This window comes from Caulobacter sp. 602-1, from assembly GCF_003931565.1.
GTDB lineage: Bacteria > Pseudomonadota > Alphaproteobacteria > Caulobacterales > Caulobacteraceae > Caulobacter.
The window spans coordinates 1-115,343 of sequence record NZ_RRYI01000005.1 but is presented as its reverse complement, the minus strand read 5'-3'; the positions used below and the strand labels follow the sequence as shown (position 1 = coordinate 115,343).

Here is a 115,343-nt window from a genome sequence, read left to right as displayed (position 1 = left end):
GCCCCACCACGCCTCCGCCGACAACGACTATACTCATTGGACAGCCACCAGGCCTTTACCTCGAGATCTCATATCGTATATGGTAGACGAACATCACAGAGGTGCAAGCGGTATGAATTCGATCTCCTGGCGCGGCGTCTATCCAGCGGCGACCACTCAATTCAATGCGGACTCGTCCATCGACTTCGAGGCGAGCCAGGGCGTCCTCGACGCCCTGATCAAGGACGGCGTCCATGGGCTCATCGTGCTCGGCACCTGCGGCGAAAACAACTCGCTTGAAGCCGATGAGAAGCGCGCGGCGCTGAAAGCCGCCGTCGAAGTGGTCGCGGGGCGCGTTCCGGTGGTGGTCGGTGTCTCGGAAATGACCACCGACCGCGCCGCCAAGTTCGCCAAGGACGCCGAAGCCCTCGGCGCCGACGCCCTCATGGTGCTGCCGGCCATGGTCTATGTGCCGACCGAGCTGGAGCTGGAGCACCACTTCCGCACGGTCGCGGCGGCCACCAGCCTGCCGATGATGCTCTACAACAACCCGCCGGCCTATCGCGTCTCGATTACCACCAGCGTGCTGCAGCGCCTGGCGGACGTGCCCAATATCGTGGCGGTCAAGGAAAGCGCGCCCGACACCCGCCGCTTCACCGACCTGCTCAACGTCTTCGGCGATCGCTACATCCTGATGGCCGGTCTCGACGACGTCGCGCTGGAGGGTCTGCTGCTGGGCGCCCACGGCTGGGTCTCGGGCCTGACCAGCGCCTTCCCGCAGGAATCGGTGGCCCTGGTGGCCGCCATCGACCGGGGCGACCTGGCCGAAGCCCTGCGAATCTACCGCTGGTTCATGCCGCTGCTGCACCTCGACGCCGAACATGATCTCGTCCAGTCTATCAAGCTGGCCGAGCAGATCATGGGCCGGGGCTCCGAGCGCGTCCGCACGCCGCGCCTGCCGCTGGCCGGGGCCCGTCGCGCCGAGGTGACGGCCATGGTCGAGAAGGCCGCCGCCACCCGTCCCGTCGGCTAGGCCCCGATCAACCAGGACTGTCGATCAGCCATGCGTCACACCTTCTTCTGCATTGACGGCCACACCGCCGGCAATCCCGTACGGCTGATCGTCGGCGGCGCGCCCCTGCTCCGGGGCGCGTCGATGAGCGAGCGCCGCCAGGACTTCCTGGAGCGCTTCGACTGGATCCGCACGGGCCTCATGTTCGAGCCGCGAGGCCACGACATGATGTCCGGCGGCTTCCTCTATCCCCCCACCCGCGACGACACCGAGGCCGGCATCCTGTTCGTCGAGACCAGCGGCTGCCTGCCGATGTGCGGCCATGGCACGATCGGCATGGTCACCTTCGCCCTGGAGAACGGCCTGATCACCCCGCGCGTCCCGGGCCGCCTGAAGCTGGAAGTGCCGGCCGGCGTCATCGACATCGAATACAAGACGGCGGGCGACAAGGTCACGGCGGTGAAGATCGTCAATGTGCCGGCCTATCTGGCGGTGACCGACATCGAGATCGACGTTCCGGGCCTGGGTCCGCTGAAGCTGGACGTCGCCTATGGCGGCAACTTCTACGCCATCGTCGAGCCGCAGGGCGCGTACAAGGGCCTGGACGCGTTCAGCGCTCAGGACATCCTGCGCTACAGCCCCATCGTCCGCGAATTGGTGCGCGAGAAGACCACGCCCATCCACCCGCTGGATCCGACCATTCGCGGGGTCAGCCACGTCTTGTGGGCCGACGGTCCCAGCACGGAAGGCGCAGACGGCAAAGCCGATGGGCGCAACGCGGTGTTCTACGGCGACAAGGCCATCGATCGCAGCCCCTGCGGCACCGGCACCTCGGCCCGCCTGGCCCATCTCCACGCCAAGAACAGGCTCAAGGTCGGCGAGACCTTCGTGCATGAAAGCTTCATTCGCAGCCGCTTCATCGGCAAGGTCGAGGCGGAAACCGCAATCGGGGATCAGGCCGCGATCATTCCCTCCGTCGAGGGCTCGGCGATCTCGACCGGCTTCAATACGATCTGGATCGATCAGGCAGACCAGTTCTGGCGAGGTTTTCAAGTCGTTTAGGGCGCGGTCGACGATTTCTTGTTTGCACTGGCCGGTTACAGGGACCTATGACCGTTGAGGGCGCGCTTCGCGCCGCCAAGCCTTTGCGCTTCTTGAGAGACACGCCCACCCGATGACCATCGTCGTCCGCACCCTCTCCGACCAGACCTATGAGCTGGTCCGCAAGCGTATCCTGCTGGGCCAGATGGCCCCTGGGACGCCGGTGCGACAGGACACGATCGCCGAGGAGCTGGGGGTCAGCAAGATCCCGCTGCGCGAGGCCCTGAGCCGGCTGGAGCAGGACGGCCTGCTCAGCTCCTACCCGAACCGCGGCTATGTCGTTCGGCCGCTGTCGGTCGACGAGGCGCACGAGGTGTTCGATCTGCGCCTCAAGCTGGAGCCCGGCGCGACGGCCGCGGGCTGCAAGAAGGCCACGCCCGAGGATCAGCAGGTGGTCAAGGCCGCCCTGGCCGCCCTCGAGACGGCCCAGCAGAGCGGCGCCCCGGGCGATCACGTGTCGATGAACCGCGCCTTCCACATGGCCATGATCCGGCCTTCGGGCGGCCTGGTCACCTATCAGCTGCTGGAACGCCTTCAGGTCCTGGCCGAGCGCTATGTGCGCGTCCACCTGGAGCCCTATGGCCGGGAAGCCCGTGCGGCCGAGGAGCATCGCGAGCTTCTCGACGCCTGGCTGAAGGGCGACGCCGCCAAGGTCGAGTCCCTGACCGCCGCCCACATCCGCGGCACGATGAAGGACCTGAAGCAGCAGCTGTCGGCCTAGGCGCCGCGCTTATTGCGTACGATATGATACCGTATACAGTCCCCAGCTTGAGAAGCTTGGGGATGAGCCATGGCGCGCGGATTGACGCAACGGTCGGCGATCGCCGCCGCCTCAGGATTGGTCCTCTGGCTGTCGGGGTTCTGCGCGCAGGCCGCGCCTAGGCCGCAAGAGCCTCTTCTCATCACCGGCGTCACGGTGATCGACGGCACAGGCGCCCCGCCTCGGCCCAACGCCGCCGTGCGGATCGAGAACGGCCGCATCGTCTCGATCGGCGACACGCCGGCCAAGCCGCCGAGGAAGGTCCGCGTCATTGACGGCCGAGGCCGCTATCTGCTGCCCGGCTTCATCGACAGCAACGCCCACGTCTCTGTCTACGGCACGCCGGCGCGCCGCGACACCTCGCTGAAATACGCCGATCGGGGCGAGGAGCTGGCGCTGGAGTTCGCCCAGCGCGCCCTCAAGTACGGCGTCACCACGGTGCGCGACAGCTATGGCGTCCTGCCACCGACCCTGGCGGTCCGCGACCGCATCGACCGGGGCGAAGCGGTCGGCGCGCGCATCAAGGCCGCCGGCAATATCCTGGGCTGGAGCGGTCCGTTCTCGCTGTCGTTCTCGCTGACCAAGGATTCCGACCTGTCGGTCTTTCAAGAGCAATGGAACGACCTGCTGGCCCAGGACATGGGTGAGGAGATCATGGACATGACCCCGGACGAGCTGCGGGTCGCCATGAACCGCTATCTCGACAAGGGCGTCGACTTCATCAAATACGGCGGCACCAGCCATTTCGTCCGCCCCTCGCTGATCGGCTTCTCGCCGCGCCAGCAGGCGGTGATCGTCGGAGAAGCTCACAAGCGCGGCAAGCTGGTCGAGACCCACGCCACCAGCTCCGAAGGCCTGCGCCTCGCCGTCGAGGCCGGCATCGACCTGATCCAGCATCCCGAACTGATGAGCCGCGACCTGCCCGACGACCTGATCCGGCTGATCGTCGACAAGAACGTGCTATGCGGCGTGCGCGCCAACATGATCACCGGCGCCGCGCGGGAAAAGCACCTGGCCAAGCGCACCGAGGCGCAAGGACAGATCGACAAGCTGCCGGCCGCGACCACCAGCGCCGAACGCTGGCGGCGGCTGGACATGCTGGGCGACAACGAGGACATCCAGCGCCGCAACGCCGAGCGCCTGATCAAGGCCGGTTGCCGGGTGACGCCCGCCACCGACGCCTTCTTCGGCGACGCGCCGGAGTTTCGCCGCGCCCCGAAGCCCGACGCGGCCGAGCCTGGCATCGCCACGCTGCGCGCCATCGAAGGCTTCGTGGAGCTGGGCCTGACGCCGATGCAGGCGATCGTCGCGGCGACCAAGACCGGCGCGGCCGCGGCGGCCATGCCAGACCTCGGAACCATCGCGCCCGGCAGGATCGCCGATCTGGTGCTGCTGTCCGCCGATCCGCTGGCAGACATCCGCAACATCGAGAGGATCGACGGGGTCATCGCCCAGGGCCACTGGGTCGACCCGGCCGCCCTGCCCGAGCGGCCGGTGTTCTATAAAAAACCTAGCGCCGTCGCGCCGTGATGATGGTGTCGATCTCGTCGGTGCGGGGGTTGATGAACTCCAGCTGGACGCGGCCGTCTTGCAAGGTCTTGACCGTGGCCGGGACGGAGCTGTTGGTCAGCACCCAGCCGGCGGGCAGCACCACGGTGTTCAGCGGCCGGCCGAATGACCGCCGCCAGACCAGCTCGTCGCCGACCAGCGTGTAGCGCTCGGCGTCGGTATAGGTCTCGCTGAAGCGCAGGCGAGCGCTCTGGCCCGGCTTCACGGGATCGAAGTGGAAAACGATAGCCTCGGTCTCGGGCGTGACGCCCTTCTGGTCGGGCGCGGCCTTCAGGATGTCGGCGCCCTTCAGCATCTCCCACTTCAGGGCCGCGCCGGTGTCGAGGTTGCGCGCCGATGGCTTGGAGGCGGCGCTGCCGGCCCGGACGATATTGACATAGACGCCCACGCCCGGCCGGGTCTCGGTGTAGTCGTGATAGAGATCGAAGCTGTGGGTTTCCGGCGGCTGCAGGAAGTACGCGATCTCGCGGCTCTGGTGGGCGCGCTCGTCCAGCGCCTTGGCCTGTGACGAGGCGCCAGATTTCAGGTTCGGCGAAGGCCGCGCCTTGACCACTAGCGGCGCCTGGGCCGGGGTGTTGTTCCAGAAGGCGATCTTGAGGCGGCCGTCGGCCTCCTGCAGCACCTGGGCCGGATAGTTGCAGGACACCAGCTCGTAGCCCGCCGGCAGAACCACCGCGTTGCGCTTCACGCCCAGCGGCCGGTCGAAGACGATCAGCTCGCCCTCCTGATAGTAGCTCTTGGCGTCCTCATAGGTCTTGTCGATCAGCACCCGGCCCTCGCCGCCGTCGGCCGGCACCGGATGGGCCAGCTCGACGCGGATGTAGCTGCCGTCGGGACTGGCCCCGCGCACCCCGCCGGCCTTGGCGACATCGCCGCCGACCACGTCGAACTTCAGCGGCTTGCCGGTGGCGCGGTCGCTGACGCTTTCGTCGGTGGCCACGCTGCCGGGCCGGATGGGATTGTAGTAGGCGCTCGCCCCTGGCGTGCTGGCGGTGATCTCGTAGACGATCCGGAACTTGTGACTGCCCGGGCCCAGCAGTTCATAGCGCGTGTAGCCGTCGGACTCGGTCTGTTGCGGCGGCGTGGCGGCCGTCTGCGCTTGGAGCGGCCCCGCCAGCAGCAGCGTCAGGGCCGTCCCGGCCAGCGCCTTGCGAAATACCGACATGCTTCCCTCCCCTTTGGGCTTCACCTCGCCAAGCCTCACCGTATACATAATACGATAACTCGACGAGCGTCCTGGGGACTGTACATGCGGACTGGCGGATTGATCGTACTGGCGTTGACCCTGCAGGCGACACCGGTCCTTGCGCAGGTGACGGCTCAGGACATGACGCGCTCGCTGCGGCTGCGCGAGACGCAGATGTACCTGACCCGCGACGTCGCCGATCCGGCCGGGTGGTCGGGCGACGACAAGCTATTCTACCGCAAGACGGTCGAGGGCGGCTTCGCCTTCGTCACCTACGACGTCAAGACCGGCGCCAAGACGCCCAGCTTCGACCAGGCCCGCATCGCCGCCGGCCTCGGCAAGGCCGCCAACACGACCTTCGACCCGCTGCGGCTGCCGTTCGAGACCTTCACCTTCGCCGACAAGGGCGCGGCGATCCGTTTCGCGTTCAATGAAGCCGGTTGGCGCTGTACGCTGACCGACTACAGCTGCGCCGAGGCGCCCCGGCCAGGTCGGCCCAGCGGCTTCGGCGTGGTGCGCGACCTGTCCGTCCCGGCCGACAACCATCCGCGCCGCTCGCCCGACGGCCAGTGGGAGGCGCGTGTCGAGAACTTCAACATCGCCGTGCGCCCGGTCGGCGGAGCCTGGAAACGGATCAGCACCGACGGCTCGGAGGCCAACTTCTACGATCCGGAGTCGATCGTCTGGTCGCCGGACTCGGCCAAGCTGGCCGCCTATCGCGTGCGCCCCGGCTTCCGGCGCATCGTCTATCGCGTCGAGGCCCGTCCCGCCGATCAGGTGCAGCCCAAGCTCCAGACCCAGCTCTATCCGAAGCCCGGCGACGCGGTGGACATCGAGCGGCCGGTCGTCTTCCTGGCGGCCGAAGGCAAGCAGTTGCCGACGCCGGACGACCTGTTCGCCAACCCTTACGACCTCTCCAAGCTGGAATGGCGCAAGGACAGCGCCACGGTGTCCTTCATCTACGAGCAGCGCGGCCACCAGTTGGCCCGCGTGATCGAGATCGACGCCAGAACCGGCCAGCCGCGCGCCGTGGTCACCGAGACGGCCAAGACCTTCATCAATGAGGGCCGCCGCTTCCGGCAGGACATCGACAACGGCCGCGAGGTCCTTTGGATGTCCGAGCGCGACGGCTGGAACCACCTTTACCTGTTCGACGGCAAGACCGGCGCTGTGAAGACCCAGATCACCAAGGGCCCCTGGGTGGTGCGCCAAGTGCTGAAGGTCGACGAGGCCAAGCGCCAGATCTACTTCGCCGCCAGCGGCATGGTCGCCGGTCAGGATCCCTACTTCCAGCACGTCTATCGCATCGGCTTCGACGGCAAGGGGCTGACGGCCCTGACCAGCGCCGACGCCTATCACGACGTGGCCCTGTCGCCGGACGCCAGCCTCTATGTCGACACCTATTCCCGCGTCGACCTGCCGCCGGTCTCGGAGCTGCGCCGCACGAGTGACGGCGGCCTGGTCGCCATGCTCGAGAAACCCGACATCAGCCAGCTGGTCGCCGCCGGTTTCAAGCCGCCAGAGCCGTTCGTCGCCAAGGGCCGCGACGGGAAAACCGACATCCACGGCCTGATCGTCCGCCCACGGAATTTCGATCCCACCAAGCGCTATCCGGTGATCGAGAACATCTATGCCGGCCCGCATTCCAGCTTCGTGCCCAAGACCTGGTGGCCGTTCGGCTATCACGCGGGCGGCGACAAGGTGGTGGGCATGCAGTCCCTGGCGGATCTGGGCTTCATCGTCGTGCAGATCGACGGCATGGGCACGCTGAACCGCTCGAAGGCCTTCCACGACGTGGCCTGGAAGAACCTGGCCGACTCCGGCTTCCCCGACCGGATCCTCTGGCACAAGGCCGTGGCGGCCAAGTATCCCGGGTACGACATCAGTCGCGTCGGCATCTACGGCGGCTCGGCCGGCGGCCAGTCGACGGCCCTGGCCCTGCTCTACCATCCGGAGTTCTACAAGGTCGGGGTGGCCTTCGCCGGCTGCTTCGACAACCGCATGGACAAGATCAGCTGGAACGAGCAGTGGCTGGGCTGGCCCGTCGACCAGAGCTATTCGGACGCCTCGGCGATCGACAACGCCTGGCGCCTGCAGGGCAAGCTGCTGATGATCGTCGGCGAGCAGGACAAGAACGTCGACCCCGCCTCGACCCTGCAGTTCGCCGACGCCCTGATCAAGGCCGACAAGGAATTCGACCTGCTGGTCGTGCCGGGCGAAGGCCATTCCGTCGGCCGCTCCACCGGCCCGATCGACTACGGCCAGCGCAAGGAATTCGAGTTCTTCCTGCGCCACCTGGCCGGCCAGGAGCCGCCGAACTGGAACGCGCGCGCGATGGTCACGCCGGTGGCGGCGCGCTGAGAGGAAAAACGCTCCCGATCGGTGAGATCGGGAGCGTCTTCAGTCAGCCGAGCGGCCCGTTCAGTTGCCTTGTGTCGCGCTGTCGTAGAAGGCGTCGAGGTCCTTCTTGAACTGCGTGGTGACCGCCGGGTTGATGTAAACCATGTGCCCGGACTCGTAGTACTTGTAGGTCAGGTTCTTCTGCAGGCTCGGATCGATCTGCATGTGCTTCAGGTCATACTCCGCCCCGAAGAACGGCGTGGCCATGTCGTAATAGCCGTTCTGCGACAGCACCTTCAGCTTCGGGTTCTGGCGCATGGCCATCGACAGGTCGAGCGCGGTGTCGGCCAGGGCCATCTGAGCGCCGCCTCCGCGTCCGCCCGGCGCCCTGTGCTTCTGGTCCCACTTTCCGCCGCCGATCTGGGCGTAGTAGTTCGGGCGGTAGCTGAGCTTGGTCTTATAGCCCAGGGTGCCGAACAGATACTTGTTCAGCGCGCCGATATAGGCCCCGCTGATCGAGGTGTCGGTGGCGTCGAACTCGGGACCGTCGCCGCCATCATCGACGTCGATGCCCTTGAAGCGCGAGTCCAGGCGGCCAACGGTGCGCGACTGGTCACGCAACAGCTCCTTGCGGAACCGGCCGAGCTCGACACGCAAGTCGACGCTGAGCAGGAACTTCTCGGACAGACCCGTATAGGCGCTCATCTGCTTGGCGATGGCCGAGCGTTCGGCGTCGCTGAGGTCCGAGCCCTTGGCCATGGCCGTGGCATAGGGCCCGCGGGCCCATTCGCGCACCTCGGTAAGGAACGGCTCCAGCGCCGCCGGGCGGTTTTGCAGGCGGTTGTGGTACCAGGCCGTGGCCGCGTAGCTGGGCAGGTAGGTGACGAAGATCTGGTCGAAGCCCGGCTGGCGGATGCCGTAGTTCAGGATCGACGACAGCAGGACGACGCCGTTGACCTGCACGCCGCGCTCCTGCAGGGCGTGGACCAGGCCGGCCGAGCGCAGGGTGCCGTAGCTCTCGCCGAACAGGAACTTGGGGCTGTCCCAGCGGTCGTTGATCGTCAGGTAGCGCATGACCCCGCGCGCGAAGGCGTCGATGTCCTGGTCGACGCCATAGAACTCCGGTCCCTTCGACTTGCCGATCGGCCGCGACAGGCCCGTGCCGATGGCGTCGATGAAGACGATGTCGGTCTTGTCCAGCATCGTCTCGTGGTTCTCGGTGATCTTGTAGGGCGCCGGCGCGGCGACCTCGACCAGCGGCGTCTCGACGTGCACGGGACCGATCGAGCCCATGTGCAGCCACATGCTCGAGGAGCCCGGGCCGCCGTTATAGGTGAAGGTCACAGGACGCGGCGCCGAGCCCTTGGGACGGTCGGCCACGTAGGCGACGTAGAACATGCTGGCCACCGCCTCGCCGTCGTCGTTGCGGATGACGACGGTGCCGGGGGTGACGGTATAGCCGATGACCTTGCCGCCGACCGTCACCGAACCGCGCCTGGGCTGGGCGTCCTCCTCGGCGCTGGCCTGGGCCAGGTCGGGGGCGTCGGCCTTGGCGGCCTTTTCGGAACCCTTGGCCGGGGCCTCGACGGCCGGCGGCTTTTCCTGGGCCAGGACGGGCTGCGCCGCGAGGGCGGCCAGGCCCAGGGCGGCTATGAGGGGATACGCACGCATGGAAATCTCCGGATGGAAGTCTTGGTCTGGTCTTCGGGAAGGTCCTAGGGGGCTGGCGTCGTCGGGCTGGCGCCGCCGTCGGCGATGTACTTGTCGATCCGCGCCTCCAGCACCGGCAGCGGCACGGAGCCGAGCGCCAGGATGACGTCGTGGAACTTGCGCTGGTCGAACTTGGGACCCAGCTTGGCCTCGGCCTCGGCGCGCTTCTTGCGGATGCTCAGTTCGCCCAGCTTGTAGGCCAGGGCCTGGCCCGGCCAGCTGATGTAGCGGTCGACCTCGGTCTCGATGTCGTGCTGGGCCAGCGCCGTGTGGCTGGCCAGGTAGTCGATGGCCTGCTGGCGGGTCCAGCCGTAATGGTGGATGCCGGTGTCGATCACCAGGCGCGCGGCGCGCCACATCTCGAACGACAGGCGGCCAAAGTCCTCATAGGGCGTCCGGTAGATGCCCATCTTGGTCCCCAGCCACTCCATGTAGAGCGCCCAGCCCTCGCCATAGCCCGAGAAGTAGGTCTGCTTGCGGAAAGCCGGCCGACCGGTCTGCTCCAGGGCCACGGCGGCCTGGAAGCTGTGGCCCGGATTGCACTCGTGCAGGGTCAGGGCCGGGATCTGGTACAGCGGCCGCGACGGCAGGTCGTAGGTGTTCATCTGGCAGGATTCCAGCCCGCCCCGGCCGGACGTGTAGTACGGCGCGATGGCGGCCGGCACCGGCACGATGGTGAAGCGGTAGCGCGGCAACAGGCCGATGGTGTCCTTCAGCTTGCCGTCCACGCGCTTGGCCACATAGGCCGACACGCCCAGCAGTTCGTCCGGGGTCTTGGCGTAGAACTGCGGGTCGGTGCGCAGGAACTTCAGGAAGGCGGGCATGTCGCCCTTGAAGCCGCTCTGTTCCTTGACCTTCTCCATCTCGGCCGAGATCCGCGCCACCTCCGACAGGCCGATCTGGTGGATCTGTTCGGCGGTCAGGTCGGTGGTCGTGAACTCCTTGATCTGCGCCTGATAGTAGGCCTTGCCGTCCGGCAAGGCCTCGGCGGCGATCGTCTTGCGGGCCTTGGGCAGGTACTCGTCGCGATAATAGGCCAGCAGTTTCTGGTAGGCCGGCGCCACCGACTGGGCGATCACCTGCCGGGCCTCGGCGCGCAGTTTCTCCTGGTCTTCGGCCGGGATCGACGAGGGCATGTTGGCGAAGGCCTCGTAGAAGCCGTTCTTGGCCGGGTCGGGATCGGTGAAGGCGGCGATCGTGGCGTCTCGGCCGCTCAGGGCCTCGCGCGGGACGGTGAAACCGCGCGCCACGCCGGCCTTCATGTTGGCGATCTGCTCGTCGAAATAGCGCGGGACGTCGCGCATGCGGCCGATGTAGCGGCGATAGCCTTCGGCGCTGGAATAGCCGCTGCGCGCGGACAGGCCGGACCAAAACTGACTGTCGGCGTTGAACGGCGCTTCCCAGGTCCGGTACTTGCCCTGGGCGACGAAGGCCTCGAGGCTGGTGCGGAACACCGCCGCGTTGATCTTCTCCTCGGGCGACAGCTGGTCGACCGGGATCTTGTTCAGCTCGGCCAGGGTCTTGGTCCAGTAGGCCAGGCGGGCCTCCTGGGTGGCCGCATCGACATGCTGCAGCTGGCCGGCGCCGCCGCTGAACGGCGCGTCACTGGCCAGTCGCCCGAACTCCTTCTGCCGCCAGGCCCACTCGGTGTCATAGAGCGCCTTCAGGCGGCTGTCGGCGTCGCTGGCCGAAGCGGCGGCCGGCGCGGCGGTCTGGGCCAGGGCGACCGCCGGAGCGCCGGCCATCAAGGCCAGGGCGGAGACAAGCATCAGGGAGCGAACGAACAAGGGAAGTCTCCATCCAGAGCGGGCGGGAAATGTTCAGGGACTAGGGTCAGGAAACGGTCGCGGGGTTGGGATTCTTGCCGCCGCCGGCGATCCAGTCGTCGATGGCCTTTTCCAGGGTCGGCAGCGGCACCGAGCCCAGGCCCAGGATGACGTCGTGGAACCAGCGCTGGTCGAAGTTGGCGCCCAGCTTGGCCTCGGCCTCCGCGCGCTTGCGGCGGATCAGCATCTCGCCCAGCTTGTAGGCCAGGGCCTGACCGGGATCGTTGATGTAGCGGTCGACCTCGATGGTCACCTCGTGATCGGACAGGGCGGTGTGGCTGGACAGGTAGTCCAGCGCCTGCTGGCGCGACCAGCCCATGTGATGCAGGCCGGTGTCGACGACCAAGCGGGCGGCGCGCCACATCTCGTAGGTCTCGCGGCCGAACTCGTCATAGGGCGTCTCGTAGACGCCCATCTTGGTCCCGAGCCACTCCATGTAGAGCGCCCAGCCCTCGCCATAGCCCGAGAAGTAAGTGCGCTTGCGGATCGCCGGGCGGTTGGGGCCTTCCAGCGCCAGGGCGGCCTGGAAGCTGTGGCCCGGCACGCATTCGTGCAGGGTCAAGGGCGGGATGGTGTAGAGCGGCCGGGCCGGCAGGTTGTAGGTGTTCATCAGGCAGCTCTCGAGGCCGCCATTGCCGCCCGTCCCGAACGGCGCGATCGCCGCCGGCGTCGGCACGATGGTGAAGCGATAGCGCGGCAGCAGGCCAATGGTGAACTTCAGCTGGCCATTGGCCTTGTTGGCCACATAGGCAGACTTGGCGATCAGCTCGTAGGGCGTCTTGGCGTAGAACTGCGGGTCGGTCTTCAGGTACTTGAGGAAGCCCTGGAAGTCGCCGGTCCAGCCCGCCTGCTTCATCGTCGCCTGCATGTCGGCGTCGATGCGCGCCACCTCTTTCAGGCCGATCTGGTGGATCTGCTCGGCCGTCAGGTCGGTGGTCGTGTATTCGCGGATCTTGGCCTGGTAGAAGGCCTTGCCGTCCGGCAGGCTCTCGGCGGCGGTATTGGTCCGGGCGTGCGGAATGTAGTCGTCGCGCACATAGGCCAGCAGCTTGCCGAAGGCCGGCGCGGCGGCGCCGGTAACGGCGGCCCTGCCCTCTTCCATCAGCTTGTCGCGCTCACCGGCCGGGATGGACGACGGCATGTTGGCGAACGGGCCGAAGAACGGATTTGCCGCCGGGTCGCTCGACGCCAGCGGGGCGATGGTGGTGTGGCGGCCCTCGATCGACGCCCTGGCCTTGGTGAAGCCGCGCGCCTGCCCGGACTTCATGTTGGCGATCTGCTCGTCGACATAGCGCGGCATGTCGCGCAGCCGGCCCAGATAGGCGCGGTACTCGGCGACGGTCCCGAAGCCCGTTCGCGGCGCCATCCAGGTCCAGAAGCCGAACGGGTCCTCGTATTCCTTGAACTTGATCTGGCTGACGAAGGCTTCCAGTGCGGTGCGGAACACCGCGGCGTTGACCTTCTCCTCGGGCGACAGCTGGTCGACGGGGATCTTGTCCAGCTGCGCCAGGGCGTTCGTCCAATAGGTGAGCCGGCGCTGCTGGCTGACGGGATCGACATGCGGCAGGCGATCGCCCAGGCCGCCGCCCTCGTCGTCGGCGTCGCGGCCGAACTCCTGGGCGCGCCAGTTCCACTCGGCGTCATAGAGCGCCTTCAGGCGCGCGTCGGCGCTGGTGGCGGCGCTCATGGCGGGCTTTGCCGGCTTGGTCTGCGCCAGCGCCGGCTGAGCGACCAGCGCCATGCCCAGCGCGATCGCCAATCCCGAAACTCGTTTCATAACGCCCCTCCTCCCCATGCCCTGGTCAGGTTGTTCTCGAAGACCCCGCCGGCGCATAGATCCGCACGCCGAAGACCGGACCACAGCGGGTCGTGTCATCGGCGGGCTGGAAGCGCACGGTCACGCTTCCCTTGCCCCGGGTCAATTCTTGCGGGATCGGATAGTCCACATCGAAGAAATCGCCCGGATGCTGACCGGTCAGCGCCTGGGTCGCGATGCGGACGCCATCGATCAGGATGTCGAAGCGCTTATTGCGCTCCTCGCCCCAAAAAGTGGCTTGCAGGATCAGCGGCCCCGGCTTCACCGCAGCCCTGTATTCGAAGAAGCCGAAGGTGCGCGCATCGCGCCCATGGCGGCCGCGATAGGTGACGGCGTAGCTGTTCTTGGCGACCAGCCCGTGATCGCGTTCGGCCTGCATCTCGCCCAGGTGCATGACGTCGACCGAGCGCCGCGCCAGGTCCTGCAAGCGCGCCTGCTCGGCCGCGTAGGCGACCTGCTGCTTCTTCCAGCCAGCCTCGTCGAAAGTGGCGAAATAGACCGCGGTGCGGCGGTCGCGCTGCTGGAAGAACGGCGCGAACGACAGGTCGGCGGGTTTGCCGATCCCCTTTGTCCGGTACCGGCCCAGCGTCGGCTCGACGGGAACGAAGCCCGTCAGAGGATCGCGGGCGACCAGCGCCGGCGCGGGTCCGTCATAGGGCTGGCTGGAGGGTCCAAGGTCGGCGGCCAGGACCACGGGCCCTTTCAGCACGGCCAGCACGGAGGAGTCGTCGACCGTCGCCTCGGTGCGCAGCGTCATGGGCAGGTCCAGCGTGACCCGGTCGCCCTTGCGCCAGGCGCGGCGCAGGACCGTGTAGTCGCCGGCCGGTCCCGCCGACATCGCCTCGCCGTTGACGCTGACCCGCGCGCCCTGGCACCAGCCGGGGACGCGCAGGGCCAGGCCGAAGTCCTTCCCCTCCCTTGGACCGCCCAAGTCCTCGACCACGATCTCGACCCGCTCGCCGAACGGATAGGCGGTCTCCATCCGGAAGGTCGCCCCCTGCTCGGCCCAGCGGGCGGTCGAGGGGATGTAGAGATTGACCAGCAGGGTGTCGCCGCTGCGCCACCAGATGGAGTCGCCGTGCTTGGCGTGGCTTTCCATGCCCGAGCCGACGCAGCACCAGAAGTCGTCGAACGGCCGCGAGAACCGGCGCGCCGAGCCCGACATCAGCGGGACCATGTAGGCGAACATGCCGGTCGACGGGTCCTGATGGGCCAGGATGTGGTTGATGTGCGCGCGCTCGTAATAGTCGAACAGCGCCGCCCGGGGCCGCCAGCCATAGAGATGCCGGGTCAGCTTCAGCATGTTGTAGGTGTTGCAGCTCTCGCAGGTCTGCTCGGTGATGTGGCGCGAGATGGTGCGGGGCGCGGTGAAGTATTCCCGGTCGGCGTTGCCGCCGATCACGTAGCTGTAGTCGCGGGTCACCGTCTCCCAGAAGAAGTGCGCCGCCACGGCCTGGTCGGCCTTGCCGGTCAGCTCATGCAGCCGCGCCAGGCCGATGACCTTGGGGATCTGGGTGTTGGCGTGGATCCACGGCAGGGAGTCGCGGCGCTGGCTCAGCGGGTCCAGGACCTTGGCGTGGCGCAGGCGCTCGGCCAGGTCCAGCCAGCGCGGATCCCGGGTGCGGGCGTAGAGCTCGGCGAAGCTCTCGTTGATGCCGCCGTGCTCGCAGTCGAGGACCGTCTGGACCTGGGCGTCGTTCAGCTGGACGAAGACGGCGTCGATGTAGCCGCCCAGGGCGACGGCGACGTTCAGGGCCTGTTGATTGTCGCAATGGAGCTGGGCGTCGAACAGACCGGCGAACAGCTTGTGCCAGTTGTAAAGCGGCACCCAGCTGCCGTTGAGATCGAAGCCCATCGAGCGGATGTCGCCGGCGATCAGCTCGGGGAAGATCGCCTTGCCGTCCTCGACCACGTCGCCGCGCTTGCGCGTGAAGCCGGCGACATAACCGTCGCCATGGGCGGCCTGGACCACCGCCAGTTCGCCGACGATGTAGTCGACCCGCCGCCTACACTCGAAGTCGCCGGTCTGGGCGTACATCAGCGACAGGGCCGTCAGGTAGTGGCCCAGGGTGTGGCCAGCGATGGTGTCGCTCTCCCACCCGCCATAGACCGCGCCCTTGGCCGGCAGCCCCGCGCTGGTGCGGAAGTTGTGCAGCAGCCGGTCGGGCTCCAGGGCGTGGAGGTAGCGCCGATTGGCCTCCACCGCCGTCAGCCACGGCGAATCCAGCAGCCGCACGTCGGCCAGCGGCAACGGGCTGGCCGGACCGAGCGGGGCCAGCGGCGCGGCGCTCAGCAGCGACGGCGCCGAGGCGGCCAAGCCGGCCATGGCCAGCAACATGCGTCGATCGATCGACTCCACGGCGCCTGCTCCCTACTTGGTTTCGGGCAGGGCCGGATTGAAGCCCGGCGGATTGACCCCGCCGTCGGCGATGAACTGGTCCAGCCGCGCCTCGAGCGTCGACAGCGGCACGGACCCCAGCGCCAGGATCGCGTCGTGGAAGTTGCGCTGGTCGAACTTGGGCCCCAGCTTGGCCTCGGCCTCTGCCCGCTTCCTGCGGATCACCATCTCGCCCAGCTTGTAGGCCACGGCCTGGCCGGGCCAGGCGATGTAGCGGTCGATCTCGGTCTCGATCTCGTGCTCGGACAGCGCGGTGTGGTCGCGCAGGTACTGTTGGGCTTGCGCGCGGGTCCAGCCGTAGTGGTGGATGCCCGTGTCGATCACCAGGCGGCTGGCCCGCCAGATCTCGTAGGACAGCCGGCCGAAATTCTCATAGGGCGTGTCGTAGACGCCCATCTTCGTGCCCAGCCACTCCATGTAGAGCGCCCAGCCCTCGCCATAGCCCGAGAACGAGGTCTGGCGGCGGAAGTCGGGGCGGTTCTTGGCCTCGGCCGCCACCGCCGCCTGGAAGGCGTGGCCCGGATTACACTCGTGCAGGGTCAGGGCGGTCAGGGTGTACAGCGGCCGCGACGGCAGGTCGTAGGTGTTCATCAGGCAGCTGTCGAGGCCGCCGCGACCGCCGGTGTAGATCGGCGCCAGGGCCGGCGGCACGGGCAGGATCGCGAAGCGCCGGCGCGGCAGGAAGCCGATGGTGTCGGCCAGCTTGCCGTCGACGCGCTTGGCCACATAGGCCGAGAACGACAGCAGCTCCTTGGGCGTCTTCGGATAGAACTGCGGGTCGGTGCGCAGGAACTTCAGGAACTCCGGCATCGTACCCTTGAAGCCGGTCTGGGCCTTCACCGTCTCCATCTCGGCGCTGATCCGCGCGACCTCCTCGAGGCCGATCTTGTGGATCTGCTCGGGCGTTAGATCGAGCGTCGTGAAGCCCTGGATCTGGGCCTGGTAGAAGGCCTTGCCGTCCGGCTCGACCTCGGCCGCCAGACTGGTGCGGGCCTGCTTCATGTACTCGTCGCGGATGAAGGCCAGCAGCTTGGCGTAGGCCGGGATCACCGTCCCGGTGACCACTTGCTGGGCCTCGGCCTTGAGGGCGGCCTGCTCCTCGGCCGGGATCGAGGCCGGCATGGTCTCGAACGGGGCCAGGAACGGATTGTCCGCGCCGGTCGACAGGTTGGGTTCGATGGTCTTGTCGCGGCCGGTGACCACCACGCGCGGCACGCTGAAGCCGCGCTTGAGGCCGCTGCGCATATTGGCGGTCTGTTCGTCGAAATAGCGCGGGATGTCGCGCATCCGGGCGATGTAGTTGCGGTAGTCCTTGGCCGTCTTCAGCGCGCCGCGCGGGGCCAGGCCCGACCAGAAGAAGGTGTCGGCGTTGAACGGCGCCTCATAGGTCTTGAAGCGGGCGTTGTCGGCCAGGGACTTCACCGAGGCGCGGAAGATCTCGGCGTTGATCTTCTCCTCCGACGACAGCTGGTCGACCGGGATCTTGTCCAGCTCGGCCAGGACGGCGGTCCAGTAGGCCAGGCGCGCGGCCTGGCTCTTGGCGTCGACGCGCGGAAGATGGTCGGCGCCGTCGCCCCAGCGGCCGTTTTCGTCGCGGACCCGGCCCAGCTCGCCCTGCCGCCAGGCCCACTCCCGCTCGTACAGCGCCTTCAGCCGCGCGTCGGCGGCGCCGGCCTGAGCGGAGGCCTGTCCGGCGCTCGCCATGACAGTCGCGGCCAGCAAGGCCGCCGCGATCGCCCGTCCCATCGAAACCTTGCTCATGCCCCTACTCCCACGTCACGCGAACCAACGAAAATCAGTGAGTCAGATCGACCGCCTCGATCGGCATCGGTCCGGCGGGCAGTCCCCGCGCCGTCTTGTCCTTGAGCACCGACTGGCGGATCTCCTCGCGCAGCTTGCGCGCGTCGTAGAGGATGCCGTCCTTGATGGTCCAAGCCACGCCGCCGACGCGCTCGACCTTGCCGGTGTCGTCGTTCAGACGCAGCGAGCCCGTGCCGAACAGCAGCTTCAGATTGGCCAGCGGGTTGCCCTGGACGATGACGAGATCGGCCTTGCGGCCCACGCGGATCGTGCCGACCTGGTCCTCGTGGCCCAGCAGCCGCGCGCCTTCCTGGGTCGCCGAATGGATGACCTCCAGCGACGAGAAGCCAGCCTCGCGCAGCAACTCCATCTCCTGGACGTAGCCGAAGCCATAGAGGTTGTAGATGTAGCCGCTGTCGCTGCCGACCGTGACGCGCCCGCCGCGGTTCTTGTACTCGTTCACGAACCGCATCCAGAGGCGGTAGTTGTCCTTCCAGGCGACCTCGTCCTCGGTGGTCCAGTCAAACCAGTACGAGCCGTGATTGACGCGGCTGGGGCGGTAGTAGTCCCACAGCGCCGGCATGGTGTAGTCGTCGTGCCAGGTGGCGCGGCTCATGCGCATCAGGTCGCGGCTGGCCAAGTAGGCGGTGAAGGTCGGGTCCAGGGTGAACTTGCGGTCCAGCAGGGTCTGCATGACCTCTTCCCACTTCGCCGAGCCAGGCGCGGCGGTCTGCGCCCACAGCCGGCCGGACTCGCCGAACCGGTCCTGCTCGTCGTTGTTGACGAAGTCGGTGGGCCAGCGCTGCAGGCGCTTGTCGGTGAACATCGCCTCGGGCAGGCCGTACCAGTGCTCCATCGACTCCAGGCCGTGGGCCGAGGTGGTCAGCACGTTGGCGAAGGCCACGCTGGGCTGGGCGTGGTGCATGGTGGTGTGGAGACCAATCTTGTGGGCCTCCTCGATGGCGGCGAACAGCACGTCCTCGGAGCCGCCGATGAACTTGATGCCGTCGGCGCCGCGCGCCTTGGCCTCCTGCACGGCCAGGCGCGCCTGGACCGGATCATTGACCGGCGTGGTCCTGATCTTGTGGAAGAACGGATAGATGTCGATGCGCGGCGCGACGATCTCGTTGCGGGCGCTGCGGGCCTTGATGTCGGCCAGCCATTCGATCGGCCGGCTGCTGCCGAGCTCTCGAACCGAGGTGACACCGTTGGCGATCCAGAGCTTGAGGATGTAATCCGACGGCACATGCTGGGCGTCGTTCAGGTCGTGCAGGTGGACGTGGGCGTCCACGAAGCCCGGCATCACGTAGTAGCCGGTCAGGTCCAGCTCGTAGTCGCCCTTGGCGGCGCGGGCCGAGGGATCGATCGCCTTGGGCGCGCCGATCGTGCGGATCTCGGCGATGCGGTCGTTGACCAGGACGATGTCGACCGGCCCCTGGGCGGGCGCGCCGGTGCCGTCGATCATGGTGACGTTGCGCAGCACCACGCGGTTGAACGGGCCGATCCCTTCCGTCCGCTTGGGGATCGGATCGGCGACCTTGCCCGCCTTGGCGGCCGGCGCGTCGTCGAGCGGCGCGGCCCCAGATGCGTTTAGGGGCGTGGTCGCCATCATCACGGCCGCGACCGAGGTCAGCAGCACTTGAGCCAGTCTCTTCATCGTTTCCCCTCCCCAGGATCGAAAGGCCGCGAGCGTTTCGCCCGCGGCCCTCGACACTCGCCTAGAAGCGCAGTCGCGCCCCCATGAAGTAGCGCCGGCCCAGCGTGTCGAAGAGCGACACGTCGGTGTTGGCGTCGCCGACCAGGGTGGTGCCCAGGATCGGCGGCTGCTTGTCGAACAGGTTGTTGACCCCGCCGAACAGGCTCACCTGCTTGGTCACGTTCACCGCGAACGAGCCGTCGACGTACCAGGTGGGATCGACCTTCTTCACGACGTTGGTCGCGGTCGGGTACAGCTCCAGGTCGCCGATCATCCGGGCCGCCAGGCGCAGGGTGACGTCGCCGCTGGCGTAGTTGGCGCTGAGGTTCAGCTTGAAGTCCGGGGTGATGAAACCGCCGGTGCCGCTGGAGCAGCCCGCGCCGTAGAAGCCGGCGCAGTCCTGCGGCTTCTGGTTGGCCAGAACCTGGGTCGAACGCTCGAACAGCCAGCTGGCCACCGCGGTCAGCGACAGGTTGGCCGGCCCGCCCAGCTCCAGCATCGACGGCAGGGGCAGGCGGTAGTCGACCTGGGCGTCGACGCCGCGAACCTTCAACTGGCCGATATTGCTGTTGCTGGTGCGGACGAAGTCGATCTGGCCGCTCGGCAGGCGCTTGATCGCCTGACAGGTGACGCTGCTGAGGTTGAGGTTGGTGAAGCAGTCGTTCAGCGTCTGCTGGGCGTTGATCGTCGTGATCGCGTTCTTCACCTCGACGTTGAAGTAGTCGACCGTGATGTTCAGGCGCGGGATGATCGGCGGCGAGATGACCGCGCCGATCGTGAAGGTGCTGGACTTCTCCTCGGTCAGGTTCGGATTGCCGCCGCTTTCCTGGGTGAGGCCCAGCGTGGCCTGGGTGAAGGTCTCGATGTCGGCGGCCGGAACGCCCTGGGCGATGCAGAGCTGCTTCTGGGCGGCCGTCGGCTTCTGGGCCGTGGCGCAGGGGTCGGTGCCGCCGGTGAAGCCCTGCGCCCGCGCCGCGTAGAGCTCGGCGATATTGGGCGCGCGGATCGCGCGGTTATAGGCGCCGCGGAACCGGACCCACTCGATTGGCGCGTACTCGCCGCCAGCCTTCCACGCAAACACGCCGCCGATCGACGAATAGTCCGAGTAGCGAGCCGCGCCCTCGACGGCCAGGGTCTTGACGAACGGCAGGTCGGCCAGGATCGGCACGCGCAGCTCGCCGAAGACTTCCTTGACGTCGAACGAGCCCTTCAGGGCGTTGGAGGACGCCGCGCCGTACTCGCCGTTCAGGTCGAAGGCGCTGGGAGTCGAGGCGTACTGGTCCTTGCGATATTCGGCGCCGGCGGCGACGGCGACCGGACCGGCCGGCAGGGTGAACAGCGTACCGCTGAGCGAGCCGCCGCCGACCTGACGCTCGAAGATGTCGTGAGATTCGCGATCGGGAGTCAGGAACTTGCCGGCCGCGGCGCTGATCGAGCCCAGGCCGAAGATCGACACCGGAACGCAGCCCTGGGCGCCGCTGCGGCACACCACCTGGCCGGCCGAATTAACGATGGCGTCCAGGCCCTGGCTGAGGCGCGTCTGGTTGATCGTGCCTTCGTTGTGGGTGTCGGTGCGGTTGCGCATGTACTGGTAGAAGGCGTCCCACCGCCAGGTGTGGTCCATCACCTCGAAATCGCCACGCAGGCCGGTGGTGATCTCGTAGGACTGGCGCTCGTAGAACGAGTTGCGGGTGCCCAGCTCGTCGGCGCGCCGCCCGCCGCCGACCACCGAGGCCGTGCCGGTGCGGTTCGGGTCGAAGATCGCGGCGTTGTCGACGAAGAACTGCCGCAGCGCCGGCGTCAGCGCCGCGTTGCTGGCGTAGTTGGGCACCAGCAGGGTCGAGGACGCCGCGCCCGGCGTCACCGGCGTGAACGAGTCCGGGGCCAGGATCGAGTTGTTGCGCGAGTTGACGAAGAACGCCTCGGCATAGGCCGTGACGTGGTCTGTGAGGTTATAGTGGCCGATGGTCGAGACGTTGTAACGCTCGAGCGGCCGCTGCAGCAGGTTGAACGGCGCGTAGTTATAGGTGTCCTCCGGCTGGCAGTACGGCAGGACCACGCCGTTCGCGCCGAAGCGGATGCCGGTGACCGAGGTGCACGTGCCGCTGGGGGTGAGGTTGACGCCCACCAGCTGGGCGCGTTGCGTGGCGCTGAGCGGCACGCGGGTGCCGGGAATGCTGCCCGAACCCGAATAGACCAGGGCGCCGTTCACCTCGCCCAGCGGGATCTTGGAGAAGTCGCGGTCGTTCTGGGTGATCGGGTCCTGCTTGGTGTAGGACAGCGACATGGCGACATTGCCGCGTCCGCCGTCCAGGTTGGCGCCCATCGTCAGGTCCAGCTTCTTGGACTTGGCGTCGCCGCGATCGGTGACCCCATACTGACCCGAGGCTTCCAGGCCCTCGAAATTGTCCTTGAGAATGAAATTGACCGCGCCAGCGATGGCGTCCGAGCCGTAGACAGCCGAGGCGCCGCCGGTGATGATTTCGGTCCGCTTGATCAGCGTATCCGGGATGCTGGCCAAGTCGACGTCGGCCGCAGAGTTGGCCGGGATGAAGCGCCGGCCGTTCACCAGCACCAGGGTCCGGGTCGAACCCAGGCCGCGCAGGTTGGCCGTCAGTACGCCCGAGCCGCCGCCGTTGTTTACGGTCGAGGTGTTGCCCGCGGCCAACTGCGGAAACTGGTTCAGGGTCTTTTCGAGCGTGACGTTGCCCGACTGCTTGATCTCCATCTCACCGACCACCGTGGTCGGGCTGGGCGCCGTCAGGTCCGTCCGCGTCAGGCGGGAGCCGGTGACGACGATCTCCTCGACCGTCGCGGGCGCGTCGCCCGGCGTCGTCTGGGCCAGCGCTGGCGCTCCGATCGCCAGGAACCCGCCGATCATGCTGGAACATAGAACGATAGAGCGAAGATTTTTCCGAGCCTCGCCCGTATTCTGATCACCACTTCTCATGCTCATCCCCCAATTTTGATCGATTTCGTAGGTGTTTTCGGACCGTTAGTTCTCACCAAACAAATGCAAGCACGCAGCGCACATCACCGACAGGACACGCGAGAGTGCTCGATACTCATCCCTTGAAGACAAGCACCGTCTAGGACGGGTTCAGGACCAAGAGCTCTTCTCGATCCATACCGTATACAGAATACGGTATATTGGATCGGAAATTGGTCAAGCCCATGTTTCCGATTTGTGAACGGTTGGAAGGCTGGCCGCCGACCTGCCGCTCTTATGGTCAGGTCGCGCTCACGATCCGGCCTTCGTCCGGCGCCTCTTCTCGCGAACGACCGGCGACGACCGGCGCGACAGAGCTTGCTTCAAGGCCAGGCAGGCCGCGACGCCGACGCCGCCTTGACGGACGGCGGCGCGTTCCCGGGCCTCGGTGAACGCCACATGGAGCCAACCGCGCGCCGTTGCGGGCTGGACAGTTGGCATTTCCAGCTTCCCCATACGTCGATATTTATAATATCGTATACGTTATGGTGGCAAGACAACAGGGAGTTCAAAGCTGATGGACGCATCGATCAAAGGCGCCAGCCGGCGTGGCCTGGCGGCGCTGGCTCTGGCCATGACGGCGGCGCCGGCCTTGGCCGCGCCCAGGACATGTTCCCGCGTGATGGACGAAGCGGCCGAGACCGCCGCGATCCTCAAGGTCATCACCGACATGCAGGCGGCGTGGAACCGCGGCGACTTCCCCGGCTACATGGCCGGCTTTCTCAATCCGGGGGTGGTGTTCGTGTCGAAAGGCCGGTTCCAGAACGGCTGGCAAGGCACGCTGGACCACTATGTCCGCGACTACGGCGCCTCGGCCGACACCCGCGGCCAGGTGCGGTTCCACGACATCAAGGTCGAGATTCTGGGGCCCGACGCCGCCCAGCTGATCAGCCGCTACGAACTCACCCGCCCCAAGCAGGCCCAACGCGGTATCAACACGCGGCTGATGCGCAAGGTGGCCGGGCGATGGGTGATCGCCCTGAACCACGTCTCGGCCGAGGAAGGCCCCTCCCCGGCCTGATCCCTATGGCGCCTCGGAGCGCGCCAGCAGCTCGACCAGATCCTTTTTCCAGAACTTGGCCCAGGTGTGCGTGCCGTGGCCGCGCGTTTCGGGCGTGGCTTGGATCAGGATGAACTTGCCGTTCTTCAGCCGTTTGGCCGCCGGCTCGGCGATGCCCAGGCTGGGTGGGTTGATGAAGTCGTCGCTGGAATTCACCCAGGTCATGGGCGCGGTGATCTTCTCCAGATCCGCCGACGGATCGTAGTCGCTGGACGCGGCCACCTGATAGAGCATGTCGTTGGCGTCGCGCGTGGGCAGGTCCTTGGCGAAGCGATCCTCGAAGAAGGCGTCGGCCGCGTCGCGCGTGGGCGCCTGTTGCTGCCAGGCCGGCGGGGCCGAGCCCGCGACGATCATCAGGTTGACCGCCCCGCGCAGGCCCAGCACCGGCTGCTGGTCGTAGTCGCCGCCGCGCCAGGCCGGGTCGGCCTTGATCGACTCCATCGCCGCCTTGCGCCAGACGCGGTTCAGGCCGGCGATCTGCACGGGCAGGCAGGCCATGGGCATGATCGCCTGCGCGAATTGCGGATGCAGCTCGCCCCACATGAAGCCGTGCATGCAGCCCATCGAGGTGCCCATCAGCAGGCGCAGGCGGTCGACCTTCAGACCATCCACCAGCAGCAAGCGCTGGGCCTCGACCATGTCGGCGTAGCCGTAGTGGGGAAACTTGGCGCGCAGGCCGTTGCTGGGCTTCGACGAGCCGCCGTGGCCGATGCCGTCGGGCAGAATGATGTAGTAGCGGGTGATGTCCAGCGGCTGGCCCGGGCCATACAGCTCGTCGGCGAACTGCGGCTGCAGGAACTGCGCGCCCGTGCCGCCGGTGCCATGCAGCACCATCACCGCGTTGGTCACGCGCCCCTGGGCGTCGCGCTTCGGCTGACCCAGCGTACGATAGTGCAGCCTGAGGCTGGGCAGGGTCTCGCCGGATTTGAACGTGAAGTTGGGGACGACATAGTCGCCCTGGGTGACCTGCCGCTCATAGGGCGTCGCCGCGCCGGCCGAACCGCCCATGGCCAGGAAGGGAGACGCCAGGATGAGCGCGGTGAACGCGGTGGCCAGGATCCTCATGCGCCTCTCCTTGCGTGGCTTGCGTTTGGATTGATCGTATACGTTATGTATTCTGGCAAGGTCCAGATTGAAGAATGGAGCGAGCCCAAGGCCGCGACAGCGGCCGCGGGATGTGGGATGCGCCAGCGGTTCGCCGCGCCCCCTGCTTCGGCCAAGCTTCTCGCCGATCGGAGGGAACCTTAACCGCCTTGCGCCGTTAGAGGCTCGCGTTCAGGGGCGCGCGGTCGGGGATATCCAGTGAGTTTCAAGCGTATCAGGCAGCTTTGCGTCGACGGGCCGACGGTCCCCGCGCGCGAACACGGCTACCGGCCTGTCGGGGCGGGACCGCCCCTGCCCCTCCCGCGCGCTTGCTGATTTCCGCAAGATCGTTCATCCCGCCATCGTCCGTCGTCTCGGGCGGACCCCGCCGCACAGCTCCCACGTCGAGAATCGCATGTCCCTGATCGAACCGCGCAACGCGTCCAAGACCGGCGCCCGAACGGAGCTATGGTCGGCGCTGGGCATGGGTCTGGCCCTGGCCTTCTTCCTGATCAGCGGCACGATCGCCTATCGCAACATCGAGACGCTGCGGATCAACAGCGAGAAGATCTGGCACACCCACGAGGTGCTGATCGCGCTGGACGACCTGCTGTCCACCACCCAGGACGCCGAGACCGGACAGCGAGGCTATCTGCTGACCGGCAACGACCGCTATCTCGCCCCTTACCAGCGCGCGGTGACCGACGTCGCCACGCGAACCGAGGCGGTCGGCTCGCTGACCAAGGACAATCCCATCCAGCAGGCCAATCACGCCCAGCTCAGGCGCCACATCGACGCCAAGCTGTCCGAGCTGGCCGAAACCGTCGCCCTGCGCGGCAGCCAGGGTCCGCAGGCCGCTCTGGCCGTCGTCAACACCGATCGCGGCAAGGCCGAGATGGACGCCATCCGCCAGCAGATCGACGTCATGCGCGCGGAGGAAAACCGCCTGCGCGACATCCGTCTGACCGAGATGGACATCGCCCATCGCACGGCCTTGATCAGCAGCGTGTTGTCGGCCGTGCTGGGCGCGGCGCTGACCTTCGCCGTCTTCGCCCTGATCCGCCGCAGCAGCCAGGCCCGCGCCCGTCAGCAGTGGCTGCAGGCCGGCCAGGTCGGCCTCTCGGAAGTGATGATGGGCGACAAGACGGTCGAGGAGCTGAGCGACAGCATCCTTCACTTCCTGTCGCGCTATGTCGGCTTCCAGGCGGGCGCGCTGTTCAAGGGCGAGAACGGCCGCTTCTACCGCGCCGCCGCCCTGGGCATTCCGGCCGACGCCGACACGCCGCTGCATTTCAACATCAAGGAGGGCTTGCTGGGCAAGGTGGCGGCCGAAGGCCACGCCACCGTCGTCCGCGACGTGCCCGACGGCTATCTGACCATCGGCTCGGCCCTGGGCCACGACAAGCCCAAGCACCTCGTGCTGGTGCCGACCCACGCCGACGACATCGTCAACGCCGTCATCGAACTGGGCTTCCTGCACGCGGTCGATGACCAGGTCCTGGAGCTGCTGAACCAGGTCTCGACCTCGATCGGCGTTTCCCTGCGCTCGGCTCGCTACCGCTCGCAACTGCAGAGCGCCCTGGAGGAAACCCAGCGCCAGTCCGAGGAACTGCAAGTCCAGAGCGAGGAGCTGCGCGTCTCCAACGAGGAGCTGGAAGAACAAGGCCGCGCCCTGAAGGAATCCCAGATCCGCCTCGAGCAGCAGCAGGTCGAGCTGGAACAGACCAACAGCCAACTGGAGGAACAGGCCCAGACCCTGGAGGCCCAGCGCGACGAACTGGAGCGCACCGGCGCGGCCGTGCAGCTGAAGGCGCGCGAACTGGCCCAGGCCAGCCAGTACAAGTCCGACTTCCTGGCCAACATGTCGCACGAGCTGCGGACGCCGCTCAACTCGCTGCTGATCCTGTCGAAGCTGCTCAGCGACAACCCGGCCGGCAATCTGTCCAGCGAGCAGGTCAAGTTCGCCCAGACGATCGAATCCTCGGGCAACGACCTCCTGACGCTGATCAACGACATCCTGGATCTGTCGAAGATCGAGGCCGGCCACATCGAGGTGCGCCCCGAGAGCGTGCCGCTGCAGCGCCTGACCAACGACCTGCGGTCACTGTTCCAGCCGCTGGCCGACGAGCGCCAGCTGGGCTTCGAGATCAAGGTCGCGACCGACACCCCGACCCTGCTGGAAACCGACCGCCAACGCCTGGAGCAGATCCTCAAGAACCTGCTGTCGAACGCCTTCAAGTTCACTCAGGCCGGCCGTGTGACGCTGGCCATCACCCCGACTGGCGACAACGAGATCGCCTTCGCCGTTACCGACACCGGCATCGGCGTCGCCCGCGAGCAGCAGGAGAGCATCTTCGAGGCCTTCCGCCAGGCTGACGGCACCATCAGCCGCAAGTATGGCGGCACGGGCCTGGGCCTGTCGATCAGCCGGGAGCTGTCGCGCCTGCTGGGCGGCAAGATCGCGCTGGAGAGCACGCCGGGCGAAGGCAGCACCTTCACCGTCACCATCCCGCGATCCTACGATCCGGCCCGCGTCGCGCCGCGTCCTGAACCTTCGGCCTCTCCCGCGCCCGCTCCCGCGGTCCCGGCGGCCCCGGCCCGCGCGCGCGCCGCCGCGCCCATGACCCGCACGATCGAGGACGACCGCGACCAGCTGGCCAACGGCCGCCGCGTGCTGCTGGTCATCGAGGACGACGACAAGTTCGCCAGCATCGTCCGCGACCTGTCGCGCGAGCTGGGTTTCCAGTGCCTGGTCGCCGGCACCGCCGAGGACGCCCTGAAGCTGGCCCGCCAGTTCAAGCCCAGCGCCGTGGTCCTGGACGTCGGCCTGCCCGACGAGTCCGGCCTGATGGTGCTGGATCGCCTCAAGCGCGATGACGCCACGCGTCATATCCCGATCCACGTGATCTCGGGCGCCGACCACAGCCAGACCGCCCTGTCGCTGGGTGCGATCGGCTACATGGTCAAGCCCGTCAAGCGCGACGACCTGGCCCAGGTCTTGACCAACCTGCAATCGAAGCTGTCCAGCACGGTGCGTCGCGTGCTGATCGTCGAGGACGACGACGTGCAGCGCGACGCCGTCGGCAAGCTGCTGTCCTCGGGCGATGTCGAGACCGTCGGCGTCGGCACCGCCGCCGAGTGCCTGGAAGCCCTCAAGACCCAGACCTTCGACTGCATGGTGCTGGACCTGTCCCTGCCGGACGCCTCGGGTTTCAGCCTGCTGGAGACGCTCAGCCAGGACGGCGATCACGCCTTCCCGCCGGTCATCGTCTATACCGGCCACGATCTGTCGGCCGACGACGAACAGCGCCTGCGCCGCTATTCCAGCTCGATCATCATCAAGGGCGCCAAGTCGCCCGAGCGCCTGCTGGACGAGGTCTCGCTGTTCCTGCACCAGGTCGTGTCGGAGCTGCCGCCCGAGCAGCAGAAGATGATCAAGAAGGCCCGCAACCGCGACGCGGTGCTGGAAGGCCGCCGCGTGCTGATCGTCGAGGACGACATCCGCAACGTGTATTCGCTGACCAATGTGCTGGAGCCGCGCGGCGCCGTCGTCGAGATCGCCCGCAACGGCAAGGAGGCCATCGAAGCCCTCGACCGCTCGGCCCAGGGCGACCCGGCCAACGCCATCGACCTGGTGCTGATGGACGTGATGATGCCGGTCAAGGACGGCCTGACCGCCACCCGCGAGATCCGCGAGGACGCTCGCTGGGCCAAGCTGCCCATCCTGATGCTGACCGCCAAGGCCATGCCCGACGACCAGGCGCGCTGCATCGCCGCCGGCGCCAGCGACTACATGGCCAAGCCGATCGACGTGGACAAGCTGCTGTCGCTGGTCCGGGTCTGGATGCCGAGGTAGCCGGTGTCCGAGATCGAAGACCTTGAAATCCAGCTGCTGCTGGAGGCGCTGTTCCAGCGCTACCACTACGACTTCCGCCACTACGCGCGGGCGTCGATCAAGCGGCGACTGATCCAGGCGCGCCTGCATCTGGGCTTCGCGACCATCTCGGCGATGCAGGATCGCGTGCTGCACGACGCCTCGATGCTGCCGCGCCTGCTGGACTTCCTGACCGTGCAGGTCAGCGAGATGTTCCGCGACCCGACCTACTTCAAGGCCCTGCGCGAGAAGGTGCTGCCGCACCTGCGGACCTATCCGTCGCTGAAGATCTGGATCGCGGGCAGCAGCACCGGCGAGGAGGTCTATTCGCTGGCCATCCTCTTCAAGGAGGAAGGCCTCTACGACCGGACGATCTTCTACGCGACCGACATCAATCCCGAGGCGCTGGCCGCCGCCGAGGCCGGCGTCTACACGATCGACCGCATCCGCAAGTTCACCGAGAACCACCAGAAGTCCGGCGGCAAGTCCTCGCTCTCGGACTACTACACCGCCGCCTATGGCCGGGCCGCGTTCGACAAGAGCCTGCGCGACCGGGTGGTGTTCTCGGACCACAGCCTGGTCACCGACGCGGTGTTCGCCGAGATGCACCTGATCTCGTGCCGCAACGTGATGATCTATTTCGATCGTCCGTTGCAGGACCGCGCCATCGGCCTGTTCCGCGACTCCCTCACCCGCAAGGGCTTCCTGGGCCTGGGCTCGAAGGAGAGCCTGCGCTTTTCCAGCCACGCCGGCGCCTTCACCGATTTCGTGCCGGGCGAGAAGATCTACCAGAGGCGCGAGCCATGAGCGGGACGCCGATCCAGGCCGTCGCGATCGGGGCCTCGGCCGGCGCGGTGCAGGCGCTGCTGGCCATCCTGCCCGCCCTGCCCGCCAGCTTCTCGCTGCCCGTGCTGGTGGTCGTGCACGTGCCGCCCGACCGCTCCAACATGCTGGTGCCGCTGTTCCAGTCCAAGTGCCGGATCAAGGTCAAGGAAGCCGAGGACAAGGAGCCCGTCGAGAACGGCGTCGCCTATTTCGCCCCCTCGGACTATCACATGCTGGTCGAGACCGACGGGTGCGTGGCCCTGTCGACCGACGAGCCGGTGAACTATTCCCGCCCCTCGATCGACGTGTTGTTCGAAAGCGCGGCGGACTATTATGGATCCGCCCTCGCGGGCGTCATCCTCACCGGCGCCAATCACGACGGGGCCGCAGGGCTCAAGGCCGTGGCGGACGTCGGCGGCGTGGCGATCGTCGAGAACCCGGACGGGGCCTACGCCTCGGCCATGCCGACAGCGGCGCTGGAGGCCACCCCCTCGGCGAGGATCATGAGCCACGACCAAATCGTATTCTTTTTGTCGAGTCTGGGGACCGCGCGATGACGGCGGACAAACCGATCAACTTCCTGCTGGTCGATGACCTGGAAGAGAACCTGCTGGCGCTGGAAGCCCTGCTGCAGCGCGAGGGCCTCACCTGCCTGAAGGCGCGCTCGGGCGAGCAGGCCCTGGAACTGCTGTTGGTCCATGACGTGGCCCTGGCCCTGCTGGACGTGCAGATGCCGGACATGAACGGGTTCGAACTGGCCGAGTTCATGCGCGGCGCCGCTCGCACCAGCCACGTGCCGATCATCTTCGTCACCGCCGGCGTGGCCGACGCCACGCGCCGGTTCCGAGGCTATGAAGCGGGCGCGGTCGACTTCATCCAGAAGCCGATCGAGGCCGACATCCTGCGCAGCAAGGCGGCGGTTTTCTTCGACCTCTATCGCCAGCGTCAGCAGATCGAGGCCCAGCGCGACGAATTGGAGGCCGCCGCCCAGGCCCTGCGCCGCGCCGACCGGCACAAGGACAGCTTCCTGGCCGTCCTGGCTCATGAGCTGCGCAACCCGGTCGCGGCCTTAAGCGGCGGCCTGCACCTGCTGGGCAAGGACATCGCGCCCGAACGCGCCAACGACATCCGCACCCGCATGGACCGGATGCTGACCCACCTGTCGCACCTGGTCGACGACCTGCTGGACGTCTCGCGCGTCAGCCAGGGTAAGATCTCTCTGCGCAAGCAGCGGATCGAACTGACGGAGGTGCTGCGTTCGGCCATCGAGGCCAGCCAGCACAATCTCGACGCCGGAAAACACCAGTTCGTGGCCGAGATGCCGGCCGAGCCGATCTGGCTGGACGCCGATCACACGCGCCTGGCCCAGGTGGTCTCCAACCTGCTCAACAACGCCGCCAAATACACCCCCGAGGGTGGAACGGTGACGCTGAGCGCCGGCGCGAACGGGATCATGGCCGAGATCCGCGTCGCCGACACCGGCGTCGGCGTCCCGCCTGACATGCAGTCGCGGATCTTCGAGATCTTCGCCCAGGTCGAGGACCACCTGACCAAGGCCCAGGGGGGCCTTGGCATCGGCCTGGCCCTGGCCAAGCAGCTGGTGGCCCTGCACGGCGGCACGCTGAGCGTGGAAAGCGCCGGTCAGGACCAGGGCAGCACCTTCACGGTGCGCGTGCCGATCGCGGTCGAGGGTTAGAGCATTTTCCGACGAAGTGGATGCCGGTTCGTCGTCAGAAAATGCGCCAAAACAGAACGCTGGAGCATTTCACCGATCCAGTTGGATCGGAAAATGCTCTAGCCCGCGAACACCTTCCGCCCGCGTTCCACCGTCATCCGGTGCGAGCCCGCGACCGCGAGGCTCCGCGCCTTGATGGTTTGCATGAACAGCCACTCGCCGGTCACGCGCTTGGGCGTGATCCGCAGCATCATGTAGCCGCGCTGGCTGGTGTCGGCCCACTTCATCTCGGGATTGGCGGCCATGAAGCCCGCCGCCACCGCCTTCGGATCGGACGCGAAGGTGCGCTCCATCCCATTCGAGGTGACGCTATGGCCGGCGAACTCGACCCCCGCCGGGCGGCCGTCCTCCACCAGGCCATAGGCCCAGGCGTTGTGGCTGTCGCCCGACAGCATGACCAGGTCGGCGTCGGCGCCCTGCGCCGCCTTCAGTAGCCGCGAGCGCGCCGCCGGATAGCCGTCCCAGCGGTCCATCCACATCGGCAGGCCCGCCTGGGCGGCGCGGACATTGTCGCGGAAGCTGTTGATGCTCTTCTCGGTCGCGTCGGGGCGCAGCCAGTCGACGGCGTCCTTGGGCATGACGGTGCGGCCCAGGATCGTGCCCATGCCGACCATCTGCCAGCCCTTATTGGTTTTCAGGGCGTGGTTCAGCCAGCTCTCCTGGGTCGAGCCCAGCATGGTCGCCGAGGGATCCCTCCAGGGCCCGTCGCGGAACGCCTTCAGCGCCGCGTCCGGGTTCTCGGCCTTGAACGCCGCGCCCATGCTGATCTGCTGGGTGCGACCCAGCAGGCGCGACTCGGTGCGGTAGAGCGTGGCCAGCGCGCCGATCTGGTAGGCCTTCCACGGCTCCTCGGAGACCGGCATCCACTCGCGATAGACCTGCATGGCGGCGGCCTTGCGGACGCCCCAGTCGCCCTCGGTGGCGGCCTGGTGGTTCTGCGCCCCGCCCTCCCAGCTGTCATTGGCCGACTCGTGGTCGTCCCAGAAGCCGACCATCGGGGCCATCTGGTGCAGCCGTTGCAGGTCCGGGTCCGCGCGATAGCAGGCATAGCGGAGGCGGTAGTCGGCCAGGCTCAGGATCTCGGTGACCGGTTGCAGCATCGCCTTGCGGCCATCGGCCCAGTCGCTGTCGCGGGTCGAGGCCACGCCGTATTCATAGATGTAGTCGCCGGTGTGCAGCCACAGATCCAGATCGTCGCGCGCGGCGGCGTGGCCATAGGCGTTGAACCAGCCCACGGGCAGGTTGGCGCATGAGAAGACCGCCAGATTGAAGCGATCCACCGGCCCCAATGGCAGGGTCTTGGTGCGGCCGACCGGGGACTTGGCGCCGTTCGGGGCGATGAAGCGATACCAGTGGATCGCGCCGGGCTTCAGCCCATCGACCGTGATCTTGGCCGTCCAGTCGCGATAGGCGCCCGTGCGGACGACGCCGCCGGCCACCACCTTGGCGAAGTTCGGGTCCTGGGCGACCTCGACCTGCAGGGTCGGCGTGCTCTCGCCCGCCGCCGGGACATAGCGGGTCCACAGCAGCATGGAGTCCGCGCCCGGCTCGCCGCTGGCGACGCCGTGGGTGAAACCCGTGGCGCCCAGCACCTCGGCGGCCAGCGCGCGGCCCAGCGGCGACAGGAAGGCGGCGGCGCCCAGGCCGCCGGCCAGGACCAGGCGGCGGCGATCGATTTTCAGAACCATGACGCGATCCTCGGGCTGTGGATTTGGGAAAGGAGATGGCCGCGCCCAGGGGAGAGGCGCGGCCATGGAAGGGATCGGCGACCTAGAAGGTGCCCTTGATCCCCACGTTCCACATCGAGCCGTAGATGCTGTACTGCTGCACCCGGCTGCGGTCGTTCGAGTAGACGATGTCCGGCGCGTTGAAGATGTTGCGGCCGGCCAGCATCACTTCGAACTGACGATTGATCTTGTAGCTGGCGCTGACGTTCCACAGCTCGCGCGACGCGCGGTAGAGGATGCCGTTGTTGGCGGTGGTCGGCGTGTTGCTCAGCGCGCTGGTGCGGGCCGACGACTGGTAGTTGCCGGTCAGCTGAATGTCGAACTTGCCGTAGCTGTAGCGCAGACCCCAGTTGGCCGAGGTCTTGGGCAGGTTCACGCGCTCGCCGTCCGGATCGACCTTGGTCACCGAGGCCCGCAGGCCCAGGCCGCGCAACGCGCCCGGCAGGAAGGTCAGCTGCTGGTCGTATTCCAGCGTGACGCCCTTGTTGGTGCTGGTGCCCGGCAGGTTCTGGGCGCTGCGGAAAGTGTAGCCGGCGTAGTCGGCGGGATTGTAGCCGACGTCGGCGGGATCGACGGTGATCCCCGTCACCTGCATGTCCTTCACGTCCAGCTGATAGGCCGAGAGGGCGATGACGCCCGACGGCTCGAGATAGTACTGCAGGCTGGCGAAGGTCTTGGTCGAATGCTCCGGCTTCAGCAGCGGGTTGGGCACGGTGACGATCAGGTTGTTGTCGTCCACGGCCACCACGCCGCCCAGGTTGCCGTAGTCCGGGCGCAGGATCGACTGGCTGAAGGCCAGTTGGCCGACAAGCTTCTTGGTCAGGTCGTACTTGACGCCGCCGCTCCAGAACCAGTCGTCATACTCACCCTCGCGGGTCGTGTAGGTCCCGTTGCGATACTGGTACAGCAGGCCGGCGACGGTGCTGGTCGACAGGCCCGCGGCCGTCACCTCCTTGGCCGAGCGGATGTCGGCGACGCGCGCCTGGGTCTTGGTCTTTTCGTAGCGCAGGCCAAGGTCGAACTGGGCCTTGCCGACGCGCGGCTGCACCTCGGCATAGGCCGCGCTGACCTCCTCGCCGATCTTCTTGTTGTTATCCAGCTGGCGCTTCAGGTTGCCGACGGTGTCGGGCACGAAGTAGTCGGGGTGCTGAGCGTAGATGTCGTAGACGCCGTAGTTGCTGTCGGCGCGCCAGTGCTGGTCGTTCAGGTTGCCGGCGTCGAAGCCGTGGATCTTGAACGCGTAGTGCTGGGTGGCCGGGATCATGGCTTCCGGCGCCTTCTGGCTCAGGTCGCCGGTCGGGCCGACGTACTGGAACTGCTTGTACGAGCCCTCGACGGTCTTCCAAGCGTTGGTGCGATAGCCCGCGCCCGCCAGCACCTTGAGCTGGACCTGACCGAAGGCGAGCTTCTTCTTCAGGTCCAGATTGGCGCCGTACATCTGGTTGTTGGCGTTCGACTGCGACGTACGGATGTTGTTGCCGATGTCGTCGTCGCGGTTGAAGCTGGCCGGGTCGCCCCACGGCCGGCCCGCCGTCTGCTTCAGCGTCCAGGCGTTGGTGTCCTCCGACGCGCGGTCCAGGGTGAAGCCGATCCGGGTCAGGTAGCTGTCGGTGCGGACGAAGAAGCCCCGGTCGTTGTCCTCGAAATTGAATTCCGAGCTGGAATAGCTTGCTCTCAGCAAAGCCTCGAAGGTGTCGCCGCGATATTCCAGCTTCGGCGCGAACAGCCAGGCCGGGGTGCCGGCGTAGCGGTGCGAATACTGGGTGTGCAGCCGCGTGTTGGTCCCGTTCGGATTGACGACGATGTGCGTGCCGGTCGAGTCCGCCGTGGCCTGGGTGGCCGTCGTCGTGCCGAAGATCAGGTAGGTGTACTGATTGAAGTACTCGACGTCGTAGAACGAGTAGGTGCTGCGCAGCGACAGCGCCAGCTGGTCGGTGATCTTGTAGTCGACGCTGAGATTGGCCGCCTTGCGGTGGGTCAGCTTCGGACCCGGGCGGTACATCAGTTGGTACGGAATGATCCGGCCATTGGCCAGATAAGACCAGTCGGTCTGGATGCGGTCCTGCTGGACGAAGTTGGCGTTGTAGCTGGCGTTGAAGGCGACGCCGAGACGACCGTCCAGGAACACGTCGGCGTAGCCGACCTGGGCGGACGGGAAGATCGTCGAGTGCTTCTTGTCGTCCGGCAGATACTGGCGCGACAGCGTGGAGTCGGACGTGCCGACGCCGCCGACCTGGAAGCGCAGCAGGCGGCCATTGCGCTGGAAGGCGTACTTGCTGCGCAGGTTGATGGACCCGCCGGGGCTGTCGGCGTCCATATTGGCCTGCAGGGTGTTGTTCAGCTCGATCGAGTCGATGCCGGTGATCGACATCTGCTCGAAGGAGTTCTGGCGGCCGGCGTTGTTGTTCGACGTGGCCGTGGCCATGCGTGCGCCGTCGGTGGTGAAGGTCGAGTACTTGGGATCGAGGCCGCCGATGCGGACGGCGGTGGCGTCGACCTCGGTATAGTCCAGCGACAGGCCGGGCATGTTCTTCATGAACTCGCCGACGTCGCCCATGGTCAGGGCGCCGAAGTTGTCGGCGGCCACGACGGTCTTGGCGTTGGTCGAGGCGCGGCGCTCCATGATGGCGGCGGCCTGGCCTTCGCGCTTGGCGGTGATCGTCACCGCCTCGACGCCTTCGCTGGCCAGGGCCGAGGCCGGCGGCTGCAGCGAGAACTCGACGGTGGTCGTCTGGTCCGGGGCGACCGTGACGATCTGTCTGGACTCCTGCAGGCCGGCGTACTTGACCACGACGGTGACGTCGCCGGCCGGCACGCCGGTCAGTCGAAAGTCGCCGCCGTTCTCGGACAGGGCGACGATCGGCGTGCCCTCGACGCGGATCTCGGCGTTGCGGACGTACTCATGGGTCGCGGTGTTGAAGACCCGGCCGCGCACCGCGCCCGCGCCGGCCTGGGGGCGCGCGACGCCCACGGCGGACGCGGCCTTCAGGGTAATGACCTGGCCGTCGTCGGTGTCGATCCGCAGCGGCGTGCCCGCGATCAGGCGACGCAGCGCCGCGCGGACGTCCATCGTGCCCTTCACGGCCGGGGTCTGAATGCCGCCGAGGTCGCGGGCCGGAGCCACGATCTGCACCTGGCCCTGACGGGCCAGCTCGGGAATGGCGCGGACGGCCGCCTGGGCCGGAACGTCAAAGACGCGCTCCTGCGCGAAGGAGGGCGCGGCGATCGCGAGCGCCACGATCGACGTCCCGCAGGCGAGGACGGAGTAACGGGAAATCATAGGCAAGCACCCCCAAGGTCATCGCGTTGGTCGCGACCTTCGCGATTGAGAGGAACCGGCCGAGGCCTTCCGCTAACGGTAATAAAAACTTCTTATTCGGCGACGGATCGGGGGCTCAGCACCACCGTGTCGCCGCGCTGCTCCAGCCTGGCGTCGAACACCCGCGCGATGGCGCGGCTGAAGCCCACGGGATCATTGGCGGCGAACAGGCCGGTGACCGGTTCGCGCGCCAGAACGGGGTCGCCGATCTGGATGCGAGTGTCGCTGTAGCGGGCGAAAACCTCCGCCGCCTGACTCAGCGTCTCGCCCTCGAAGGCCAGCTTGCCTTCGCGCCAGGCCAGCTCGCGGGTGACAACCTCCGGCGCGACCGCCCGCGGGCGTTCGCCCCCGGGACGATCCGACAGCATCAGCCGCGTGTTGTCGGCCAGCCGGACCGCCTGTGCCGAGACCGAGGTCGGCGCGACCTCGACCAAACCCTGGTTGACCAGCACGTCGACCGGCGCCCGCTCCAGCTTGCGGACGCGGAAATTGGCCTGGGCCGTGCTCAGCCGCCGGCCGTCGACCTCGACGATGAACGGTCTACGGTCGTCGCGCGCGACCGAGAAATAGGCCTCGCCCTCCAGCAGGGCGACGATCCGCCGTCCCTTGTCGTAGCGGACCCGGATCCTGGTCTCGGTGTTGAGCAGGACGGTCGAGCCGTCCTTCAGCGGCGCCAGGCGGATCTCGCCGCGCTCGGTGCTGATCACCGTTCCCGCGGCGGCCGGCAGGCCGACGGCCAGGGCGGCCAGCGACGCCGCCGCCGCGCCGCCGCCCCAGATCAGGGCCTGGCGGCGCGACAGGCGCGCGACCTTCGGCGCGGCGAAGTCGGCGGGGTCGAAGTCGTCGCCCAGCGCCTGGGCGGACTCGCTCATCATCGCCATCGCCCGGGCGCGCAGCATCGCGCCCTTGCGGCGCGGATCCCCCGCCAGCCAGGCCTGGAAAGCGTGTTCTTCCTCCACGGACAACGGTCCGCGATCCAGCCGCGCCGTCCAGTCGGACGCCGTCTGATCAATGTCTCGACTGGATTCTCGCTGGGCCATCGACCGGGGCAATCTCCGCTTCCAAGGTCCTAGAGGTTTGGGACCGCCTGTTTCCGCTACGCCCGAACCAATCAATCAGGAATAGGACGCCCCGGGATATGTGAGTCTCGACCGTATTCTCCGAAATTCGCATCCGCGCGGCGATCTCGCGCTGGGGCAGGCCCTTGACCCGCCTGAGCACGAAGGCCTCTCGGGTCTTGGCCGGCATGGCCGCGATCGCCTGGGCCAACCGTCGAAGTTCGTCCCGATCGATGGCCAGGCGCTCCGGCGAGGCCGCCTCGTCGGGATGCTCCAGCCGCTCCAGGTCCTCGACCGTCTGGATCGAGACGATGCGGGCCCGGCGCACGTGGCGCACCACGATCGAGCGGGCCACTTGGAAGAGATAGGCGCGCGGATGGCGGATGCCCTCGACGCTCTCCTGTTCGGCCAGGACCGCATAGGCCTCCTGGATGACGTCGTCGGGATCGATCCCGACCGGAACGCCGCGCGACAGCCAGCCCCGCAGAGCGGATTCGTGCGGCAGGATGTTGCGCAGGAACCACCGTGTTCTTTCCCTGTCGGCGCCGCTCATCGTCCACCCGCTGACTGGATTCGTCTCACCACGGAGCCTTCGCCTAGAGCCCTATTGTGACAGTCAGACCTCACCGCGCGGCAGGGTTGTCCGCCAGCTTTCGCAACTCGTCGGCGGTGACGGGAACGAACGGCTTGTGGGCGTCGCCGGTCCAGCGATTGAGCGTCAGGTCGGCCGTCTGGCCGTCGGGCGTCTTGGCGTTGACCGCCAGATAGAACAGGCCGTCGCCGACCGGCTGCAGCCCGACATCGGCCTTCTGGTTCCAGCCGCGCACGCCGGTGGCGGGATCCTTCAGGCCGTCGTCGGCGAGCGGCAGAACCCTCCCCTGCTCCCAGCCCCGCCCCGCCTTCACGCCGATCAGGTCGCCGGTCTTCGGCTGCGCGGCGGCGTCGAAGGCGTAGAGCCCATAGTTCGGCCAATTGGGCTTCTGGCCCGGATAGACGCCCATGAACCAGCGCTTGGAGGCGTCGTCATAGGCCAGGTTCTGGACGCCGTAGCGGGTGTTGCCGGTGCGGATGAAGACCTTGGCGTCCGCCGTCGCCGGGCCATTGTGATGCGGCGCGGCCTCGGTCAGCGGACTGGCGTAGCGGTCCCAGTCCGTGACGTCGTACTGCAGCAGCACCTGCTGGTCGTTGTCGGTCCGGGTGGTATTGCCATAGACGCCGTAGGCTACCGTCAGGTAGCGCCTGCCATCCGTGTGGCCGAACGCCGGACCGAACGACACGCCGTCGACGCCCGAGGCGTCGTAACGGTGATCGGGCGAGGCCACGACGTCGCCCTTGAACTTGCCGTCATCGCCCTCGAACACGCCGTCGCCGTTCAGGTCGGCGCTGTAATCCTTGACCACCTCGGGCAGGTAGACGGTGCGGAAAAGCGCGCTGCCGGACGCCTCGACGCCGACGCGGTCCAGCCGGGCCACGTCGATCACGGCGATGTAGAAGGCCTTGTCTTCCTTGTACTCCAGCGAGCCGTAGACCTTGCCGTCGGCCGGGTTGAAGTCGAGGTCGCCGAGGTGTCCGGTCCAGCCGACCAGCGTGCCGATCAGCTTGCCGCTGAAGTCGTACTTCGCCAGCAGGGTCGTGAACGAGTAGTAGATGAAGCCGCCCCGCACATCGACGGCGACGCCCTGCACGTGGCCGGCCTTCCAGGTCCCGCCGTTCTGGGTCAGCGGCAGGTTGGCCAGGCCCCCCTCGGCGAGCGCCGGACCGCCGATGCACAAGGCTAGGATCGAAGCGGCCACGGCCAGGCGATGACGAACGGACATGGCGAAGACCCCAACCCAGCGTTGGCGGGCGGACCTAGGGCGTCTTGGCGACAGCTTGATGACAGTTCGGCGTCGAGGGTCGAGCTCAGGGCGCCTCTCGGATCGAGAAGCTCTGCTCGATCAGGGCGGCGCGGCCGAAGATGGTCATGAAGGCGATGTCGGCCGCGTCACGCCCCGTGGCGACCCGCACCAGGCCGTCGATCGGCGCCTTGCCCGTGGCGTCGACCAGGCGCCAGCGGCCGCCCAGATAGACCTCGGCGATGGCGTGCAGGTCCGGCGGCTCCAGCTTCCAGGCATAGGCGCTGACCGCTCGCGCGGGGATGTCGGCGGCGCGGCACAGGCCGATGATCAGGTGCGTGAAGTCGCGGCAGACGCCGGCCCGGTCGACCAGGGTGTCGATCGCCGTCGTGCCCGAGTTGCTGACCCCGCCCAGATAGTCGATGTGCTCGCCGATCCAGTCCAGCATCGCCTGGACCTTGGCCCCGCCCTGGAGCTGGCCGAACTCGCGCTCGACGAACGGCTCAAGCCGGTCGGACGGGCTGTAGCGGCTGGCGCGCAGGAAGGGCAGCACCTCGCTGGGCAGGTCGCGGATGGCCATGGCCGGCGCGTCGGCCAGGTCGTGGTCGCGTCGCATGACCTCCACCTGGGCGCGGTAGAGGGCGTTGACCGTTCCCGTGGCCGTGAACACCGTGCGCCGCTCGAACGTCACCGGATCGTCGACCCGCACGGCGTCGACATTAGGCCAGAAGGTCAGGGCTTCCAGCCCCACCACCTGGTCGGGCCCATGGGCGGCCTCGACCAGCAGCAGCACCTCGCACGGGGTCGCGAAGTCATAGGTGAGCGAGGCTTCGACGTCGAAACGCATGGTGATCCCGGAAATGGGGCGACCGAGAACCGGTCGCGCCGCCTAACAATCCGCCAGGATGGCTTCGGTTCAGAACGTCTAGCGAGCGAAAGGAAATGGCGATAGCGACTTGCTGGTCTCCTCGACCAGCAGAGTGCGATTGATCGGCGCCGCCGCACGCTGGGGACAGGCCGGGCGTTCGCAGATCCGGCACGAGGGCCCGATCTCGACGGTGATCGGCGCGGCCATGTCCAGGCCCCGCGCATGGACCAGCTTCGACGCGTATTTCAGCTCGCAGCCCAGGCCGACGACCAGTTCGTCCTCCAGTCCCGCCTGCAGGCCGGAGGTCCGCCGCACCGTCCGCGACAGGGTGAAGTAGCGCTCGCCGTCCGGGGTCTCGATCACCTGGGTGACGATGCGCCCCGGGGTCTTGAAGCTGTCGTGGACGTTCCAGCGCGGACAGGCCCCGCCGAAGCGCGAGAACGGAAAGGGCCCGGCCGCGAAGCGCTTGGAGATGTTCCCCGCCGCGTCCAGCCGCATCATGAAGAACGGCACGCCGCGCGAGCCCGAACGCCCCAGGGTGGTCAGCCGCTGGGCGGCCTGCTCGTAGCTGATGCCAAAGCGCGGCCGCACCCGCTCGATGTCGTAGCCGCTGGCCTCCATGGCGGCCAGGAACGGCTCGTAGGGCATCATGATCGCGGCGGCCAGGTAGCTGTCGAGAAACACCTTGAGCAGCTGGCGCGTGGCCCGGTCGGGGGCCTTGAAGCGGTCGGTCAGGTCCGACAGCACCTCCCCGCCCTCCATCAGCCCCAACTGATAGCACATGCCGAAGGTGCGGCTGGCGTGGGCCAGGGTCTCCGACAGCATCAGGCGCTTGCGGTGATGGTCGTAGCGGCGCAGCGAGCCGGTCATCACCTCGACCGGCATGATCCGGGTCTGGATGCCGAACCGGCTCTGCAGGCGCTCGCGGACCGCCGGCGCCAGGTCCTGCGGGTCGGCCTTCAGCTGGGCGACGATCTTCTCGGCCAGGGTCTCCAGCTCGGCGAAGTGGTTGCGCTGGGCGCCGACCAGGTCGCGGACCCAATCCGTCGGCGACGATTGCTCCGAGGCCGGCCCCGTCCCGTCCGGGCGCTCGAAGGCGCCCAGGTCGATCATCCGGCCGCGATCCAGATAGGCGCGATAGAGCCGCGTCATGGCCTCGGCCAGGCCCGGCGACAGCTCGGCGACCTCGGCGGCCTCATGACGCGAGACGCCGAGATCCGCGAACATCTTGTCGGCCAGCACCTCTTCCAGTCCCGCCCCGCCGCCCGGGTCGTCGGCCGACAGGCTGCGCAGGTCCAGGTCATAGGCGTCGGCCAGCCGCAGCAGGATCTGCGCGGTGACCGGCCGCTGGTTGCGCTCCAGCAGGTTGAGGTAGCTGGCCGAGACGCCCAGCTCCTCGGCCATCCGCGCCTGGGTCACGCCCAGGTCGCGCCGCAGCCGCTTCAGCCGTCCCCCGAGGAACAGCTTCTTGTCGTTTTGCTTCTTTTCCAGCACCGCCATTCGGTCAATCTGTCACGACTTTACAGATTTTACAAAGTCATTCCGTGACAAATTGCCTTCAATAGGTTCGACCGATCCCGCGGCGCGGCGTTAGCTCGCCAGGACGAGTTTTCCTTGGCCCGCAAGGCTTACCAGCCCGGGCCCCGTAGTGGGATCGAACGACCATGACGCAGCGCAAGACCTATGCCGAACACCGCGACGCCCTGCTGGCGCGCTATCCCGATGGCGTTCTGCCGGGCGGCGTCGGCATCGACGACGTCATCCAGCTGAAGCTGCAGAACACCTTCCCGACCCACCTGGACATCGCCCGCGCCATGGCCCCGGTCATGCGCGCCGACATGGCCGCCTACGACGCCGACAGCAGCAAGTTCACCCAGTCGCTGGGTTGCTGGTCGGGCTTCCACGCCCAGCAGATGATCAAGTCGGTCAAGCGCCTGCGCGGCACGACGAAGGGCGCCTATGTCTATCTCTCGGGCTGGATGGTCGCGGGCCTGCGCAATCGCTTTGGCCACCTGCCCGACCAGTCGATGCACGAGAAGACCTCGGTCGTCGACCTGATCGAGGAGATCTACGTCTCGCTGCGCCAGGCCGATGAAGTCGCCATCAACGACCTCTTCAAGACCCTCAGCGCCGCCCGCAAGGCCGGCGACCAGGTCGCCGAGCAGGCCGCGATCAAGGCGATCGACAACTTCGAGACCCACGTGGTGCCGATCATCGCCGACATCGACGCCGGCTTCGGCAACGAGCACGCGACCTACCTGCTGGCCAAGGAGATGATCAAGGCCGGCGCCTGCTGCCTGCAGATCGAGAACCAGGTCAGCGACGCCAAGCAGTGCGGCCACCAGGACGGCAAAGTCACCGTGCCGCGCGAGGACTTCATCGAGAAGCTGCGCGCCTGCCGCCTGGCCTTCGAGGAACTGGGCGTCGACCAGGGCGTCATCGTCGCCCGCACCGACAGCTTGGGCGCGGGCCTGACCCAGAAGATCCCGGTCAGCCAGGAGCCGGGCGATCTGGCCAGCGACTACATCAAGTGGCTGAAGACCGAGCCCGTCACGCCGGAGAACCCGCTGAAGGACGGCGAGCTGGCGATCATGAAGGACGGCGCCTTCGTCAAGCCGGTCCGCATGCCCAACGGCCTGTTCGCCTTCCAGGACGGCACCGGCCGCCAGCGCGTCATCGAGGACTGCATCGCCAACCTGACGCAAGGCGGCGCCGACCTGCTGTGGATCGAGACCGACACCCCCAATGTCGACGAGATCGCCTCGATGGTGAACGAGATCCGCAAGGTCGTGCCCAACGCCAAGCTGACCTACAACAACTCGCCGTCGTTCAACTGGACGCTCAATCTGCGCAAGCAGGTGCGCGACCAGTGGATCGCCGAGGGCAAGATCCACAAGGACAGCTACCCGGAAGGCAACGCGCTGATGTCGGCCGAGTACGACAAGAGCGACCTGGGCCGCGAGGCCGACGAGCGCCTGGCCCGCTTCCAGGTCGACATCGCCGCCCGCGCCGGGGTGTTCCACAACCTGATCACCCTGCCGACCTTCCACCTGACCGCCAAGAGCGTCGACGAGCTGTCGCGCGGCTATTTCGGCGAGGAGCGGATGCAGGCCTATGTCAACACGGTGCAGCGCGAGGAGATCCGCCGCGGCGTCTCGGCCGTGAAGCACCAGCACGAGGTCGGCTCGGACCTCGGCGACACCTTCAAGGAGATGGTCGCCGGCGAGCGCGCCCTGAAGGCCGGCGGCCACGCCAACACCATGAACCAGTTCGCGGCCGAATAGCCGCGAACCCCTTCCCTTCGATCGAGGAGCCAAAGCCATGACCGCCACGCGTTTCGCCCCCGCCGCCATGCCGAACTCGGACGCCAAGGAGCGCGCCGTCGACCGCGTGGCCGAGGCCTCTCACCGCCTCAACGAGGCCGTGCGCCGCGCCATCGAGGCCGGCTACTCGGTCGAGCTGGTGCGCGCCTCGCGCCACCACGACGGCTCGGGCAACTGGGGCGACCAGATCGTCCCCACCGTCCGTGACAAGGGCGCCGAAAAGAGCGCCTAACTAAAGATAACCGACCAGAGTCCCGAAGATGGCTCCCCGGACCTCCCGGGGAGCCGATCCCACCGCCACGGAAAGCTTCCCATGCCGCTCGACATCGCCGCCAACATCCAGGTCACCGGTCCCGTTGAAGGCCGAGCTGCGGAAGTACTCACCCCGGAAGCCCTGGCCTTCGTGGCCGACCTGCACCGCCGGTTCGACGCCCGCCGCCGCGAGCTGCTGGCCGCCCGCCAGGCGCGGCAGGCCCGCTTCGACGCCGGCGAACTGCCCGACTTCCTGCCGCAGACCGCCGACATCCGGGCCGCCGACTGGACCGTCGCCCCCGTCCCCGCCGACCTGCTGGACCGCCGCGTCGAGATCACCGGCCCGGTCGACCGCAAGATGATCATCAACGCCCTGAACTGCGGGGCCAAGGTGTTCATGGCCGACTTCGAGGACGCCACGGCGCCGACCTGGGCCAATGTCGTCGAGGGCCAGATCAATCTGAAGGACCGCTGGTCGGGCGACCTCACGCACGTCGACGCCAAGTCCGGCAAGTCCTACGCCATGGGTCCGACCCCGGCGGTGCTGAAGATCCGCCCGCGCGGCTGGCACCTGATGGAGCGCCACCTGGAGGTCGACGGCCAGGCCGTGGCCGGGGCGCTGTTCGACTTCGGCCTCTACGCCTTCCACAACGCCAAGGCGACTCTGGCGCAAGGCTCGGGTCCCTATTTCTACCTGCCCAAGCTGGAGAGCCATCTGGAGGCTCGCCTCTGGAACGAGGTGTTCGTCCGCGCCCAGGAGGCGCTGGGCCTGCCCGTCGGCACGATCAAGGCCACGGTGCTGATCGAGACCATCCCCGCCGCCTTCGAGATGGACGAGATCCTGTTCGAGCTGAAGGACCATATCGTCGGCCTGAACTGCGGCCGCTGGGACTACATCTTCTCGTTCATCAAGCGCCTGGGCCGCCGCCCCGAGTTCCTGACCCCGGACCGCTCGGCCATGGTCATGGGCAAGGCCTTCCTGGGCGCCTATTCGCTGAAGCTGATCCAGACCTGCCATCGCCGGGGCGCCTTCGCCATGGGCGGCATGGCGGCCCAGATCCCGGTCAAGGGCGACGACGCCGCCAACCAGGCCGCCTTCGCCAAGGTCAAGGCCGACAAGGAACGCGAAGCCGGGGCCGGCCACGACGGCACCTGGGTCGCCCACCCCGACCTGGTGCCCGTGGCCATGGAGGTCTTCGACCGCCTGATGCCGGCGGCCAATCAGCGCGACAAGCTGCTCGCCGATCTCGACATCACCGCCGCCCAGATGCTGGAGCTGCACGAGGGCGTCCGCACCGAGGCCGGCGTGCGCGAGAACATCCGCGTCGGCGTCCGCTATACCCAGGCCTGGCTGGAAGGCCGGGGCGCGGTGCCGCTCTACAACCTGATGGAGGACGCCGCGACGGCCGAGATCTGCCGCACGCAGCTGTGGCAGTGGGTCCGCCTGGCCGCGGCGCTGGACGACGGCCGCGTGCTGACCTCGGAACTGTTCATCAGCCTGTTCACCCAGGAGATGGCCGACCTACGCCGCGACTTCGCTTCGCCGCGCCTGGAGACGGCCGCCGAGCTCTTCACCCGCATGGTGCTGTCCGACAACCTGGAAGAATTCCTGACCCTGCCGGCCTACGAACTGATCTAGCCAACCGCCTGATCCAACCGAACGCATGACCGCAAAGAAAAAGCCCGGCGAAAGCCGGGCTTGAGAAGTAGGGGAGGAAACGCCCAGGAAGGGCAGAGGCCTCAGCCTCACGGAGGTCATCTATGCCTGGCCGAACGCCATTCAAGGGCGGAGCGGAAGAAACTTCGGTTTCAACGCGCTTGGCTTGCCGGGGCCGTGTGGTAATGAGCGCGCTCGACGAGTGAGGGCCTGGCCCGAAGCGAGCGCCAGTCCATGTCCGACCCCGCCGATCCCAAAGACATCCCGCCGGCGCCGAAGCCGCGCAAGCCCCGGAAGCCGCGCGCCAAGGCCGCGATGACCTCGGCGGCTGTCCTGCCCGAGAGTTCGTCCGAACCCGTCGCGCCCAAGCCGCCTCGTCCGCGCAAGCCGCGCGCACCCAAGCCGCCGGTCGAGGCGGTCGAGGCGGTCGCCGAAACCCCGGACATCGTCGAAGAGACCCCGGCCCCCGCGCCAGTCGTCGAGCCCGAACCCGAGGTCCCGCCCGAGGAAGCGCCCCCTCCCGAAGCCGAGACCGAGCTGCCGGAAGCCGTCGAGGCGATCCCGGAAGCCGCCCTCTCCCCGGCCGAGCCCGTCAAGACCGCCAAGCCGCCGATCTGGAAGCGTCCCGCCTGGCTGATCGGCGCGGCCGCCGCCGTGGTGCTGGCGGTCGTGCTGGTCGCCTCGCTGTTCTGGTCGCTGCCGCTGAGCCGCGCCCTCGAGCCGCTGAACAATTCCGCCATCGTTCTGGTCGCTGATGACGGCTCGCCGATCGCCCGCCGCGGCTCCTACAAGGAAGCCCCGATCGACGTCGCCAAGCTGCCGAAATACGTGCCCGGCGCCTTCATCGCCATCGAGGACCGTCGTTTCTACAGCCACATGGGCGTCGACCCGAAGGCGATCGCGCGGGCGCTGGGCAAGAACGCCCAGGCCGGCGGCGTCTCGGAAGGCGGCTCGACCATCACCCAGCAGCTGGCCAAGAACGCCTTCCTGAGCAGTGACCGCAACCTGCGCCGCAAGGCGCAGGAGGCGTTGATCGCGGTCTATCTTGAGGCCCGCCTCTCCAAGGACGAGATCCTGTCGCGCTACCTGTCGTCGGTCTATTTCGGCGACGGGGCCTTTGGCCTGCGCGCCGCGGCCCGGCACTATTTCGGCAAGCCGCCCGAGCAGCTGTCGATCGGCGAGGCCGCCATGCTGGCCGGCCTGGTCAAGGCCCCGTCCCGCCTGGCCCCGACCAACAACATCGAAGGCGCCCGCGAGCGGATGCGCGTCGTGCTGGGCGCCATGGTCGAGACCAAGACCATCACCCAGGCCCAGGCCGACGCGGTCGGTGAGGTCTCGGCCATCGAGAACCCCGACAAGCTGCCAACCGGCTCCTACTTCGCCGACTGGGCCCTGCCCCAGGCCCGCGCCGCCATCGGCGCCCGCTATGGCGAGACCATCGTCAAGACGACCCTGGATCCCGCGCTGCAGGCTAAGGCCGAGAAGATCCTCAACGACTTCATCGCCCGCGACGGCAAGGTCCTGAACATCACCCAGGGCGCCCTGGTGGCCATGCGCAAGGACGGCCGCGTCGTGGCCATGGTCGGCGGCCGCGACTACGGCGCCAGCCAGTTCAACCGCGCCGATGGCGCGCGCCAGCCGGGCTCGTCGTTCAAGCTGTTCGTCTACCTGGCCGCCCTGCAGTCGGGCATGACCACGACCAGCCCGATCCTCGACACCCCGGTGCAGGTCAGCGGCTACACGCCCAAGAACCACGAGGGCAAGTACCGCGACCGCGAGATCCCGCTGATCAGCGCCTTCGCCGCGTCTTCGAACGTCGCGGCCGTGCGCCTGGCCCACGACCTCGGCCCCGCCAAGGTGATCAAGGTCGCCCGCCAGCTGGGCGTCACCGAGAAGATCCCCGACGACCTGACCATGGCGCTGGGCACCGGTTCGATGAGCCTGACGCGCCTGACGGCAGCCTACGCCTCCATCGCGGCCGGCGAATATCCGATCGTCCCGCACGCCCTGGAGACCTTCCAGAAGGGCAAGACCACCGCCTACGATCCCAAGGTGCTGGCCGGCATGCGCGACCTGCTGCGCTCGGCCACCCATCGCGGCACGGGCCTGGAAGCGGCGATCGACGGGGCCTACGGCAAGACCGGCACCACCCAGGACTATCACGACGCCCTATTCGTCGGTTACGTCGACGACCTGGTGGTCGGGGTCTGGGTCGGCAACGACGACAACAGCTCGATGAACGGCGTGGTCGGCGGCGGCGAGCCCGCCAAGATCTGGAAGGCCTTCATGTTGTCGGCCCTGGGCCGTAGCGCCGCCCCGGCGGTCGTCGAGGACCCGCTGGACGACCTGGGCCTGCCGCTGGAAGGCGAGATCGGCCCCGACGGCCTGCCGGTGGTCCCGCTGACGGTCCCCACCGACTCGCTCCCGCCGCCGCCCGTCGCGCCGGTCGCCCCCATCGCGCCGCCGCCGCCCGAGCCGCGCCCCTAGCCCCCGCGAGGAGACCGACATGTCCGACGACCTGGCGCGTGAAGACCTGTCGGCCCTCGCCGAGGCCCAGGCCGGCCCCTTCCACGCCCGCGCCGAGGCCCGCGCCACCCGCGCCGGCCTGGTCACCTTCGGCGTGGTGGTGAGCGGCGTCCTGCTGTCGGCGGCGCTGCTGGTCTGGACGGTGCGCCGACCGGTTCGCTAGGCCGCGAGGTAGAAACCCACCTGTCCGGGGGTCTCAATCCCCCACCAGCCTCCCGGCCGGGGGCACCCGGACGATGAAGTGGCCCTTCACGCCCTCCGGCCACTGGCGGTACGGCACCACGCCCTCGTCGCTGGCGGCATAGGCCACGGCGTAGTCGACGATCGCGCGCGCGGCCTCGGCGGTCGGTTCGAACCGGCCCAGCACATAGCCGATCTTGCCCGGCGCCCGCAGGTGGATCGAGCAGTGCTGGGCGCAGTTGAACAGGCAGGGCATTTCCTGGATCGCCACATCGCTGCCCGCCGCCGCCGCGCGCAGGGCCGTCGCCAGCAGCGCCCCGCCGCGCACGCCTTCGGGCGTTTCGCGCTCTTCGGCCGAAACGCGGCAGGTGTTGCAGACCACCACCGCCGGGCCGTCGTCGGCCGCGCGCAGAACGGTCAAAACTCGATCCCCGCCTGGGCCTTCACCCCGGCGCGGAACGGGTGCTTGACCTGGGCCATCTCGGTGACGAGGTCGGCGGCCTCGATCAGGGCGTCCGGCGCGTTGCGGCCGGTGACGACCACGTGCTTGCCCTCCGGCCGATTGACCAGGACCTCCAGCACCTCATCGAGCGGCAGATAGTCGTAGCGCAGGATGATGTTCAGCTCGTCGGCGACGACCATGTCCCAGTCGGGATCGGCGATGCGGGCCTTGATGGCCTCCCAGGCCTCGCGGGCCACGGCGATGTCGCGGGCGCGGTCCTGGGTGTCCCAGGTGAAGCCCTCGCCCATCGGCCGGAACTCGACCTGGTCCGGGAAGGCGTCGAACACGACCTTCTCGCCGGTCTGCATCGCGCCCTTGATGAACTGGATGACGCTGACGCGCTGGCCGTGGCCGATGGCGCGGCAGACCATGCCCAGGGCCGCCGTCGTCTTGCCCTTGCCCGCGCCCGTATGGACGATCAACAGGCCCTTCTCGATCTGGCGCTCGGCCATCATCTTGGCCCGCGCCGCCTGGATCACCTTCATCCTGGCGTTGTGGCGCGCGTTCTTCGCAGCCTCTTGGCCGGCCTCGCCGTCCGGGACTTCTTCGTTCATCACCCTGCCCTCGCCGGACACCCCGCCGGCCGCGTTGATATGACGAAGGCCGGTCTCCTGGCTTACGCCCTCCCGTCGCGGCGCCTTCCCAGGATCACTCCCAGTGGCGCGTGCCGCGACGATCGACGGACGATCACAGTTGCGGGGGCAGCCGCGGATTGGTCACCGCGTTCCCGGAGGTCTTTCGACCTCCATGCCTTCGCCGTCCGGGGTAGGCGCGCCCGCCCGGAGGGTCAAGCTCACTTCGGCAGGGACAGGCGGTAGACCAGCACCAGGTTGTCGTTGTCGCCGGTCCCGGTGTCGCCATGCAGCGAGGCGTCGAAGTCCTGGCCGTTCACGTGGCCCCTGGCCGTGGCGAAGTCGTTGTCCGACCCGACCAGCAGGAAGACGTCGCCGGTCTTGTCGAACGTCGAACCGATGGCCATGGCCTCGATCTTCTCGGGCAGGCTGGTCGGGGTCGAGGGCGAGACCGACAGATTGATCCCGAACCTGGCCAGCTGGACGGGGTTGAGGATGTCGACCAGCTCGGCCTGGGCGGCCGGTTTGATGTCGGGGTTCAACGCGCCGTCCCTGGCGATCGGCTGGCCGCCCTGCTCGTAGGGCGTGCCGGCCAGGTTGGTGGCGCCGGCGAGATCGACCAGCAGGATGCTCTTATAGACCGGCGCATTGGGCGCGCCCTTGCCGCGTCCATTGCCGTCGCGCGCCAGGACCAGCAGGCGGTCCTCGCTGAGCGCCACGGCCTCGGACTGGGCGGCGGTAACGTCGGCGGCCTGGCCGTCGCCGTTCTCGCGTACGGTCGGCAGCTGCAGCGCGTAGTGGCCGATCGGGGCCTTAGGCAGCCGGGTCTTGCTGATGTCATAGACCAGCACGCGGGTGTTGTTGCGGGTGGCGTTGTTCGACGCGGAGTCCTGCACGGTCGCGCTCTGCAGCACGGCGATCAGGCGCTTGCCGTCGGGGCTGATGGTCAGCGCTTCCAGGCCCTGGTTGTTGCGGCGGCCCTGTTCGGGCGCCTTCTCGGCGCCGAAGTTCAGTTGGCCCTTCTTGATCGGCAGCAGCGCCGGGACGGTCTGGATCGCGCCGGTCAGCGTGCCGGTCCTGTCGAACAGATAGACGCCCGCCGCATATTCGTCCGAGACGTAGAAGCTCCCGTCCGGCAGGTAGGCGATCGCCTCGCTGTCCAGGCTGAGCTTGCCCGCCCCCTCGCCGCCGGCCGGCGACGGATAGCGCACGCCGCCCCGCTCGACGACGTTGGCGCCCGGGTCCATGCCGGTGAACGGCTGGCCGGTCTGGTCCTTCAACAGGAAGCCGCCCGTGGGCGTGATGGTCAGGCCCTTGCCGGGAACCAGCTTGATCGCGTGCTCGTGGACGCGGTTGGCGTAGTCGGTCGTGCTCTTGAACGGTCCGACATTGTTGGGTCCGCGATCCGGCAGGGTGCGCAAGGTCCCGGTATAGGACCCGTCGGCGGCCTTCTTCCAGTTCGACAGCGCCATGCTGGAGAACGAGCCCAGGGTCTCGCCGTTGAAGTCGCGCGTCGCCGCGGGCAGCCAGCCCACGGCCACCAGGCCGTGATTGACATAGGTCCTGCCGCCGAACGCCACGGTGACGTCGCCGGGGGTGTTGTCCCAATGCGGCGCGACATAAGTCCGCGACTGGGCGCCGGCGTCGGCCGCCAGGGCCAGGGCGGCGAGACCCACGAGGGTTCCGGCAAGGCGACGGCGCGACATCGAGGGCTCCTGAAAAGGACACGGAAGTGTTCGGTGGAACTCGCCGCGCTCTTAGGGAGGGTCTGCATAGGTTTTGTGACAGAGACCGTCGCGCAACCGCAGCAGAACCGTCATCAAGCTGTGGAATAGACGCGGCGCTCAACACCAATCGGCGCCGTAGACGAAAATCCGCGTGGCGCGCGATATCTAGGGGGATATCCGAAATGCTGCTCCGATCCGCCAGCGTGGTGGCTATCGCCGCCTGCCTGATGTTCGCCACCCAGGTCCAGGCCGCCGGTGCGCCCGCTCCGAAGGTCGCGGACGCACCCGCCGACGCCAACGAGATCGACGCGGTCGTCATCGTTGGCAGCGGCCAGACCCGCTCGGTCAACACCCTGACGCCGTCGAGCCTGGAGGTCCTGCCCCCGGGCACGAGCATTCAGAAGGCCCTGAACTTCCTGCCGGGCGTCAGCGCCCAGTCGATCGACGCCCTGGGCGTCAACGAGCAGTCGCTGTCGCTGCAGGTGCGCGGCTTCAACACCACCCACCTCGGCTATTCGCTGGACGGCATGCCGCTGGGCGACGGCGCCTACAACAACTACAACGGCCTGACCATCAGCCGCGCCCTGATCTCGGAAAACCTGGGCCGGGCCGACCTGGCCACCGGCATCGCCGGCCTGTCCATCCCCTCGACCAGCAACCTGGGCGGCGCGCTGATCTACACGTCCAGCGATCCGAAGAAGACCATGGGCTTCTCGATCAACGGGACCGTGGGCAGCGAGGACACCGCCCGCACCTTCATGCGCTTCGACACCGGCGAGCACGGCGGCTTCTCGGCCTATGTCTCGGGCCACTACGCCCAGCAGGACCTGTTCGTGAACCAGGGCGCCTACAACAAGTCGACCGGCAAGCAGCTGAACGCCAAGGCCCAGTACCGCTTTGGCGACAACGTCATCACCGCCTTCGCGGACGTGTCGCGCACGAACCAGGCCGACGACACCTATCTCTCCAAGGACATGCTCTCGCGCCTGGGCTGGGACTGGGCCGGCTATGCGCCGAACTGGGACGCCTATGTCGGCCGCGCCGCCTGTTCGGTGGCCTCGCTGGCGGCCAAATGCGTCCCCTCGACCGCGCCCGAGAAGCTGGCCGATGTCACCTTCACCAACGGCCAGATCCTGCGCAACGACGAGGTCTACTACCTGTCGGGCGACTTCAAGATCCGCGAGAACCTCACCAGCCACGTGCAGGTCTATCGCCACACCGACGAGGGCGCGGGCAACAACTTCATCACCGGCCTGTCGAACCAGGGCACGACCTCAACCGCCGACGACCTGCCGGTGCAGATCCGCGACACCCGCTACACCATCGACCGCTCCGGCGTGGTGGCGAACGTGGGCTGGACGCTGGGCTTCAACCACATTCAGGCCGGCCTTTGGCTGGAAGACAACACCAGCAGCGCCGCGCGTTACATCTGGACCAACGTCACCGGCCCGTTCAGCCTGGCGAAGTTCCTGAAGGGTCAGCCCGACACCGCCCAGTGGGTTCAGCAGACCAACTGGACGACCCAGCAGTTCTACGTCCAGGACACGGTCACCCTGCTGGACGACGCGCTCAGCATCGACTTCGGCTTCAAGAGCACCCACGCCAAGTCGGCCGCCGAGGCCCAGCGCGGGATCGCCAAGGCGCCGGTGACGGCGTCCAGCCAGTTCGCCAGCGGCACGCTGTACGCCAAGGACGACTTCCTGCCGGAAATCGGCGCGCGTTACCGTATCGCCCCGGGCCACGAGGTGTTCGCCAGCTACGCCGAGAACATGGCCATGTTCCAGGGCGGCTTTAAGCTGGGCCCACAGTCGGTGTCGCAAGCGGTCTGGGACGCCCAGGGCCAGTACCTGAAGCCGGAAACCTCCAAGAGCTTCGACGCCGGTTACCGCTATGTCGGCGATAATCTTCAGGTCTCGATCGCCGCCTACGACGTGAAGTTCAACAACCGCCTGCTGCAGTACAACCCCTGCCCGACCAACCAGCAGCAGAACCCGGGTTGCGGCAACTCCTTCCACAACGCCGGAGGCGTCACCAGCAAGGGCGCCGAGATCGGCGTGCTGTGGAAGGCGACGTCGTGGCTGAACTGGTACAATTCGGCCTCCTACAACAAGTCGACCTACGACGAAGACCTGAACTGGTGCACGACCACCTGCGTGATCAAGCAGACGGCCGGCAAGCAGCAGGTCGATACGCCGAAGGAAATGCTGGCCAGCGTGCTGAGCGTGAAGCAAGGCGGCTTCTCGGCCTCGCTGCAGGGCAAGTACACCGGCCGCCGCTACTACACCTACACCAACGACCAGAGCTTCGCCGGCGTCACCACCTTCGACCTGGGCGTCAGCTACAGGTTCAGCCCGGTCGGCTTCATGAAGGGGGCCAAGGCGTCGCTGAACGTCACCAACCTGACGAACAAGCGCTACGCCTCGAACTTCGACAGCAGCGTGTTCGCGCCGGACGACGCGGCGGGGACCATTCTGGTGTTTCACTCGTCCGCCCCGCGCCAGGTGTTCGGCACGATCGGCTTCGAGTTCTAAGGGCCATAAAAACCTTGTCATCCCGGCCGCAGCGAAGCGGAGAGCCGGGATGACAGGAATTGTGCGCTGACTACTTCGCCGGCTCCATCAACGCCCGCGCCACGCCGTTGGTCCAGCCGAAGCCGTCCTGGGTGGGATACTCCCCGCCCCCGCCGGCCTTGGCCTCCTCGACGTCGTACTTCTCCAGCATCTTGCCGCTGGCCTGGTACTCGCGCTCGACCGTGGCCAGCCAGCGCTTGGAAATCTCCGCGGCCAGGGCGTCCTCGCCGTAGCGGCGCAGTCCGGAGACGGCCACCCATTGCAAGGGCGCCCAGCCGTTGGGCGTGTCCCACTGCTGACCGGTGCGGACGGTGGTGGTGCGCAGCCCGCCGGGCGCCAGCAGCACGTCCCAGGCCTTCTGGGCGACGGTGTGGGCCCGCCGCTCGTCCGTCGCGCCGGTGAACAGCGGGTAGAAGGTCGCCGCGCTGATGTCGTCCAGGCGCCGGCCGGTCTTCCACTGGTAGTCGACATAGCCGCCCTTGGCGTTGTCCCAGAGATAGAAATCGATGGCTTCGCCCCGGTCGCGGGCGCGACGGTCGAAGTCGCGCTCGCAGGCGGTGTCGGCCAGCTGAGCGCAGCCCTTGGCGATCGCCTTCTCCAGGCCGTACATCAGGCTGTTGAGATCGACCGGGACGATGGCCGTGGTCTGGATCGTCGACAGGCTCTGACCGTCGGCCATCCAGCGCGAGGAATAGTCCCAGCCGCTCTCGGCGCCGGCCCGCAGGTCGCGGAAGACCTCGGCCGGCGGACGGCCGCTCTTGAGGGCGGTCTCGATATCCTCGCGGTAGGACTCATCGCGCGGCGTCTCGCGATCGTCCCAGTAGCGGTTGAGAACCACGCCCTTGGCGACGGCGACCACGCGGCGGTGCGCCTGGCCTGGCTTCAGGTTCTTCTCGCCCTCCATCCAGAAGGCGTGCTCGCGGCGCATCAGCTCGACGCGGGCCTTGATCACCTTGGGGTCCGTGGCGCTGGACAGCCAGACCATGGCGAAGAAGAACGGCGGCTGCGAGCGGCTCAGATAATAGGTCCGCGCGCCGTTGGGGATATGTCCGTAAGCCGTTATCAGGCCGCCGAAATCGTCGATCATGCTCTCGACCAGATCGTCGCGGCCGTCGGCCTTCAGGCCCAGCATCGTGAAATAGCTGTCCCAGTAGTAGATCTCGCGGAAGCGCCCGCCGGGCACGACGAACGGCTTGTCCATGGCCAGGGCCGAACCGCCGGCCACCGGCTTGACCGGCGGCCGGGTCAGATGGGGCCAGAGCGCGGCGATGTGATCCTTGAGCGGCGGCCGCGCGGCGCTGGGCTTGGGCGCGGCGCCCGCTTGCGGGACCACGAAGTTGGCGGTGACAAAGCGCTTCAGCTCGGCGTCGCTGAGCCTTGAATGGGCGCGATAATCGGCCAGGATCTTCGCCGGAGCGCGCCTGGGGACCGCATCGACGAAGGTCTTGCCGTCCGGGAAGATCCGCCGCGTCTGAACCTGGTGAAACAGCTCCTGGTAAGTGTCCGCCGGCGTTGGGATCTTGGCGGCGTCCTGCGCATGGACGGCCGAGGCGAACGTCAAGGCCGCGAGCGTCGCGGCGAACGGGCGGACCATGGAAAGCCTCTCGGAACAGAAAGACGCGGACCGGCGAACCGGCCCGCGCGCAGGGAGTCTTAGGGGATAAGGACGAGGATCAGAAGTTGTACCCCACCGACAGCCTCACCGACCGGCCCAGGATCGGACGGGCGTTGGCGCCGCTGGTGGAACGCGGATCGCCCTCGGTCAGGCCATGGCTGTCGGTCAGATTGTCGGCGGCCACCTGGACGCTGAAGTCGCCGACATTGAAGATCGCGCCCAGGTCGACCTTGGTGTAGCCCTTGAGCTTCTGGGTGTTGGCGTTGTCGCCCCAGCGGTCGTCGACCGCGCTGACCGTGCCGTAGAACGTGGTCGCCACCGACCCCAGCTGGACGTCGTAGCTGGGCGTGAAGCGGATCTGCCAGTCGGGCTGGCGCTGGGCGCTCTTGCCCTGGTTGCCGGGGATCGAGGATTTCTTGATCTCGGTCTTCTGCAGGGTGCCATTCAGGGCCAGCGACAGGCCGAAGTCCGAGCGCCAGCGGCCGTCCAGCTCCAGGCCGTGGGCCTTGTTGGAGTTGGTCTCCAGCGTGCCCCCGACGTCGGCGAACTTGGCCCCGTCAAAGGTGTTGGCGAAGCCGGTGGCGTAGAGCTCGAACGGGCCCGAACGCAGCTTGTAGCCCAGCTCGTACTGCTTGACGCTCAGGGTGTCGGTCAGGTTTTCGCGGAAGTTGTCGAAGCTGGGGAACTTGTAGCCCTTCGAGTAGCGGGCGAACACGCCGGACATTTCGTTGAGGTCATAGTTCAGGCCGACCGTGTACGAGGTCTTGGACTGTTCGTAGTCGACCGTGCGGATGGCCAGGCCGTCCGGATAGCCGTTGCCGTCGTCGACCACATAGTCGGTCTCGAACTTCTCGCGGCGCACGCCGACGTCCAGGCGCAGGGGCTCGATGATCCGCCAGCTGTCGGCCAGGTAGACGGCGTTGACCTTGCCGTCGCCGTTCGACAGCAGACCATAGGCCCAGCAGCCCGAACCGCTGCCCGCCGTCGCCAGGTTGGCGCACGAGACGTTGGCGGCCAGATAGTCGCCATTGGCCTTCACCTGCATCGGCCTGAAGTTGCCGATGGTCCAGAAGTCGTCCGACGAGAAGCTGGAGGCGTAGTAGCCGGCCGAGATCGAGTGGTCGCCGAGCGTTTTGTTGACGCTGAAGTCGTTGACGAAGGCCTGGATCTGTTTCTCGACGATCCACGCGCCCCAGTTCTGGACGTAGTCGCCGGTCCCCAGGGCCGTCCCGCCGCGCGTGCGGACCGGGCCGCCGATCGCCGTCGCCACCGAGGCGGCCGTCACCGCCCCGCCGTCGGGCACCAGGCCATAGGTGTTGGCGTCGCCCTTGGTGAAGCTGAAGCGGTCGCGCACCGTCCAGCCCTCGCCGAAATCGTGCTCGAAGCTGCCGCCGGCCACATAGCCCTTCCAGCCCCGGCCGTCGGCCAGGTCGAAGTCGCGGGTGCGGCCGTCGGCGTGGACCTGCAGGGTTTGCTGGCGCGAGAGCTCGCCCAGTTGGGTATATTCGCCCTTGTCGATGCCGGGCACATTGACCGCGAACGGCAGGTACCAGGCCCCGTGGTCGTCGGTGAAGCGGGCGTAGAGATTGACCTTGCCGTGCTCCAGCCGCTTGGTCAGGTTGACCGTGAACTGCTGGCCCTTCTCGTTGTCGAACTGGGTGTCGCGCACGCCGGGGGAGCGGGTCACGTAGCCGCCCATCATGAAATAGAGGTCGTCGGCCAGCTTGCCGCTCATCACCCCGTCGACGCGGCGCAGGCCGTAGTCGGAAGTGGTGGCCTTGATCAGGCCCTTGGTCTCCTCTCCGCCTTCCTTGAGCATGAAGTTGGTGGTCAGGCCCGGCTGGCCGTTCGAGAAGATCGGGTTGGGACCGCCGCGCAGGGCCTCCATCCGCGAGATCGTCTCGTCGACGCGGAAGATCGACGAGTTCTCCAGGAACGACAGGGTCGAGGGCGGATAGATCGGCGCGCCCTGCAGCTGGATGGTCAGGAATTCGGCGTCGCCGGTGGCGGGAAAGCCGCGCACGAAGACGTTGGCCCCGGCCACGCCGCCCGAGGTCTCGACCCAGACGCCGGGCACCAGGCTCAGCAGCTCGGCGCTGCTCTTGGGCGAGGCCTTGAGGATGTCCTGGGCGCCGACCGTGGTGACGGCGAAGCTGGCCGACAGCTTGTCGATGCCGGCGCCGCCGGGCGTGCCCACCACGATCACCTCCTCGACCTGGGCGGGCTCTTCCGGACGGCTTTGTTCTACGGCGGCGGCCGGCGCGGCCGACTGGCCGGCGGCGCTGGCCGAGACCAGCAGCGGCCGCTCGCGAATGGCGTAGACGCCGCTGGCGGTGGGCTGGGCCACCAGGTTCGAGCCGGCCAGCAGCCGCGTCAGGCCCTCGTCGGCCGAATAGGCGCCCTTCAGCTTCGGCGCGCGCTTGCCCCGCGTCAGGTTCTCGTCGAAGGCCAGCTGCTTGCCCGAGGCCCGGCCGAAGGCGCGCAGGGCGCCCGACAGGTCCTGGGCCGGAATGTCGAAAGTCCGCTCCGGGGCTTGTTCAACGCGGGCCTGCGCCGTGACCGGCGCAGCCAGGACCATCAGCACGGCCGCCGAAGCGCCTAGCAGCCAGCGTTGCTCGAAAGACTTGCTCATACGTCCCTCCCTCGCGCCGCTTGTTCTGTGTATCGGCGCTTTTGGTCAGTTAGACGCCTCACTCCACCGAGGACTCACCACCGGCGGTGAAGTTTTTTGGCTGGCGCTGGAACGCGCGCAATACGGTCTCGCCGCCCTGGCCGCTGACGGCCCGCACGGGCAGCACCGCGGTGACGCCGTCGACGAAGGCGCGGGTGTCGCCCGAGGTGAAGACGCCGCTGATCCGCAGATTGGCCACGCTGGGGTCGCCGATCCGCAGCTTCTCGCGGGCGTAGCGATTGACCCGCTCGACGGCGAGGCTCATCGGCTCGTCCTGGAAGACCAGCTGGCCGCTCTCCCACGCGGCCGCGCGGTTCGGGTCGGCCGGAGCGACCGAGGCGGCTTCGGAATTGACCTGGGCGACCAGCTCGTGATCGGGCGTCAGCGACTTCTCGGTCGGCGCGCCATTGACCCTCAGCAGCGGCGGCGGACGCCCCTTCGCGCCCTCCCCGTCCAGCACCGCGACGTGGCCCTCGTAGAGCACCACCCGCATCTGGTCGGCGACGCGTTCGACGCTGAAGGTGGTGCCGGTGGCGACCACCAGCTTGCCGCCGGCCGCGACCGAGAACGGCCGCAGCGGATCCTTGGCGACCGCGAACTTGGCCCGACCCTGGTCCAGCCACAGCCGACGGCGGTCGCCGTCGTAGCGGACCCTCAGCACCGTAGCGGCGTCCAGCGACACGCGCGAGCCGTCGGCCAGCTCGACGATGCGCCGCTCGCCCTCGGTGGTGCGATAGACGTCCGGCAGGCTGGATCGCCAGGCCAGGCCCCCGCCCAGGGCGACGGCGGCGACCACGGCGGCCGCGGCGCTCCAGATCGCGACGCGCGGGCCGGGCTTGCGGGCCCATTGCCGGCGCTGGGCGCGGCGCAGGTCGTTGAGGGCCTCGCCGCGCAGGGCGATCATGCCGGGGTGCGCGGCCTGCTCGTCCACCGCCCGCCAGGCGGCGACGGCGTCGTCCAGCAACTCGCGGTGCTCCGGATCGGCGGCGAACCAGGCGTCCAGCGCGGCTTGCTCCGCCGGCGGCAGCTCGCCTTCCGACAGCCGCACGCACCATTCGGCGGCTTGGTCGAGGGCCTGATCCATCTTGTCGTCCATGGGGGAGCTCATTCGCCCGCCCTCAGCTTGCGCGTCAGGTGGCCCATGGCCTTGAGGATGTGTTTCTGCACGCCGCTGGTGGTCATGCCGTACAGCGTGGCGAGCTCGGCCTGCTTCATGCCTTCCAGGCGGTAGAGCAGGAAGATGGCGCGGGTCCGGTCGGGCAGCTCGCGCAGGGCCCGTTGCACCGCGCCCAGATCCTCGCGACCCTGCAGGATACGGGCCGGATCCAGCGGCTCCTGGTCGAAGACCTCGCCCGCAACGGCGGCGCGATAGCTGGCCCGCACCCGCTCGCGCCGCTGACGGTCGCGCAGCAGGTTGGCCGCCATCTGGAAGATGTAGGCGTCGGCGTTCTCCATGGCCGGGTCCTCGACCCGCGCCAGCTTGGCGAACAGCTCCTGGGTCATGTCCTCGGCGTCGCTGTGCGTCGCCGCGCGGCGCATGAAGAAGGCCATCAGCGCTGGCCTGTAGCGCCGATCCAACCCCCGGAGATCGTGTGGCGCGACCTGCCGCACGGCGAAACCCTCATGACTGCTCACGACAGTCATGACGCACAACGCCCCCGAACGCACACCGATCTCCGCGAAAGTTTTTCGCGCGACGAGGCGGCCCCTCGCGCGGAAGGAATCGGTTCCAGCCTAGACGGCGATTGATTTGTTCAAGCGATGCGCGCCGAACGCCCTTTAAGCCGGCCCCATGACACGGCGTTCGCCCACCCCGCTTCCCGGCCCCTCGCCCAAGCCGCGCTCGCGCGTTACAGCTTGGCCGGCAAGGACGGTGGCATGAGTCATCCCGGTATCGACAGCCTGCAGCCCCATGAGCGGCCCCTGTTTCCCGGCTCGCCGGCGACGCCCGACTTTTCCCGGCGCGTCCGTATCGCCTATGGCTGCGTCGGCCTGCTGCTGGCCTTCACCAGCGCCATGGGCACGGCGCTGATCACGGTCAACCTCCCCGCCCTCCAAGGCGCGCTGGGGCTGGATCCGGCCCAGGTCTCCTGGCTGCCCACCGCCTATGTGATGACGTCGATCTCGATGAACCTGCTGCTGGTCAAGTTCCGCCAGCAGTACGGCCTGCGCCTGTTCGTTCAGCTGGCGCTGGGGACGTATCTGGCCGCGGTCGTGGCCCACCTGTTCGTCAACGACTTCGCCTCGGCCCTGGTCGTGCGCGCGGCCAGCGGCGTCGCGGCCGCGCCCCTGACCACCCTGGCGGTCTTCTACATGCTGCAGGCCCTGCCCCAGCCCAAGCGCCTGGCGGCCTTCGTGCTGGCCTTCGGCCTGCCGCTGGTCGCCACGCCCCTGGCCCGCTGCTTCTCGCCGGACGTCCTGGAGCTGGGTCAGTGGCGGACGCTCTACCTGATCGAGCTGGCGATGGTGCTGGCCACCCTGGCCGCCGTGCTGGCGCTGCGCCTGCCGCCGTCGGAGCGGCTGAAGGTGTTCGAATGGGCCGACTTCGTCACCTATCCGCTGATGGCCGTCGGCCTGGCCCTGATCTGCGCGGTGCTGGGCCAGGGCCGGCTGGAATGGTGGTTCGCCGCCCCGTGGATCGGCGTGGCCCTGGCCGTCGCGGTCGTGCTGATCACCATCGCCCTGGTGCTGGAGTGGCATCGGACCAATCCGCTGCTCGACCTGCGCTGGGCGATCACGCCGGACTTCCTCGGCTTCATCGCCATCGCCTTCCTGACCCGGGTGTTGCTGGTCGAGCAGAACGGCGGGGCCGCCGGTCTCCTGGCAGTGCTCGGCATGGGCCAAGAACAGACCCGGAGCCTATATTTCGTGATCATGCTGGCCACCCTGGCCGGCGCGATCGTCGGCGCCCTGACGATCACGCCGCAGACCGTGCTCTTCCAGATCATGATCGCCGTGGTGCTGATCGGCGCGGCCGCCTTTCTCGACAGCCATTCCAACGACCTGACCCGCCCGGCCCAGCTGTATGTCAGCCAGGCCATGCTGGGTTTCGCCACGGCCCTCGTCCTGGCGCCCACCCTGCTGATCGGTTTCGTCCAGGTGCTGCAGCGCGGCTGGCGCTCGTTCCCCACCCTGATCGTCTCGTTCAGCGTCGCCCAGAACCTGGGCGCGCTGTTCGCCACCGCCCTGTCCCAGACCTTCCAGTACGACCGGATGCGGTTCCACTACGCCCACCTGGTCGGCCAGCTGGACGCCTCGATCCCGTTCGTCGCCGACCGCCTGCGGACCGGCCCCGTGGCGGTCGCCGCGGTCGCCGGCCAGGCGACGCGCGAGGCCGGCATCCTGGCCTATAACGACCTTTTCCTGCTCCTCCTCGTCATCGCCATGCTGACCCTGATCGGCACTGCGATCTTCACGCTCCGCGCCATCGCCAAGATGAAAGCCGCGCAAAGGGCCGCTCAATGACCGACGCCGCCGCTCCCGCTCCCTCGCCTGAAGCGGCCGAGGCTCTGCGCCACCCGCCCCGCGTCAGCCCGGGGACCCTGGCCATCGCCGTCACCGCCGCCGTCGCGGCCGTGCTGGTCATCCTGTTCGTCTGGCGGCTGCCCCCATTCGTCACCACGCTGCAGGTGACCGAGAACGCCTATGTCCGGGGCCAGGTCACGGTGATGGCGCCGCAGGTCAACGGCTATGTCGTCGAGGTGGCCGTGCAGGACTTCGAACACGTCAAGCGGGGCCAGGTGCTGGCCCGCATCGACGACCGCATCTACCGGGCCCGCGTCGAGCAGGCCAAGGCGACCCTTGCCGCCCGCGAGGCCGATCTGGCCAACGCCGACCAGGCCCAGCGGGCCCGGGCCGCCGCGCTCCTGGGCCGCGAGGCCGAGCAGGCCTCGGCCCAGGCCCAGGCCGCCCGGGCCCGCGCCGACCTGGCCCGCATCAACGACCTGGCCTCGGACGGCTCTGTGTCGCTGCGCGAACGCGACCAGGCCGTAGCCACCCTGCGCCAGACCGAGGCGGCCGTGCGCCAGACCGCCGCCGGCGGCGAGATCGCCCGCCAGGACATCCGCTCGGTCGCCGTCTCCCGCGATGGCCTGAGGGCCGCCGTCGAAGCCGCCCGCGCCGCCCTGCGCTTGGCCCAGATCGATCTCGACAACACCGTCATCCGCGCCCCGCGCGACGGCCAGCTGGGCGAAGTCTCGGTGCGGCTGGGCCAATACGTCTCGGCGGGAACGCAGCTGCTGGCCCTGGTCCCCGCCCGCCTGTGGGTGACGGCCAACTACAAGGAAGCCCAGACCGCCCACATGGCCGTCGGACAGCCGGTGACCTTCACCGTCGACGCCCTGGGCAAGAAGAAGCTGCGCGGCGTGGTCGAGGATCTGGCCCCGGCCACCGGCTCGGAGTTCGCGGTGCTGAAGCCCGAAAACGCCACCGGCAACTTCGTCAAGGTCGCCCAGCGCATCCCGGTCAAGATCGCCATCAGCCCGAACCAGCCCCTGGCCGCCCGCCTGCGGCCGGGCATGTCGGTGGTGACCAAGGTCGACACCAAGGGCGGTCGCTGATGCGCCGCTCGCTGCCCCTGCTGCTGGTTGGCGCGGCGCTGTCGGCCTGCGCGACCACCGCCGCGCCCGAGCGTCCGGCTTCGCCCGTTCCGCCGCCGGCCGCCTGGCGGACCGCGCCGCCAAATTCCCAAGGCGCTCAGGGCGCGCTCGCCGCCGACTGGTGGACACTGCTGGGCGACGCGCATCTGAACGCCCTGGTCGACAAGGCCCTTGCCCGCAACGCCGACATCGCCCTGGCCACGGCTCGGGTCGACGAGGCCCGCGCCCTGTCCCGCGCCGCCCATTCGGCCCTGCTGCCCACCGTCGACGCCGTGGCCGGCCTGCAGGGCTCGCGCCAGCTGGACGCCTTTGGCAGGTCCTACGAGTCGACCGCCGAACAGGTCGGCCTGCGCGTCGCCTACGAAGTGGACCTGTGGGGCCGGGTGCGCGATCTGGACGCCGCCGGCCGGGCCAGTTTGCAGGCCAGCGCCGCCGCCCGCGACAGCGTCCGCCTGGCCGTCGCCGCCACCGTGGCGCGGGCCTATGTGGGCCTGCTGTCGCTGGATGGCCAACTGACCGTCGCCCGGCAGACCATCGCCGCCCGCGAAGCCGGGCTGCGCGTGATCGCGCGCCGCGAAGGCGCCGGCTACTCCACCAAGCTGGAACGCGACCAGGCCCAGGCCGAGCTGGCCGGGGTCCGCCGCCAGATTCCGGCTCTCGAGCTGGCCATCGCCCGCCTGGAAGCCTCTGTCAGCGCCTTGACCGGCGATCCGCCCGGCCCCGTCGCGCGCGGCGATGACCTTCTCGCCCTGCTGAAGACGCCGATCCCCGTCGAGGCCCCCGCGAGCCTGCTGGCCCACCGGCCGGACATCGCTCAAGCTCAGGACAGCCTGATCGCCGCCGACGCCAGCCTGGCCGCCTCGCGCGCCCAGCTGCTGCCGCAACTGCGCCTGTCAGTCTCGGCCGACCGGGTGTTCACCGACGCCCTGCCCGATCCGGTGGCGCTGTGGACCATCGGGGCGGGCCTGGCCCAGCCGATCTTCAACGGCGGCCGGCTGAAGGCTCAGGTCCAGGCCTCGGAGGCTCGCAAGGCCCAGGCGGCGGCCAGCTATCGCGGCGTCGTCCTGAACGCCTTCGCCGAGACGGAAACCGCCCTGCGCGCCGTCGACGCCCTGCAACGCCAGGAGACCGAGATCGCCGCCCAGCGCGCCGCCATCGCCGAGGCCGCCCGCCGCGCCAAAGACCGCTACCGCGCCGGCTACGCCTCGTACCTGGAGCAGATCGACGCCGAGCGCGGCCTGCTGGCCGCCGACCAGGCGGTGATCCAGGCCCGCGAGGCCCGCGCGGTCGCCGCCATCGACCTGGCCCGCGCCCTGGGCGGCGGCTGGACCCCGGCTCCCTGAGGACTGCCGTGGGTTGGTCGCGCCTGAGAGCATGACGCCCTTGCCCAAGGGCTAAATCCCGACACAATTGTCAGCCCACGGACGCTACGTCGTAAAACTGTCGCGGAACCGTGACAAAAGCCCTTGCATTGCTCCGGCAGGGTCCCCCCGTCCTCCGGACCACACAGGATTTGACGACATGAACAAGCTCCTTGGCGCGGTCGCGACGATCGCCCTGCTCGCGGTCGCCGACCAGGCGCACGCCGCCCGCGACTATGTCTGGGCCGCCGGCTCCTCGACCGTGTTCCCGTTCTCCACCCGCGTCGCCGAGAACTTCTCCAAGAAGACCGGCAAGAAGTCGCCCAAGGTCGAAAGCCTGGGCACCGGCGGCGGCATCAAGATGTTCTGCGGCGGCGCCGGCGAGAAGTTCCCCGACATCGCCAACGCCTCGCGCCCGATGAAGAAGTCCGAGTTCCAAGCCTGCCAGAAGGCCGGCGTGAAGGACATCGTCGAGATCAAGATCGGCTTCGACGGCATCGTCGTGGCCGTCGACAAGAAGTCGCCGGACTATAACTTCAAGCTCGAGCAGCTCTATATGGGCCTGGCCGACCAGAGCGCGAAGGGTAACGCGACCGTCAAGAACCCCTACAAGACCTGGAAGGACGTCAACCCCGCCCTGCCGGCCAACCGTATTCTGGTCTATGGGCCGCCGCCGACCTCGGGCACCCGTGACGCCTTCGTCGAGCTGGCCATGGAAGGCGGCGCGTCGAAGATCCCGTTCCTGGCCGCGCTGAAGAAGTCGGACGAGAAGAAGTTCAAGGCCATCGTCTCGCCGACGCGCACCGACGGCGGCTGGGTCGACGCGGGCGAGAACGACAACGCCATCGTCGGCACCATCGAGAAGACCCCGAACGCCCTGGGCGTGTTCGGCTTCTCGTTCCTGGAAGAGAACGCCTCGCGCATCAAGGGCGCCGCGATCAACGGCGTGAAGCCCACGCCGGCCGCGATCGCCAGCGGCCAGTATCCGCTGTCGCGCTCGCTCTACATCTACGTGAAGAAGTCGCAGGTCGGCGTGACGCCGGGCCTGAAGGAGTTCGTCGCCGAGTTCGTGTCGGACTCCGCCACGGGTCGCGGCGGCTACCTGCAAGGCCGCGGTCTGATCCCGCTGCCGCCGGCGGCGCACGCCCAGATGAAGACCAAGGCGACCGCCCTGCCGGCCATGCCGATGCCGAAGGACTAAGGGTCTCCTTGAACCCGAGCTTGGGAAAGGCGGTCGCTCCGGCGGCCGCCTTTTTCTATTCCGGCTTCTCCCAAGGCGGCCTGTCCGGAAGAAACTCGTCGAAGCTCGGACGCACGCCGGGATCGTCGTCCAGGCAGCTGGCGGCGATGGCCAGGATCCGGCCGCTGTCGGGATCGCCCAGCGAGGTTCCGCAGCGCCTGCAGAAGCTCCGCGTGAACCGGAACGGCGGCTTGGGGCGGTAGCGGGTCAACAGCGCCTCCCCCGCCAGCCAGTGGAACGCCTCGGCCCGGACATAGGCGTAGACGCCCGAACCAGCCTTGCGACACCGCGAGCAGTGACAGGTTCCCATCAGCAGCGGCGGCTCGAACAGCTCGAAGCGCACGCCGCCGCAGCAGCAGCTACCCTTGATCGACAATAGGCGTCTCCTTGACCACCCAATCCTCTGAGTGATCTCGGGAAACTGCGCCTCCTCTGCCGCCAGCTTGGTGTCAGCAGGGTGATCGGGCGGTTGAGCCAGGTTGTCGCATGCGTCAGCCCGCGCCGCGGGCGTTTCGATCCGAAGCCGCAAAGCCTTTGGTTTGACGCTCCACGACGGCGAAGAGCGGAATTTCCGGGAAAGCCGTGCAAACAGTGCTTTGAGCATAATCAATGCAATATTGGCGGAGCCCTCCAGTTTTCAGCGCCAGGCATATCGGCGCGAACGCCGGACGAAATTCCAGGATTTCGTGACACGCACATTCGATGGACTCGACGATCATGGAAACGACACGACTGCATCGCGGACGACTCCTCGATCACCTGCAACTTGTCGTCCGGGACCTCAAGGCTAGCCGGGAATTCTATGGGGCTGTCCTGAATGTTCTGGAGATTCCGATCGTCGATACGGCCGACGGCTATTTCTGGGCCGATGAACTCGTCGTGTCCTCGCCAGAAAGCGCGGCGAGCCAGGGCGTCGCGACAGGCCGGCATCACCTGGCCTTTCAGGCCAAGGATCGCGCGACAGTCGATGCTTTCTATCGGGCGGCGTTGGCCCATGGCGGGCGCGACAATGGCGCGCCGGGCGAGCGGGCCTATCATCCAGGCTACTACGCCGCCTTCGTGCTCGATCCCGACGGCAACAACGTCGAAGCCGTGCACCATGGCGAGGCGCGGCGCAGCGCGCCGTCGGTGGTGATCGACTTCTAAGGGTTCCGTGTAGGCCTCTAGCGCGTCCGCGAGGTCATGCCCGCAGCCGCCGCGTCATCCGCCACTTGCGGGTCGAGCGTCGGCGCGGGGCTGGTCTGACGGTCGGCGGGCATGGCGCTCGCCGGGGCTTCGGCGACTGGGGCCGAAGTCTCGACCTTGTGAGGCGCGGGCTGGGAGGCGGTCGACTTGGCGGCCATGGCCGCTGCGGCCGCGTCATCGGCGGCGGTGCGCGTCTCGGACGGGCCGTCCTCGTACCCGCCGTCGCCGGCGGTCAGGAACAGGATCGCGCCAAACGTCGCCATAACCCCGATGATGAAGCCGAGGATCACCCAACCAAAGGGATTGCTGCGACGCTCACTCATTGGACTGGAATTCCCTGACGCCGATACAGCCGGCTACCATGCTCTAACGCTTCAACTAGAGCTTGGTTACCCGTTTCCGCCCTTGGGTGAAAAGGGGGCCGACGAAAGAAGGCGTCAGGTTCCGGACCACTTGCGGACCGGGCCAACGTCGACATGCACGAAATTGCTGGTCGGATAATAGCCCACGCCGCCGCGCCCCAGCTCCAGGGCCGCGGCCCGCACGTAGCGCAGGTCGACGTCTTCCAGGAAGACGTCCATCGCCTTGCCGTCCATGTGCAGGCTGCGCTTGGCGACCTCGCCGCTGCGCTCGGACAGCATCTTGTTGGTGGCCGGGGAACGGTAGCCGGAGATGATCTGGAACGGCGACTTGCTCTGGGTCTTGGCCCGGATCTGGTCGAGGATGTCGTAGAGACCCGTGTCCATGGGATGGGTCTCGTCGTTGCGATAGTCGCGAAGCACCTTGTTCAGGGCCTGGACGGCGTCGGGAACGTACGCGCCGTTCTCCCAGTAGACCGCTTCGAGCTTCTCGTCGGTGTGGATGTTGCGCAGATGGACCCAGCGCGGCTCGACCACCGCCTTGGCGGCGAACGTCTCGACCGGCGCGGGCCGCAGGCCCACCGGCGGAACCGAAGCGGCCGGAGGGATTTTTCCTTCCAGGATCTGGCCGATGATATCGTCATCGGCGCGGGCGTCCGCGACCGGCAGCAGGCCGGCGCCGAGCACGCCGAGCCCCATTCGAAGCAGCTTCCGTCGATCCATAGGTACGCCTTACCCGACACCAATGCCGGGAGGACAGCCCAAAAACTTCAGGAAATCAAGCTGGGCCAGAGCGAAGTGCGGCAATCCGCTGCACCAGCTCGCGATCCCAGCCGTAGGGATCGTCGCGGAAGTTGACCTGCCCGTCCGGGGTCACATAGGCCGTCCAGTACAGCAGGAAAACCGCGATCTGCTGGGGCAGCTTGGCGCGCACGGTGTCGCCCGAGGCCAGGGTCGCGTCGATCTTTTCCGGCGTCCAGGTGGCGTCGCCGGCCAGCAGCGCCTTGGCCAGCTCGATCGGCTTTTGCAGGCGCACGCAGCCGTGGCTGGCCAGCCGGCTGAAGCTGTCGAACTTCGATCGGCTGGGCGTGTCGTGCAGATAGACCCCGTAGGGGTTGTTGAAGTCGAACTTCACCTGACCGAGGGCGGCCTTGGGGCCGGCCTTCTGCTGCAGGCGCGAGCCGCCGTCGCCGGTGGGGATGACGATGAAGTCGTTGCGGCGCAGATAGCCCGGGCTCTTGCGCTCCTTGGGCCACAGCTCCTTGGCGGCGATCGACGACGGCACGTTCCACGGCGGGTTCAGCACGATCGAGTGGATCATCGACGACAGCATCGGCGTCTCGTCGCCCGGACGACCGGTGACCGCCCGCATGGTCAGGGTCGGGGTGTCGTGGCTGAACACCGACAGGATGGCGGCGGCGATGTTCACCTGGATCCGATCGGCCGGCAGCACCTGCGGCAGCCAGCGCCAGCGCTCCATATTGGCGGTGATCTGGTCCAGGCGCCGTTCGACCGGGACGTTCAGGGCGTCCAGCGTGGCCTTGTTGAGGGTCCCGGTGGGATTGAGGCCGAAACGCTTCTGGGCGCGCTGCACGGCCTGGGTCAGGGCGGCGTCGAAGACCGGCGCGGCGTCGACGGCGACGGTCGGGTCCTCGACGGCCAGACGGGCCTCCAGCGCGACCACGCGCGAACCGGTCGCGCCTTCCTTCAGCTCGGGACCGGCCACCAGCGGCGACCAGCCGCCCCTGGCGGCGATGTCGCGATAGGTGACCAGGCCCTGCTGCAGGGTCTGATAGCCGGTATAGGGCGGCGGCAGCGTCGCCAGCCAATCGGCCAGCCGGTCTTGCTGGACGGCGGCGTAGAACTCCGGCGTCGGATCGTAGGCGGCCGGGCGCAGGCCCCACGCGTTCATGAAGCCGCTGACCGGCAGCCGTCCCGTGCGCACGGCCTTGGCATAGGCCAGGGTCAGGCTGATCAGCTGGGTTTGGCCGACGACCCGGGTCATGGCGTCGCGCGACTGCAGCTGGGCGATGGCCTGATCCGGCGAAAAGGCCCTCAACTCGAAACCGTGCAGATAGGCGTCGCCCAGCACCTGGCGCAGCAGGTCGATCTGCTCCGAGCGCAGTTGGACGCTGGAATAGTCCGGCTGCATCACCGAGGCCCGGGGCGCCTGGATCAGCGGAGCGTTTTGCGGGGCGGATTGAACGGGGCGAGCGCCGGCCAGGGGCGGACGCTGCGATTGGACCATCGACGGTTGAGCTTGGGCCGCTTCCAGGGACAGCAGACTGATCGTCGCCGCCAGGACGCCGCAGGATCTCGAAACTCGCATCACCGTCGAACAGCCCGCCCGTACATACTCGCGGCCTGACCGCGTTAAGGTTTCCAGATGGCCGGCGTCGGCCCTCCGCGTCAACAAAGGTAGCGCGAAAGGCGAGCCTTCCCAGCATCTTCGGCGAACGTTTTCCGATAACAGGAACCCGCAAGCCACACCGTCGGTTTCATCCCAAACGGGGACCGTCGGAAAAAACCGGGCGGTAAAGGCGATGGACAAAGCTTTGCATCAGAAGACTCTCGACCTCTATCCGATCGGCAATTGCGCGGTCAGCGCCCTGATCGACACCAGCGGCCGCTTCGTCTGGGGCTGCGCGCCGCGCGTCGATTCCGATCCGGTGTTCAGCGCCCTCCTCGACGACGCCGATATCGACGGCGACGACGCCAAGGGCGTCTGGGACGTGCAGGTCGAGCGCCGGGCCGAGACCCGCCAGGGGTATCTGCGCAACACGCCGATCCTGCGCACCGAGATCGCCGACGAGGACGGGGCGCGGTTCGAAATCCTCGACTTCGCCCCGCGCTACCAGCAGTTCGGTCGCACGTTCCGTCCCACCGCCTTCATCCGCCTGATCCGGCCGATCATCGGCGTCGCGCGCATCACCCTGCGCCTGAAGCCCACAGCAGGCTGGGGCGCCCAGGTCGCCGAGCACACCTCGGGCTCGAACCACATCCGCTACCTGTGTTCGGACATGACGATGCGCCTGAGCACCGACGCGCCGGTCTCGCACATCCTGGAGGAGCGCACGTTCCGGCTGGAGCGGCCGATCGCCATGTATCTGGGCGCCGACGAGGGTTTCGACGCCCCGATCGGCGCGACGTGCGAGCGGATGCTTCGCGAGACCGACAACTACTGGAAACAGTGGGTCCGCGGCCTGGCCATCCCGCTGGACTGGCAGACCGCGGTGATCCGCGCCGCCATCACCCTGAAGCTGTGCATGCACGAGGAGACGGGCGCGATCGTCGCGGCCCTGACCACCTCGATCCCCGAGCACGCCGACAGCGGCCGCAACTGGGACTACCGCTACTGCTGGCTGCGGGACGCCTATTACGTGGTCCAGGCCCTGAACCGGCTGGGCGCGGTCGACATCCTGGAAAACTATCTGGGCTATCTGCGCAACATCGTCGACCGGGCCGGCGGCGGCCACATCCAGCCGCTGTTCGGTGTGGGCTTCGAGGAGGTGCTCACCGAGCGCTTCGCGCCCGACCTGCCCGGCTATCGCGGCATGGGCCCGGTCCGCGTTGGCAACCAGGCCTATGAGCACATCCAGAATGACGTCTACGGCCAGATCGTCCTGTCGACGGTGCAAGCCTTTTTCGACGAGCGCCTGCTGCGGCCGGCGACGGTCGAGGACTTCGAGGCGCTGGAGCCGGTCGGCGAGCGGGCCTTCCAACTGCACGACCAGCCCGACGCCAGCCTGTGGGAGTTCCGGGGACGGGCCAATGTCCACACCTATTCCTCGGCCATGTGCTGGGCCGCCTGCGACCGCCTGGGCAACGCCGCCGAGAAGCTGGGGCTGACCGACAAGGCCGCCTTCTGGAACAGCCGCGCCGCCCACGTGCGCAAGGTGATCGAAGACCGCGCCTGGAACGATGAGCTGGGTCGCTTCGCCGCCACCTTCGAGGGCGACGAGCTGGACGCCTCCCTCCTCCAGCTCGTGGACCTGCGCTTCCACAAGCCCGACGATCCGCGCAACGTCGCCACCCTGAAGGCGATCGAGGAGGGCCTGCGGCGCGGGGCCTATCTGCTGCGCTACGCCACCCCAGACGACTTCGGCTCGCCCCAGACGGCGTTCAACATCTGCACCTTCTGGCTGATCGAGGCCCTGCACCTGTCGGGCCGCTCGGACGAGGCGCGCGCGCTGTTCGAAGAGATGCTGTCGCGCCGCACGGGCGCGGGCCTGCTCTCCGAGGACATCGGCTTCGCGGACGGGGAACTGTGGGGCAACTATCCTCAGACCTATTCCCTGGTCGGCCTGATCAATTGCGCGGTGCTGCTGAGCCGGCCCTGGACGTCGGTGCGGTAGACCTCGAAGACCTTTGGTGCGCGATATTGCGGCGCGGGAAGATTCTGAAATCCTCGTGTCACATCGCGCGGGCAACGGCGACGTTGGGACGCTCGTAAATCGGAGAAGCTCTTTGGTGAGCCGCAAACTGGCCCTGGCCGGCGTCCTGAGCTGTGTCGCGACGAGCGCCCACGCCCAGGCGACCAGGCCCGCTGTCCCGGCCTCCGCCGAGCAGGCCCCCAAGCCCGCCGCGGAGAAGCCGGTCACGCCCGAGGACCTCGACACCGAGGTCGAGGCGATCACCATCACCGCCAGCGGCAAGCCCTATGGCGCGGTGATGGGCGACATTCCGCCGGAGGAGACCTTCAGCGCCGCCGACGTGCGCTCCTTCGGGGTCTCGTCGATCACCGACCTGCTGACCGAGCTGACGCCCCAGACCACCAGCGGCCTGGGCGGCGACCCCGTCGTGCTGCTGAACGGTCGCCGCATCTCTGGCATGGGCGAGATCCGCGACATCCCGACCGAGGCCATCCAGCGCGTCGAGATCCTGCCCGAGGAAGTGGCCCTGAAGTACGGCTATTCGGCCGACCAGAAGGTCGTGAACGTGGTGCTGCGCCAGCGCTTCCGCGCCGCCACGGTCGAGGGCCAGGTCGGCGGCTCCACGGCCGGCGGCCAGCTCAGTGAAATGGCCAACTACAGCCGTCTGCAGCTCAACCGCCAGGGCCGCACCAACATCGCGGTGAAGGTTCAGAACAGCGACCGGCTGCTGGAAAGCGACCGCGACCTGATCAGCCGCAACGACAGCGGCCTCTATGACCTGGTGGGCAATATCGGCCCCGCCCTGCCCGGCGCGAGCCAGATCGATCCGGCCCTGCCGGTCGCGGTGGCCGGCGCGCCCAGCTCGGCCGCCAGCGGTCGCCCCGCCCTGTCGGCCTTCACGCCGAACCTCGCCAACACCAGCGACCTTTCGGACAGCCGCACCCTGCTGCCCGAAAACCAGCAACTGAGCATCAACAGCGTCACCAACCGCTACATCCTCGACAATGTCTCGGCGACCCTGAACCTGGGCCTGACCGCTTCGCGCAACAATTCGCTGCTGGGCCCGGCGCGGGCGCGGCTGGTCATCCCCGCCGGCGACCCGTTCTCGCCGTTCAGCCAGCCCGTGGCGCTGTACCGCTATCTGGGAGAACTTGCGCCGCTGGAGCAGACCAGCCGCAACCTGGCGGGCCACGCCGGCTTCACCCTGAACCGCGACACCGAGACCCTGCGCCTGTCGCTGACCGGCAATTACGACCACGCGATCAGCAAGACCCAGACCGATCGCGGCGTCGACCTGACGAGCGTCCAGACGCGACTTACCGCGCTGGACCCGACCCTTAACCCGTTCGCCCCGCTGTCGGGCCTGTCCTTGACGCGGGACCGCGCCCGCTCGACCACCGACACGGCCGATCTGCAGTTCGTGGCCAACGGCGCCCTGGCCAAGTTCAAGGCCGGGGATCTGTCGACCACCTTCAAGCTGGGCGTCACCGGCACGAAGCTGGAGGCCAAGTCCTTCCGGGGCGGCGTCGAGGCCGACAGCGACCAGTCGCGCGGCGACATCAACACCCAGGTCAGCTTCGACCTGCCGCTGGCCAGTCGCCGCAAGGGCGTGCGGGCCGGGATCGGCGACCTGTCGGCCAATCTGAACCTGGCCGCCCGCCAGATCTCGGACTTCGGCACCCTGACCACGATCGGCGGCGGCCTCAACTGGTCGCCGGTCAAGCCGGTCAGCTTCATCGTCTCGATGACCCGCCAGGAGAACGCCCCGAGCATCGCCCAGCTGGGCAATCCGCTGGTCACCACGCCCGACGCCCGCGTCTTCGACTATGTGCGCGGCGCGACCGTCGACGTCACCCGGATCAGCGGCGGCAACCCCAACCTGAAGGCCGAGGAGCGCAACGTCCTGAAACTGGGCGCCAGCTTCAAGCCCGAGAAGATCCAGGGCCTGTCCCTGACCGCCAACTACACCCGGGTCCGCATCGACAACCCGGTGGCGGGCTTCCCGGCCGCGACGGCGGCGGTCGAGGCGGCCTTCGCCGACCGCTTCACCCGTGACGCCGACGGCAATCTGACCCGCATCGACAGCCGCCCGGTGAACTTCGCCAAGCGCGAGAGCGAGCAGATCCGTTGGGGCCTGAACTTCTCCCGCCAGATCGGCAGGACCCCGCCGCCGCCGCCGGGCGGCTGGCGCGGGCGCCAGGGCGTGGGCGGCCAGCGGCAGGACGGCGCGAGCGTCCCGGGCGCTGAACTCCTGCGTCGCTCGCCTGGCGGCGCCACGGGCGAACCTACCCGCGCGCCGCAGCCTGACGACCCGGCGCAGAATCAAACACAACAGAACCAGCCCCCCCAGACCGGCGAGGAGCCGCCGCGCCCGAACTTCGGCGACCGTGGCGGCGGCGATGGCCCTCGCTTCGGCGGTGGCGGCGGCGGCGGACGCGGCGGCGGCGGCGGCTTCGGTGGTCGAGGCGGCGGCGGCAATCCGCGCGCCACGCGGCTGCAGCTGGCCCTCTTCCACACCGTCCACCTGCGCGAGCGGGTGACGATCGCCGATGGCGTTCCGGCGCTCGATCTGCTGGACGGCGACGTCCTGGGCTCGGGCGGCGGCCAGCCGCGCCACGAGGTCGAGGCCCAGGCGGGGGTCACCCGTTACGGCCTGGGCGCGCGCCTGTCGGCCAACTGGCAGAGCGCCAGCCACGTCCACGCGGGCCTGGGCGGTGCGTCGACGGACCTGGACTTCTCGGACCTGGCGACGATCAACCTGCGCCTGTTCGCCGATCTGGGCGTGCGGCGCGAGCTGGTCCAGGCCCATCCGATCCTGCGGGGAACGCGCCTGACCTTCTCGGTCAACAACCTGTTCGACCAGAGCCAGACCGTGCGCGACGCCACCGGAGCAGTCCCGCTGACCTACCAGCCGGACTACCTGAATCCGCGCGGCCGCGTCGTGTCGTTCAACATCCGCAAGCTGCTGTTCTAGCGACGCCCAAGTTTCAGGCGCCCGCTAAAATTGCCGTGCGCTTCAGTACGTTGCGGGATCGAACCGGGCCGTCCGACGTTCTTGGCGCATGTTGCTTACTGATGAGGGGGTTATCGCCATGACCGCGGCTCACACGGTCTCGCGCCCGAAATCCATCGATCTCGCGCCCCCGCCTCTCGATCTGCCGCGCCGATCGGCGGTGTTTCTTGACCTCGACGGCACGCTGGCGCCCATCATGCCGCGTCCCGACGACGTGGGTCCTGACCCGCGCCGCGCGCGGGCGCTGGCCCGCCTTCGCGAGGCCTTCGAGGGACGCGTCGCCGTGGTCAGCGGCCGGGCCCTGACCAATCTCGACTACATCCTGGGCGGCGCCATCCCCGCGATCGGCGCCGTGCACGGCCTGGTGCGTCGCACCGCCGACGGCCAGGTGATCGAGCGCGAGCCCCACCCCGGCCTGGCCGACGCCCGCCGCATCCTGGTCGAGCTGGCGCACTGCGAGCGCGGCCTGCTGTTCGAGGACAAGGGCCTGTCGGTCGCCCTGCACTACCGCAACGCCCCCGGCTGCGCCGACGCGGTGATCGAGGCCGGCGAGCGCCTGTCACAGTCCACCGGCCTGGTTCTGCAACTGGGCGACATGGTCGCCGAACTGCGCACGCCCGGCGCCGACAAGGGCGCGGCCGTCACCGCCTTCCTGCGCGAGGCCCCGTTCCTGGGCGCCACGCCCGTGTTCGTGGGCGACGACCTCACCGACGAGGACGGCTTTTCCGCCGCCAACCATCTGGGCGGGTTCGGCGTCCTGGTCGGCGAACCCCGCCCGACCGAGGCCCGCTATCACCTCAAGGACACGGAAGCGGTCTTCCGCTGGCTGGAGGGCCTTTCGACGCCCCAGAGTGTTGTCGAGGTCACCGCATGAGCCGGTTGATCGTCGTTTCCAACCGCGTCAATCCGCCCAATCCGGCGGAGGGCGGCGAAGGCAGCGTCGGGGGCCTGGCCATGGCCCTGGCCGCGGCCCTGCGCGAATATTCCGGCATCTGGTTCGGCTGGAGCGGCAAGACCATTCCGGAGTTCACCGGTCAGCTGAACATGCAGCGGATCGAGGGGGTGACGGTCGCCACCGTCGACCTCGAGGAGACCGACTACCAAGAGTACTACAACGGCTACGCCAACAAGACGCTGTGGCCGCTGTTCCACTACCGCGTCGACCTGACCGCCTATGATCGTTCGTTCGGCGAGGGCTATGACCGGGTCAACAAGCGCTTCGCCGAGACCCTGCTGCCGCTGATCGAGCCCGACGACATCGTCTGGGTTCACGACTATCACCTGATCCCGGTCGCCCGCGAGCTGCGGCGGATGGGCGTGACCAACCGGATCGGCTTTTTCCTGCATATCCCCTGGCCGGCTCACCAGCTGGTCACCACCCTGCCCCGCCACAAGGCGCTGGTGGAAGCGCTGTTCCACTACGATCTGATCGGCTTCCAGACCGAGGAGTCGCTGCAGGCCTTCGAGGGCTATGTCTTCTCCGAGGTGGACGGCGGCAAGAACGAGCGCGGCGAGCTGGTCGCCTTCGGCCAGCGCACCCGCGCGGCCGCCTTCCCGATCGGCGTCGACGCGGCGGACTTCGCCCAGATCGTCCAGGGCGAGAACGCCCGCAAGGTCTACGATCGGATGATGGCCCACAGCGTCTTCCGCAAGATGATCGTCGGCGTCGACCGCCTCGACTACTCCAAGGGCCTGGAGGAGCGGCTGATCGGCTTCGAGCGGTTCCTGCACGACCACCCGGACATGGTCCGCGACGTCATGCTGCTGCAGATCGCCCCGATCTCGCGCGACGAGGTCGAGGCCTATCAGGACCTGCGCGCCCGGCTCGACGGGCTGATCGGCCGCATCAACGGCGCCTATGCCGAGATGGACTTCACGCCGATCCGCTACGTGAACCGCTCCTATCGCCGCGACGAGCTGGCCGGGATCTACCGCGCCAGCCGCGCGGCGCTGGTCACGCCTCTGCGCGACGGCATGAACCTGGTGGCCAAGGAATATGTCGCCGCCCAGAACCCGGACGATCCCGGCGTGCTGATCCTGTCGCGCTTCGCCGGCGCGGCCCGGCAGATGAAGGACGCCCTAATCGTCAATCCCAACAGCCCCGAGGAAATCTCCGACGCGCTGGAGCGGGCCCTGTCCATGGAGTTGCCGGAGCGAAAGCGCCGCTGGGAGGCCCTGTTCGACAATGTCAGCCGCGAGGACGTCACCGCCTGGCGCGACAACTTCGTCGCGGCCCTGCGCGCGCGGCCCGGGTCGGACGGCGATGAACCGGAAAAGCCGGCCCTGGAACGGCAGGCCACGGTGCGGTCGCTGGACGTGGCGGCCAAGGCGCTGAAGGCCGGGCCTGAAGCCAAGGCGATGCGGGCCTAGGCGTTACGCCCGAAGGCGCCCAAAACTGTCATCCTGGAAGCCTCGCGCAGGCTGTCCGGGATGGCAGGGTTTGGCGTTGGGGAGGAGCTTCAGCCCTTCTCCGCCATCCCGTCGATCAGCTTCTTCAGCTTCTCCACCTCGTCCGCTCGCAGCGGTCGGTGCTGGGCGAAGTGGCTGATCAGCGGTGCCAGCTGGCCTTCGAACAGACGGTCCAGCAGGCCCTGGCTCTCGGAATGGACATAGGCGCTGCGGTCGATCAGCGGGCGGTAGCCGTGCTTGCCGTCGGCGCGCTCCGACTTGATCGCCTTCTTCTTCAGCAGGCGATTGATCAGCGTCTTGACCGTGGCCTCGCCCCACTGCTGGGACGCGCCCACCTCGGCGACCAGATCGTCGGCCGACATCGGCTCGCGACGCCAGAGGGCTTCCATGACATGCGCTTCGGCGGCGGTGATGTGCATGACACTTACATCCGTAATTCACGCAGGACGCTATACCCGCTATTACGGGTGTCAAGCGCCCCGCGCCGAATACGATTGGCGGCTTTGTCATCGGCGACCGGCGCCGAGCGGACCATCGATCCAGGCCGTGAGATCCGAACGCGCGTCCATGGACTCATTGTCAATGACACCGGTTTCCACTAGAGACTCCCCAAACCTGTGAACATGGCCCGCCAAGCGGGACCTGTGCCGAATATTCGAGGGAGGATTAGCGGCGTGACCGTTTCTGAGGCCGATAGCGAGGTTTTCGCCCCCGCGGCCATCGCTCCCCAATTCGTCAAGGCTCGTCAGGAGGGCGTCAGCGTTCCCGGCTATCCGGGCGGCGTGATTCCCGCGACCATGGCCGAAGGCTACGCCGTCCAGGATCTGGCCATCGCCGCCTGGCCGGATGAGCTGGTCGGCTGGAAGGTCGGTCTGGTGCCGCCGCAGCACCGCGAGCGCCTGGGCGTCGACCGCCTGGCCGGCTGCATCTTCAAGTCCAAGGTCCAGGACGCCTCGACCGACGGCCAGCCCAACAAGTTCCGCGCCATCGAAGGCGGCTTCTGCGCCGTCGAGGCCGAGTTCATCGTCCGCCTGGGCAAGGACGCCCCGGCTGACAAGACCGAATGGACCGCCGAGGAAGCCGCCGAATATGTCGGCGAACTGCTGGTCGGCGTCGAGATCGCCGGCAGCCCGCTGGCCACCATCAACGCCCTGGGCCCGACCGTCGTGGCGTCAGACTTCGGCAACAACGATGGTCAGATCATTGGTCAGGCCATTTCCAACTGGCGCGACATCGCCTGGGAGGATATGCCGGTCGAGACCTTCCTCAATGGCAAGTCGCTGGGCAAGGCCACGGCCGCGACCATCCCGGGCTCTCCGCTGGCCGCCCTGGCCTTCCTGCTCGGAACCGTCGCCGCGCGCGGCAAGCCGCTGAAGAAGGGCATGATCGTCACCACCGGCGCCACCACGGGCATTCACGACGTGGTCGCCGGTGATGTCGCCCATGTGAGCTTCGGCCCGTACGGAACCGTGGACTGCATCGCCGTCCCGGCCAAATAAGAAGACCATAAGGGGAAGGACGCGTGTCCATGGACGTTTCGAAAGCGCCCGAGCCATCCGAGAAGATCGGACGGTACCGTTGGGTGATCGTCAGCCTGCTGTTCGCGGCGATGGTCATCAACTACGTCGATCGCCAGACGATCGGCCTGCTGAAAGCGGACCTGTCGAAGGAATTCGGCTGGAACGAGACCCACTACGCCGACCTGGTGTTCTACTTCCAGCTGGCCTACGCGGTCGCGTACCTGGCCTGGGGCAGGATCATGGACCGGATCGGAGCCCGCTGGGGCTTCGGCGTCGCGTTCGCGATCTGGCAGATCGCCCACATCGCCCACGCCGCCGCGGCCGGCTTCGGCGGCTTCGTGGCCGCCCGCATGGGGCTGGGCATCGGCGAGGCCGGCGGCTTCCCCGGCGGCATCAAGGCCGTGGCCGAGTGGTTCCCCAAGAAGGAACGCGCCTTCGCCACCGGCCTGTTCAACGCCGGCACCAATATCGGCGCCATCGTCACGCCCCTGGTCGTTCCCGGCATCGTCCTGGCGTTTGGCTGGCAGATGGCCTTCATCGTGACGGGGATCGCCGGCCTGGTCTGGCTGCCGATCTGGCTGCTGGTCTACCGCCGCCCGCGCGAACAGAAGCGCCTGGGCGCGGCCGAGCTGGCCTATATCGAGCAGGACCCGGCCGACCCCGTCGAGAAGATCGGCTGGGCCAGGCTGCTGACCAAGAAGGAAACCTGGGCCTTCGCCCTGGGCAAGTTCCTAATCGACCCGATCTGGTGGATGTTCCTGTTCTGGCTGCCGGACTTCCTGGGCAAGCGCTACGGCCTGGACCTGAAGTCGTTCGGCCCACCGCTGATCGCTATCTACCTGCTGAGCGACGTCGGCTCGGTCGCCGGCGGCTGGATGTCCTCGACCCTGATGAAGAACGGCGCGAGCATCAACAGGGCCCGCAAGCTGACCATGCTGGTCTGCGCCCTGCTGGCCGTGCCGGTGATGTTCGCCGCCAAGGCCGACAGCGTCTGGTTGGCCGTGCTGATCATCGGCGTCGCCACCGCCGCCCACCAAGGCTTCTCGGCCAATCTCTACACCCTGCCCTCGGACGTGTTCCCGCGCGCCGCGGTCGGCTCGGTCGTCGGCATCGGCGGTATGCTGGGCGCCTTCGGCGGCATGGCCTTCTCGAAGTATATCGGCCAGGTGCTGGAGCGGATCGGCAGCTACACCCCGATCTTCATCGTCGCCGGCAGCGCCTATCTGGTCGCCCTGCTGGTCATCCACCTGCTGACGCCCAAGATGGAGCCGGTGAAGATCTGACGGCACCGCGCCACAATGACGAAGGCCGGGGAGCAATCCCCGGCCTTTTTCGTTAGAAGGCGGTCATGGCCTCCTCCCCCACTCTCCACGTCGCTTTGGTCGGCTACGGCTATGTCGGCAAGACCTTCCACGCCCTGCTGATCGCCGCGACGCCGGGCCTTCTGTTGCACACGGTGGTGTCCAGCGATCCGGCCAAGGTCGCCGCCGACTTTCCGGACGTCCGCGTCGTCGCCGAACTCGAGGCGGCCCTGACCGATCCGGCCATCGACCTGGTGGTCATCGCCACGCCCAACGCCCTGCACGCGCCCCAGGCGATCGCCGCGCTGAACGCCGGCAAGCCCGTCGTCGTCGACAAGCCCTTCGCCGTCACCGCCGCCGAGGCCGAGACCATGGCCGAAGCCGCCAAGGCCGCCGGCAAGCTGCTGGCGGTGTTCCACAACCGCCGCTGGGACAGCGACTTTCTCACCCTCCAGCGCCTGATGGCCGGTGGCGTCCTGGGCGAGATCGTCCAGTTCGAAAGCCATTTCGACCGCTTCCGCCCCCAGGTTCGCGACCGCTGGCGCGAGCGGGCCGGCCCAGGCGCCGGCGCCTGGATGGACCTTGGCCCCCACCTGCTGGACCAGGCCCTCGCCCTGTTCGGCGCGCCCCTGGCCATCGCCGCCGATATCGGCGTCCAGCGTCATGGCGCGGGCGCGGACGACTATTTCCACGTCACGCTGCGCTACCCGATCCTGCGGGTGATCCTGCACGGCAGCCTGCTGACCGCCGCCGCCGACCCGCGCCTGGCCGTCCACGGAACGAAGGCCAGCTTCGTCAAGCACGGCCTCGACCCGCAGGAGGGCCAGTTGAAGGCCGGCATGACCCCGGGCGCGGCCGGCTATGGCGTCGACGCCCGCCCGGGCGTGCTGACCACGGTGGAGAACGAGGTCCAGGTCCACGCCCCCGTCCCGCCCGAACCGTCGGACTATCGAGCCTTCTACGCCGGGGTTCGCGACGCCATCCTCCACGGCGCGCCCTCGCCCGTGCCGCTCGAGCAGGCCCTGCGGACGATGACGCTGCTGGAGCTGGCCCAGCGCGCCTCGGACGAGCGGCGAGAGCTGCCGATTTAGCCGCTCAAACCGGGTAGCCCCCGCCCCGAAAAGCCGCTTAACCTGCCGCCCATGCGCCCATCCCTGCTCACCGCCTCCGCCGCCCTCGCCGCCGCTCTGGCCGCCTGTGGTCCCGCTCCCGCCCAGCCCCAAGCCGGAGCGCCCGTCGAGAGCCGCCCGGCCAACGCGCCCGAGCAGAAGCCGGCCTTCGTGGGCCAGACCCGCGCGCCAGGCCTGAACTCGAACACGGTCGGCCAGTACGCGACCCTGGCTAGCGGCCTGTCCCACCCGTGGGGCATGGCCTTCCTGCCCAGCGGCGACATCCTGCTGACCGAGCGGGCCGGCCGCCTGCGCATCTTCGGCAAGGACGGCAAGCTGTCGCCCGCCGTCGAGGGCCTGCCGGCGGTGTTCGCGCAGGGCCAGGGCGGCCTGCTGGGGGTGGCGCTGGATCCCGCCTACGCCCAGAATGGCCTGGTCTATTGGGCTTATGCCGAAGCCGATGGCGGCGTGAACGGCACGGCCGTCGCCCGCGGCAAACTCATTACGGGCCCGACCCCGAAGCTGGAAAACGTCCAGGTCCTGTGGCGCCAGGCGCCGAAGATGGACAGCGCCCTGCACTTCGGCGGCCGCCTGGTCTTCGCCAAGGATGGCGCGCTGTTCATCACCACCGGCGAGCGCTCGATCCTGGAGGGCCGCGTTCAGGCCCAGCACCTGGACGCCACCCTGGGCAAGGTGGTCCGCATCAACGCCGACGGCTCGATCCCCAAGGACAACCCCTTCGTGGGCAAGGCCGGCGCCAAGCCGGAGATCTGGTCGCTGGGCCACCGCAACCTGCAGGCCGCCGCCCTCGATCCCAGCGGCCGGCTGTGGACCGTCGAGCACGGCGCGCGCGGCGGCGACGAGCTGAACCACCCCGAGGCCGGCAAGAACTACGGCTGGGCCGCCATCACCTATGGCGAGGAATATTCCGGCAAGCCGATCGGCGACGGCCTCACCGCGAAGGACGGCATGGAGCAGCCGGTCTATTACTGGGACCCGGTGATCGCCCCGTCCGGCATGGCTTTCTACGAAAGCGATCTCTTCCCGGCGCTCAAGCACAGCCTGCTGATCGGCTCGCTGCGGGAAAAGCACGTCGACCGCCTGGTCCTCAAGGACGGCAAGGTCGTGGGCGAGGAGCGCCTGTTCACCGACATCGGCGGCCGGGTCCGCGACGTCGCGGTCGGCCCGGACGGCGCGATCTACGTCCTGACCGACGAGGAAGACGGCAAGCTGATCAAGGTGACGCCGAAGGGCTGAGGCGTCGCCCGGGGCGCCATGGGCTGGCGTCCCGGGTGACGCCATGGAATAGCGCCTGACTACTCCGGGATCAGATGGGCGTCGCGCAGCAGGTCGCCGACCTCGGTGGCGTCGATCTTGCTGAGCAGCAGCTCGCGAAGGAACGCCGGCCCTGGCACGTCGAAGGCCTTGCCGTCGCGAACATGCCCCATCGCGGCGAGCAGCTTGCGCACGTCATAGGTCGAGTTGAAGACCTCCGGCACGCCCCGCTCGACGTTCAGCAAAGTATAGACCGCCTCCATCGGCGTACGGACGGAATACTCCGTGGTGAAGATGCAGTCGCGTTCGCCAGACTCGGCGAACTGGCCGATGAAGGCGAAATTGACCGCGCCCTTGGGCACGACGTCCGGCCTATCCCCCGCCTGGCGCGGCATGAAGAAGGCGGTGATATAGGGCATCATCACCGGCACGGCCTTGGCGCCCGTCGCGGCCAGCTCGGCGATCTCCTCGACCGGAACGCCCATGTGGTAGAGCCACTCCTGGGTGATTTCCTCGCCCGTGCAGTCCTGCATCGGCTTCTTGATGAAGTCGCCGGGCCGATCGACGAACAGCGAATAGACCCAGACGATGACCTGATCCTTCGGCTGCTGCTTGAAGTGCGGCTGGCGGCTGACCGTCCAGCTCATCAGCCAGCTGGAGTCCTTGACGGTGACGATGCCGCCGGTGACCACCGCGCCGCTGAACGGGTCGCGCTTGGCGACCTTCTGGATGTAGGGCGGAATTCGCGCGTCCAGGGTGGTGATCGTGGCCGACTCCCACTTGGTCTCGGGAATATGCGCGCCGAAGACGTCGGGCCGCCCGAAGGCCGGGTCCTTCGCCGCGATGTTGCGCCAGAGGTCCCAGGCGGGCGCGGGCCCCTCGTTGAGCTTCGCGGGCGTATGGTGGTCGCCGTTGTCGGAGTTCTCGGTCAGCGATCCGATGGTCATGAACACCAGATCGTCGGGACCCAGGTCGACGCCGCCGTCGACGCCGTCCTGGCGCCAGTGGATGCGCGTGGCCTGCTTGCGCTCCGCCGTGATGTCGAAGTCGACATCGGTGACCTCGACGCCGTAGCGGAAGGTGACGCCGCGATCGGTCAACCACTTGTACAGCGGCAGCACCAGCGACTCGTATTGGTTGCGGCGCGTGAACTTCAGGGCGCTGAAGTCGGCCAGGCCGCCGATATGGTGGATGAAGCGATGGACGTAGAGCTTCATCTCCAGAGCAGAGTGCCATTCCTCGAAGGCGAACATGGTGCGCCAGTAGAGCCAGAAGTTGCTCTTCAGGAAGTCCTCGCCGACCACCTCGTTGATCCGCTTGTTCTCCATCTCCTCGCGGGTCGCCAGGAAGAGCGAGATCAGGTCCTTCTGGGCCTTGCCGTTCAGGGTCAGGCGCTCCACGTCCTCGATGGGTTCGCCCCGGTTCTGGGTCGCCCTTTGCAGGGAGAAGTTCGGGTCGTCCTTGTCCAGCCAGTAGAACTCGTCGAGCACGCTGGCGTCCTCGACCTCGAGCGACGGGATCGAGCGGTAGAGATCCCACAGACACTCGAAATGCTCTTCCATTTCGCGGCCGCCGCGGATCACGAAGCCCTTCTCCGGATCCTTGACGCCGTCCAGGGCGCCGCCCGGAAGCGCCAGCCGTTCGAGGATGGTGATCTTCTCGCCCGACATGTGTCCGTCCCGGATCAGAAAGGCCGCCCCGGCCAGGCTGGCCAGCCCCGAGCCGACGAAGAACGCCGTCTTGTTCTCCACGCCCGCTGGTTTGCGGGGCCGGGCGAAGGCTTCGTAATTTCCGCTGCTGTAGTACATGGCGAGATCCTTTCCGGAAGCCGGAGGCTCAGGGGACGCTAGGGAGGGCACGGCGCATCGCTCGCGGCCAAACCGGCGAAACAGCCGGCCGCGATCTGGCCTGTCCGGGCGCGCGGGCCGGTCATGGGATCATGCCGGGACGCGCGCCGGTGGAGTGTCCTAATGGATGAGTGTGCTCATCCATTGAGTGTGATCACCCCGCCAGGAGGCCACAATCGGGGTTATCCCGTAGGGCGAACCGCCGATGCTGGATGACACCAGCGCGTTCCGTCGAACTTCCCTCCCCCGCCCCGAACTCTGCTATCAATCCGCCATGCGGCGCAGGCGAAGCATCCTCATCGTGGGCGGCGGGACGGCGGGGTGGCTGACGGCCGCCTACCTGGCCAAGGCCCTGCGCGTGGCCGACCAAGGCGACCTGACGATCACCCTGCTGGAATCGCCCGACATCGGCATCGTCGGCGTCGGCGAGGCCACCTTCCCCACCATCCGCAACACCCTGCGGTTCCTGGGCGTCGACGAGGCGCGGTTCATTCGCGAGACCTCGGCGACGTTCAAGCAGGGCATCCGCTTCGTCGACTGGGCGGAGACGCCGGCGGACGGTCGCCATCACAGCTTCTTTCATCCGTTCGAGGCGCCGTTCTCGACCGAGGGCGCCTCGCTGGCCCCCTACTGGCTGCTGCAGGACGAGGCCGGACGCGCGCCGTTCGCCGAGGCCGTGACCATCCAAGCCCGCGTCGCCGACGCGGCCCGCGCGCCCAAGCGGCCACACGAGAGCGATTTCGCCGGACCGCTGAACTACGCCTATCACTTCGACGCCGCCAAGCTGGCCCAGGTGCTGGCCGAACGGGCCCGGGAGCTGGGCGTGCGCCACCTGCGCGGCGCCCTGTCCGAGACGGTCCTGGACGAGACGGGCGCCATCGCGCGCGTCGTCAGCCCCGAGCACGGCGACCTGACCGCCGACCTCTATATCGACTGCTCGGGCTTCCGGGCCGAGCTCATCGGCAAGGCCCTGGGCTCGCCGTTCAAGTCGGCCCGGCCGATCCTGTTCGCCGACCGGGCACTGGCCTGCCATACGCCCTATGACCGCCCGGACGCGCCGATCCAGAGCTACACCGTCGCCACCGCCCATGAGGCCGGCTGGACCTGGGATATCGGCCTGGCGGGCGCGCGCGGCGTCGGCTGCGTCTATTCCAGCGACCATATGGACGACGCCCGCGCCGAGGCGGTGCTGCGCGACTATCTGGGCGGGGTCGAGGCGGAGACCCGCAGGATCCGCTTCGACGCGGGCTATCGCCCAAAGCAGTGGATCGGCAACTGCGTCGCCGTGGGCCTGTCGGCCGGCTTCCTGGAGCCGCTGGAATCCACGGGCGTGGTGCTGATCGAGGCGGCCGTGGCGATGATCGCCGAGCTCCTCCCGCACAACGGCCCGGTCAGCGCCCCGGCCCGCCGGTTCAACGAACTGATGGCCGCGCGCTACGACAACATCATCGTGTTTCTCAAGCTGCACTACGCCCTGAGCCGCCGCCAGGAGCCGTTCTGGCGCCAGAACGCCGACCCGGCCTCGATCCCCGAACGGCTGGCCGAACTGCTGGAGCAGTGGCGCTATCGCCCGCCGGCCCGGTTCGACTTCATCCTGGATCTCGAGACCTTCGCCTTCTTCAACTACCAGTACATTCTCTACGGCATGGGCTTCAAAACCGACCTCGCCGCCGGCGCGGGCGAGTTCGCGGACGTGGCCGGCGCGGCCCGGCTGTTCGCCAAGATCCGCGGCTTCGCCGATCGCGCGACCCAGGACCTGCCCAGCCACCGCGACCTGATCGCGCGGATCAACGCATCGGGGTTCGAGACCGAGCCCGCTTGATCGAATTAAATCTAAGATTGCATTTTCATCTGATCGCCCATAGGTTTTATGTGGCCTGCGGTCGTGCTTCGAACGACCGCGCGCGGATGGTGGAGAGTGCAGCGTGGTTCCATCCCGATCGGCCGCGGAAACGCGGAGCGTGCCGCCAGGCTCCACGGGCGCGGACGCTCATCTCGCCTATGTCTTCCTGCGGCAGGCCCTGATGGATGGGCGGGTGCGTCCGGGCGCCCGCCTCAACCCGGACCTGCTGGCCGATCCGCTGCGGGTCAGCCGGACCCCGATCCGCGAGGCGCTGATCCGCCTTGAGGCCGAGGGCCTTATCTCCGCGCGCCGATATCACGGCTTCTTCGCCAAGATGTTGGACGCCAAGGAGCTCGACGACCTGTACGACGTCGTGAGGGTCATCTTCGTGCAGGCCCTGGCCGGGCGGAGCCCGATCTCCCGCCGCGTCGAGGATCACGACACCCCGGAGGTCGAGCATCTGATCCACGCGGCCAGCACCGCGCTGGGCAATGCCGAGGCGACGGTGATCGCCGACCGTTTCCTGGTCCGCACCCATTTCGTCCGGTCGATCCATCTGGAACGGCGGCCCCGATTCATTCCCCATGGCCTGCGGCCCGTCGCGCGCGGCGGCGAATGGGCCAGTGAGCGCGCCTCGCGACGCCTGACCCGGCTCCTGACGGTGGAACGCCAGCGCCTGCCGGACCTGGTCCGGATCGCCAACGCGCGGGCGTCGGCGTCCGAGCTGCCCTGAACGGACGGCGGGAAAGGAAGGGAGCGGCGCGCCGCCCCCTTCCCCGAGTTCCTAAGTCAGGAAGTAGAAGTTGCCGTCGTTCGGCACGATCGACAGCAGATCAACGCCGGCGATGATCGTGTCCTGCAGGCCGATCTCCTCAATGAAGCCCTGGCCGTGGACGAAGAAGTCCTCGACCGTGACGTAGGAGTTGACCTGACCGTCGTCGAAAAAGTCCTCGAAGCGGCTCAGCAGCAGGTCGTCACCGGCCCGGGCGACGATGACGCCATCCAGGGTCGTGTTCAGCAACTCGATGCGGTCATTGCCGTTGCCTGAGCCTGGCGTCCAGGTCGCCGACATGTCGTCGTTGACGATGTCCCCGCGGCCGTCGTCGCCCAGCGTAAAGTAGTAGATGTCGTCGCCGGTCCCGCCGGCCATCCGGTCGTTGTTGCCCGAGTCGCCGACCAATTGGTCATTGCCGGCGCCGCCGAGCAGCAGATCCGTGCCGGAGCCACCCAGCAGCACGTCGTTGCCAGTACCGCCCAGCAGCACGTCGTCCCCCGCCTGGGCCCGGAGAATATCGTCGCCGGCCCCGCCATCGAGCGTGGAGCCGATATAGGCGCCACCGATCAGGTACTTGTCGCCGCCGGTGATGTCGTCGTTGCCGTCCAGCCCGGACATGAAGTGTCCGCTCTCATTGAAGGCTATAGGGTGGGAACTCCAGTCGATGGTGTTGTTGTTCGCATTGCCAACCCAGCTCGCCATATTTCCCTCCAGCACTAGAATATATTCCGCGATCTTCTTGACTTCCGTCACAAGATCGGCCCGGTCACATCGATTTTCTCGACTCCAGGTGGAAATATCTAGACATACGAAGAATACGGCGGCCAGTCCGAGGAAAAGTATATTCTCCCAGGGCTAAAAGCCTTATTTCTCTTTTACGCTATATTTGTCAGGCTCGGATGTCGCTGAAATGCGAGCGCCCATCGAAGAAGTTGGAGAACCCGTTGGCCGCCCCCCACTCCATGAGCCCTAAGGTGGGCTTGTTGTTGGCCTGCTGGGCGACCCAGGCCTCCTGGGTCACCGCCGTATCGAGGCTGGCGAACGTCCCGCCCGTCGCCTTCAAGATTTGTTCGGCGCGCCATTTGGCCAGTTCGGGACCCTTCATGCCGGGCGGATGCTCCCCGTCGATCTGGGTCGCGCCCGGACCGCTCATCACGCCGCTGTTGTAGACCGTGGCGATCACCTCGCCGTTCTTGGTGACCTGGCCATAAGGCTGGTCGTTCTGGGCGGCGGCGGCGTCCTTTGCGGCATTACCCCAGCCTTCCAGCATCTCGTGCCAGGCCTTGGCGCGCGCCTCCATCTCCGGCCGCTGCTGCTCCAGCAGCGCCATGCGCGCCTGGATCTCGCCGCTGGTCAGCGGCGCCACGCTCAGGGGGGGCTTGGGGGCGAGTTGCGGCCGCTCGGCCGAAGTCACGTCAGATTCGAGGGTGAAGGCCGGGGCCGACGACGACTCCGCCTGGGTCGGGGGCGTGTAGACGGACTGCTGGGACGAAACCGCATTGATCGACATGGGGGCTCCTGCGGGTAAACGGGGCGACTTCGCAGGAAGCAGCAGCAAGCGTCGTGCCAGACGCTTGCCGCCTCTTTCCAATCACTTAGCAGACCCACACTCGCGAGAAACGCAACCTTCGGCAAATGCTGCCGACTAAAGGTTGCACAACCCCCGATCGAGATCAGGCCGCCGCGCCGGACGGCGCCGCGCCCAGCTCGCCCGACTCGCGGGCCTTGCGGCCGTAGACGGCCTCGAACAGCGGGGTGGCCATCACCGTGGTGACGATCGCCATCAGCACCAGCATGGCGAACAGGGGCGGACCGATGATGCCCTTCTGCAGGCCGATATTGATGATGATCAGCTCCATCAGCCCGCGCGAGTTCATCAGGGCGCCGATGCCCATGGCGGTGCTGTGGTTCTCGCCCGTGGCGCGGGCCGCGACATAGCAGGCGCCCCACTTGGCCACGATCGAGGCGACCAGAACGCCCAGCGCGATCAGCAGCAGCTGAGGCGAGTTGACCATGTCCATGCGGGTGTTGAGGCCCGAATAGGTGAAGAACATCGGCAGCAGCAGCACGACGGCGATCGGCTCGACCTTCTTCTTCAGCTCCTCGACGAACAGGCCGCGCGGCATGACCGCGCCCAGCATGAACCCTCCGAAGATGGCGTGGATGCCCACGGCGTCCATCAGGAAGGCCGACAGGCAGAACAGCATCAGGGTGATGGCCATCACCGTCGGGGTCATCTCGCCGGCCTTGTCGACCATGCGCCCCAGCGGCGCCAGCAGCTTGCGGCCGAAGACGGTCAGGAACAGCGCGTAGATCACGCCGCCGCCGATCGCCAGCACCGCCACGCCAGGCCCGCCGCCGAAGGTCGCCAGCACGATGGCCAGCACGCACCACGAGCAGGCGTCGTCGAAGGCTCCGGCCGTCAGGGACAGGGCGCCCAGCGAGGTGTTCTGCAGGCCCCGCTCATTGATGATCCGGGCCAGCATCGGAAAGGCGGTCAGGGCGATGCAGGCGCCCATGAACAGGGTGGCGTTGGCGACGCTGATGGTCGGCGCAAACAGGCCCGGGACCTTGAGCAGGAACGGGGTGATCGCCACGGCCACCAGGAACGGCGTGACGATCCCGGCCAGCGAGACGCTGAACGCGCTCCGGGCCTTGGACCGGAAATGCTCGACCTTGAAGGTCGTGCCGACCAGGAACATGTAGAGCCCCACGCCCAGCTGGGAGCCGACATAGAGGACGTTCTTGGTCTCCTTGGGGAACAGGGCCAGCTGGAAGTCGGGGAATACGAGGCCCAGCAGCGAGGGGCCCAGCAGCACGCCGGCGATCATCTCGCCCACGACCTGGGGCTGGGCCAGGAACTTCTGACCCAGCCAGCCGACCACGCGGCAGGCCAGCAGGATCACCGTCAATTGCAGGAAGAAGTGCACCGAAAAGTCGCCCGGGGCATAGCTGTGGGCGGCGACCGGAGTGGCCGGGCCATGCGGCGACAGGACGTCGGCCAGGGTGGCGAGCGTGCTCGCGAGAATGTCCGACACTTTGAAACGCCCCTAATGCGATCCGCTGGCTTCGCGCCTTTCCCCCATGCAAGGCTAAGATCGGGGGCGAGCGCAATCCGGATCCCGCGTTTTTGACGCCACTGTCAGTCGATTGTTTTCGTTGCCTATTTTTTGTTGCCGGAACGCCACTATGTAGTAACGTACCTACAGACAGCCTTGTCATTTAGCGCGGTGAGCAAGCCCATGAAGGTCCAGACGAGCCGCGAATTCAACCAGGATGTCAGCCGGGCCAAGCGCGCGGCGCGACTCGAGCCGGTGTTCGTCACCGATCGCGGCCGCCCCACCCACGTGCTGATGAGCGTCGAGACCTATCGCCGCCTGACCGGCCAGACCGAGACCATCGTCGACCTGCTGGCCATGCCCGGTGTGGCCCCGATCGAACCGCCGCGCTCGACCGAGACCTGGAGCCGCCAGACCTGGGACGGGAAGGACGGCGACTGATGCATCTGCTGGATACCGACGTCGTCTTCGAGCTGCGCAACGCCAAGGCCGGCGCCGCCGATCCGGGCCTGGCCGCGTGGGCCGGCGCGGCCGCGCGCTCCAGCCTGTTCATCTCGGCCCTCACCCTGCTGGAGCTTGAGACGGCGACGGCCCGCGCCGAGCGCAAGGACAAGGTTCAGGGTTCGCGCCTGCGCGACTGGCTGGACGGCCGCGTCCTCCCCGCCTTCGACGGCCGCGTGCTGGCGATCGACGCCGCCGTGGTCCGCCGCCGCGCCCACGTTCCGTTGACCGACGGCCGCGACGCCCTGCTGGCCGCCACCGCCCTGGAACACGGCCTGACCCTGGCCACCCGCGACACGGCGGCCTTCGCCAGGGTTCCCCGGCTGAAGCTGTTCAATCCCTGGGGCTACAAGCCCGAGGAACAGGAGGAAGACTGGGGCGAGGCCGCCAAGGCCGGCGCCCAGTGGCTGCGGAACATCTTCGTCCGGGGCTGAGTCCTACTGGACGCCCGCCACCTCCGTCGCCGCCGCCACGCGCACCGTCGTGGCGAACGGCGCGAGCGGCGCGTCGACGCGCGGCGTCGGGGCCGGCGGCTCGGCCGCGACCAGGACCGGAACCGGCTCGGCGGCCACCAGAACCGGCGGCGGCGCGGGCTTTGCGGCCACGAACACCAGGCGGTTTCCCTTGCAGGTCCCGGCGTTGTAGAGACCCTTCAGATAGCCGCGCCGCACGAAGCCGGCCTTGATGGCGTCGCGGACCATCTGGTCGTGGCGCTCGGCGCCGGTCAGACGGCGGACCCAGCCACGCATCGGGATCACGTCGGTGATCGTGCTGGCCACCACGCCCAGCACCGGCCTGGCCATGCCGCCCTGCCCGTTCTTGTCGTCGTCGTCGCGGTCGTCGTAGTCGTCGCCCAGCACCGCGTCGAACCGCGCGATCTCGGCCTTCAGCGGCGCGCAGCCGGGCGACGGCGAGGCATAGGGATCGGTCTGGGCCTTTTTCAGCAGGTCGGGGATCTCCGAGCGCACCAGATTGATGTCGCGCAACGGCGCGGCGACGGCCGAGCCGAGACTGTCAGTATTGGCCTCGGCGGAGGTCTTGGGCGTCTCCTGCCGCTTGCCGGCCAGAGCGGCGTCAGCGGCGCCCACACCCATGCAGAGCGCCAGCAAGGCGGCGCCGACCGTTCGGGTGGATCTGAGGACTGGCGACGTCATGTCCGTGAGCTCGCACGATTAAACCACACCGCATCAACCCAGGAATCGCCCCGGCCGTTCCGCGAGGCGCGCGAACGTGATCGGCGGAGGCCTGAGCGCCATGGCGGCGCCACACAGACGGTCCGCAACCGGACCTATTCAGAGTCAGTGATGGGTGGGAAATTGACATCCGCTACCACCGGCGCTGCCAACACGTGAGCAGCAAATGGACGAGAGCCCATACCCCAATAAAGAGCGGCGCTATGATAATGGGCGGGGCGAACGCGTCGATCGCGGCGACATGCGACCTCAACACTATGTAGACGACGAAGCCCAAGAAGAAGATGGTTCTGAGCGCGTTTACCGCAGTCATTTCAGCTATTCCGCGCGGCTCTTGGGTTAGATTGTAGCTGGGAGCTATGTCCTCCCAATACATCGAAAATGACCTTAGGATAGCACCTCCTTCACCCATAGCGGACACGCTCAGGAGCCGGCTTGGGTGGTTACCATTCCGCACCGACTACGTATGCCTACATATATTCGAGAAGTGCTGTCGCCTGATCTCTGAATTTATTTGTCAGATCCTCAAACAATGGATGTCCATTGCGAAGCCTGACTTGGTATCTCGCAAACTCATCTTCTGAGTATTTGGCCACTTTGTTCATGTGCATCTTTAAATGTTTTAGGCGCCCACGCGCCCATATAATCGTCTCCACCATTCCGTCAGCCCACTGAAACGTTATTGGAGTATCGCTAAGCGCCGCGAGAATTTCATCTATCGAAATATTCGTGGCCTCAACCCAGCTTTCCCTCTCCCCAAAATCCGTAACTGTTTCTCCAGTCATTTCAGTAAATTCTGCGGCGAGCCTTAAAACCTTTACAACAGTCCGTATCGAGCTGCGCCGGCTCTCAGACATGTCCTTCTCTTTTTGTCTGATTGAAGAGCGATATATCCACACACCCCATAGTATAGCGGAAATAGACCCGAAAGCCTGCACCCAGCTCGCCATGCCATTGTGCTTCTCGATCCAATCGATCGATGCGCTTAGGTTGAAAATTGCAGCAGAGATGAGGCCGAGACCGACGCCCGTTACCCCGCCGGCGAATCCTTTTTTGTACTCTTCAGACCTCGTGTATCGCGCAATTTCCTCTTCTACTGAGCGGGCGTTACGATGCCAGTAGCGCGGATGGATCTGCCACATCCGTCTCTCCCCCGTTTAGCGGACGTTTTTCTTCAATGCGCTCTTCGCATCTGCAGAAACTGGCCGTCGTTAGGCCAGTCGTTGAAACTTAGCTGAGTCGGCTCAAGCTAAAATCGACGCATCGAGGCGCTTACGAGGTTGAGCGGTTGAGTCGAACCTCGTGCGCACGCCACCAGAATGCATCCGACAAGGATCGCTGCGGCTGGTCCGATAAGCAGAGGCATCAAGGTCATGATCGGGTCGGGAACGGAAATCGGATCCGTCGCTCGAAGCGGACATCCTGCCTATCGGGGGCGCCGGCGGTTCTCAGCGCGTTGGCGACGGCGAAAGCCTCAACCGTCATCCCGCGCTTCATGCGCGGGACCCATTTGTCCGCGGCAAATGAAGAGCGGAAAATGGCGCTCACGCGGAATCTGAACCATGGATCCCGCGCATAAAGCGCGGGATGACGGGGATTTTGATTGAAGCGGAGCGTCACGCTCCAGAGCGAAGCACGGGCATCCAGCCCTCTCCATCCCCGCCTCCAAAACCTGCCGTATCCTCTATCCACCTCGAAGCACTGGGGAGGGCGCGCGGCCAGCGACCTTCGCGGCTTCGGGGGGCGGTCGAGCGGGCGCGCTCGTCGGCGCGGGGGAAACTCCGCAACTGCATCCTTCTGGCGGCGGTCGGCCCTGGAACACAGAAACGACGTGGGATGTGGACCGACGGCGCGACGGGGGAGTTGAAAGGCTCCTGTCCGGGACCGGGCTTCGCGGCCCGGCCCGCCCGTCGGAGGCTTCAAGGGCGATCAGGCGCGAACAGCGTCGGCGCGCCACGCTTCCGGATAACGATCGCGCGGGGCGCTGCTTCGTCGAAACGGTATTTTCTCCATCTGCTCCGGGCGAGGTCCGGGCGCCCCGCTCCCCTCCCCACTCCCTCCTGCGCGCCGCGCCGGAGCGCATCGACCTGCCTGGAGAAGAACTCATGCCGCGCCGTCACAGCCCCATTCCGCCTGACATCGCCTGGCCGCCGGCCCGCAAGGCGCAGCTGCGGCGGAACGTCTGGAAGAAGATGCGGAAGTTCCGCGCCTCGGCCGAATACGCGCGGATGGTCGCCAAAGAAAAAGCCCCCGGCCTTTCGACCGGGGGCTCATCATTGTCCGAGGACTGAGGGCCTAGCGGATGACCCGCGCGCCCTTGCCCTTCATCACGGCCTCGACTTCGGCCTGGCGCACCATCGAGGTGTCGCCCGGGGTGGTCATGGCCAGGGCGCCGTGGGCCGCGCCGTACTCGACGGCGGCTTGGGGGCCCTTGCCTTCCATGAAGCCGAACGCCAGGCCCGAGGCGAAGCCGTCGCCGCCGCCGACGCGGTCATAGATCTCGAGGTTCTCGCGCATCATCGAGGCGTAGAACTCGCCGCCGGCGTACAGGATCGCCGACCAGTCGTTGACCGAGGCGGTCTTGGCGTTGCGCAGCGTGGTGGCGGCGACCTTGAAGTTCGGGAACTGCTTCACAGCGGTCTCGATCATCTTCTTGAAGTTGGCCGGGTCGATGGAGCTGATGTGCTCGTCCAGGCCTTCGACTTCAAAGCCCAGGCAGGCGGTGAAGTCTTCTTCGTTGCCGATCATCACGTCGACATACTGGGCGATGTGACGGTTGACCTTCTGAGCGCCTTCCTTGCCGCCCTGCGACTTCCACAGCGAGGCGCGGTAGTTCAGGTCGTAGGAGATGACAGTGCCGTACTTGCGGGCGACTTCCACGGCTTCGATCACGGCTTCGGCCGTGTTCGAGGCCAGGGCCGCGAAGATGCCGCCGGTATGGAACCAGCGCACGCCTTCCTCGCCGAACAGCTTTTCCCAGTTCACTTCACCGGGGCGGATCTGCGAGGCGGCCGAGTGACCCCGGTCGCTGCAGCCCAGGGCCGGACGGACGCCGAAGCCCTTTTCGGTGAAGTTCAGGCCGACACGGGTGTTGCGGCCCAGGCCGTCGAACTCGCGCCAGATGACGTGCGAGGTGTCGACGCCGCCCTGCATCATCAGGTCCTCGACCAGCCAGCCCAGGTCGTTGACCGGCAGGGCCGTCACGGCCGTCGAGCGCTTGCCCCAGCACTTGCGGAAAGCGCGGGCGACATTGTATTCGCCGCCGCCTTCCCAGACCTGGAACTGGCGGGCGTTGCGGACCCGGCCGAAGCCCGGGTCGAAGCGCAGCATCACTTCACCGAAGGACGCGCAGTCCCACTTGGTTTCCGAAGCCGGGCGGATGTCGAGGATGTTGTCGGTCATTTGGTCTTAGGCCTTCCCACGAACCTTCTTGATCAGGTCAACAGTCTCGCGGACCTTCTTGGTGATGCCCGCGTAGTCCTTGGCGTCCAGCAGTTCCTGCGTGATCAGCTTGGAGCCCATGCCGGCGGCGACGATGCCCGCGCCGAACCACTTCTTGACCGAGGCTTCGTCCGGATCGACGCCGCCCGTCGGCATGATGCGGGTCCAGGGCATCGGGCCCAGCACCGCCTTGACGAAGTCCGGGCCGCCGACCGACGAGCCGGGGAACACCTTGACGATCTCGCAGCCCAGTTCTTCGGCGTACGAGATTTCCGAGGCCGAACCGCAGCCCGGCGAATACGGGATCTTGCGACGGTTGCAGACCTTGGCGACGTCGGCGTTGAGGATCGGGCCGACGACGAACTTGGCGCCGTTGGCGATGTAGATGCCGGCGGTCGGCGCGTCGACGATCGAGCCCACGCCCATGATCACGCGCGGATCGGCCTCGGCGAAGTAACGGGTCACTTCGTAGAAGACGTGGCTGGCGAAGTCGCCGCGGTTGGTGAACTCGATGCAGGGCGCGCCGCCGTCGGCGCAGGCCTGGATCACGGCCTTACAGACCTCGACGTCGGGGTGATAGAAAACCGGGATGACGCCCTGGTCCATCAGGGCGGTCAGCACCGCCATACGGTCTTTTACCATCTTAGACTCCTTCCCGAAGGATCGATCTTGCGCGGAGGCCCCTGCGGACCGCCGCGCGTGCAAGATTTCGCCGGAATTGGCTCAGGGCGATCCCTTAGACCGCGTTGCCGACGAGCGCCACACCGGGCTTGCCGTAACGTCAAACTCTCGGACCGCTGGACGCGTGTTTCGGACTTCCCGTCCGCCCACGCGAAGCTCTCTGGTCGTCGCTTCCTTCCCCGAACCTTTTCCGTCGGCGCTCCTCGCCGCTCCAGGCGCAAAAGTGAGGGCGCCGGTATGACCCGACGCCCCGGAAGTTTGCGCAGGAGCGAGCTCAAAGAGCCGCAAACGAGACGGACCGACCACGACGCCGAACCGAAACGTGATGACACCGGTGTCACGGAAACCCGGAAAAGTGGCCAAGCCACTTAGCCACCGGTGTCATGGAGGAGATAACCAGAAACCGCGAAGGAGCGCAAGCGCCGTAAAAGCCGCGAACAAACAAGGTTAAGCGCTTGAAAAAATACGACTTCATGCGCTGGCGGCGCATCGGTCTCGCAAGCCCTTGGTCCGACCTGGTTCAGCCCGTATTGCGCAGACCCGCCGCGATGCCGGCCACGGTCAGCTGGATGGCCAGGCGCAGCTCCTCGTCGGTCTCCCCTGCCCGGCGGCGCGACAGTAGTTCCAGCTGCAGGTGGTTCAACGGATCCACCGAGCGGCTGGCCAGGGTCACCGACTCGGCCAGGTCCGGCTGGTTGTCGAGCAGGGCCGAACCGCCGCGGATCTCCAGGGCGATGCGCGTGGCCGCGTCGTGCTCGCGCTGGATGGTCGCGAAGATCCGCGCGGCGTTTTCCTTGTCCGGCGACAGGGCCATGTACCGAGCGGCGATGCCCATATGACTCTGGGCCAGGGCCAGCTCCATGTTCGACAGGAGCGAGGCGAAGAAGTCGAAACTTCCGGCAAGGTCGCGCAGTTGCTCGACCGACAGCTTGGCCCGCTCGACGCCCGAGGCGAAGCCGTACCAGCCGGGCAGCATGAAGCGGGCCTGTGACCAGGAGAACACCCACGGGATGGCCCGCAGATCCTCGATCTTGCGGCTGGCGGTGCGGCTGGCCGGGCGGCTGCCGATGTTGAGGCCCACGATCTCGCTGATCGGGGTGACCGACCAGAAGAAGTCCTCGAACGCCGGATCGTCGTACACCAGGGCCCGGAAGCCATGGAAAGAGGCCTCGGCCAGGGCGGTCATGGCCGCCTCGACCTTGGGGTCGGGCTTGTGGACGGGGCGCTCGCTGGACATCAGCACGGCGGCGGCCAGGCCATCGAGGTTGCGCCGGGCGGTGGGCTGGTCGCCGAAGCGGCGGGCGATCATCTCGCCCTGCTCGGTCATCCGGATGCGGCCCTGCACGGTGCCGGCCGGCTGGGCCAGCACCGCCTCGGCGGCCGGTCCGCCGCCCCGTCCGACGCTGCCGCCCCGGCCATGGAACAGCTGCAGGCCCACGCCCATCCGGTCGGCCTCGAACGCCAGGGCCGAGGCGCCCCGCGCCACGCCGCGCCGGCTGGCGACGTACCCGCCGTCCTTGTTGCTGTCGGAGTAGCCGAGCATGATCTCCTGCACCGGCCGGTCGCCCAGGATGGTGCGGCTCAACGGCAGCTCCAGCCACTGGCGCAGCACGGCCGGGCCGTTCTCCAGGTCGCCGATGGTCTCGAACAGCGGCGCGACCTTGACCGAGGCGCGCGGCGCGGCGCCGCCCCAGACCAGGCCGACCTGCTTGAGCAGAACGAGCGGCTCGAGGATGTCGGACAGGGTCGCCGACTTCGAAATGATGTACGCCCCGAGGCAGCCATGGCCGTAGTCGCGCACCGCCTGGGCGGCGGCCCGCATGGTGGCCAGCTCCTTGGTCGTCTCCTCGCCATAGGCGGTGAACGGCGAGACCAGCGGCCGCTGGTGCGACAGCTCCTCGATCAGGACCTTGCAGCGGGCCTCCTCGTCGAGCTTGAGGTAGGCCACGCCCGTGCCGGCCCGCTTGAACAGCTCGTCGACCGTCCGCTCGTGAACGTCGGCGTTCTGGCGTAGGTCCAGGCTCATCAGGTGGAAGCCGCAGGCCCTGGCCACCTCGACGAGGGTCCGCAGGGCCGAGCCGACCAGGCGCTCGCCGCCATTGCGCTCCAGGCTGTCGATAATGACGGTCAGGTCCGCGACGAAGGCGTCCGGATGGCCGTAGGGCTCGACGTCGGTCGCGCCGGTGGCGTAGGCGACGGGCGCGCCGGTCAGCTTCTGCGACACGGCCGTCAGGCGATCGAAGATCAGCTCCAGAGCCAGGCGATAGGGCTCGTCCAGCCGGTGGATCGACGGATCGCGGGTCTGGGCGGCCAGGGCCAGCAGCTCGTTCGACACCGGCGTGTAGGCGGTCGAGACGGCGAGGTTGGACCACAGCTTGCGCACCTCGCCGGCGTACCAGTCGAGGATCACGCGGGACTGAGAGGCGAAGGCCAGCTTCAGGGTTTCGCCATTGACGCCGGGGTGACCGTCGCGGTCGCCGCCCAGCCACGACCCCATCTTCAGCAGCGGCGCCATATGGCCATGCGAGCCGATCTTGTGCGTCCAGTCGCCATAGAGCTCGATCATCGCCGGCAGGATCGAGGTGCGGACGATCGACAGGGCGTTGCGGATCTCGTCCTTCACGGTGATCCGCTCGGGACGGTAGAGGCGGGTCCGCCACATCAGGGCGATCTCGCGGAACAGGCTCTCGCGGATCTCGGCGTCGAGGTCCGCCGGCAGGTGGTGGCGGCGCAGGGCCATCAGGCGCGAGATCTCGGTCTCGCGATCGACCATGCTGCGGCGACGAACCTCCGTGGGGTGGGCGGTCAGCACCGGCACCACGTTCATGGCGGCGAAGACCCTGGCCAGCTCGGCGTCGGTCTTGCCGCGCCCCTTCAGGATCTTCACGGCGTCGATCAGGGTCCGCGGCCGCTCGTCGCCCGGCTGAGCCTCGGCCTCGGCGTGGCGGCGGCGTCCGGCGACGTCCTCGCCGATATTGGCCAGCAGCGAGTGACTGGCGAAGGCGCGAGCCAGGAACACGGCCTGGTCGTTGGTGAGGTCGGCGAACAGGTGATCGAGGACCGGCGCATCGCCGGTGGCCTCGTCCTCGCGGGAGGCGGCTTTGCGGGCCTTGGCCACCAGGGCCGCGGCCTCCTCGCCCTCGAGATAGGTGATCGCCTCGATCAGGAGGTCGCTCAGCAGATTGGCGTTCTGGCGAACGTGACGGCTGGTGGGGCGGTCGGCGTCGATCGACAGGGCCGGATTGCGCATGCGCGAACTCCAGGATCGGCCGGAGCCGTTCGGGACGGGAATGGATCACGAGAAAGCGTCAGCGACGCGGGATCGATCCCGGGCGCTGACGTTACGGCGCCCTCTAGCGCGCTTCACCGGGCGGGAAAACCCGCCCGGCACAATGGTTGCGCTACCATGATATTTTTGCGTGGATTTGTTTCGTCAGCGCGCCAGCCAGCCACCATCCACGGGCAAGGTAATGCCCTGGACGTAGTCCGCCGCCGACGAGGCCAGGAACACCGCGGCGCCGCCGATGTCTTCCGGACGGCCCCAGCGCCCGGCCGGGATGCGGGCCAGGATCGCGGCGTTGCGGTCCTGGTCGGCGCGCAAAGCCTCGGTGTTGTTGGTGTCGAAATAGCCCGGGGCGATGGCGTTGACGTTGATCCCCTTGGTCGCCCACTCGTTGGCCAGGATCTTGGTCAGGCCGGCCAGGCCCGACTTGGCTGCGGTATAGGACGGCACGCGGATGCCGCCCTGGAACGAGAGCAGGGAGGCGATATTGATCACCTTCGCGGTCACACCGTTCACGGGCCCCTGCTTCAGGGCCTGCTTGGCGAAGGCCTGGGTCAGGAAGAAGACCACCTTCAGATTGGTGTCCATCACCGCATCCCAGTCGGCTTCCGAGAACTCGATCGAGTCGGCGCGACGGATGATGCCGGCGTTGTTGACCAGGATGTCGATCTTGCCGAACGCTGCCACGGTCTCGTCGACCACGCGCTGGACGGGTTCGGTGGAGCCGAAGTCGGCCTTGATCGATAGGAACTTGCGCCCCAGGGCCTCGACGGCCTTCTGGGTGTCGGTCGGCGCGCTGCGGCCCGCGGCGGCGATGTCCGCGCCAGCGGCGGCCAGGGCGATGGCGATCCCCTGCCCGATCCCGGTGTTGGCGCCGGTGACGAGCGCGACCTTGCCTTCAAGGCTGAACGGATTGGCCATGTCGAGTTCCTGTTCAAAAATCTTGTCATCCCGGAAGCCTCCAAGAGGCTGTCCGGGACCCAGGGGCCGGCGCACTGCCAGTGGCCCCTGGGTCCCGGGTCTACGCTTCGCTCCGCCCGGGATGACAAGCTAAGAGCGGGTGACCTCGCGGTCCTACTTCAGCTGGCAGATGTCCAGCACGTTCATGTCGGTGTAGTCGAGGTTCTCGCCGCCCATCGCCCAGATGAAGGTGTAGTTGGCGGTGCCCGAACCCATGTGGATCGACCACGGCGGGCTCATCACAGCCTCTTCGTTGGCGATCACGATGTGACGCATCTCGTCAGGCTCGCCCATGTAGTGGAAGACCCGGTCGTTCTCGCCCAGGCCGAAGTAGAAATAGGCTTCCGAACGGCGGTCGTGCAGGTGGGGCGGCATGGTATTCCAGACGCTGCCCGGCTTCAACACGGTCATGCCCAGCAGCAGCTGGGCCGACTTGCAGGTGGTCGGCACGATGTACTGGTAGATCGTGCGCTCGTTGCTGGTCTCCAGCGCGCCGCGCTCCAGGGCGACGGCGTCGGCGAAGGCCAGCTTCTTGGTCTCGAACGCGGCGTGGGCCGGCAGGCTGACCAGGTAGAAGCGCGCGGCCTCGCCGTTCACGCCTTCGAAGGTCACGTCCTTGGCGCCCATGGTGACATACAGGCCATCACGCGGAACGATCTCGTAGACGACGCCGTCGACGGTGATCTTGCCGGTGGTCTCGCCGACATTGATCACGCCCAGCTCGCGGCGCTCCAGGAACGGGTGGCCAGCGGCCGAGGCAGGCTCGGTCTGGTCGGGCAGCTTGATGGCCGAGGTGGCCACGACGCCGCCGACGACGAAGCGTTCGGCGTGGTTGTAGGTCAGGACGATCTGGCCGTCCTGGAACAGGTCCTGCATCAGGTAGCGGTCGCGCAGGTCGTCGTTGCTGACCGCGAACATCATGTCCGGATGGGTGGCGTGGTAGGTCTTGGCGAACATCGGGAAGTCTCCGGAAGGGTGTTCTTATTCGGCGGCGGCGCGCAGCGTCGCGGGACGGGCCCAGTCGGGGCGCTGATCGAGTTTGTAGGCCTTCTTGGGCAGGTTGTAGGTCAGGTCGACGATCAGCGCCTCGGCCTCGCAGAGGTCCATGCGGTGCTCGGCGACCATGCGGGCCAGGAAGGCGCTGTCGACGCGGCGGGCCACGTCGTGGCGCGCCGGAATCGACAGGAAGGCGCGGGTGTCGTCGTTGAAGCCGACAGTGTTGTAGAAGCCGGCGGTCTCGGTGACCTGCTCGCGGAAACGCATCATGCCTTCCGGGCTGTCGTGGAACCACCAGGACGGACCCAGCTTCAGCACCGGATAGTGACCGGCGAGCGGGGCCAGTTCGCGGCTGTAGGTCGTCTCGTCCAGCGTGAAGAGGATGATCGACAGGCGCGGATCATTGCCCAGACGGCCAAGCAGCGGCTTCAGCGCCGAGACATACTCGGTGCGCATCGGGATGTCGGCGCCCTTGTCGCGACCGTGGGAGGCTAAGAGGCTGGCGTTGTGATTGCGATGCGAGCCAGGATGGATCTGCATGACCAGACCGTCGTCCAGGCTCATCTTGGCCATTTCGGTCAGCATCTGGGCGCGGAACAGCTCGGCCTTCTCGGGCGTGACGTCGCCCTTCACCAGGCTTTGGAACAGGGCCTCAGCCTCGGCGTCCGACAGGTCGGCGGTGGCGGCCGTCGGGTGGCCGTGGTCGGACGAGGTGGCGCCGGCTTCGATGAAGGCCTGGCGGCGCAGGCGATGCGCTTCCAGATAGCTCTTCCAGCTGTAGACGTCCTGACCCGAGGTCTCGGCGAAGCGCTCGAAAGCGCGCGGGCTGCGCTCGTCCTCGAAGTCGATGACCGCGTCGGGACGGTAGGCGGTGATGACGTGACCGCCCCACCCGCTCTCACGAATGGCCGCGTGATGCTTCAGGCTCTCGTGCGGACCTTCGGTGGTGGCCAGGGTCTCGATGTTGAAACGGTCGAACAGAGCGCGCGGACGGAAGGCGTCCGTCGCCAGGGCTTCGTTGATGCGATCGAAATAGTCGTCGGCGTTCGAGGTCTCGAGGAACTCGGTGAAGCCGAACACCTTGGAGAACACGTGGTTCAGCCAGATCCACGACGGCGTGCCGCGGAACAGGTGGAAGTTCGACGCGAACAGCTTCCACGCCGCGCGTGGGTCGGTGTCCGGGACGCCGGCCTTGGAACGCACCTTCAGGTCATCCAGGCTGACGCCCTGGCTGTAGAGCATCCGATAGAGATAGTGGTCCGGCGCCAGCAACAGGTCGGTGGCGTCCTGGAAGGGCGCGTTGGTGGCGAACCACGACGGATCGGTGTGACCGTGCGGACTGATGATCGGCAGATCCTTGACCAGCGCGTACAGGCCGCGCGCGTAGGACCGCGTCGTCGCGTCCGACGGGAAGAGCCGATCTTCGTGGAAATTCAGAGGCCTGGGCATGGCTTGGCGTGTGCTCCCTGCTTCACTAAGCGCTTCTTGGCCGGCGGCTTCGCGGATGGCCGCTTAGGCCCGCTTGGTAACCGGTGTCATGATTGGATGCAACCCAACGGCGGTTGCGAATCCTCAGGCCGGGACCGGGCCGGAGGACTCGCGCACCACCAGGGTCGGTTCGGTCTTGGTCATATCCCGCGGTTCGCGTCGCTCGACGCCGATCAGCTTCTCGGCGGCCATGCGGCCGATCTCGCGAGTCGGCGTGCGGATCGTGGTCAGAGGCGGCCAGACCGCCTGGGCGATCTGGAAGTCGTCGAAGCCCACCACGCTCAAGTCGGCGGGCACGGAAAGACCGGCCTTGCGCGCCGATTGCAGGACGCCAGCGGCCATTTCGTCATTGCCGCAGAAGATGGCGGTCGGACGCGGGGTGCGGGCCAAGAGGATGTCGCCACACGCCACGCCGGACTCGAAGGTATAGGCGCCCTGGACGATATCGCCTTCGCCCAGTTTCAGGCCCGCCTCGGCGAGACCGTCCTCGAAGCCCCCTCGCCGCTCGTGCGAGGAACGGAAGGTGTCCGGCCCCGAAATAAAGGCGATGGTCCTGTGGCCCAGGCCCACGATGTGCCGGGCGGCCTCCGCGGCGCCCATGCGGTCGTGACCGACGATCATGTGCTCGGGCTTGTCCAGCTCGACCGAGGCGATGCGGATGTAGGCGCAGCCGATCTCGTTCAGCAGCTTGGCGACGCGCTCGTCCTCGGACACGGACGGCGGCAGCACGACGCCGAAAAGTTTCTGGCGCTCCACGAAGGCCCGGATGTCGGTCAGAAAGGTCGGGCTGGCGCGGTCGCAGGGATGGACGACCAGCTCGAAGCCCGAGCCGCGCATGCCGTCCAGCAGGCCAAGCTGCATGTTCACGACGTACTGCGGGTTGGGGTTGTCGTAGATCATGCCGATCAGGAACGAGCGGCGAAACGCAAGGCCCCGGGCCTGGGGATCGGGCGCGTAGCCCCACTCGGCGATCACCGCCTCGATGCGCTCGCGGGTCTCGTCGCGGACGAAGGGAGACTGGTTGATGACGCGTGAAACGGTCTTCTTGGACACCCCGGCGAGCCTGGCAATGTCGTTGATCGTGGCCCGCTTGCGGCCGCCTTCGACGCCACTCCCCCCCTCCATAGAGGCTTCCGGGGACGAGGAAGGCGTCTTTGAAGAGTTCACGGCGTTTCCAAGCAGCTAAGCAGTGTCTTTTGTCATACTCTAGCCGCGCTGGCGTCGCCAACCTAGGACGAAACGTCTGCTTTTAGGGTGACTGACACCGGTTACCATGTCACTACGCACTGAAATTGACGACACGAAACTCGGCGGCGAAGACCAACCCATGACCGATACGACCTTGGCGCCTCGCGAATCGATTCACCCCGTCGACCCGCGCGACCACGTGGCCACGGCCCTGCGCGACCTCGCGGCCGGCGAGGTGCTGAACCTGCGGGGCCAAGCGATTACCGTCCGCAACGACATCCCCAAGGGCCACAAGATCGCCATTCGCGATGCCAGCGCTGGCGCCGATGTCCTGAAGTACGGCTGGCCGATCGGCCGGGCCACCGTCGACATCGCCGTCGGCGACCATGTCCACATCCACAATGTCGAGACTCGCCTGGAAGGCGTCGAGGGCTACAGCTTCGCCCCGACCGCGCCGGAGCCGCATGTCGAGCCCGCCGCGCGCACCTTCGACGGCTATCGCCGCAAGAACGGCCGGGCCGGCACGCGCAACGAGATCTGGGTGCTGTGCACCGTCGGCTGCGTGGCCAACACCGCCCGCCGTATCGCCGAAAAGGCCAATGCCCGCTTCGCCGGCCGCGTCGACGGAATCTACGCCTTCCCCCACCCGTTCGGCTGCTCGCAGCTGGGCGACGACCTGACCCACACCCGCAGCCTGATCGCGGGCCTGGCCGCCCATCCCAACGCCGGCGGCGTGCTGATCCTGGGCCTGGGCTGCGAGAACAACCAGCTGAAGGCCCTGCTGGAGAGCGCGCCGGATATCGACCGCGAGCGACTGCGCAGCTTCACGACCCAGATGGTCGAGGACGAGCTGGAGGACGGCCTGTCCGCCGTCGAAGCGCTGGTCGAGATCGCCGAACAGGACAAGCGCGAGCCGATCCCGGTCTCGGAGCTGGTCGTGGGCCTCAAGTGCGGCGGTTCGGACGGCTTCTCGGGCGTCACCGCCAACCCGCTGGTCGGCCGCATCGCCGATAAGGTCGCCGACGCGGGCGGCACGCCGGTGCTGACCGAGATCCCGGAGGTGTTCGGGGCCGAGAACGTGCTGCTGCAACGCGCCGCCAGCCGCGAGATCTTCGACCAGGCCGTCGGCGTGATCGACGACTTCAAGCGCTACTTCATCGACAACAAGCAGCCGATCTACGAAAATCCCTCCCCCGGCAACATCGCCGGCGGCATCACCACGCTCGAGGAAAAGTCCCTGGGCGCGGTTCAGAAGGGCGGCCGGGCCCAGTTGGTCGAGGTTCTGCGCTACGGCGAGCGCGTCGGTCCGCACGGCCTGACTCTGTTGGAGGCCCCCGGCAACGACGCGGTCTCGTCGACGGCCCTGACCGCCGCCGGCGCGACGGTCATCCTGTTCACCACCGGCCGCGGCACGCCGCTTGGCTTCCCCGCCCCAACCCTGAAGATCGCCTCCAACTCGGGCCTTGCCCAACGCAAGCCTGGCTGGATCGACTTCGACGCCGGCCAGGTGCTGGAGGGCGTCTCGATGGACGACGCGGCCGACCGGCTGATGGACCTCGTGGTCGACACCGCCTCGGGCAAGGCCACCAAGGCCGAGCTCAACGGCGAGCGCGAGATCGCCATCTGGAAGTCCGGCGTCACGCTTTAGTGGTCAAGCCAATTGCCACAGTTGTCAGACTACCGCATTTAACGCTCCGCTTCTTTTGCTCACCAACTCCAGGCTTGCTCCCGTGACGGCTTCTCCCGCGACCACCCCCGCCCTGCGTCTGAGCGCGACCAGCTATCCCGGCGCTATCCCGGGCACGGCCCTGCCTGCCTATGACCGCGATAAGGTGCAGGTCGGCGTCGTCCACTTCGGTCCCGGCGCCTTCCATCGCGCTCACCAGGCCTTCTATTTCGACCAGTTGCTGGCCAGCGATCCGCGCTGGGGCATCTGCGCGGTTTCGCTGAAGAGCCCCGGCGTCCGCGACGCCCTGCAACCGCAGGACGGCCTCTACACCCTGGCCCAGCTGGACGCCGAAACCACCTTCCGCATCGTCGGTTCGATCGTCGAGGTTCTGGTCGCGCCCGAGGATCCGCCATCGGTCTTCGCCCGCCTCGCCGCGCCGACCACCCGCCTCGTCACCCTGACCGTCACCGAGAAGGGCTACACCCTGTCGGCCGAGGGCGGGCTGGACGAGAAACATCCGGACATCGTTCACGACCTGGCCAATCCGCGCGAACCGAAGAGCGCCGTCGGCTACATCGTCGAGGGCCTGCGCCGCCGCTTCTCCGCGGGCCTCGCGCCCTACGCCGTCGTCGCCTGCGACAACCTCGCCGACAACGGCTGGCGCCTGAAGGCGGCGGTCGTCGCCTTCGCCGCCAAGATCGACGCCGATCTGGCGGCCTGGATCGAGGCCGAGGGCAGCTTTCCGCGCACCATGGTCGACAGCATCACCCCGGCCACCGACGACGCCCTGCGGGTCCGCGTCCAGGAGGCCACCGGCCTGGAGGACGCCTGGCCGATCCAGCGCGAAGCCTTCACCCAGTGGGTCGTCGAGGACGTGCTGCCGGCCGAGGCGCCGGATCTGGCCAGCGTCGGGGTTATCCTGACCGACGATGTCCGCGGCTTCGAGCGCGCCAAGCTGCGCCTGCTGAACGGCGTCCACTCGACCCTGGCCTATGCCGGCATCCTGCGCGGACACGAGACGGTGTTCGAGGCCGTCAGCGATCCGACGCTGGAAGCCCTGGCCCGCGACCTGATGGCCAAGGACATCATCCCGACCCTGAAGGCGCCGCGCGGCCTGGATCTCGCCGACTACGCCGAGGCGATCCTGGCCCGCTTCCGCAATCCCGAGATCCGCCACTACCTGGCGCAGATCGCCTGGGACGGTTCGGCCAAGCTCCCCTTCCGTATCCTCGGCACCTTGACGGAAACCCTGGAGGCTGGCCGCTCGATCGAGCGCCTGGCGATCCCGCTGGCGGCCTGGATGCGCTTCATCGCCCTGCGCGCCAAGACCGGCGAGGCGATCACCGACCCGCTGGCCGACAAGCTGACCGAGATCGGCGTGGCCGTCACCGGTGACGCCAAGACAGACGTGGCGGCCTTCATGACCCTGGACACGGTGTTCCCGGCGGCTCTGGCCTCGAACCCGACCTTCATCGCGGCGATCGAGAAGGCCTATACGGACCTCGCCTGACCTAGCGGGTCACGCCCTTGGCGGTCAGCACCGGCACGACGGTGCTGACCATGATCTCCAGGTCGAACAAGAATGAGCGCCGGGCCAGGTACTCGGCGTCCAGCGCCACCTTGTCCGAAATGGCCAGTTCGTCGCGGCCATTGATCTGCGCCCAACCGGTGACGCCGGGCCGCAGGACGTCGACGCCAGCGGCCCGACGGGCGGCGATCAGGTCGTCCTGATTGAACAGCGCCGGGCGGGGTCCGACCAGGCTCATGTGGCCGACAAGCACGCTCCACAGCTGCGGCAGCTCGTCCAGGCTGAGCTTGCGCATCATCGGACCCAACGGCGTCAGCCAGCGGTCGGGATCCTCCAGCAGGTGCGTGGCGACCTCGGGGGTGTCGATCCGCATGGTCCGGAACTTGGGCATCGGAAACAGCGTCGAACCCTTGCCCACCCGCCGCGACCAGTAGAGCCCAGGGCCCGGCGAGGTCAGGCGCACCAGCAGCCACAGCAGGGCGAGCGGCAGAGCCAGCACGATCAGGCCGATCGCCGCCGCCAGGAAATCGAACGCGCGCTTCACGAGATCCTAGCCGAGATCGCCGCTCGCCGCGTCGAGCAGGAGATAGGCTCGCCCCGCGTCCGATGACAGCAGGGCCGCCAACAGGAAGCCCTCGCGGTCCTGGCCCGCCGCCTCGTCGATCATGCCGGAGTAGCGCTTCAGGAAACGCTCGGTATTGGCCTTCAGCGTCGCGTCGGAGAACAGGCGGCGCACCAGGCGGCGGATGGCGGCCGGCGCCAGGCGCTTGACCACCTCGCGGGCCCCGACGTCGTCGCGGGTCTGCAGGGCGGCGGCGATCTCGTCTATCCGGCCGCGCGGCAGAAGGGCGTGCGGGTCGATGCCCATGGCCGTGATCTCGGCGGCCAGCTTCTCGCCCAGGCCGGCGTCGCCCGGCGAGCTGTTCTCGATGCCCGCCAGCAGGTTGCGCCAGCTCCAGCCCCCCTCGCCGTCCGGGTCGGACGCCGGCTGGGGCGGCGTCTGCTTGCGGGCCGAGGCCTGCTCGAACACCGAGCGGAACTCCTGGTCGGTCGCCGTCGGCGTCAGGCGCAGACGGCGGCGGTCGGTCGGCGGCTCCTCGTCCTCGTCGTCGAATACGGCCATCGGCAGCGGTTCGGGCTGCACCGACGGGGGCGGCGGAGCGGCCGGACGCGGCCGGCTCAGCGGCGCCTGCGCCGAGGTCGAGCGGGCGGCCATGGTCGAGGCGCTGGATGCGGTGACGGCCCCGGCCGCCTCGCTCAGCATCTCGTAGTTGCGACGGACGCGCTCCTGGAAGGCCTGGTCGATCGCGGCCGTTTCCTCGGCGGTGCGCCGGACGGCGTTCATCAGTTGCTCGACGCCCTGCTCGATGGACACCCGGACCTCGGCGGCCTTCTGCAGCGCCTCGGCCGGCAGGTCGGCGGTGCGCTTGCCGATCTCGGCCAGCATCGCCTCCAGTTCGTCCAGCGTGCCGCGCGCGGCCTGAACCGAGTCGGCCAGCTTCTGCGAGGTGCGGGCCCCGGCCTGCTCGACCATCTGGGCCGAGTGCTCGATGATGTCGCGCGCCTCTTCCATGCGGGACTCGAACACCGCGTCGGCCTTCTGACCTGCGGCGAAGGCGATCTCGTTCAGCTGGTCGACACGGCTGCGGGCGGCTTCGACCCGGGCCTCGACGCCCTCGGCCGCCTTCAGCGCCGACTCGGCCATGGCTTCCATCGCCGCCTTCAACTCGTCTTCCAGCAAGGTGCGCTGGTTCTCGGCGACGTCGCCGATCGTCTCGAGCGTCTTCTTGGCGTCCTCGGCCAGAGCCTCGCGCTGGGTGGTCGCGCCCTCGGCCATTTCGCGGAACTGGTCGGCGGCCGCGCTGATCAGGCCGCGCAGGATCTCCGCGCCCATGGCGGCCGTATCCGACAGCTCGGTGGCGCCGACGCGGGTATAGGCGACGAACTCGGTGAGCTGGGCAGTGCGGGTCTCGGCCTCGGCTGCGAAGTCCTCCTGCTCAGAGCGCAGGGCCTGGCTGATCTCGACCAGGGCGGCGCGCTGAGCGGCCAGGCTCTTTTCGACGGACGAGACCTGATCGCCGACGCCGTGGCCAGCGGTTTCCAGGCGGGCGATCTGGCGCGACAGGTCCTCGGCCCCGACACGGGCGGCGTCCGAGGCTTCGGCCGCTGCGGCGGCCAGATCGGCGGCGCGGGCGGCGAGAGCCGCCTCGGCCTCGCGGAGCTGGGTCTCAGCCAGGTCGGAAGCCTCGGCCACCATGCGGGCCTGGCTGCCGATCGCGTCAACCACCGCCGTGGAGCGAGCGTCCAGCGACTGCGACAGGGTCTCCATGGCGGTGCGCTCATGGCTCAGGCCCTGGGCTAGCTGGCTGGCCATCTTGGCGGACTCTGCGGCGGCCTCCGCCAGACGCCCGGTCTCCTCGGCCAGCGCCTGACGCAGCGAGACGATGTGCTCGCGAGCCCGCTGGGCGGCGTTGGCGGCGTCATCGACGCCCTGGCGCATGGCCTCGACGGCGCTGGACGCGCCGACGGCGGCCAGGGCGGCCGGGGTGACGATGCGGTCGGTCAGGGTCCGGGTTCGGCGCAGTTCGTCGGCGATGCCAGTGGCCTGGCGCAGCAGATAGGCGCCCAACAGAGTCAACAGAGCCGGACCGAGGGCCAGACCCGCGAACACCGTCAGGGCGAAACCCTCGACCTTGAAGGCCGGCACGCCACGGGCATAGCCCAGGGCGAAGGCGATCGGCGCCAGGGCCCACAGGAAGGCGATGGCGGTGGCCAGGGTCCAGAACAGAACGCCGGACATGCGGCGCGGAACGTCCTCGGTCCGTAGCGGGACAGTCGTTTCGGGTCCGCGCAGGTCCAGGGTAGGCTCGCGGCTCTCGGCCTTGGCCGGGGCGGCGCGTTCGGGCTCCACGGCTGGCGCCGGCGGCTGAGCGGTCGCGGTCAGCGAGGTGGCCAGTTTCAGCTCGGGTTCGGAGAAGCTCTCGACCGGCTCGGGATCGGGTTCCCGACGTCGGCGCGAGCGCACGGTCATCGGCGGCGGAACAGCCAGGTCATCGTTCAGGGTGTCCTGCAGGCTCAAGGGTTCGGCGGTCGGAACGTCGCCTTTCGGCTCGGCGAAGGACGTCGTCCCAGGAACCTCCGGAGGGAGTTCAGGCGTGGTCTTGGTTTCCTCGGGAGGGGCATCCGTCGGCGTAGCGGAGAAATCGAGCGGTTGGCGCTTCTTAGGCTTCATACACAGCCAGGGTCCCAAGGCGTCGGCGAGGGGCGCAAGAGACAACCTTCGCGCGCCGGACCCCTCCTTCGCGTGTCACATGAACCTAACGGCGAAAAGCCTTGGCGAAAAGCGACTTCCGTTGTGTTCGCGGGTCTCGACGCCTTGCGCGGTCGTTCAAGCGTCGCGCGCCGTCGCCTCGACCGTTCCAGAAGACGCATTCACCGCTATCGGCGCGCCACGCGGAGAGCGGGCGACCGTCTTGGCCGAGGCGCTCTTGGCGTGCGGGCAAACGGCGTGCTCGACGCTCACCCCGAACTGGCAGAGCGCGAACGAAGACAGCCAGACGACCGCCACAGCCAGCATTTCCGTCAGAAAGCCCATAGCCCGTCCCTGGACCGATACCGGCGTTATGCTAGCGTTCTTGGACGGAGGCGAGTGAACTTTTGGTCATGAAGGTCGGCGCCGACCGGCCTTGGCCCCATGTCCGCTGACAGCGCCCCCAGAATTCCGGCGGTTGTCCGCAGCCTCGCCCGGGCCTAGGTCGCAAGGTGACGCAGCGCGCTCCTCGACGGATCCGCTGAGACGTTTTTCCTTTGCGGACCCTCGCCTTGGCCCTTACCCAATTCGCACCCGCCGCGTACCCGCCGGACTCCGCAATGACCGAAATCTCGCCGGCGCGCCTGACCCACCTCCAGCGCCTGGAGGCCGAGAGCATCCACATCCTGCGCGAGGTGGCGGCCGAGTGCGAACGGCCGGTCATGCTGTACTCGATCGGCAAGGACAGCGCGGTGATGCTGCACCTGGCCGCCAAGGCCTTCTATCCCAGCAAGCCGCCCTTTCCGCTGCTGCACGTCGATACGACCTGGAAGTTCCGGGACATGTACGCCCTGCGCGACAAGGTGGCGGCCGAACTGGGCTTTGACCTGATCGTCCACAAGAACCCCGACGCCGAGGCGCGCGGCGTCAATCCGTTCGACCATGGCAGCGCCCTGCACACGGATCTTTGGAAGACCGAGGGCCTCAAGCAGGCGCTTTCCAAGTACGGCTTCGACGCGGCTTTCGGCGGCGCTCGTCGCGACGAGGAGAAGAGCCGGGCCAAGGAACGGGTCTTCTCGTTCCGCACCGCCGAGCACCGGTGGGACCCGAAGAACCAGCGCCCCGAGCTTTGGAACCTCTACAACACCCGCAAACACCCGGGTGAAAGCCTGCGCGTCTTCCCGATCTCCAATTGGACCGAGCTGGACGTCTGGCAGTACATCCACCTAGAGAACATCCCGATCGTGCCGCTGTACTTCGCGGCCGAACGGCCGGTGGTCGAGCGCGACGGGGCCCTGATCATGGTCGACGACGACCGCTTCCGCCTGCGGGACGGCGAAGTCCCCCAGATGAAGAGCGTCCGCTTCCGCACCCTGGGCTGCTACCCGCTGACCGGCGCGGTCGAGAGCACCGCCGCCACCCTGCCCCAGGTCATCCAGGAGATGCTGCTGACCACGACCAGCGAGCGCCAGGGCCGGGTCATCGACCACGACCAGTCCGCCTCGATGGAGAAGAAGAAGCAGGAGGGCTACTTCTGATGGCGCACCAGTCCGCCCTGATCGCCGAGGACATCGACGCCTATCTGCACCAGCATCAGCACAAGTCGCTGCTGCGCTTCATCACCTGTGGCAGCGTCGACGACGGCAAGTCCACCCTGATCGGTCGCCTGCTGTACGACAGCAAGATGATCTTCGAGGACCAGCTTGCCGCTCTCGAAGCGGATTCCAAGAAGGTCGGCACCCAGGGCGGGGCGATCGACTTCGCCCTGCTGGTCGACGGCCTGGCCGCCGAGCGCGAGCAAGGCATCACCATCGACGTCGCCTACCGCTTCTTCTCGACCGAGAAGCGCAAGTTCATCGTCGCCGACACCCCCGGCCACGAGCAATATACCCGCAACATGGTCACCGGCGCCTCGACCGCCGACGCGGCCGTGATCCTGATCGACGCACGCAAGGGCGTGCTGACCCAGACGCGCCGCCACAGCTATCTCGTGTCCTTGCTCGGCATCCGCCACGTGGTGCTGGCGGTGAACAAGATGGACCTGGTCGGCTGGAACCCGGCCGTCTTCGACCGCATCGTCGCCGACTATCGCGCCTTCGCCGAACAGATCGGCCTGACGGTGTTCACCCCCATCCCGATCTCGGGCCTGGGCGGCGACAACATCGCCTCCGCCAGCGAACATACGCCCTGGTTCAAGGGGCCGATCCTGATGGACTGGCTTGAAGGCGTCGAGGTCGAGGACGATCTCCAGGCCAAGCCGTTCCGAATGCCGGTGCAGTGGGTCAACCGCCCGAACCTCGACTTCCGGGGCTTCTCGGGCCTGATCGCCTCGGGCGGCATCAAGCCGGGCGACCGCATCCGCGCCCTGCCCTCCGGTCGCGAGAGCCGGGTGGCGCGGATCGTCACCCTGCCTGGCGATCTCGACAAGGCCGTCGCCGGCCAGTCGGTGACCCTGACGCTGGAAGACGAGATCGACATCTCGCGCGGCGACGTCATCGCCGCCGCCGACGCGCCCGCCCCGGTCGCCAACCAGTTCGAGGCCACCGTCGTCTGGATGGACGACGAACCCCTGCCCCCGGGCCGCACCTATCTGCTGAAGCTGGGGGCGAGGACGGTCGGCGCCAGCGTCACCGACATCAAGCACCGGGTGAACGTCAACACGTTGGAGCATACGGCCGCCAAGCGCCTGGAGCTGAACGAGATCGGGCTCGTGAACCTCTCGCTCGACCAGGCCATCCCGTTCGAGGCCTATGCCGACAACCGCCAGATGGGCGGCTTCATCCTGGTCGACCGGCTGTCCAACCGCACCGTCGGCGCGGGGATGATCAACTTCGCCCTGCGGCGGGCCGACAACATCCACTGGCAGCACACCGACGTCACCAAGGCCTCGCGAGCGGCGCTGAAGAGCCAGCGCGGCCAGGTCGTCTGGCTGACGGGCCTGTCGGGCGCCGGCAAGTCGACGATCGCCAACCTCGTCGAGAAGCGTCTGCACGCCCTGGGTCGTCACACCTATCTGCTGGACGGCGACAATGTCCGCCACGGCCTCAACAAGGACCTCGGCTTCACCGAGGAGGACCGCGTCGAGAACATCCGCCGGGTGGCCGAGGTCGCCAAGCTGATGGTCGACGCCGGTCTGATCGTGCTGACCGCGTTCATCTCGCCGTTCCGGGCCGAGCGCCAGCTGGCGCGCGACATCCTGGAGCCGGGCGAGTTCATCGAGGTCTTCGTCGACACGCCCCTGGCCGTGGCCGAGGCGCGGGACGTGAAGGGCCTCTACAAGAAGGCCCGCTCGGGTCAGTTGAAGAACTTCACCGGCGTCGACAGTCCGTATGAGGCTCCGGAAGCGCCTGAACTGCGGATCGACACCACCGCGATCGATCCCGTGGAAGCGGCGGAACGGATCGTGGCCTGGCTGGAAGGCCAGGAGATCGACTACACGATCTGATGTCTCGAGCGGCGCGATAGCCATAGCGCGCCGCCCAGACCCAGCAGCGCCATGAGCGCGGTGGCGAGATAGCCATAGGGCCCCAGGTGGTCGAACAGCGGGCCCGAAGCCAAGGTCGCGATCCCCAAGGTGAAGCCGGACGACAGCGCCGAGTTGATCGCCTGGGCTGGCGACGCCGCCGACGCCGGGGCCAGTTTCTCGATCAGGCGCAGCGAGGCCAGGAACGAGGCGGCGAAGGTCAAGGCGTGCAGCATCTGCAGTGGGAACAAAGCCCATAGCGGCGGCTCGAAGGCATAGAGCGTCCACCGCAGCACGGCGGCGGACGCGCCCAGGATCAGGAACCGTTCCGGGCCCCAGCGGCGACGCAGCGGCTCCAGGAACCACATGAAGCCGACCTCGGCCGCGACGCCCACGCCCCACAGCACGCCGATCATCGGCTCGGAGATCCCCTGCTTGCGCCAGAGGATGGCCGAGAAGCCGTAGTAGAAGGCGTGCGCCCCCTGGATCAGGCCGGCCGTAACCACCGCCAGCACGAAGGTGCGGTTGCGCAGCAGCTCGGAGAGGCCTTTCCAGCGTTCGGATCGGTCGGGCTTGGCGCCTTCGGCGTGCACGCGTTCGGGCGGAACCAGCAGGGCGGCGGCCAGGGCCGCGATGAAGCAGGCCGAGGTGATCCAGATGGCGATGATGGTCGGCGCGGCGAAGGTCAGGATCGACCCCATGGCCAGGTTCGCCGCGATAAAGGCGCTGGAGCCCGTGCCGCGCGGGATCCCGTAGTTGAAGCCCTCGGTCCGCGCCCGGCGCAGGGTGATGATGTCGATCAGCGGCGAGACGGTCGACAGGAGGGTCTGACCGACGAACCAGGCCAGGATGAACCACCACAGGTTCGGAGCGGCCAGCAGGCCCGCATAACCCAGCCCCGCCCCGGCCAGCAGCAGCACCATCGGCGTGCGCCGCAGGGTGAAGCCGTCGGCCCACACGGCAAGCGAGGCGCCGGTGAAGGGCTTGAGCAGCAGCGGCACGGCCAGGATCAGCCCGATCTCGCCGCCGCTCATGCCGCGCGAGCGCAGATAGGTGCCGATATACGGCAGGCTGACGCCGGAGCTCAGAAAGATCGCGGCGTAGAACAGGCAGAGGCGGACGAGCGTCGGGAGCCTTGGCGCCTCCGTCTTGTCCGCCCCTCCGGTCATTCCACGAAGCTCGCCCTATTCCGCGCCGCCGAAGCGGGCTGTCCATTCGGCGATCTGCTCGTCCTCGATCTTCTTAAACAGCACGGCCGGCACGGTCACCGCCTGACCGACGGGCAGCTTGTCGAGCTCGGCCTTGGCGTCGTTCGAGGGCCATGCGGCCGGGTAGTCCAGCCCGAAGGCGTTGCCGATCGTCTCGGCGGCGAACGGGATGAACGGGGCCGAGAGCTTGGCGTAGAGGGCCACCAGGTTCAGGGCCGTGCGAACGATGACGGCGGCGCGGTCGCGATCGGTCTTGATCGCGGTCCACGGCGCGGCCTCCTGCAGGTACTCGTTGCCGACCACCCACAAGGCCCGCAACGCCTGGGCGCTCTTGCGGATCTCGATGGCGTCCATCTGCTCAGCCAGATCCGCCAGGCGCGCCGAGACATCGGCGAACAGTTTCTCTTCCAGGGGCCCCGGCTCGCCGCCCGCCGGCACCACGCCCTCGAACTTGCTCTCGTTGAACTTCAGGATGCGGTTGACGAAGTTGCCCAGCACGTCGGCCAGGTCGCGGTTCACAGCGCTGGCGAACTGCTCCCAGGTGAAGGCCGTGTCGCTGCTCTCCGGCGAATTGGCCGTCAGGTACCAGCGCCACAGGTCGGGCGGCAGGATCTCCAGGGCCGCGTCCATGAAAACGCCGCGCTTGTTGGAGGTCGAGAACTTGCCGCCGTACCAGTTCAGCCAATTGAAGGCCTTGAGCATGTCGACGCTCTTCCACGGCTCTTCGGAGCCCAGAATGGTCGCCGGGAAGCTGACCGTGTGGAACGCGACATTGTCCTTGCCCATGAACTGGACGTAGCGGACATCCTCGGCGCCCTCATCGGTGCGCCACCAGCACTTCCAGTCACGGTCGGGCGCGCCCTCGGCCCACTCTTGCGTGGCGGCGATGTACTCGATGGGGGCGTCGAACCAGACGTAGAAGACCTTGTCCTCGAAGCCCGGGCGCGGGATCCCGTCCTTGGCCACCGGGATGCCCCAGGCCAGGTCGCGGGTGATGCCGCGGTCGATCAGCCCCTCGTCCAGGTGCTTGTAGGCGATCGAGCGGGCCAGCGGCGGCCAGTCGGCGTGGCTGTCGACCCAGGCGCGGATCTTGTCGGCCATCTTAGTCTGCAGCAGGTAGAGGTGGCGGGTGTCGCGCACCTCGATGTTCCGCGAGCCGGAGATCACCGAGTACGGATTGATCAGGTCGGTGGGGTCCAGCAGGTTGCCGCAGTTGTCGCACTGGTCGCCGCGCGCCTTCTCGAACCCGCAGTGCGGGCACGTCCCCTCGACATAGCGGTCGGGCAGGAAGCGCTTGTCGTCGACCGAATAGACCATCTGGTCGACGCGTTCCTCGATCAGGCCGTGGTCTTCCAGCGCCTGGCAGAAATGCTGGGTCAGGCGATGGTTCTGCGGCGAGGACGAGCGGCCGAAATGATCCCACGACAGGCCGAAGGCGCGGCCCACATCGTGCTGCAGCACGTGCTGCTCGGCGCAGTAGGTGGCCACGTCCTGGCCGGCCGCGGTGGCCGCCAGCTCGGCCGGCGTGCCGTGTTCGTCGGTGGCGCAGATGTAGAGGGTCTCGTGGCCGCGGGCCCGCTGGAAGCGCGCATAGACGTCGGCCGGCAGCATCGACCCCGCCAGATTCCCCAGGTGCTTGATGCCGTTGATGTACGGCAGGGCCGAGGTGATCAGGATGCGAGCCATGCGGGCGCGGCCTTTCGGGCAAATCGACGAAGCAAAGAAGCGTCCGCATATAGAAGGCTCGGGCCAGAAGGGAAAGGTTTGCGGACAGCCCACACCTCCGCCGCTTCACGCGATCGCTCGCTGAAGGCGTGGAAAGGGACGCGGAGCGCCGGACAGCGTCCAGAGTTGGAAAATAGAAATACCGTTTCGACGAAGCCCGACGCTCCGCGCGATCGTTATCCGGAAGCGTGACGCCGTGATGCTGTTCGCACCCCGACACCCTCGAAGCCTCCGACGGGCGGGTCAGGCCGCGTGGCCCGATCCCGGATGCGGCTGTTTCCAGCCGCCTGTCGCCTCTTCGGCCCGACATCCCACGTCGTTTCTGTGTTCCAGGGCCGACC

Annotated in this window: 85 protein-coding genes and 1 riboswitch (1 of these 86 running past the window's edge); of the genes, 38 read left to right on the top strand and 47 right to left on the bottom strand. The window is 67.7% G+C overall.

The genetic code is table 11. The features are described from left to right. A protein-coding gene (locus EIK80_RS15935) for an FAD-binding oxidoreductase (RefSeq protein WP_125158008.1) crosses the window boundary here: on the bottom strand, positions 1-37 show its 5' portion. It extends 1,244 nt beyond the left edge of the window; 37 of the gene's 1,281 nt are visible here — the first part of the coding sequence; its start codon is at positions 35-37; the stop codon falls past the left edge of the window. A gap of 75 nt (positions 38-112) precedes the next feature. Between EIK80_RS15935 and EIK80_RS15930 the strand changes: the two genes are divergently transcribed. The 4 genes from EIK80_RS15930 (at position 113) to EIK80_RS15915 (ending at position 4,382) form a co-directional block, all read left to right on the top strand. Continuing rightward, a complete protein-coding gene (locus EIK80_RS15930; protein ID WP_125158007.1) occupies positions 113-1,012 on the top strand; it encodes a dihydrodipicolinate synthase family protein in 900 nt (299 codons plus the stop codon). 30 nt (positions 1,013-1,042) lie between these two features. Then, positions 1,043-2,053, top strand: coding sequence for a 4-hydroxyproline epimerase (locus EIK80_RS15925; protein ID WP_125158006.1), 1,011 nt, complete (start codon positions 1,043-1,045; stop codon positions 2,051-2,053). A 112-nt stretch (positions 2,054-2,165) separates the two neighbouring features. After that, complete coding sequence (locus tag EIK80_RS15920; RefSeq protein ID WP_125158005.1) at positions 2,166-2,813, top strand: GntR family transcriptional regulator; 648 nt, start codon at positions 2,166-2,168, stop codon at positions 2,811-2,813. A 69-nt stretch (positions 2,814-2,882) separates the two neighbouring features. After that, a complete protein-coding gene (locus EIK80_RS15915; RefSeq protein WP_125158004.1) occupies positions 2,883-4,382 on the top strand; it encodes an amidohydrolase family protein in 1,500 nt (499 codons plus the stop codon). Here the strand turns inward: EIK80_RS15915 and EIK80_RS15910 are convergent. Then, entirely contained in the window at positions 4,363-5,586 is a 1,224-nt protein-coding gene (locus tag EIK80_RS15910; protein WP_125158003.1) for a hypothetical protein, read from the bottom strand. The genes EIK80_RS15915 and EIK80_RS15910 overlap by 20 nt on opposite strands. Positions 5,587-5,670: 84 nt before the next feature. On the opposite strand from EIK80_RS15910, the gene EIK80_RS15905 reads away from it, so the two are divergent. Next, positions 5,671-7,968, top strand: coding sequence for a S9 family peptidase (locus tag EIK80_RS15905; RefSeq protein ID WP_125158002.1), 2,298 nt, complete (start codon positions 5,671-5,673; stop codon positions 7,966-7,968). Positions 7,969-8,028: 60 nt separating this feature from the next. Here the strand turns inward: EIK80_RS15905 and EIK80_RS15900 are convergent, their stop codons facing one another. The 7 genes from EIK80_RS15900 to EIK80_RS15870 all read right to left on the bottom strand — a co-directional run bounded on the left by EIK80_RS15900 (position 8,029) and on the right by EIK80_RS15870 (position 22,074). Next, on the bottom strand, positions 8,029-9,618 hold the full coding sequence (locus tag EIK80_RS15900) for a S10 family peptidase (protein ID WP_125158001.1): 1,590 nt from the start codon (positions 9,616-9,618) through the stop codon (positions 8,029-8,031). 44 nt (positions 9,619-9,662) lie between these two features. Next, on the bottom strand, positions 9,663-11,444 hold the full coding sequence (locus EIK80_RS15895; RefSeq protein WP_370450227.1) for a DUF885 family protein: 1,782 nt from the start codon (positions 11,442-11,444) through the stop codon (positions 9,663-9,665). A 46-nt stretch (positions 11,445-11,490) separates the two neighbouring features. Beyond that, complete coding sequence (locus tag EIK80_RS15890; protein WP_125158000.1) at positions 11,491-13,260, bottom strand: DUF885 family protein; 1,770 nt, start codon at positions 13,258-13,260, stop codon at positions 11,491-11,493. A gap of 25 nt (positions 13,261-13,285) precedes the next feature. Then, positions 13,286-15,658: a glycoside hydrolase family 127 protein gene (locus EIK80_RS15885; protein ID WP_233586705.1), complete on the bottom strand. Its 2,373-nt coding sequence runs from the start codon at positions 15,656-15,658 to the stop codon at positions 13,286-13,288. A gap of 12 nt (positions 15,659-15,670) precedes the next feature. Further along, positions 15,671-17,458: a DUF885 family protein gene (locus tag EIK80_RS15880; RefSeq protein ID WP_125157999.1), complete on the bottom strand. Its 1,788-nt coding sequence runs from the start codon at positions 17,456-17,458 to the stop codon at positions 15,671-15,673. Between the two features lie 34 nt (positions 17,459-17,492). After that, a complete protein-coding gene (locus tag EIK80_RS15875) occupies positions 17,493-19,154 on the bottom strand; it encodes an amidohydrolase family protein (protein WP_125157998.1) in 1,662 nt (553 codons plus the stop codon). Positions 19,155-19,215: 61 nt separating this feature from the next. Next, entirely contained in the window at positions 19,216-22,074 is a 2,859-nt protein-coding gene (locus tag EIK80_RS15870; RefSeq protein WP_199743505.1) for a TonB-dependent receptor domain-containing protein, read from the bottom strand. A gap of 625 nt (positions 22,075-22,699) precedes the next feature. Between EIK80_RS15870 and EIK80_RS15865 the strand changes: the two genes are divergently transcribed. Continuing rightward, positions 22,700-23,203 (top strand): SgcJ/EcaC family oxidoreductase, encoded by a 504-nt coding sequence (locus EIK80_RS15865; RefSeq protein ID WP_199743504.1) that lies wholly within the window; start codon positions 22,700-22,702, stop codon positions 23,201-23,203. A 3-nt stretch (positions 23,204-23,206) separates the two neighbouring features. Here EIK80_RS15865 and EIK80_RS15860 read toward each other — a convergent pair whose 3' ends face one another. After that, positions 23,207-24,307, bottom strand: a complete 1,101-nt coding sequence (locus EIK80_RS15860; protein ID WP_125157996.1) for an alpha/beta fold hydrolase — start codon at positions 24,305-24,307, stop codon at positions 23,207-23,209. A 433-nt stretch (positions 24,308-24,740) separates the two neighbouring features. Here EIK80_RS15860 and EIK80_RS15855 point away from each other — a divergent pair, with 433 nt between their 5' ends. Genes EIK80_RS15855 through EIK80_RS15840 form a run of 4 tightly spaced genes read left to right on the top strand, consistent with a single transcriptional unit; the run spans position 24,741 to position 30,720 of the window. Beyond that, the gene (locus EIK80_RS15855) at positions 24,741-28,181 is read left to right on the top strand and encodes a response regulator (RefSeq protein WP_199743503.1); all 3,441 of its coding nucleotides are present in this window, start codon (positions 24,741-24,743) and stop codon (positions 28,179-28,181) included. Between the two features lie 3 nt (positions 28,182-28,184). Then, positions 28,185-29,006: a protein-glutamate O-methyltransferase CheR gene (locus tag EIK80_RS15850; protein WP_125157995.1), complete on the top strand. Its 822-nt coding sequence runs from the start codon at positions 28,185-28,187 to the stop codon at positions 29,004-29,006. Then, positions 29,003-29,581 (top strand): chemotaxis protein CheB, encoded by a 579-nt coding sequence (locus tag EIK80_RS15845; protein ID WP_125157994.1) that lies wholly within the window; start codon positions 29,003-29,005, stop codon positions 29,579-29,581. The genes EIK80_RS15850 and EIK80_RS15845 overlap by 4 nt, the downstream gene beginning before the upstream one ends. Next, positions 29,578-30,720 carry a hybrid sensor histidine kinase/response regulator gene (locus tag EIK80_RS15840; protein WP_125157993.1) on the top strand — a complete coding sequence of 381 codons (1,143 nt, stop codon included), beginning with the start codon at positions 29,578-29,580 and terminating at the stop codon, positions 30,718-30,720. The genes EIK80_RS15845 and EIK80_RS15840 overlap by 4 nt, the downstream gene beginning before the upstream one ends. 98 nt (positions 30,721-30,818) lie before the next feature. Here EIK80_RS15840 and EIK80_RS15835 read toward each other — a convergent pair whose 3' ends face one another. The 7 genes from EIK80_RS15835 to EIK80_RS15805 all read right to left on the bottom strand — a co-directional run bounded on the left by EIK80_RS15835 (position 30,819) and on the right by EIK80_RS15805 (position 41,066). Continuing rightward, positions 30,819-32,447, bottom strand: coding sequence for an alkaline phosphatase (locus EIK80_RS15835; protein ID WP_125157992.1), 1,629 nt, complete (start codon positions 32,445-32,447; stop codon positions 30,819-30,821). A gap of 82 nt (positions 32,448-32,529) precedes the next feature. Then, positions 32,530-35,724: a TonB-dependent receptor domain-containing protein gene (locus EIK80_RS15830; RefSeq protein ID WP_233586703.1), complete on the bottom strand. Its 3,195-nt coding sequence runs from the start codon at positions 35,722-35,724 to the stop codon at positions 32,530-32,532. A 134-nt stretch (positions 35,725-35,858) separates the two neighbouring features. Continuing rightward, a complete protein-coding gene (locus EIK80_RS15825) occupies positions 35,859-36,845 on the bottom strand; it encodes a FecR domain-containing protein (protein ID WP_125157990.1) in 987 nt (328 codons plus the stop codon). After that, on the bottom strand, positions 36,814-37,416 hold the full coding sequence (locus tag EIK80_RS15820) for an RNA polymerase sigma factor (RefSeq protein WP_125157989.1): 603 nt from the start codon (positions 37,414-37,416) through the stop codon (positions 36,814-36,816). The genes EIK80_RS15825 and EIK80_RS15820 overlap by 32 nt, the downstream gene beginning before the upstream one ends. A gap of 70 nt (positions 37,417-37,486) precedes the next feature. After that, positions 37,487-38,680, bottom strand: coding sequence for a hypothetical protein (locus EIK80_RS15815; protein WP_199743502.1), 1,194 nt, complete (start codon positions 38,678-38,680; stop codon positions 37,487-37,489). Positions 38,681-38,765: 85 nt separating this feature from the next. Further along, entirely contained in the window at positions 38,766-39,545 is a 780-nt protein-coding gene (locus EIK80_RS15810; RefSeq protein ID WP_125157988.1) for a transglutaminase family protein, read from the bottom strand. 78 nt (positions 39,546-39,623) lie between these two features. Beyond that, positions 39,624-41,066 carry a short-chain fatty acyl-CoA regulator family protein gene (locus tag EIK80_RS15805; protein ID WP_125157987.1) on the bottom strand — a complete coding sequence of 481 codons (1,443 nt, stop codon included), beginning with the start codon at positions 41,064-41,066 and terminating at the stop codon, positions 39,624-39,626. Positions 41,067-41,230: 164 nt separating this feature from the next. Here EIK80_RS15805 and EIK80_RS15800 point away from each other — a divergent pair, with 164 nt between their 5' ends. The 5 genes from EIK80_RS15800 to EIK80_RS15780 all read left to right on the top strand — a co-directional run bounded on the left by EIK80_RS15800 (position 41,231) and on the right by EIK80_RS15780 (position 47,487). Next, positions 41,231-42,850, top strand: coding sequence for an isocitrate lyase (locus EIK80_RS15800; RefSeq protein ID WP_125157986.1), 1,620 nt, complete (start codon positions 41,231-41,233; stop codon positions 42,848-42,850). Positions 42,851-42,887: 37 nt separating this feature from the next. Next, positions 42,888-43,121, top strand: a complete 234-nt coding sequence (locus EIK80_RS15795; protein ID WP_125157985.1) for a hypothetical protein — start codon at positions 42,888-42,890, stop codon at positions 43,119-43,121. Between the two features lie 81 nt (positions 43,122-43,202). After that, positions 43,203-44,780 carry a malate synthase A gene (gene aceB / locus EIK80_RS15790; protein ID WP_125157984.1) on the top strand — a complete coding sequence of 526 codons (1,578 nt, stop codon included), beginning with the start codon at positions 43,203-43,205 and terminating at the stop codon, positions 44,778-44,780. Between the two features lie 252 nt (positions 44,781-45,032). After that, complete coding sequence (locus tag EIK80_RS15785; RefSeq protein ID WP_125157983.1) at positions 45,033-47,285, top strand: transglycosylase domain-containing protein; 2,253 nt, start codon at positions 45,033-45,035, stop codon at positions 47,283-47,285. Between the two features lie 19 nt (positions 47,286-47,304). After that, positions 47,305-47,487, top strand: a complete 183-nt coding sequence (locus tag EIK80_RS15780) for a hypothetical protein (RefSeq protein ID WP_125157982.1) — start codon at positions 47,305-47,307, stop codon at positions 47,485-47,487. A gap of 33 nt (positions 47,488-47,520) precedes the next feature. On the opposite strand, the gene EIK80_RS15775 is transcribed toward EIK80_RS15780, so the two are convergent. The 3 genes from EIK80_RS15775 to EIK80_RS15765 all read right to left on the bottom strand — a co-directional run bounded on the left by EIK80_RS15775 (position 47,521) and on the right by EIK80_RS15765 (position 50,284). Further along, the gene (locus EIK80_RS15775) at positions 47,521-47,925 is read right to left on the bottom strand and encodes a DUF1636 domain-containing protein (RefSeq protein ID WP_125157981.1); all 405 of its coding nucleotides are present in this window, start codon (positions 47,923-47,925) and stop codon (positions 47,521-47,523) included. Continuing rightward, positions 47,922-48,560, bottom strand: a complete 639-nt coding sequence (gene cobO / locus EIK80_RS15770; RefSeq protein ID WP_125157980.1) for a cob(I)yrinic acid a,c-diamide adenosyltransferase — start codon at positions 48,558-48,560, stop codon at positions 47,922-47,924. Before cobO ends, EIK80_RS15775 begins: the two co-directional genes overlap by 4 nt. A 29-nt stretch (positions 48,561-48,589) precedes the next feature. Continuing rightward, a riboswitch (cobalamin riboswitch) is annotated at positions 48,590-48,776 on the bottom strand. Between the two features lie 23 nt (positions 48,777-48,799). Beyond that, the gene (locus tag EIK80_RS15765) at positions 48,800-50,284 is read right to left on the bottom strand and encodes an esterase-like activity of phytase family protein (protein ID WP_125157979.1); all 1,485 of its coding nucleotides are present in this window, start codon (positions 50,282-50,284) and stop codon (positions 48,800-48,802) included. A 203-nt stretch (positions 50,285-50,487) separates the two neighbouring features. On the opposite strand from EIK80_RS15765, the gene EIK80_RS15760 reads away from it, so the two are divergent. Then, positions 50,488-52,836: a TonB-dependent receptor gene (locus tag EIK80_RS15760; protein WP_125157978.1), complete on the top strand. Its 2,349-nt coding sequence runs from the start codon at positions 50,488-50,490 to the stop codon at positions 52,834-52,836. Positions 52,837-52,906: 70 nt separating this feature from the next. Here the strand turns inward: EIK80_RS15760 and treF are convergent, their stop codons facing one another. From treF to EIK80_RS15740, 4 genes are all read right to left on the bottom strand, one after another. Continuing rightward, positions 52,907-54,469: an alpha,alpha-trehalase TreF gene (gene treF / locus EIK80_RS15755; protein ID WP_125157977.1), complete on the bottom strand. Its 1,563-nt coding sequence runs from the start codon at positions 54,467-54,469 to the stop codon at positions 52,907-52,909. 79 nt (positions 54,470-54,548) lie between these two features. After that, complete coding sequence (locus EIK80_RS15750; protein ID WP_125157976.1) at positions 54,549-57,122, bottom strand: TonB-dependent receptor; 2,574 nt, start codon at positions 57,120-57,122, stop codon at positions 54,549-54,551. A 58-nt stretch (positions 57,123-57,180) separates the two neighbouring features. After that, entirely contained in the window at positions 57,181-58,257 is a 1,077-nt protein-coding gene (locus EIK80_RS15745) for a FecR domain-containing protein (RefSeq protein WP_233586696.1), read from the bottom strand. A gap of 8 nt (positions 58,258-58,265) precedes the next feature. After that, the gene (locus tag EIK80_RS15740) at positions 58,266-58,805 is read right to left on the bottom strand and encodes an RNA polymerase sigma factor (RefSeq protein ID WP_125157974.1); all 540 of its coding nucleotides are present in this window, start codon (positions 58,803-58,805) and stop codon (positions 58,266-58,268) included. 234 nt (positions 58,806-59,039) lie between these two features. On the opposite strand from EIK80_RS15740, the gene EIK80_RS15735 reads away from it, so the two are divergent. From EIK80_RS15735 to EIK80_RS15720, 4 genes are all read left to right on the top strand, one after another. Further along, positions 59,040-60,626, top strand: coding sequence for an MFS transporter (locus EIK80_RS15735; protein WP_158624705.1), 1,587 nt, complete (start codon positions 59,040-59,042; stop codon positions 60,624-60,626). Further along, positions 60,623-61,720: an HlyD family secretion protein gene (locus tag EIK80_RS15730; RefSeq protein WP_125157972.1), complete on the top strand. Its 1,098-nt coding sequence runs from the start codon at positions 60,623-60,625 to the stop codon at positions 61,718-61,720. The genes EIK80_RS15735 and EIK80_RS15730 overlap by 4 nt, the downstream gene beginning before the upstream one ends. Beyond that, the gene (locus EIK80_RS15725; RefSeq protein ID WP_125157971.1) at positions 61,720-63,102 is read left to right on the top strand and encodes an efflux transporter outer membrane subunit; all 1,383 of its coding nucleotides are present in this window, start codon (positions 61,720-61,722) and stop codon (positions 63,100-63,102) included. Before EIK80_RS15730 ends, EIK80_RS15725 begins: the two co-directional genes overlap by 1 nt. A gap of 178 nt (positions 63,103-63,280) precedes the next feature. Beyond that, positions 63,281-64,321 (top strand): substrate-binding domain-containing protein, encoded by a 1,041-nt coding sequence (locus tag EIK80_RS15720; protein ID WP_125157970.1) that lies wholly within the window; start codon positions 63,281-63,283, stop codon positions 64,319-64,321. 55 nt (positions 64,322-64,376) lie between these two features. On the opposite strand, the gene EIK80_RS15715 is transcribed toward EIK80_RS15720, so the two are convergent. After that, positions 64,377-64,736: a GFA family protein gene (locus EIK80_RS15715; RefSeq protein ID WP_125157969.1), complete on the bottom strand. Its 360-nt coding sequence runs from the start codon at positions 64,734-64,736 to the stop codon at positions 64,377-64,379. 326 nt (positions 64,737-65,062) lie between these two features. On the opposite strand from EIK80_RS15715, the gene EIK80_RS15710 reads away from it, so the two are divergent. After that, entirely contained in the window at positions 65,063-65,506 is a 444-nt protein-coding gene (locus EIK80_RS15710) for a VOC family protein (RefSeq protein WP_233586690.1), read from the top strand. Between the two features lie 17 nt (positions 65,507-65,523). On the opposite strand, the gene EIK80_RS15705 is transcribed toward EIK80_RS15710, so the two are convergent. From EIK80_RS15705 to EIK80_RS15695, 3 genes are all read right to left on the bottom strand, one after another. Further along, the gene (locus EIK80_RS15705; RefSeq protein ID WP_125157968.1) at positions 65,524-65,868 is read right to left on the bottom strand and encodes a hypothetical protein; all 345 of its coding nucleotides are present in this window, start codon (positions 65,866-65,868) and stop codon (positions 65,524-65,526) included. Positions 65,869-65,982: 114 nt separating this feature from the next. Continuing rightward, a complete protein-coding gene (locus EIK80_RS15700; protein ID WP_125157967.1) occupies positions 65,983-66,627 on the bottom strand; it encodes a DUF882 domain-containing protein in 645 nt (214 codons plus the stop codon). A gap of 55 nt (positions 66,628-66,682) precedes the next feature. Continuing rightward, on the bottom strand, positions 66,683-68,236 hold the full coding sequence (locus tag EIK80_RS15695) for a murein L,D-transpeptidase (protein ID WP_125157966.1): 1,554 nt from the start codon (positions 68,234-68,236) through the stop codon (positions 66,683-66,685). Positions 68,237-68,447: 211 nt separating this feature from the next. On the opposite strand from EIK80_RS15695, the gene EIK80_RS15690 reads away from it, so the two are divergent. From EIK80_RS15690 to otsA, 4 genes are all read left to right on the top strand, one after another. Then, positions 68,448-70,259: a glycoside hydrolase family 15 protein gene (locus EIK80_RS15690; protein WP_125157965.1), complete on the top strand. Its 1,812-nt coding sequence runs from the start codon at positions 68,448-68,450 to the stop codon at positions 70,257-70,259. A gap of 115 nt (positions 70,260-70,374) precedes the next feature. Continuing rightward, positions 70,375-73,251: a TonB-dependent receptor gene (locus EIK80_RS26960; protein WP_125157964.1), complete on the top strand. Its 2,877-nt coding sequence runs from the start codon at positions 70,375-70,377 to the stop codon at positions 73,249-73,251. A 118-nt stretch (positions 73,252-73,369) separates the two neighbouring features. Continuing rightward, positions 73,370-74,164 (top strand): trehalose-phosphatase, encoded by a 795-nt coding sequence (gene otsB, locus EIK80_RS15680; protein WP_125157963.1) that lies wholly within the window; start codon positions 73,370-73,372, stop codon positions 74,162-74,164. Then, the gene (gene otsA, locus EIK80_RS15675; RefSeq protein ID WP_125157962.1) at positions 74,161-75,660 is read left to right on the top strand and encodes an alpha,alpha-trehalose-phosphate synthase (UDP-forming); all 1,500 of its coding nucleotides are present in this window, start codon (positions 74,161-74,163) and stop codon (positions 75,658-75,660) included. The genes otsB and otsA overlap by 4 nt, the downstream gene beginning before the upstream one ends. A gap of 89 nt (positions 75,661-75,749) precedes the next feature. On the opposite strand, the gene EIK80_RS15670 is transcribed toward otsA, so the two are convergent. Further along, positions 75,750-76,118, bottom strand: coding sequence for a BlaI/MecI/CopY family transcriptional regulator (locus EIK80_RS15670; protein WP_125157961.1), 369 nt, complete (start codon positions 76,116-76,118; stop codon positions 75,750-75,752). 255 nt (positions 76,119-76,373) lie between these two features. Here EIK80_RS15670 and EIK80_RS15665 point away from each other — a divergent pair, with 255 nt between their 5' ends. The 4 genes from EIK80_RS15665 to EIK80_RS15650 all read left to right on the top strand — a co-directional run bounded on the left by EIK80_RS15665 (position 76,374) and on the right by EIK80_RS15650 (position 80,886). Then, a complete protein-coding gene (locus tag EIK80_RS15665) occupies positions 76,374-77,198 on the top strand; it encodes a 2-keto-4-pentenoate hydratase (RefSeq protein ID WP_125157960.1) in 825 nt (274 codons plus the stop codon). Between the two features lie 29 nt (positions 77,199-77,227). Continuing rightward, complete coding sequence (locus EIK80_RS15660; protein WP_125157959.1) at positions 77,228-78,502, top strand: MFS transporter; 1,275 nt, start codon at positions 77,228-77,230, stop codon at positions 78,500-78,502. Positions 78,503-78,567: 65 nt separating this feature from the next. Beyond that, positions 78,568-79,611, top strand: coding sequence for an oxidoreductase (locus tag EIK80_RS15655; RefSeq protein ID WP_125157958.1), 1,044 nt, complete (start codon positions 78,568-78,570; stop codon positions 79,609-79,611). A 51-nt stretch (positions 79,612-79,662) separates the two neighbouring features. Continuing rightward, positions 79,663-80,886: a PQQ-dependent sugar dehydrogenase gene (locus tag EIK80_RS15650; RefSeq protein ID WP_125157957.1), complete on the top strand. Its 1,224-nt coding sequence runs from the start codon at positions 79,663-79,665 to the stop codon at positions 80,884-80,886. A gap of 59 nt (positions 80,887-80,945) precedes the next feature. On the opposite strand, the gene EIK80_RS15645 is transcribed toward EIK80_RS15650, so the two are convergent. Continuing rightward, positions 80,946-82,712 carry an oleate hydratase gene (locus EIK80_RS15645; protein ID WP_125157956.1) on the bottom strand — a complete coding sequence of 589 codons (1,767 nt, stop codon included), beginning with the start codon at positions 82,710-82,712 and terminating at the stop codon, positions 80,946-80,948. A gap of 313 nt (positions 82,713-83,025) precedes the next feature. Here EIK80_RS15645 and EIK80_RS15640 point away from each other — a divergent pair, with 313 nt between their 5' ends. Both EIK80_RS15640 and EIK80_RS15635 read left to right on the top strand, forming a co-directional pair. Next, positions 83,026-84,573, top strand: coding sequence for a tryptophan halogenase family protein (locus tag EIK80_RS15640; RefSeq protein ID WP_125157955.1), 1,548 nt, complete (start codon positions 83,026-83,028; stop codon positions 84,571-84,573). Between the two features lie 103 nt (positions 84,574-84,676). Further along, positions 84,677-85,327, top strand: coding sequence for a GntR family transcriptional regulator (locus EIK80_RS15635; RefSeq protein ID WP_125157954.1), 651 nt, complete (start codon positions 84,677-84,679; stop codon positions 85,325-85,327). 51 nt (positions 85,328-85,378) lie between these two features. Here EIK80_RS15635 and EIK80_RS15630 read toward each other — a convergent pair whose 3' ends face one another. The 3 genes from EIK80_RS15630 to EIK80_RS15620 form a co-directional block, all read right to left on the bottom strand. After that, entirely contained in the window at positions 85,379-86,071 is a 693-nt protein-coding gene (locus tag EIK80_RS15630) for a calcium-binding protein (protein WP_125157953.1), read from the bottom strand. 187 nt (positions 86,072-86,258) lie between these two features. Further along, the gene (locus EIK80_RS15625) at positions 86,259-86,879 is read right to left on the bottom strand and encodes a hypothetical protein (protein WP_125157952.1); all 621 of its coding nucleotides are present in this window, start codon (positions 86,877-86,879) and stop codon (positions 86,259-86,261) included. Positions 86,880-87,042: 163 nt separating this feature from the next. Further along, positions 87,043-88,407, bottom strand: a complete 1,365-nt coding sequence (locus EIK80_RS15620; RefSeq protein ID WP_125157951.1) for a cation:proton antiporter — start codon at positions 88,405-88,407, stop codon at positions 87,043-87,045. Between the two features lie 204 nt (positions 88,408-88,611). Here EIK80_RS15620 and EIK80_RS15615 point away from each other — a divergent pair, with 204 nt between their 5' ends. Both EIK80_RS15615 and EIK80_RS15610 read left to right on the top strand, forming a co-directional pair. After that, the gene (locus EIK80_RS15615) at positions 88,612-88,869 is read left to right on the top strand and encodes a type II toxin-antitoxin system Phd/YefM family antitoxin (RefSeq protein ID WP_125157950.1); all 258 of its coding nucleotides are present in this window, start codon (positions 88,612-88,614) and stop codon (positions 88,867-88,869) included. Further along, positions 88,869-89,363 carry a PIN domain-containing protein gene (locus tag EIK80_RS15610; protein WP_125157949.1) on the top strand — a complete coding sequence of 165 codons (495 nt, stop codon included), beginning with the start codon at positions 88,869-88,871 and terminating at the stop codon, positions 89,361-89,363. Before EIK80_RS15615 ends, EIK80_RS15610 begins: the two co-directional genes overlap by 1 nt. A 3-nt stretch (positions 89,364-89,366) precedes the next feature. On the opposite strand, the gene EIK80_RS15605 is transcribed toward EIK80_RS15610, so the two are convergent. Both EIK80_RS15605 and EIK80_RS15600 read right to left on the bottom strand, forming a co-directional pair. After that, positions 89,367-90,083, bottom strand: coding sequence for a hypothetical protein (locus EIK80_RS15605; RefSeq protein ID WP_125157948.1), 717 nt, complete (start codon positions 90,081-90,083; stop codon positions 89,367-89,369). Positions 90,084-90,592: 509 nt separating this feature from the next. Beyond that, positions 90,593-91,264 (bottom strand): hypothetical protein, encoded by a 672-nt coding sequence (locus EIK80_RS15600; protein ID WP_125157947.1) that lies wholly within the window; start codon positions 91,262-91,264, stop codon positions 90,593-90,595. Between the two features lie 963 nt (positions 91,265-92,227). On the opposite strand from EIK80_RS15600, the gene EIK80_RS15595 reads away from it, so the two are divergent. Then, the gene (locus EIK80_RS15595; protein WP_125157946.1) at positions 92,228-92,413 is read left to right on the top strand and encodes a hypothetical protein; all 186 of its coding nucleotides are present in this window, start codon (positions 92,228-92,230) and stop codon (positions 92,411-92,413) included. Positions 92,414-92,417: 4 nt separating this feature from the next. On the opposite strand, the gene EIK80_RS15590 is transcribed toward EIK80_RS15595, so the two are convergent. The 7 genes from EIK80_RS15590 to EIK80_RS15555 form a co-directional block, all read right to left on the bottom strand. Then, positions 92,418-93,524, bottom strand: a complete 1,107-nt coding sequence (locus tag EIK80_RS15590; protein WP_125157945.1) for a sugar kinase — start codon at positions 93,522-93,524, stop codon at positions 92,418-92,420. Between the two features lie 6 nt (positions 93,525-93,530). Continuing rightward, entirely contained in the window at positions 93,531-94,205 is a 675-nt protein-coding gene (locus EIK80_RS15585; protein ID WP_125157944.1) for a bifunctional 4-hydroxy-2-oxoglutarate aldolase/2-dehydro-3-deoxy-phosphogluconate aldolase, read from the bottom strand. A 559-nt stretch (positions 94,206-94,764) separates the two neighbouring features. Beyond that, positions 94,765-97,494 carry a phosphoenolpyruvate carboxylase gene (ppc, locus tag EIK80_RS15575; protein ID WP_125157943.1) on the bottom strand — a complete coding sequence of 910 codons (2,730 nt, stop codon included), beginning with the start codon at positions 97,492-97,494 and terminating at the stop codon, positions 94,765-94,767. A 183-nt stretch (positions 97,495-97,677) separates the two neighbouring features. Further along, positions 97,678-98,448 (bottom strand): 2-dehydro-3-deoxy-D-gluconate 5-dehydrogenase KduD, encoded by a 771-nt coding sequence (gene kduD / locus EIK80_RS15570; RefSeq protein WP_125157942.1) that lies wholly within the window; start codon positions 98,446-98,448, stop codon positions 97,678-97,680. A 153-nt stretch (positions 98,449-98,601) separates the two neighbouring features. Further along, the gene (gene kduI / locus EIK80_RS15565; protein ID WP_125157941.1) at positions 98,602-99,444 is read right to left on the bottom strand and encodes a 5-dehydro-4-deoxy-D-glucuronate isomerase; all 843 of its coding nucleotides are present in this window, start codon (positions 99,442-99,444) and stop codon (positions 98,602-98,604) included. Between the two features lie 24 nt (positions 99,445-99,468). Beyond that, a complete protein-coding gene (gene uxaC, locus EIK80_RS15560; protein ID WP_125157940.1) occupies positions 99,469-100,932 on the bottom strand; it encodes a glucuronate isomerase in 1,464 nt (487 codons plus the stop codon). Positions 100,933-101,055: 123 nt separating this feature from the next. Further along, positions 101,056-102,138 (bottom strand): LacI family DNA-binding transcriptional regulator, encoded by a 1,083-nt coding sequence (locus EIK80_RS15555; RefSeq protein ID WP_125157939.1) that lies wholly within the window; start codon positions 102,136-102,138, stop codon positions 101,056-101,058. Positions 102,139-102,298: 160 nt separating this feature from the next. Here EIK80_RS15555 and EIK80_RS15550 point away from each other — a divergent pair, with 160 nt between their 5' ends. Further along, entirely contained in the window at positions 102,299-103,807 is a 1,509-nt protein-coding gene (locus tag EIK80_RS15550; protein ID WP_125157938.1) for a UxaA family hydrolase, read from the top strand. Between the two features lie 82 nt (positions 103,808-103,889). Next, positions 103,890-105,338, top strand: a complete 1,449-nt coding sequence (locus EIK80_RS15545; protein WP_125157937.1) for a mannitol dehydrogenase family protein — start codon at positions 103,890-103,892, stop codon at positions 105,336-105,338. Position 105,339: 1 nt separating this feature from the next. Here EIK80_RS15545 and EIK80_RS15540 read toward each other — a convergent pair whose 3' ends face one another. The 3 genes from EIK80_RS15540 to EIK80_RS15530 form a co-directional block, all read right to left on the bottom strand. Next, a complete protein-coding gene (locus tag EIK80_RS15540) occupies positions 105,340-105,900 on the bottom strand; it encodes a sugar transferase (RefSeq protein ID WP_125157936.1) in 561 nt (186 codons plus the stop codon). Between the two features lie 6 nt (positions 105,901-105,906). Further along, a complete protein-coding gene (locus tag EIK80_RS15535; RefSeq protein WP_125157935.1) occupies positions 105,907-108,588 on the bottom strand; it encodes a polar localization protein TipN in 2,682 nt (893 codons plus the stop codon). Positions 108,589-108,744: 156 nt separating this feature from the next. Then, entirely contained in the window at positions 108,745-108,951 is a 207-nt protein-coding gene (locus EIK80_RS15530) for a hypothetical protein (RefSeq protein ID WP_125157934.1), read from the bottom strand. Positions 108,952-109,178: 227 nt separating this feature from the next. Here EIK80_RS15530 and cysD point away from each other — a divergent pair, with 227 nt between their 5' ends. Beyond that, positions 109,179-110,144, top strand: coding sequence for a sulfate adenylyltransferase subunit CysD (gene cysD / locus EIK80_RS15525; protein WP_125157933.1), 966 nt, complete (start codon positions 109,179-109,181; stop codon positions 110,142-110,144). Then, entirely contained in the window at positions 110,144-112,051 is a 1,908-nt protein-coding gene (gene cysN / locus EIK80_RS15520; RefSeq protein WP_125157932.1) for a sulfate adenylyltransferase subunit CysN, read from the top strand. Before cysD ends, cysN begins: the two co-directional genes overlap by 1 nt. Here the strand turns inward: cysN and EIK80_RS15515 are convergent. Together EIK80_RS15515 and metG are read right to left on the bottom strand one after the other, a co-directional pair. After that, the gene (locus EIK80_RS15515) at positions 112,039-113,238 is read right to left on the bottom strand and encodes an MFS transporter (RefSeq protein WP_125157931.1); all 1,200 of its coding nucleotides are present in this window, start codon (positions 113,236-113,238) and stop codon (positions 112,039-112,041) included. The genes cysN and EIK80_RS15515 overlap by 13 nt on opposite strands. Positions 113,239-113,253: 15 nt before the next feature. Next, positions 113,254-114,963, bottom strand: a complete 1,710-nt coding sequence (metG, locus tag EIK80_RS15510) for a methionine--tRNA ligase (RefSeq protein WP_125157930.1) — start codon at positions 114,961-114,963, stop codon at positions 113,254-113,256. Between the last annotated feature and the right edge of the window lie 380 nt (positions 114,964-115,343).

What these genes read in the sequence shown, in the direction of transcription:
- EIK80_RS15700 (WP_125157967.1), bottom strand. Translation starts at nt 66,627, where the DNA reads ATGGATCGACGGAAGCTGCTTCGAATGGGGCTCGGCGTGCTCGGCGCC.
- EIK80_RS15690 (WP_125157965.1), top strand. Translation starts at nt 68,448, where the DNA reads ATGGACAAAGCTTTGCATCAGAAGACTCTCGACCTCTATCCGATCGGC.
- EIK80_RS15705 (WP_125157968.1), bottom strand. Translation starts at nt 65,868, where the DNA reads ATGAGTGAGCGTCGCAGCAATCCCTTTGGTTGGGTGATCCTCGGCTTC.
- cobO (WP_125157980.1), bottom strand. Translation starts at nt 48,560, where the DNA reads ATGAACGAAGAAGTCCCGGACGGCGAGGCCGGCCAAGAGGCTGCGAAG.
- EIK80_RS15930 (WP_125158007.1), top strand. Translation starts at nt 113, where the DNA reads ATGAATTCGATCTCCTGGCGCGGCGTCTATCCAGCGGCGACCACTCAA.
- EIK80_RS15910 (WP_125158003.1), bottom strand. Translation starts at nt 5,586, where the DNA reads ATGTCGGTATTTCGCAAGGCGCTGGCCGGGACGGCCCTGACGCTGCTG.
- EIK80_RS15515 (WP_125157931.1), bottom strand. Translation starts at nt 113,238, where the DNA reads ATGACCGGAGGGGCGGACAAGACGGAGGCGCCAAGGCTCCCGACGCTC.
- EIK80_RS15870 (WP_199743505.1), bottom strand. Translation starts at nt 22,074, where the DNA reads ATGATCGGCGGGTTCCTGGCGATCGGAGCGCCAGCGCTGGCCCAGACG.
- EIK80_RS15900 (WP_125158001.1), bottom strand. Translation starts at nt 9,618, where the DNA reads ATGCGTGCGTATCCCCTCATAGCCGCCCTGGGCCTGGCCGCCCTCGCG.
- kduD (WP_125157942.1), bottom strand. Translation starts at nt 98,448, where the DNA reads ATGGCCAATCCGTTCAGCCTTGAAGGCAAGGTCGCGCTCGTCACCGGC.
- EIK80_RS15920 (WP_125158005.1), top strand. Translation starts at nt 2,166, where the DNA reads ATGACCATCGTCGTCCGCACCCTCTCCGACCAGACCTATGAGCTGGTC.
- metG (WP_125157930.1), bottom strand. Translation starts at nt 114,963, where the DNA reads ATGGCTCGCATCCTGATCACCTCGGCCCTGCCGTACATCAACGGCATC.
- EIK80_RS15625 (WP_125157952.1), bottom strand. Translation starts at nt 86,879, where the DNA reads ATGTCGATCAATGCGGTTTCGTCCCAGCAGTCCGTCTACACGCCCCCG.
- EIK80_RS15820 (WP_125157989.1), bottom strand. Translation starts at nt 37,416, where the DNA reads ATGAGCGGCGCCGACAGGGAAAGAACACGGTGGTTCCTGCGCAACATC.
- EIK80_RS15710 (WP_233586690.1), top strand. Translation starts at nt 65,063, where the DNA reads ATGGACTCGACGATCATGGAAACGACACGACTGCATCGCGGACGACTC.
- EIK80_RS15875 (WP_125157998.1), bottom strand. Translation starts at nt 19,154, where the DNA reads ATGAAGAGACTGGCTCAAGTGCTGCTGACCTCGGTCGCGGCCGTGATG.
- EIK80_RS15795 (WP_125157985.1), top strand. Translation starts at nt 42,888, where the DNA reads ATGACCGCCACGCGTTTCGCCCCCGCCGCCATGCCGAACTCGGACGCC.
- EIK80_RS15865 (WP_199743504.1), top strand. Translation starts at nt 22,700, where the DNA reads ATGGACGCATCGATCAAAGGCGCCAGCCGGCGTGGCCTGGCGGCGCTG.
- aceB (WP_125157984.1), top strand. Translation starts at nt 43,203, where the DNA reads ATGCCGCTCGACATCGCCGCCAACATCCAGGTCACCGGTCCCGTTGAA.
- EIK80_RS15925 (WP_125158006.1), top strand. Translation starts at nt 1,043, where the DNA reads ATGCGTCACACCTTCTTCTGCATTGACGGCCACACCGCCGGCAATCCC.
- EIK80_RS15905 (WP_125158002.1), top strand. Translation starts at nt 5,671, where the DNA reads ATGCGGACTGGCGGATTGATCGTACTGGCGTTGACCCTGCAGGCGACA.
- EIK80_RS15590 (WP_125157945.1), bottom strand. Translation starts at nt 93,524, where the DNA reads ATGACCGACAACATCCTCGACATCCGCCCGGCTTCGGAAACCAAGTGG.
- EIK80_RS15785 (WP_125157983.1), top strand. Translation starts at nt 45,033, where the DNA reads ATGTCCGACCCCGCCGATCCCAAAGACATCCCGCCGGCGCCGAAGCCG.
- otsA (WP_125157962.1), top strand. Translation starts at nt 74,161, where the DNA reads ATGAGCCGGTTGATCGTCGTTTCCAACCGCGTCAATCCGCCCAATCCG.
- kduI (WP_125157941.1), bottom strand. Translation starts at nt 99,444, where the DNA reads ATGTTCGCCAAGACCTACCACGCCACCCATCCGGACATGATGTTCGCG.
- EIK80_RS15615 (WP_125157950.1), top strand. Translation starts at nt 88,612, where the DNA reads ATGAAGGTCCAGACGAGCCGCGAATTCAACCAGGATGTCAGCCGGGCC.
- EIK80_RS15740 (WP_125157974.1), bottom strand. Translation starts at nt 58,805, where the DNA reads ATGACTGTCGTGAGCAGTCATGAGGGTTTCGCCGTGCGGCAGGTCGCG.
- EIK80_RS15845 (WP_125157994.1), top strand. Translation starts at nt 29,003, where the DNA reads ATGAGCGGGACGCCGATCCAGGCCGTCGCGATCGGGGCCTCGGCCGGC.
- EIK80_RS15595 (WP_125157946.1), top strand. Translation starts at nt 92,228, where the DNA reads ATGCCGCGCCGTCACAGCCCCATTCCGCCTGACATCGCCTGGCCGCCG.
- EIK80_RS15640 (WP_125157955.1), top strand. Translation starts at nt 83,026, where the DNA reads ATGCGGCGCAGGCGAAGCATCCTCATCGTGGGCGGCGGGACGGCGGGG.
- EIK80_RS15630 (WP_125157953.1), bottom strand. Translation starts at nt 86,071, where the DNA reads ATGGCGAGCTGGGTTGGCAATGCGAACAACAACACCATCGACTGGAGT.
- EIK80_RS15720 (WP_125157970.1), top strand. Translation starts at nt 63,281, where the DNA reads ATGAACAAGCTCCTTGGCGCGGTCGCGACGATCGCCCTGCTCGCGGTC.
- EIK80_RS15915 (WP_125158004.1), top strand. Translation starts at nt 2,883, where the DNA reads ATGGCGCGCGGATTGACGCAACGGTCGGCGATCGCCGCCGCCTCAGGA.
- EIK80_RS15660 (WP_125157959.1), top strand. Translation starts at nt 77,228, where the DNA reads ATGGACGTTTCGAAAGCGCCCGAGCCATCCGAGAAGATCGGACGGTAC.
- EIK80_RS15535 (WP_125157935.1), bottom strand. Translation starts at nt 108,588, where the DNA reads ATGAAGCCTAAGAAGCGCCAACCGCTCGATTTCTCCGCTACGCCGACG.
- EIK80_RS15800 (WP_125157986.1), top strand. Translation starts at nt 41,231, where the DNA reads ATGACGCAGCGCAAGACCTATGCCGAACACCGCGACGCCCTGCTGGCG.
- otsB (WP_125157963.1), top strand. Translation starts at nt 73,370, where the DNA reads ATGACCGCGGCTCACACGGTCTCGCGCCCGAAATCCATCGATCTCGCG.
- EIK80_RS15730 (WP_125157972.1), top strand. Translation starts at nt 60,623, where the DNA reads ATGACCGACGCCGCCGCTCCCGCTCCCTCGCCTGAAGCGGCCGAGGCT.
- EIK80_RS15765 (WP_125157979.1), bottom strand. Translation starts at nt 50,284, where the DNA reads ATGTCGCGCCGTCGCCTTGCCGGAACCCTCGTGGGTCTCGCCGCCCTG.
- EIK80_RS15880 (WP_125157999.1), bottom strand. Translation starts at nt 17,458, where the DNA reads ATGAGCAAGGTTTCGATGGGACGGGCGATCGCGGCGGCCTTGCTGGCC.
- cysN (WP_125157932.1), top strand. Translation starts at nt 110,144, where the DNA reads ATGGCGCACCAGTCCGCCCTGATCGCCGAGGACATCGACGCCTATCTG.
- EIK80_RS15810 (WP_125157988.1), bottom strand. Translation starts at nt 39,545, where the DNA reads ATGCGTTTCGACGTCGAAGCCTCGCTCACCTATGACTTCGCGACCCCG.
- EIK80_RS15650 (WP_125157957.1), top strand. Translation starts at nt 79,663, where the DNA reads ATGCGCCCATCCCTGCTCACCGCCTCCGCCGCCCTCGCCGCCGCTCTG.
- EIK80_RS15600 (WP_125157947.1), bottom strand. Translation starts at nt 91,264, where the DNA reads ATGTGGCAGATCCATCCGCGCTACTGGCATCGTAACGCCCGCTCAGTA.
- EIK80_RS15585 (WP_125157944.1), bottom strand. Translation starts at nt 94,205, where the DNA reads ATGGTAAAAGACCGTATGGCGGTGCTGACCGCCCTGATGGACCAGGGC.
- EIK80_RS15890 (WP_125158000.1), bottom strand. Translation starts at nt 13,260, where the DNA reads ATGAAACGAGTTTCGGGATTGGCGATCGCGCTGGGCATGGCGCTGGTC.
- EIK80_RS15670 (WP_125157961.1), bottom strand. Translation starts at nt 76,118, where the DNA reads ATGCACATCACCGCCGCCGAAGCGCATGTCATGGAAGCCCTCTGGCGT.
- EIK80_RS15550 (WP_125157938.1), top strand. Translation starts at nt 102,299, where the DNA reads ATGACCGATACGACCTTGGCGCCTCGCGAATCGATTCACCCCGTCGAC.
- EIK80_RS15805 (WP_125157987.1), bottom strand. Translation starts at nt 41,066, where the DNA reads ATGGCGGTGCTGGAAAAGAAGCAAAACGACAAGAAGCTGTTCCTCGGG.
- EIK80_RS15610 (WP_125157949.1), top strand. Translation starts at nt 88,869, where the DNA reads ATGCATCTGCTGGATACCGACGTCGTCTTCGAGCTGCGCAACGCCAAG.
- treF (WP_125157977.1), bottom strand. Translation starts at nt 54,469, where the DNA reads ATGGTCCGCCCGTTCGCCGCGACGCTCGCGGCCTTGACGTTCGCCTCG.
- EIK80_RS15655 (WP_125157958.1), top strand. Translation starts at nt 78,568, where the DNA reads ATGGCCTCCTCCCCCACTCTCCACGTCGCTTTGGTCGGCTACGGCTAT.
- EIK80_RS15735 (WP_158624705.1), top strand. Translation starts at nt 59,040, where the DNA reads ATGAGTCATCCCGGTATCGACAGCCTGCAGCCCCATGAGCGGCCCCTG.
- EIK80_RS15855 (WP_199743503.1), top strand. Translation starts at nt 24,741, where the DNA reads ATGTCCCTGATCGAACCGCGCAACGCGTCCAAGACCGGCGCCCGAACG.
- uxaC (WP_125157940.1), bottom strand. Translation starts at nt 100,932, where the DNA reads ATGCCCAGGCCTCTGAATTTCCACGAAGATCGGCTCTTCCCGTCGGAC.
- EIK80_RS15645 (WP_125157956.1), bottom strand. Translation starts at nt 82,712, where the DNA reads ATGTACTACAGCAGCGGAAATTACGAAGCCTTCGCCCGGCCCCGCAAA.
- EIK80_RS15840 (WP_125157993.1), top strand. Translation starts at nt 29,578, where the DNA reads ATGACGGCGGACAAACCGATCAACTTCCTGCTGGTCGATGACCTGGAA.
- EIK80_RS15780 (WP_125157982.1), top strand. Translation starts at nt 47,305, where the DNA reads ATGTCCGACGACCTGGCGCGTGAAGACCTGTCGGCCCTCGCCGAGGCC.
- EIK80_RS15745 (WP_233586696.1), bottom strand. Translation starts at nt 58,257, where the DNA reads ATGGACGACAAGATGGATCAGGCCCTCGACCAAGCCGCCGAATGGTGC.
- EIK80_RS15530 (WP_125157934.1), bottom strand. Translation starts at nt 108,951, where the DNA reads ATGGGCTTTCTGACGGAAATGCTGGCTGTGGCGGTCGTCTGGCTGTCT.
- EIK80_RS15605 (WP_125157948.1), bottom strand. Translation starts at nt 90,083, where the DNA reads ATGACGTCGCCAGTCCTCAGATCCACCCGAACGGTCGGCGCCGCCTTG.
- EIK80_RS15815 (WP_199743502.1), bottom strand. Translation starts at nt 38,680, where the DNA reads ATGTCCGTTCGTCATCGCCTGGCCGTGGCCGCTTCGATCCTAGCCTTG.
- EIK80_RS15760 (WP_125157978.1), top strand. Translation starts at nt 50,488, where the DNA reads ATGCTGCTCCGATCCGCCAGCGTGGTGGCTATCGCCGCCTGCCTGATG.
- EIK80_RS15750 (WP_125157976.1), bottom strand. Translation starts at nt 57,122, where the DNA reads ATGAGCAAGTCTTTCGAGCAACGCTGGCTGCTAGGCGCTTCGGCGGCC.
- ppc (WP_125157943.1), bottom strand. Translation starts at nt 97,494, where the DNA reads ATGCGCAATCCGGCCCTGTCGATCGACGCCGACCGCCCCACCAGCCGT.
- EIK80_RS15860 (WP_125157996.1), bottom strand. Translation starts at nt 24,307, where the DNA reads ATGAGGATCCTGGCCACCGCGTTCACCGCGCTCATCCTGGCGTCTCCC.
- EIK80_RS15825 (WP_125157990.1), bottom strand. Translation starts at nt 36,845, where the DNA reads ATGGCCCAGCGAGAATCCAGTCGAGACATTGATCAGACGGCGTCCGAC.
- EIK80_RS15725 (WP_125157971.1), top strand. Translation starts at nt 61,720, where the DNA reads ATGCGCCGCTCGCTGCCCCTGCTGCTGGTTGGCGCGGCGCTGTCGGCC.
- EIK80_RS15835 (WP_125157992.1), bottom strand. Translation starts at nt 32,447, where the DNA reads ATGGTTCTGAAAATCGATCGCCGCCGCCTGGTCCTGGCCGGCGGCCTG.